Consider the following 107,910-nt stretch of genomic DNA (forward strand, 5'->3'; position numbering starts at 1 on the left):
CTCATCGGTTGCCCAACAGAAATCAAACCACAGGAATTCCGCATCGGAATGATGCCCGCCGCGGCCCAAGAGGCCGTTGCCAATGGCCACCAAGTCATCATCCAGAAGGATGCGGGCATAGGCGCAGGCTTCAGCAACGCGGACTATGTCGCAGCCGGTGCCGAGATCGTGGACACTGCCGAGGAAATTTTTGCCCGTGCCGATATGGTCGTAAAGGTCAAAGAGCCCCAAGCCCCCGAGCGCGCCATGCTGCGCGAGGGGCAACTGCTGTTCACCTATCTGCATCTGGCCCCCGATCCCACTCAGACCAAGGACCTTTTGGCGTCAGGCTGCACCGCGATTGCGTATGAGACTGTTACCGACGACCGGGGCGGCCTGCCCCTTCTGGCCCCCATGTCCGAAGTCGCCGGACGCTTGGCTCCGCAAGTCGGCGCCTACACCCTGCAAAAGGCCAACGGCGGCAGCGGTGTGCTGCTGGGTGGTGTACCTGGCGTGCGTCCCGCCAACGTAGCGATCATCGGCGGCGGCGTGTCTGGCACAGCGGCTGCCCGCGTGGCCGTTGGCATGGGCGCGAATGTGACTGTGTTGGACCGATCCATCGCGCGCTTGTCCTATCTGGATGATGTCTTCATGGGCCGCCTGACCACTCAGTATTCAAACGCCGCCGCCGTCGCCGAACTGCTGCCACAGATGGACATGGTCATCGGTGCCGTTCTGATCCCCGGGGCCGCCGCACCCAAACTGGTCAGCCGCGCACAGCTTGCCACGATGAAGCCCGGCTCTGCTCTGGTAGATATCGCCATCGACCAAGGCGGGTGCTTCGAAACCAGCCGTGCAACAACCCACGCGGATCCGATCTACGACGTGGACGGGATCATGCACTACTGCGTGGCCAACATGCCCGGAGCCGTCGCACGCACGTCCACCATGGCCCTTGGCAATGCGACGATGCCCTACATGATCGCTCTGGCGAACAAAGGTTGGCGCGCCGCCTGTCTGGCCGATCCGAACCTGCGCAACGGTCTGAACGTCCATGCAGGCAAGCTGACTTATGCGGCCGTGGGCGAGGCCCTTCAAATGGACAGCATTGACCCCGCCACCATCCTTGCCGCCTAAACAAAAAAAGGCCCGCTGTTGAAGCGGGCCTTTTGCATGTCAAAACGCCAAAATCACCGCTTCAGCCCGTCACGGATTTCCATCAAGATATCCAGCTCGGTTGGACCAGCAGGCGCGGCCTCTGCGGTTTCTTCTTCTTTCTTGGCCGTCGCCTCTTTGATCTTGTTCACGTTCTTGACCAGCATGAACACCACGAACGCGATGATCAGGAAGTTCAGTACCGCCATCAAGAACGACCCGTAGGCAAATACAGCCGCGCCAGCTTCGCGCGCATCGGCCAGAGATGTGCCACCAGCAACCTCACCGGCCAAGACGATATACTGGTTCGTAAAATCGACGCCACCGGTGAACAGCCCAACGAAGGGGTTGATCAGGTCGTCGACCATGGATTTGACAATCGCCGTAAAGGCCGCGCCGATGATGATCCCGACGGCCATGTCCATGACATTGCCCTTGGCAATGAAGGCTTTGAATTCTTGTAGCATAGGTTACCCCTTTGGTCCCTTTTTCGTTGGCGCCCGTGTGATCCGGACGTCCGCGCGCAGTGTAGTCTCTCTATTCGCACCATCGCCACTCTTTTGTGCGGGGAGAAAAGGACTACCATTCCCATAACGTTAAACAGGAGACACCTATGTCCGCACTCGACGCCTTTCCCATCGCCCGCCGTTGGCCCGCCGCTAACCCAGATGTGATCCAGCTCTATTCCTTTCCGACACCCAATGGTGTGAAGGTCTCCATCGCGCTGGAGGAGATGGGCCTGCCCTACGAGGCCCACACCGTGACCCTGTCCGACAGCGACGTCAAAAGCCCCGCGTTCCTGTCCCTGAACCCAAACAATAAAATCCCTGCCATCATTGATCCGACTGCCCAAGGTGGCCCCTTGGGTCTGTTCGAGTCCGGCGCGATCCTGATCTATCTGGCCGAAAAGACCGGGCAGTTCATCGGCACCACCCCCGCAGACAAAGCGCGCGTGATCCAGTGGGTCATGTTCCAGATGGGCGGCTTGGGTCCGATGTTTGGACAGATGGGCTTCTTTGTGAAATTCGCCGGCTCCGAAATCGAGGACAAGCGACCCCGCGACCGCTATGTCGCCGAAGCCAAGCGCCTGCTGGCCGTATTGGAAAAGGAACTGGCGGATCGCGACTGGATCGCCGGTGACTATTCCATCGCTGACATGGCGATTGCCCCATGGCTGCGCGCGTTGGATTTCTATGGCGCGAAAGAGCTTGTAGGCTGGGACGATTTTCCGAACGTGGGTGCGTACCTTGACCGCTTCGTCGCGCGCCCTGCCGTACAAAAGGGACTGGTCACGCCCCCGCGCGCCTGACGCACATCGACGTCATCGAATACGGTGCCAAGGCGCAAGCCTTGGTGCCGCATCTTGTGGACCGAGGATCTGACGTGACAAGGCCCGGATCATGATCTAGCCCGGCAACTTGCCAGTCAGCACATAGTTCAGGATGTCCACAACTTGGCGTGGCTCTTCGCAGACAGCCAATGCAGCGGCATCTACCTCTTTCAGCGCGTGCTGGTGATCGGCACCATGCAGGATGATCAGGCTTTTGCCCAAGGCAGCCGCATAGCCCGCATCAAAGGCTGCGTTCCACTGTTTGTATTTCTCACCAAACCGGACGACGACCACATCCGCATCCGCAATCCCCTTGCGGGTGCGGATCGCGTTCACCATGGCACCCTTGTGGTCATGCCAATACTTGGTCGGCTCCGCGCCCATGATCGCAACACCACAATCGTCGCTGGCGGCGTGGTCCGTGACGGGGCTGTCGAAAGTTACGTCCAGGCCCTGCGCGCCCTCGGTGATCTGCTCGCGCCAGTCCGTATGGATTTCACCGGATAGATAAACCTTTAAAGTCATTAGAAACTCCTATGCTTCATTGGGTGGGAAATACCCCCGCCGGAGGCTCCGACGAGGGCGGCAGGTATAGCCGTTGATCATTACCCCCGCAGGGTGCCACCCGTGGCCTTCTGGACCTTTTCGATCACCTTGGCCGCGACGGCCTCGATGTCTTTTTCGGTCAAGGTCGCGTCTTTGGGTTGCAGGCGTACGGTGACGGCGAGCGACTTTTTGCCCTCTCCCAACGATCCGCCGATGAATTCATCGAACACCCGGACGTCTGCGATCAGGGCCTTGTCTGCCCCGGCAGCGGCATTCACCAAGGTCAGGGCCTCGACCTGCGTATCGACGACAAAGGCGAAATCACGCTCCACAGCCTGCAGGTCGCTGATGGTCAGCGCGGCGCGGGTTGCGGACTTGGCTTTGGGCATCGGCACCTCGGCGGGCCAGATCGTGAAGCCTACGGCGGGGCCTTTTACGTCCATCGCCTTCAGCACCTTGGGGTGCAGCTCGCCGAACACGGCCATGACCTTTTTGGGACCAAGGCACATCTTGCCAGACCGCCCGGGATGCCACCAATCGGCCACGCCGAGCAGGATCTGCATCTTGGCCGGGGCACCGATGGCGGACAGGACCGCCTCTGCGTCGGCTTTGGCATCGTAGACATCCACAGGCCGCCGCGCGCCGTGCACATCCTTGGGGCCAGAGTGGCCGACAAGGATACCGGCGGCCAGCTGGTGCTGCTCCATCGGTTCGCCGCCATGGAAGGCCGTGCCGACCTCAAACAGGGCCATGTCCATGATACCGCGCGCCTGGTTCCGGGCTGCGGCCTGCAACAGACCGGGCAGCAGGTCGGGGCGCATGTGGCTCATCTCGCTGCTGATGGGGTTTTCCAGTTTCGTTGCGTCCGTGCCACCAGCAAACAGCGCAGCAGAGGCTTGGTCGATGAAAGAGTACGTCACACATTCATTGTACCCGAGTGCCGCAATCGTCCGACGCGCGGCGCGTTCGCGCACTTGGCCGGGGGTCAGAACGGGCTTGGGCACACCGGTCGTCAGGCGCGGCAGGGGTTTGCCCTGCAACTTGGTCAGGGAGGCGATGCGGGCGACTTCTTCGACCAGATCCGCCTCGCCCTGCACGTCCGGTCGCCAGCTGGGGACATGGGCCATGTCACCGTCCAGCACAAAGCCAAGCGCCGTGAGCGTTGCGCGTTGCTCCGCCTCGGGGATATCCATACCCACCAGCGACGAACAGCGGGCGGCGTCGATCTTGTAGGCGCGGGCCGTGTCGGGCACGGCACCTGCCATGATCACCTCGGAGGCCTCGCCGCCCGCATGGTCCACGATCATGCGCACCGCATGTTCCAGCCCTTCGGGCGTGAAGGCCGGGTCAACGCCCCGCTCAAACCGGTAGCGCGCATCCGAATTGATCTTTAGCGCGCGGCCCGTGTAGGCGGTCTGCACCGGGTCCCAATAGGCGCTTTCGACGAATACATCCGTGGTGTCTTCGGTGCAGCCGGTTTCCTCGCCGCCCATGATGCCGGCGATGCTTTCGGGGCCATTGGCGTCGGAAATCACCATTTGACCGGGCTGGAACGTGTAGGTTTTTCCATCCAGCGCCAGCAGCTCTTCGCCGCCTGTGGCACGATGCACGCGCAGGTCGCCCTGCACTTTTGCCAGGTCAAAAACGTGCAGGGGACGGTTCAGATCATAGGTGAAGAAATTGGTCACATCGACGAGGAAGTTGATCGGGCGCAGGCCGATGGCGCGCAATAGGTCCTGCAACCACGCGGGGCTGGGGCCGTTCTTCACCCCCGGATCACGCGGCCCACGAACACGGGGCAGCCGTCACGGGTGTCATCGTCGATCGTCACCGCCATGGGTGCCGGGAACGTAGGGGCCACAGCCTCCACATCGCGGGCCTTCAATGTGCCCAGACCGCGCGCCGCCAAATCCCGCGCCACGCCGCGCACGCCGAGCGCGTCGGGGCGGTTCGGGGTAATGGCGATCTCGATCACGGGGTCCACCTTGGCGGGGTCGTTTTCGGCCAACCAATCTACAAAGGACTGACCCACATCGCCCGAGGGCAGTTCGATGATGCCGTCGTGTTCGTCCGACAGCTCCATCTCCCGCTCCGACGCCATCATGCCGAAACTCTCGATACCGCGGATCTTGCCCACGCCGATGGTGGTGTCGATGCCGGGCACGTAGACGCCGGGCTTGGCCACCACGACTGTGATCCCCGCGCGGGCGTTGGGGGCACCGCAGATGATCTGTTTCATCCCTTCGTCGGTATCCACCTGACACACGCGCAACCGATCCGCATCGGGGTGCTTTTCCGCCGACACGACCTTGCCGATGGTAAAGTCGCGCAACTTGGCCCCGCGATCCTCGACGCCCTCAACCTCTAGGCCGAGGTCGGTCAGCGCGTAGAGGATTTCATCAAGGGTGGCGGTGGTTTCAAGGTGGGACTTGAGCCAGGACAGGGTGAATTTCATCGGATACAGCCTTTGGTGCGCGTGTCACGTCGCGGGCTGCATATCCGATTGCGCCATAGGGTGGAAGGCCCCGAGGGTCGCCGCACCTAGGTTTCCAATTTCGGGACAAAGACGTTCATTTGCGTGAATTACCATCGGATTGGTGCAAGTCTTACCCATTTTCGCCGCAATTGACCGATATCAGCGAGGCAGAGCAGATATGAACCCAAAGAGGTCACACAATGAAAAGCGTCTTTCGCGAAACCTTGGGGCAGTTCGGCGTTGCCGGTGCCCTCGCCCTCAGCCTTGCTGGTGCCTATGCCGTGATGGACTTGGGCGGCAGTCAGAAAACAGGATCAACCTTCACCACTGTGGGCAGCAAGATCGAAAGCTGTAACAACCGTGGCGTGGACACCCCTTTCGGCCGCCTCGGCTGCGACAACAGCCAGCGCAACCAAACCGGCGCGGGCCGGATCAAGGTGCAAAAGGTCGAGACGACAGCCTTTCAGCGTCTGACAGGAAACTAGGCCGCCAAAACTGCATGGACGCCGGTCCGAAAAGACTGAGCAAAAAACAGGACAGACGTCAGCACCGTCAACACGATCACCCGGTTGAAATAGTGGACCTGTTTGATCGCCTCGACCTGTAGGGCGTCTGGGGCCGTCGCCCCAGGCAGGTCAAACACTTGGCGCATACGCGGCGATGGTTCGAAAATCAGACAGCGCAACAGGAACAGGATCGAGACAGAGATCGTGGTCACCTGCGCGAACATCAGCACCAGCGTCAGCCACCGTTGATCCAGCGAAAACAGGAAGGCCGACGCTGCCAGGATAATGGCGAGCACCGGCAAAAGAGCGGACGATTTCGCGTCAATCTCTCCCATGATCGACCGGGCCTCATCGGCGTCCATTTGCGCGGCACCCATTTCGCCCTCCACTCCGATGCAGACCGGCCGTAACGACAGCACCGAACGCTGCGGCAACATTCCGAAGTCCATCAAGACGATCATCCTGTGGAGCGACGTGATGGTCCTCATGTGCTGTCCTTCGACGGTTAGCGGCTCAGGCCTGCATGGGTGCTAGGCGCGTCCAATGCCGCAAACCCGTAGTGGCGCAGCCAGCGCAGATCGCTGTCGAAGAAGGCGCGAAGATCGGGAATACCGTATTTCAGCATCGCAATCCGGTCGATCCCCACCCCAAAGGCGAACCCTTGGTATTTTGCGGCATCGATCCCGCCAGCAGCCAGCACCTTGGGGTGCACCATGCCGGACCCTAGGATTTCCAGCCAATCGTCGCCCTCGCCCACTTTCAGCTGACCGCCTTCCCAAGAACAGCGGATGTCCACCTCGGCGCTTGGCTCCGTGAACGGGAAGTGGGACGCGCGGAAGCGTAGCTCCACGTCATCGACCTCGAAGAAGGCTTTGACGAATTCCTCCAGTGTCCACTTCAGGTTCGCCATGGAGATATCGGTGTCGATCGCCAGTCCCTCGACTTGGTGGAACATAGGCGTGTGGGTCTGGTCGTAATCCGCGCGGTACACGCGGCCCGGGCAGATCACGCGGATTGGCGCACCATGCTTTTCCATAGAGCGGATTTGCACGGGGCTGGTGTGGGTGCGCAGGACGTGAGGCGGGCGGTCGTCACCCTCAGCGCGCGCCATATAGAACGTGTCCATTTCCGCACGGGCCGGGTGGTGGCCGGGGATGTTGAGCGCGTCAAAGTTGTAGTGATCCGTCTCGATCTGGGGGCCTTCGGCCACCGAAAACCCCATGTCGGCAAAGATGGCCGTGACCTCTTCGGACACTTGGCTGATCGGGTGGATGGTGCCTTGGCGGCGCGGACGGCTGGGCAAGGTCACGTCGAGCCATTCGCCCCGCAACCGCTCGTCCAACGCGGCATCCTCCAGCGCTATCTTTTTGGCCACCAGTGCAGAGTTGATTTCGTTTTTGAGCGCATTGAGCGCAGGACCCGCAACCTGACGCTCCTCGGGCGACATCTTGCCAAGGGACCGCATCTGAAGGCTGACTTCGCCCTTTTTTCCAACGGCGGCCAGACGAATAGCCTCCAAAGCTGCCTCGTCGGCGGCGGTCGCAATCAGGCCAATGTACTTGTCGCGCAGGTCATCCATGGGGCGGCTCCTTTAACTGTCGCGCAGGTGCTACCGGGCCACGCGCATAGGCGCAAGGGTCAGGGTCAATTAGACCGTGTGAACCACGTACCGCGCAATGCCGTAAATGTAGAGCGCACTAAACAGGATGTTAATGTACTTCAACTGCGGCTCCGTACGCAGCCATCCGCAAAACACCCAAATCAAGCAAAAGGGCAGGCCAAAGAGCATCGCGGCAAGCTGCCAATCCTGTACAATCGAAATGGTGCTGCACACGCCCAGACAAAGGGCGATCCACTTGAGCGGCTGTTCCAGTGCCGTCAGTCGTTCTATCGTCATGTGTGTAACCGTCGTGATCAGCGCCGTTGACCCGGCGATCTGATAAAGTTCGCGTAGCACGGATTTCCAACGATACAAAATAAAAAAGCCCCCGCATCTGCGAGGGCTTTTCCAATTCAACCGATGGTCGCTTGGGCAGCCAGAGCGGCTTTCGCTTGGTCTACGATCGCACCGAAGGCTTCGGGTTCGTGGACGGCCAGGTCGGCGAGAACCTTACGGTCCACTTCGATACCGGATTTCGCAAGGCCGTTGATGAACGTCGAATACGTCAGGCTTTCATCATGGGCGCGGACAGCGGCGTTGATGCGCTGGATCCACAGGGCGCGGAAGTTCCGTTTCCGGTTTTTCCGGTCGCGCGTGGCGTATTGGTTCGCCTTGTCCACGGCCTGTGTGGCGGTGCGGAAGGCGTTCTTGCGACGGCCGTAATAGCCTTTGGCGGCCTTGATGACCTTCTTGTGACGGGCGTGGGTGACTTTCCCGGATGTAACGCGTGCCATTGATCGGTCTCCTTAGCGGTCGTAGGGCATGTAGCTCTTGACGATTTTCGCGTCAGGAGCGGACAGCGTGGTGGTCCCACGGGCTGTGCGGATGAACTTACGGGTACGCTTGATCATACCGTGGCGTTTGCCAGCTTGACCGGCCATCACCTTACCGGTGGCCGACACTTTGAAGCGCTTCTTGGCGCTCGACTTCGTCTTCATCTTGGGCATTTCGATCTCCTATCGTTATCGCGCGCGACTCGGCATGCCTCTGTCGCCGGCCGCGCGGGGTATTCAGAGCGCCCGTTTAGCCAGAGCGCAGGGGTTTGGCAAGGGCGCTATCGCAAGATGCGGGCGGCGATTTCGACGAAGGCCTGCGGAAAGGTCAGCCATTCAATCGGCCCCGCCTGCATCAGCCAGTACAGGCCCAGCCCGGCGATCCCCGTGACCAGTATCCCAACAAAGGGACGCCGCCCCTCTGCCAACGCAGAGAGGAACGCTGTCAGGCCGAGGCCCGCGAGGACTACGACCAGCACCGCCAATAGATCAGGATCACCGGGTACAGGTAGCATGCCCCCAGCCTAGTCTGCTTCGCTGTCCGCCGTATAGATCAGTTTTTCATCGCAGGGGGCCACACGCAGGATGTTCGTTGTGCCCGTGACGTTGAAGGGGATGCCAGCGGTGACCACGATCTGGTCGTCATTTGTCGCAAAGCCCGCGGATTTTGCAGCGCGCACAGCCGAGACCACTGCGAATTTGAAACGCTCCACCTCGTGGGTTTCGACGACATGGGTGCCCCAGTTCAGGACAAGACGGCGGGCAGCAGTGGCGATGGGGGTCAGGGCGATGATCGGCACCCGGGGGCGTTCGCGCGCCACAAGGCGGGCGGTGGTGCCCGAGTGGGTGAAGCAGCAGATCGCCTTGATGTCGGTGGTTTCCGCGATTTCGCGGGCGGCGGCGACGATGCCGTCCGTGGTGGTCTTGCGGTCGGCGTGGCGGCTGGCCTCGATGATCTGGCGGTAGGTGGGGTCACTCTCGACCTCCAACGCGACGGCATTCATGGTGCTGACGGCCTCGACCGGGTAGGCCCCGGCAGCGGATTCGGCGGACAGCATGACCGCATCCGCGCCTTCGTAAATCGCCTGTGCGACGTCCGAGACTTCGGCGCGGGTGGGAACCGGGCTTTCGATCATCGATTCCATCATTTGGGTGGCCACGATCACGGGTTTGGCGGCGGCGCGGCATTTGCGGACCAGACGTTTCTGGATCGGCGGCACGGCAGCCACAGGGCATTCGACGCCAAGATCCCCGCGCGCCACCATGATGCCGTCAGACACGGCCAAGATTTCGTCAAACGCCTCAACAGCAGCGGGCTTTTCGATCTTGGACAGGATTGCGGCGCGGCCCTTGGCCATATCGCGGGCCTCTTGCACGTCCTCGGGGCGCTGCACAAAGGACAGGGCCAGCCAGTCCACACCCAGCTCGCATACGAACTCCAGGTCCTTGCGGTCCTTGGGCGACAGCGCGGCGAGCGGCAGAACCACGTCCGGCACGTTGACGCCCTTGCGGTTAGAGATCGTGCCACCGTTCACCACGGTGCAATTTGCAAAGTCTTCACCGCAGTCGTCCACGGTCAGACGCAGCTTGCCGTCATTGACCAACAGGGTAGAGCCGGGCTTCAGCGCCTCGAAAATCTCGGGGTGGGGCAGGTTCACGCGCGTTGCGTCCCCGGGGGCCTCGTCCAGATCGAAGCGGAACGGCGCGCCCTCGGCAATCTCGGCACTGTCACCGTCAAACACGCCACACCGCAGTTTGGGGCCCTGCAAGTCCGCCAAGATGCAAATGGGTCGACCCGTGTCCCGCTCGATATCACGGATGATGGCGTGACGAGCGCGAATTTCTTCGTGGTCGCCGTGGCTCATATTCAGACGAAAGACATCGGCACCGGCCTCGAACAGGGCTTTGATCATGTCGAAATCATTGGATGCTGGCCCCAGGGTGGCCACGATTTTCACACTGCGGTGCCGTCTCATTGTTCAGTCCTCTTTCGTTCGGTCGGTTCGCACGCGGATGTTAGCGTTAACAATTGTCGTGGGTATGCCTGAAACCCACGCCACTCGCAACTGGCGTCACGCGCAACACATGCATATATCGGGGTGGTAACAGAAAGACGACGCAGAATGACAGAGCAGGCTTTTGAAATCTTGGACGCAGCGCCGGGCGCACAGTGGATCGTCACTTGCGACCACGCGTCCAACGCGGGGGCCGAGGGGTTGGGCCTGCCAGAGGCCGACATCCACCGCCATATCGCCTATGATGTGGGTGCGGCGGGTGTGACCCGGGGGCTGGCCCAGGCCCTTGGTGCGCCTGCCGTTCTGTCCCGGTTCTCGCGGCTGTTGATTGACCCCAACCGGGGCGAGGATGACCTGACCCTGATCATGCGCCTGTACGATGGGTCCATCATTCCGGGCAACCGCAAGGTCGACGCGGCAGAACGGGAACGCCGCCTGCACACCTACCACCGCCCTTACCACGACGCCTTGACGCAGGTCTGCGCGGGTCACCCGGATGCGGCCCTGTGCGCTGTGCACTCCTTTACCCCGCAGCTGAACGGCCACCCCCGCGCCCTTGGGAGGTCGGGGTGCTGTTTGGCGGCCCCAACCCGCTGGCAGATATTGTGATTGCGCTGTTGCAGGCCGAGGGGGATCTGACGGTCGGTATCAACGAACCCTATTCCGGCCACCTGCCCGGGGACGCCATGGACCGCCACGCCTTGCGCACCGGCCGCCCCCATGTGTTGTTGGAGGTCCGCAACGATCTGATTGAAACGGCAGACGGGCAGGCCCATTGGGCCGCGCGCCTTGCCAAAATCCTGACCCAAGCCCAAGCCACTTTGTAAGGAGCGACCATGGACGAACAAACCCAAATCGAGCTGGAGGCCGCCGCCTTTCGCCGCCTGCGCAAGCACCTGATGGAAGACCGCACAGACGCGCAAAACATCGACATGATGAACCTTGCGGGGTTTTGCCGGAACTGCCTGTCGCGATGGTATCAAGAGGCCGCGAACGCACGTGGCATCGAGATGACCAAGGACGAGGCGCGCGAGGCGTTCTACGGCATGACCATGGCCGAGTGGAAAGCCAACTACCAGACCGAGGCCAGTGCCAAGACACAGGCCGATTTTGACGTGGCCTTCAAGGAAAACATCACCGACAAATCCTGAGCCGCGTGCGTCCAAACGAAAAAGGCCGGGGTTCTGCCCCGGCCTTTTGTCATGGGATGGGCCGCGTCAGTAGACGTCGCCACCGTCCACACGCTTGGAAAACTCGGTCTCGGCCCCAGATGCCAGCAACTTGGCCTGAGCGACCCATTCATCCCGACTGACCCGCCCCTTGAACCCTTCAAGGTTGGCATCGACCCACGCGACCTCCTGATCGGTCCAAGAGGCGATCTGATCGAAATGGTAAAAGCCAAGGCTGTTGCATAGCTTTTCCATCTTGGGACCAATGCCCTTGATCCGTTTCAGATCATCGGCCTTGCCGTCGCGGGCGGCCTCCAGCGTTTCGGGCTTCACACCTTCGTCTGCGCCTTCGATCACACCATCGCCGTCAAAGTCCTGATCCGCCTGTGCCGCCGCAACGGGGGCGGCGGTCGGGGCCACGGCCACCGCCGTTTCGGCCCGGGCCTTGGCCACGTCCGCCTCCAACGCCGCGATGCGGGCATCTTTGTCGGCGTGCAGGGCGCGGCACTTGTCGAGGTCCGTGCGCAGGCCCTCCGCCTCGTCGGTGTTCACAACAACATCGCCGGACTTGCCCCAGATCAACCACCCTGCCAGCAGGCCCAGCAGGGCCGCCAAAAGGATCAGGACCCAAATCTCGCCCAGTAGAAATCCCCACTCTTGAAACATAATCACTCTCCCACCCTAAGGGTTACTGTGTTGTCCATCTAAAGGTCGTGCGGCGGTTGGCGGCGCGGCCCTCTTCGGTTTCATTGGTTGCAATCGGCGAACTGGGGCCAAAGCCCACGGTCTGCATCGCCTCGACCGGTAGGCCCCGCGCGACCAGCGCGTCGCGCACAACGTCCGCGCGCGCTTGGCTTAGGCGGGTGTTGCCCTCGACTGATCCGGTGCTGTCGGTGTGTCCACCAATCGTCAGGCGCAAATCACCCGATGCCAAGCACCGCTGCGCAATCGCGGCCAGCGCGTTCACGGACCGGATAGAGCGTACGTCCAGATCGGACCCGCCCGATACGAAGTTCACCTTGTTTGAGGTCTGCACCAAAAACGCCTGTCGCGCGCAGTTTTCGATGCTCGGTTCAAAGTCAAAAGTCGGCAGCCATGCGGCCCCGGCGAATTGCTCTTCGCGGCCCGTCAACAGGTTCACCCGCAAGGTGCCGTCTTCGGGCATGGCCTGCGGTCCCTCAACAGGGATCGGATCCAAGGCCGCGGCAAGCTGGTCTACATCCACGCCCGGTGCGGCATAGGCCACGACTGTCGCACCGTCCGCCGTGCCGGTGATGTCAAAGCCCGAAAGCTCTGTCATCCACGGCGACAGGGTAGACAGGGCGGCCAGCATGGGGGCGGGGTCGCCATCCGCGAAGGCGTTCGTCATGTCGGCGGCCTTCACCTCGTCAAAATCAAGGGCATCGGCCACTTGATCGGCGGACAGGTCGGTCGGGGCTTTGCCAGACAAGCCGACACCCGTGGCGGGATCAAAGGTCACGCGATAGTCCACGGGCTGGCCATCGTCCAACACGTTCAGGTCCACATCGCGGGTAAACCCGGAGGGCAGCGCGTCCAAGGCCGCCTCGGCCTGTGCCACGGCCCCGGGGTTCAGGGCGTCGCCGCGCAGCGTGACGGTGGTTCCGGTGATGTCCAGCGTGCCAGCTTCCAGCGCGCGCAGGGCCATCAGACCTGCATCACTAGCCCCTGTGAACGGATCACCCGCGCCCAAAGCCGAAATCTCGAACTCACCTTCGACTTGGGACAACACGGTGCCTGCGGGCAGTTTCCCGGCCCCGCTGACCGCACCACCGTCCAGCGTGGCGGACAAGCGGAAGGGGGTGCCGTCATCCAGCGTACCGATCTGGGCCGCAATATCCTGCCCCGCCAATGCAGCCTCGGCGGCGGCTTTCTCGGTCGGGGTGCGCGCCATGCCTGTCAGGGTGTTTTCATCCGGCGACAGGGTCAGGGTGCCCGTCTCCAACAACGCCAATGCCCCGGCCCCGGCCCGTGCTTGATCCACGAACGGAGCCCCTGACCCGATCTGCGCGGTCACGACATCGCCCGTCAGGGTGTCGATTTGCAGGACCTCTGCCAGATCAGCGGCGGCCAACCCTTGGGGCAGCTTGCCCGTGGCGGTTCCATCTTGATCCAGCGTCAAAGCAAAGGGACGGCCATCGTCCAGCGTCGTGATGTCGATCGTTTGCGTGATGCTGGCTGGAATGGCCGCCAGCAGGGCCTCCGCCTCGGCCTTGTCCGCAGGGACCAAGGCAACCCCGTCAAAGGTCAGGGTCGCATCTTCCAAGGTAAACGAGCCGCTTTCCAGCGGATCCATCGCGGCTGCAGCGGCCTGCACCGCGGGCAACCAATCGGCCGGGGCACCGCTGGCCAAATCCATCTGATCCACAGCGGCCCCAAAAGGCGCAAGCGTGGCGCGCACAGCCTCGCTGGGGACAGCGCCCGACAGGGACAGCCCCGAAGCGTCCAGCGTGCCCGAGGTGATGAAGGGCGTCATTTGCGGCAAGACCTCGATCTCGTCGCGCACAACCCGCTGACCGCGTAGATCTTCAAGCGCGGCAAGAACCTGCTCTTTCTCCGCTTGGCTGTCGGCCAGACCCCGCGCCGTGATGTCACGACCGGCCACGTCAGTGACGATGCCATGCTGCGTGCCCGCCACGACCGAGGCCGCAGCCGCCGTCAGTTCGGCCTGCATATCCTGCGCATGATCCGCACGCCCCCACAGGCCAAGGGCCCCAACGCCCACCGCAAACACACCCCAACCCAAAGCCTTACGCACTGCACTACCCCCACACAGAAACTATGGGGTCCAGTGTTACGTTTGGTCAGGATTGTGCAATGGGGAAACGGACCAAAAAGACGCCAAAACCGCTAAACAGCGGCGGCTCTGCTTACATCCAGGTAGATTTCGCGCAATCTTTGGGCAATGGGGCCGGGTTTGCCGGTGCCAATGGGGGCACCGTCCATTTCCACCACCGGCATCACAAACGTAGAGGCAGAGGTGATGAACGCTTCGTCCGCCGCCTTGGCCTCGTCGAGGGTAAAGGGACGTTCTTCCACCTTCATCTGCGCCTCCGCCGCGAACCGCAAGACGGCGGCGCGGGTGATCCCGTGCAGGATTTCGTTGCCAAGGTGCCGGGTGATGATGGTGCCGTCCTTGACGATATAGGCGTTGTTCGAGGTGCCTTCGGTCACAAAGCCGTCCTCGGTCATCCACGCATCATCCGCCCCCGCCGCCTTGGCCGCCATCTTGCCCATGGACGGGTACAGCAGCTGAACCGTCTTGATATCGCGCCGCCCCCACCGCTGATCCTCGATCGAGATCACCTTGATCCCGGTCTTGGCGGCGGGGCTGTCGGCGAGGCCCGGCTTGGCCTGGGTGAACAGCACAATTGTGGGTTCCACATCATCGGCAGGATAGGCAAAATCCCGGTCCGCCGCACCGCGCGTGATTTGCAGATAGACCAACCCGTCGTCGATCTCGTTCACGCGCACCAACTCCCGGTGGACGGCCAGCAGGTCGTCCTTGGTGATCGGGTTCTTCATGTCCAACTCGGATAGGGACCGTTCCAGCCGCACGGCGTGGCCATCAAAGTCGAGCAGCTTGCCGCCCAGAACACTGGTCACCTCGTAGACCCCATCGGCGAACAGGAAGCCTCGATCAAAGACAGAGACCTTGGCCTCATGCTCGGGCAGGTATTCTCCGTTGACGTAAACGGTGCGGGTCATGGCGGCTCTCCTATCAGTTGGCCCATATGGGCGCGCGGGCGGCAGGGGGTCAAGTTGGTTGCGCCCCGCCAAGGCCTGCCGCACAAAAGGGGCGATGGTATTGCAGATCACACAAAGCCCCCTTGGTCCCCTGCGGGACACGCCCCTTGGCGCCGCCGTGGCGCGTGCCGAGGCGGTGCGCCCGGGCTACCGTGACCATCCTTTGGATCTTGGCGCGGCCCAGCACGCGGACCCGATGGTCGAGGTGCGCGACTTCGGGATCAGGGGGCGAACCATTACCACATCGCCCACAACCCGCCCTATCACGCCCAAATCGCGGGATCGGTCCCGGACCTGTTGCTGCGCCGCCCTGTGGCAGAGCGTCTGGCACAGGTGAACGCGGTGCTGGACCCCTTCGGGCTAGAGCTTTGGGTGTTCGACGCCTGGCGTCCCATCGCGGTGCAAAACTATTTCCACGACCACTGGATGCCCGCGACCCTGCGCGCCGCCAACCCAGGCCTGGACGGGGACGCCCTGCGGGCAGAGGTTGAAAAGTACTGGGCACGTGGCGCACCGGGCGGTGTCATCGACCCGGCCTCGCCGCCCCCCCACGCCACCGGTGCGGCGGTGGATTTGACCATTCGCCGCAAGGACGGCGAGCTTCTGCATATGGGGTCCATCTTCGACGATGTCACACAGGTGTCCAACACCGCGTATTTCGAGGATGCCTCCCCCTCGCCTTTTCGGCGCGAGAGGCGCGGGACAACCGCCGGATGCTGTACTGGTTGATGGACGAGGCGGGCTTTGTCAACAATCCGACCGAATGGTGGCACTACAGTCTGGGCGATCAGATGTGGGCACGGATCAAGGGGGTGCAGGCCGCTTATTACAGCGTGCCCCCCAAGGGCGCGTAGTGCAGCTCTCCGGCGTGCTCGTCCAGTTCGACCAACAGGGCTTGGGTCAGGCGCGTGCGGCCTGCATAGACGTGCATCACGCCGCGCGCTTTGTCCGCGTGACTGATGCACACCACCAACCTGTCCGACGATGATCTTCGGACGGGCACAGCCTCTGTCCCCATTCGAAGGCTTAACTCTGATCCCGATCGCATGGCGCATCTCCTACATCGCGCCCTCGCCCGTTAAACGTAACGAACCAAAACCCGAATCAGAAAGCGTTAATCCCGGGCCTTGACCTTTGGTCGCAGGACATGGGGCATGGCCGGATCGTACAGGGCACTGTCCTTGAAATCCTGCACCTCTCGCAAGGCCGGGCCCACAAGGATCAGCGCCGTGCGCGTGATCTTGGCGGCGCGCACCTTGGGATGGATGTCGCTGATCGTGCCCTTGATGAACATCTGGTCCGGCCAGCCCACGCGATAGGCGATCACCATCGGGCAATCGGCCCCGTAGTGCGGGGTCAGGACCCGCTCAATCTCGCGCAGATTGCGGATGCCCAGATGGATGGCCAAGGTGGCCCCGGTGCGGGCAAAATTTTCCAAGGTCTCGTTCGGCGGCATGGAGGTGGATTTCATGCTGACCCGGGTCAGAATGATGGACTGGGCGACCTCCGGGATCGTCAGCTCCTGACCAAGAGCGGCGGCAGCGGCGGCATAGGCCGGCACGCCCGGGATCACCTGATAGTCGATGCCATCCGCCTTCAACCGCCTGATCTGCTCGGCGATGGCACCGTAAAGGCTTGGGTCCCCCGAATGGACCCGCGCCACGTCCTGCCCCTTGGCATGGGCGGCTTTGATCTCGGCATGGGTTTCGTCCAGCGTCATGGGCGCCGTGTCCAGCACCCGCGCCCCTGCGGGGGCCTCTGCCACCACCTGTTCCGGCACCAGACTGCCTGCATACAGACACACCGGGCAGGCTTGGATCAGGCGCTGCGCTTTCAGGGTCAACAACTCCGGATCGCCCGGCCCCGCGCCAACGAAGTAAACGGTCATGTGGGCTCTCCTGTGTGGGACGGCGGGCGGGGCGAGGCCGCATCGGCGGCGAGCGTCGGCTGTCCGTCTTCATCATTGGGCGGCAGGTCACCGCCCACCATTTTGCGCGCGTAGCCCCGTGGGGTGTACATGCGCGGCCCTTCGCCCAGTTGGGCCAGACGCGAATGGCTGGACCCCACAAGGACCACCGTCAACATATCCACCTCGTCCACATCCAGATCGGCCAGACGGCGGTAGCGTACGTGTTCCTCGGGTCGGCCAAGGCTGCTGGCCAGCATCACGGGCGTATCGGCGGGGCGGTGCTGCAACAGGATGTCCCGGGCTTCGGCCAACAAGGTGCGGCGGCGTTTCGACACCGGGTTGTAAAAGGCGATCACGAAATCTCCTTCCGCCGCCATGTGCAACCGCTTCACGATATCCTCACGCGGGGTCAGCAGGTCCGACAGGCTGATCGCGCAAAAATCGTGACCCAGTGGCGCGCCCGCCCGCGCCGCCGCCCCCTGCAGGGCCGACACACCCGGAGAGCAGACTACCTCGACCCGGCGCGCCGCGTCCGTGACCGCGTCTGCGCCCGTCCGGTCCATCAATTCAAACACCAACGCCCCCATGGCATAGATGCCCGCATCCCCCGAACACACCAGCGAGACGTTGATCCCCTTGGCCGCCTGTTCCAGCGCGTAGCGGCACCGCGCCTCCTCCCCGCCAAGGGGGAAGTCGCTGCGGGCCTTGCCGTGGGCCAAGGGCCCCAGCAGGTCGATGTACAGGCCATAGCCCACCAACTCCTCTGCCTCCGCCACAAGGCGCGAGACCTCGGGCGTGCGCCAAGACGCCTGACCGGGTCCGATGCCCAGGATCGACAGCCGCCCCCGCGCCCGACCGCGCAGGGTCGTGATCGGTGCTGGTGCCTCGACCAACGCGCAGGTCGTGTTGGCGGTCTTGCGTTTCTCGGCGCGCAGTGTCCCCGTGGGGACAGACGCCAGTGCGGCCCCTTCGGCGACCCCGTGACAGCCCACCTCGGCAAAGACCACCTCGGACGGATTGGCCAGACGGGGGGCCTCGGCCTCCAACTCTGCGGCGGTGAATATCCGCAAAGGCACGCCAAGGCGCGCCGCAAGTTGGTTCATCGCAGGCTCGTCCGCCTTCAGGTCCAGCGTCGCCACACAGGCCACGGCCCCCTCGGCCACACCGGCCGCTGACAACATCTCGGACACGTTTTGAATAAGTTCCGCCGGATCCGCATTGCGCGCGCAGCCCACCCCCAGCACATATTTTTGCGGGTGATAAATCAGTTTGGCCGCGCCTCCGGCGTCGGGCGCGTCATGGCACGCGATGACGACCTCCGACCCCTCGGGCAGGTCAAACAGCGCCTCGCCCTCCACCGTCGCGCCGCCCCCTTGCAGCAGCGCCGCCATGACCGATTTCGCGTGTTCCGGGTTGGCCAAACGGTAGCCCGCGGGCGGCTCGTCCAGCGCCACGCCAAGGGCCACGTCCCCCGCCGTTGTCACCGCCGCCGTTCCCTGCAACGCCTGTGCGATGTCGCGTGCCAGCCGGTTCGCGCCGCGATGCCCGCCCAGCAAGGGCACCACCACGGCCCCGTCATCCGACACGCTCAACACCGGAGGTTCCACAGTTTTATCCGCCAACAGGGGCGCCACGGCCCGGATCAGAATACCGCTGGCGCAGACCCCAACGATGGGTGTCCCGGCGGCGAACAGATCGCGCGCGTGGTCCAGCGCGTTGGCAAAGAGCACATCCGCCCGGTCCACGCGATCCGCCCGGCCATGGACGGGCGCGCCAAGGGCGGCGGCGATGCGGTGGGCCAGCGGCTCACCGGCCCGGTTAAGGCACAGGACAACGGGGGCTAGAGCCATGGGTCGGCTCCTTTCGCGATAAGGATCATGGAGAAGTAAGGTGCCTTTTCAGGGGCTTGGGTCAGGGGCAGGACCACCTCGGCCCCAAGGGTCGCGCGTTCGATATAGGTGGCCTTTTCTGCCAAACCGGCCTCGGCCAATAGGGCACGCAGCTTAGGCAGGTGGCGGCCCACCTTCATGATCACCAGCGTGTCGGCGGCCTGCAGATGGGCGCGCAGGTCCGCCTCGGGCAAGGGGCCGGGCAGGACGGTCATGACCTCGTTTCGGGCCACAAGGGGCATCTGGCTGGCCGCCGCACAGGCCGTCACGGATGTGACACCCGGCACAATTTCCGTTTCATAGCGGGGACTTAGGCGGGCGAAAAGATACATGAAACTGCCATAGAACAGCGGATCCCCTTCGCACAGGCACACCACGTCCCGGCCCGCGTCCATGGCCGCCGCCATGTCGCGCGCGGCGGCATCGTAGGCGGCCTGCGCGGGGGCGCGTTCCACGGTCATGGGCACGTCTATGCGGATTTCCCGCGTCCCCGTGGGGACAAGATCAGCGGCGATGGAGCGTGCGAAACTGTCCCCACCCGCAAGGCTGGGGTAGGCAATAACGTCAGCGTTTTCAATATATTGCGCGGCCTTGCGCGTGATCAGACCCGGATCACCGGGGCCAAGGCCTACCCCAATCAGACGTCCGGTCATCTTTTCACAAGGCTCCACTGGGTGACGGGCATCAAGGGACGCCAGCCGCGATAGGGGCCGACCGGGTCAGCACGCTGAACCTGTAGCTTAACCAATTGACCCCCGTGGGTTTTTTGCAAGGCAATCAGGGTCGCCTCGGATTCCAAAGTCACCGCATTTGCGACCAGTCGTCCCAAGGGGCGCAGGGCATCCCAAGCGGCCTCGAACGTGGCCTCGGACAGGCCGCCACCGATGAAGACCGCGTCTGGTTTTTCCAGCCCGTTCAATGCGTTAGGGACCTCGCCTTCGACCAGCTTCAACTGCGGCGCGCCCAGGGCCAGCGCGTTTTCGGCGGCCATGGCGCGGCGGTCGGCGCGGGGTTCGATCCCGATGGCGCGGGCATAGCGGGCGGCGCGCATCCATTCGATGGCCACAGACCCGCAGCCGGTGCCAATGTCCCACAACAAGGCCCCGCGCATGGGCATCAGCTTGGCCAGCGTGGCCGCCCTAACCTCTTGTTTTGTCATGGTTCCATCGGACTGGAACAGGTCGTCGGGCAGACCAGGGACGCGCGGCAAAAGGGCCGCATCGGGGGCAGCGATACAGTCCACACACAGGGTGTTGAAGGCCGGAACCGCGTGGTCCCACGTCGCGGCGACCCCGTCAAACCGCGCCTCCCGTTCCCCGCCCATGGCGGCCAGAACGGTCATTTTGGACTGGCCAAAGCCCCGATCCGTCAGGAATTGCGCAATCTGGCCCGGCGTTTCAGCGCCAGTGGTGAGGATGATAAGCTTTTGATCTGGCTGGATAAAAGCCACCATCTGCTGCACCGGGCGACCGTGGACCGTCAGGGTTTCGACGTCAGGCAAGCTCCACCCCATGCGGGCCGCTGCCAGCTGGAACGCCGACAGTTGCGGGTGGTAGGTGATCTGGGCTGCAGGGATGGACCGCCCGATCCGCGCGCCCACGGAAAACCACAGGGGATCGCCCGTGGCCAAAACCACAACCCTTTGACCTTTATAGCTTTTCAGAACATCAATCAGCGCGTCGAAGGGCGAGGGCCATGCCACCCGCGTGGCCGAAACCGCCCCTGACAGGTCGTGATGACGGTCCCCGCCGATGATGACTTCGGCCGCTTCGACCACGGCGCGGGTCACGGGGGTCAGCCCGTCCAGGCCGTCCTCACCGATGCCCACGATGTGCAACCAAGGTGCGTTAACCATCAGCCCAACCCTCCGGTTTGGGGCATCTGGGTTTTACCCCCGAAACCACCCCCGAAACCCACCCCGATTTGGATCCCTACGTCCGCATTAACCATTTTGGGCGACCTCGGGCAGTCCGGCCGCCAGGGCGTTCACTGCGGCGCTGGCGATCGCCGATCCGCCGCGCCGTCCGCGCAGGGCGACGAAGTCGCAGCCCCGGGGGTTGGCGGCCAATTCGGCCTTGGACTCCGCCGCCCCCACAAAGCCCACGGGAAAGCCGAGGATCACGGCAGGTTTCGGAGCACCCTGGTCGATCAACTCCAACAGGTGGAACAGGGCCGTCGGCGCATTGCCAATGGCGACCACCGCACCGTCCAGATGGTCGGTCCACAGGTCCACCGCCGCCGCCGACCGAGTGTTGCCGATGTCGCGCGCATGATCTGGGGTACGGGGATCGTTGAGCGTTACGATCACCTCGTTGTCCGAGGGCAGGTAGCGGCGGATGATGCCAGCGGCGACCATTTCGCAGTCGCACAGGATGGGCGCACCGGCGGCAAGTGCGGCGTGCCCCGCCTCGGCCGCCATGGGGGAGTGCGCCAGACGGTCCGCGATTTCGACCATGCCGCAGGCGTGTATGGTGCGGATCGCAAGCGCCCGCATCGCCGGGGTGAAGCGGTCAAGGTTCGCCTCGGTCTGGACGGTGGCGAAGCTGGCCGCGTAGATCGCGGCGGGGTTTTTCTCGTAGGGGCGCATGGGTCAGTTCCAAGGGGGGCGGTGGGACAAGTCCCACCCTACTTTTTGGTGCGAACGGATTCCGGCCCGTGGGGGTGGTCGGCCTGTGGATAGGGCGCGTGATGGTGGTGATCGTGGTCATGGCCGTGGCCATGGTCGTGGCCATGGTGATGATGGTGGTGCCCATGGTCATGGTCCATCGCCACCAGACGGCACATGCCCGTGCAGAAGGTGTCGCAATGGGTGCAATCGGCCACGTTGGACCCCGGCGCATTGGCGCCCTGCCCTTCGACGTGGTGGTGGTGGCTTTCCTGGATCGCGCCCACCTCGCCTTCGAACCCCAGCACGGCCGTGCGATATTTGCACATCACGCAGGTGGGCGGCGGCACCGCGCCGAAGGCGGGATGCTGGCGATCCTCGGGCTTGATGTGGTGGTGTTCGCCGTTTTCCATGGCCAGCACCTGTTCGCGGTAGGCACACAACCCGCAGTTGGGCGGCGGCGTGTCGGAGGCCTGTTCTAGGATACGTTCCGCGAAGGTTTCCAGCACATGGGGGTGGTCGCCCAGATAGCCCGCCTTGAGGAATTCGATGTCCGGGTGTTCGGCGGCGACCTGGTCGGTAAAGCCGTAGATCCGGTCGATCAGGATGCCGGAAAACAGGAAGTAGGGGAACACGACGATGCGTTTGTAGCCCAGCTTGGCCGCGTGTTGCAGGCAGGGTTCCACCAGCGGGAAGGTGACGCCGGAATAGCCCACCTCGAGCCAGCCAAAGCCCATGCCCTCTTGCAACAGGCGGGCGATCTTGGCGACGTTGCCGTTGGCATCCGGGTCAGACGCGCCGCGCCCGATCACCACAAGGCAGGTGTCGTGGTAGGGGCCGTCGCCCGCGACCTCTCGGATGCGGGCGGCGGCGGCGGCGACCATCTTGGGGTCCACGCCCAACTCGCGCCCGTAGCCGATCTGCATGCCGTGTTTGGCGGCGTAGGTGTTCAGCACCGTGGGGATGTCGTTCTTGGCGTGCATGGCGGCAAACAGCATGCCCGGCACGGCGAAGATCCGGTCGCAGCCCTTTTCGCGCAGGGCGTCGAGGCCGTCGCGGATCACGGGGTTGGCGAATTCCAGATAGCCGTAGTCGACCTCCCAATCCCGGGGCAGGTAGGCGGGCAATTTTTCGGCCAGCGTCGCGAATTCATCGACGGCGGATTTGGAGCGGGACCCGTGGCCGCAGATCATGACACCTGTTTTCGTCGCCGTGTTCATGCCGCTTGCTCCTCGGTGTCGGTTTCGGTGTCGTCTTCAGGCTCCGGCTCGTCGTCGGCCCCCTTCAGCCAGCCCCAAAGCGCCGCCGCCACTGCGATGCCAATGGCCGCCCCCGCCACCCAGTGGTCATGGCCCGCAACGTCCGCGATATGACCCGGGTGGGCCATGGCGGGCGAGGACATCAGGAACAGGGCGCATAGGGGTCGCATGGGGCATCTCCGGTCTGGGGCCCCGGTCGCGTGCCGGTCTGACGATGCGCCTGTGCTCCCCTACTTGGGTCGAGCGTGGTGCGCCACCTGTCCGGCCCCGAGCGGGGCGTCGTCTTGACCCCGTGCGTACCGCGCGGACCTAAAAGGCGCAATGGGATTCCCGGCGCGATATGACACAGGTGCGACACCCCTGTGCATCCGCGCGCAGGTCCTGCGCTGGTGCGCGGGTTTATGGGGCGGCGGGGCCCTGTAGGGTGCGCAAAAAGGAGATTTCCCATGGGACAGCTGGTTGACGGCATCTGGCACGATGAATGGTACGACACGAAATCCACGGGCGGCGCGTTCAAGCGTACCACCGCAGGGTTTCGCAACTGGATCACGGCGGATGGGTCTGCCGGGCCCTCTGGCGCGGGCGGGTTCAAGGCCGAGGCCGGGCGCTATCACCTCTATGTCTCGTTGGCGTGTCCCTGGGCGCACCGGACGCTGATCTTTCGCAAGCTCAAGGGGCTGGAAGATCTGATCGACGTCAGCGTGGTGCACCCGGACATGTTGTCCGACGGATGGACCTTCGAGACCGACGCCCACGGGGCCACCGGGGACCGGTTGTTCGGCCTGCCCTTCATGCGCGATATCTACACCCGCGCGGACCCAGGCGTGTCGGGCCGGGTGACGGTGCCTGTGATCTGGGACAAGCAACGCGGCACCATCGTGTCCAACGAATCCTCCGAGATCATTCGGATGTTCAACAGCGCCTTCAATGATCTGACGGGCAACACCGACGATTATTACCCCGAGGCCCTGCGCCCCGAGATCGACCAGATCAACGCCCGGGTCTATCCGGACATCAACAACGGCGTCTACAAATCCGGGTTTGCCACCACGCAATCCGCCTATGACGCCGCCGTGGGGCCCTTGTTCGATGCGCTGGATTGGGCCGAGGACCTGCTGGGCACCCGCCGCTATATCGCGGGGGACCAGATCACCGAAGCCGATTGGCGCCTGTTCACCACGCTGCTGCGGTTCGACCCGGTCTACCACCTGCACTTCAAGTGCAACCGCAAGCGGATCATCGACTACCCCAACCTGTGGGCCTACACGCGCGAGTTGTATCAGGTGCCGGGCGTGTCAGAAACCGTCGGGATGGAGCATATCGTGCGTCACTATCACTATAGCCACGACACAATTAACCCCAACCGGATCATCCCCACGAACCCGTTGATCGACTGGATGGAACCCCACGGGCGCGGTTAGGCGGCGGCGTAGTGTTCCACCATGGCGCGCAGATCCTCGGGGTCAGTGGTCGTAGGGATCAAGGTGCGGGCGTTCCCGATATGGGCAAAGATCGACCCATCGGAAAAGCATCCGTCCGAGCCGACAGCCAGCAGTTGTGCCGCGGGCTGTCGGTAGTTGGCATAATCCGCCACGGCCAAGGCACTGCCCTGTTCGAGGTGGAGGTTCAAAATAATCACGTCGACCCGGTGGTCCGTTAACTGTGCAACGGCATCCCGCTGCCCCTTGGCCACAAAGGTTGTGTAACCTTCGCGGTGCAAGGCATTGGTCCATTGAACAGCGCGGTCTGGGTCGCTGTCTACGAGCATTACGTGCAAGAGGCGGTCTCCTCTTTGGGTTGTTTAAGAATACTAAGCTTGACCGGCCACGGTTAACGAAAGGTTAATTCACGCGGGCCAAGGGGTGTGACAAACCCGCCCGCGCGGGATTGCGCCGACCGACGCGATGGGGTTCAAAGGCGCAAACCACGTAAGGGGCACCCATGACATCCGTGATCACTGTATGCGACACCTGCAAGCGCGACGACTGGGACATCCGTGCCCCCGGCGTGACCGATGGCGCGGCCTTGGCCGATCTGGTCGAGGCCGCCGCCAAGGACACCCCCGGCGTCACCGTGCGCCGCCATTCGTGCCTGATGGGCTGCTCCCACGGCTGTAACGTGGCGCTGCAGGGGGCGGGCAAACTGGCCTATACCCTGGGCCGGTTCGAAGCCACGCCCGAGGCCGCCCGGGGCATCGTGGACTACGCCGCCCTGCACGCAGACAGCGCCAGCGGTCAGGTGCCCTACAAACAATGGCCCGCAGAGGTGAAGGGCCATTTCGTCACCCGTCACCCGCCCCTGCCCGAGGCCTAGGTGACAGGGCTACACCCCAACGGCCGCGACCACGGTGGCGGACTGGACGCGGCCGTTGCCCGCTATGGCGGGGTGCGCGCGGACTGGGTGGACCTGTCCACGGGGATCAACCCCGTGCCCTATCCCCTGCCCGCCTTTGGCCCTGACGACTGGACGGCCCTGCCCGACGCGGGCGCGCTGGACCGGCTGGAACGGGCGGCCCGGCGGTTCTGGGGTGTGCCCGAGGGGGCCATGGTGGTGGCAGCCCCCGGTGCCTCGGCCCTGATTGCGCGGATGCCTGCTCTGTTTGACGGGCAGGCCGTGGACATCCCCACCCCCACCTATAACGAACACGCCGCCGCCTTTCGCGCCTGCGGTTGGACAGTCGACCCCAACGCGCCCGGCCGCGTGCTGGTGCACCCCAACAACCCGGACGGGCGGAAGTGGGGCGAGGGCGATCTGGGCACAGCGTTCACCGTGATCGACGAAAGCTTTTGCGACGTGGTGCCCCGGGCCTCTATGGTCGATCTGGCCACCCGCCCCGGCGTCGTCGTCCTGAAATCCTTTGGCAAGTTCTGGGGGTTGGCCGGGGCGCGACTGGGCTTTGCCATTGGTCTGCCGGGCACCATTGGGGCCATGACGGATATGCTTGGGCCGTGGGCCGTGGCGGGACCGACCCTGACCATCGGGACCGCAGCCCTGTCCGACCCCGAATGGGCCACGGCAACCCGCGCCCGCCTTGTGGCCGACACCACCCGGTTGGACGCCCTGATCGGCGCACCGGTTTGCGGCACGACGCTGTTTCGCACCTATGACGTGGGCGACGCCGCGGCGATGCAGGACCGGCTGGCGCGCGGCCACATCTGGTCCCGCACCTTCCCCTATTCCGACCGCTGGCTGCGCCTTGGCCTGCCCGCGCCCCACCAGTGGGACCAGCTGGAGGCAGCCCTGTGACCGCACTGCTCGCCGCCCTACTGCTGGATGCGGCCTTAGGCGAGCCCCGCTGGCTGTGGGATCGCCTGCCGCACCCGGCGGTGTTGATGGGCCGCTGCGTCGGCTGGCTGGAGGGTCGCCTGAACCACCCCCTGCGCAAAAGGCCGCCGGGATCGTGACCGTCGCCCTGCTGGTCTGCGGTGCCATCGCCCTTGGGCTTGTCCTGTCCGAGGCGGGCTGGCTGGCAGAGGTCATCGCAGCCGCGATCCTGTTGGCGCAAAAGTCGCTGGTGGATCACGTGCGCGCGGTGGCGGACGGGCTGTCCACGTCCCTGGCCGAGGGGCGGCAGGCCGTCGCCATGATCGTGGGCCGGGACACCGCCACCATGGACGCCCCCGCCGTGGCCCGTGCCGCCATCGAAAGTGCCGCCGAGAATTTCAGCGACGGTGTCGTCGCCCCCGCCTTCTGGTTTGCCGTCGCAGGCCTGCCGGGGATCCTTGTCTACAAGATCGTCAACACCGCCGACAGCATGATCGGCTATCGCACGGAACAGCTGGAGCAATTCGGCTGGGCCGCCGCGCGACTGGACGATGTGCTGAACTGGGCACCGGCCCGCCTGACCGCAGCGCTGATCCTGCTGTCCCACGGGCGGTGGGACTGGGGCACCGTCGCCGCCGAGGCGCGCCTGCACCGCAGCCCCAACGCCGGCTGGCCTGAGGCCGCCATGGCCCCGGTCCTGGACGTCGCAGTGTCGGGTCCGCGCAGCTATGACGGCGTGATGCAGGATTTCGCTTGGGTCCATCCGTCAGGCTCCCGCACGCCCGGACCGGGCGAGATCCGCGCCGCCTGCGCCGCCCTGTGGCGGGTCTGGGCTGTGGGCGTCGCCCTGTGCGCGGTCTTTGCAGTGGCATTCTGAGCCGCACAAGGTAAATTCCCCGAAAACCGATACGGAGACCTCGATGCGCGCCCTGATCCTTGCCGCCCTTCTCGCCCTGCCCGGAACCGCTCACGCCACTTGTGGGGGAATTTCAACACCTTCGTCAGTGACCTGAAGGCCGAGGCCGTGTCAAAGGGCCACGCGCGCAGCACCGTCGACAGCTTCTTCCGGTCCGTCCGCCAAGACCCCCGCACCCTGCAAGCCGACCGTAACCAAGGCGTGTTCCGCATGGGTTTCGTGGACTTCTCGCGCCGGGTGATTTCGCAATCGCGCATGTCCCGGGGGGCACAGAACAGCCAGCGCTTTGATGCAATCTTTCGCGCCGCCGAACAGCGCTACGGCGTGCCGCGCGGGGTGCTGCTGGCGTTTTGGGCGCTGGAAACGGACTATGGCGCGGTGCAGGGGGATTTCAATACCCTGAACTCGCTGGTGACCCTGGCCCACGATTGCCGCCGACCAGAGCTGTTTCGCCCCCAGATCTTCTCAGCCCTGACGCTCTATGAAAACGACGACTTCGACCCGGCCCGCACCACGGGCGCTTGGGCAGGCGAAATCGGGATGGTGCAGATGCTGCCCTCGGACATCCTGAACCGGGGCGTGGACGGTGACGGCGACGGCCATGTGCGCCTGAAAACCAGCGCGGCCGATGCGCTTATGTCCGGCGCACGCCTGCTGCAGGATCACGGCTGGACAGCGGGACAACCCTGGCTGGTCGAGGTCTCGGTCCCATCCAACATGGACTGGGCCGAAACGGGCCTGTCCACCACCAAACCCGTGTCCCAATGGCTGGCCGAGGGTGTGACCCTGCGCGGGGGCAGCGCACCGTCAAACCTGCGCGCCTCGCTCCTGCTGCCCCAAGGCCGCAAGGGCCCCGCCTTTCTGGCCTTCGACAACTACCGCGTGTTCTTTGAATGGAACCAAAGCTTTGTCTACGTGACCGCCGCCGCCTATTTCGCCACGCGCCTGTCGGGCGCACCGGTCTTTGACGCAGGCAACCCGGACCCGGACCTGTCCGACGCCCAGATGAAGTCCCTGCAACGCAAGCTGCAAGCACGGGGCCATGACGTGGGTGCGGTAGATGGGATTCTCGGCGCGCGCACCCGCGCCGCCGTGCAAGCCGAACAAAAGCGCCTCGGCCTGCCCGCAGACGCTTGGCCCACCATGCAACTGGTCAACGCCCTTTAGGGGCTGACCGCCCGCTTCATTGGGTCAAAAATACCCCTGGGGGGTGCGGGGGCAAAGCCCCCGTCAAAGAACCGGGGTCTGGGGGCAGCGCCCCCAGCGAGGCGACCGCGCAAGCGGGCGCAATACCTGTCAGGCCACCAACGCCTCTGCCTTTTTCAGATCGACCGACACCAACTGGCTGACGCCCTGTTCGGCCATGGTGACACCGAACAAACGATCCATCCGCCCCATGGTCACCGCATGGTGGGTAATGATCAGGAACCGGGTCTGGGTGCGCCGGGTCATCTCGTCCAGCAGGTCGCAAAACCGCGTCACGTTGGCATCGTCCAGCGGTGCGTCCACCTCGTCCAACACGCAGATCGGCGCGGGGTTGGCAAGGAACACCGCAAAGATCAGGGCCAGTGCGGTCAATGTCTGCTCCCCCTGACAACAAAGACAGGGTGGACAGGTTCTTGCCCGGGGGCTGGCACATGATCTCTAGGCCCGCCTCCAACGGATCGTCAGATTCCACCAGTTCCAAGCTGGCGTCCCCGCCCCCGAACAGGTGTTTGAACAACATGGTGAAGTTCTTGTTGACCGTGTCGAAGGCCGCCAACAGACGCTCGCGCCCCTCTTTGTTCAGACTGGCGATGCCCGTGCGCAACTCGCGGATCGCGCCCTCCAGGTCGGCCTTTTCGGTGGTCAGCGTGTCAAACTCTTCCTGCACCTCCCGGGCATCTTCCTCGGCGCGTAGGTTCACAGCGCCAAGCGCATCGCGCTGGCGTTTCAACCGACCCACGTCAGCCTCCAGCTGGGCGGCACCGGGCATGGCGTCCACCTCCGTGTTCAGCTGGTCCAACAGCGCCTGAGGGGTCGTCTCCAACTCCTCCTCGATGCGGTCGGCAGCGGCTTGCACGGCCTCGCGCGCGCCCTCGACCCGGGCATCTGCGGCGGCGCGCGCCTCCCGGGCGTCGCTGGCTGCACGCTCTGCGTCCCGTTCGGCCTGCATGGCCGCGCGGGCAGCCGCATCGGCAGCGGCCAGCGCATCAGTTGCCGCCGTGCGCCGCGCCTCGGCGGTGGAGATCTTGTCAGCCAAACCTGCGCGCTGTGCGGCCAAGGCGTCCGGTGCAGCCTGCGCCGTTTCCAGCTCCGCCGCCGCTGCGTCCCGCCGGTCCGCAAACTCGCGGATCCGGGCGCTGGCGCTGTCCAGACGCAAGCGCCAGCCCGACAGTTCCTTGATGACTTGCTGGCGGCGGCGGGTGCGGGCCTCGCCCTCGCGCTTCAACTCGTCCGCCGCGGCGCGCCGCTGCATCATGGTCAGGCGCGCGGCCTCGACGGTCAGTTTCGTATCTTCGACCGCGCCGCGCGCATCATCCAACGGTTCCAACCCGTCGGCCTGCGCCTGCGCTTCCGAGAGCGCCCGGCGCGCCTCGGTCAACTCATCGGCAAACCGGTCCACGGCCATGCGCCCCGTTTCCAGCTTGGAGGCCGCGATGGACTGCGCACTTTCAGCGCGACTGACCGCGCGGGACGCATCGGCAACCACCTTGTCGGCGGCGCGCCGCGCCTCCCGGGCGGCCAGATCCGCCGCCGCCAGCTCCTTCAGCCGTGCGGTCAAGGCCTCGTGGGCGGCGCGCGCGCCTTCGGCCAATTGCTCTGCCTCTTCCAACTCTTGGCGCAGGCGTTGCAAGCGGTTCACCTGTTGCAAACGCAGCGCGGCGGTAGAGGGCGTGGATTCCGCCGAGGCCCGCAAGCCGTCCCACCGCCACAGGTCGCCATCGTGGCTGACCAGCCGCTGGCCCGGGCGCAGGTTGGGCTGCATCTGGGCGGCTTCGTCCGGGTCCACAAGGCCGATCTGGGACAACCGCCGCGTCAGGACCGAGGGCGCTGTGACATAGGCCGCCAAGGGCTCCGCCCCTTCGGGCAGGGGTTGCACGGTGCCATAGGGGGGCAGTTGCGCCCAACCGGTGTCGTCGTTGGTTTCCGGCGCGGACAGGTCGTCAGAGAGCGCCGCCCCCAAGGCCGCCTCGTAGCCCGGGGCGACTTGGATCCGGTCCAGCACCGGTTCCGCCTCGCTGCTGTCGCGGGCCATCAGTTTGGCCAGCGCCGTGACCTCGGCGCGCAATGTGTTCGCAGACCCTTCGGCATCGGACCGGGACGCGCGGGCGGTGCTTTCGCGGTCTTGGGTTTCGAACCGGGCGGCCTCTGCGGCTTGCAGCGTCTGTTCTGCGTCAGACGCAACGCGGGCCGCGTTGGCCTGATCTGCATGGGCGGCAGACAGGGCGGCGTTGGCGGTATCCAGAGCGGCCTCTGCCTCGGCCACGGCGGCTTTGGCGCGCGCCTCCTCCGCTTCGATCTTTTGGACGCGCGCGCGGCTGTCCGCGACCAAACGGGACACCGATTGATGACGCGCGGACAGGCGGGCCATGTCTTCGGTCAGGCGGGCCAGGGCCTCCTCCCGCTCGGCCAGAACTTCAGCTGCGGCGTGGGCTTCCTTGGTCGCGGCCTCCAGGGCGGGGCCGTGGCCTTCATCCGCCTTGGCCAATTCCTGCGCTTCCCAGTCTAGCCGGTCGATGGTCTCGCCCGCGTCCTTGTTCAGGGCCTGTTCCCGCTCGGCGTCCTTGTCCAGCTGGTCGATCCGACGCAGCAGGGTCTCGATCCGGTCGGCGGCGCGGGCTTCTTCGGCGGAAAGGGTGTCCCGTTCCACCACCAGCCGTTGCAGGATGGCGGCGGCCACCGCCTCCTCCTCGCGCAGGGGGGCAGGGCCGCATCAGCGTCTTCGCGGCCCTTTGTGGCCTCGCGCGCGGCGGTCTCGGCCCGGGCGGCCTGGGTCGTCTTTTCGGTCAGGGCCTGTTGCGCGGTCAGGCGCGCGGCGTCCGCCTCTTGCCAACGACGGTAGAACAGCATCCCTTCGGCAGACCGCAACTGCGTCCCGATCTCGCGGTAACGGGTGGCTTGGCGCGCCTGCCGGGCCAGCGTCGTCAGCTGCGCCGCCAACTGTTCCAGCACGTCGTCCACGCGGGTCAGATTCGTCTCTGCCGCCTTCAGCTTCAACTCCGCTTCGTGGCGGCGTTGGTACAGGCCGCTGATGCCCGCGGCTTCCTCCAAGACGCGGCGGCGTTTTTGCGGTTTGGCGTTGATCAACTCACTGATCTGCCCCTGCCGGACCAGCGCGGGCGAATGCGCGCCTGTCGAGGCATCGGCAAACAGCATCTGCACATCCCGCGCCCGCACGTCCTTGCCCGACACCTTGTAGGCGGACCCTGCGTCGCGGGTGATCCGGCGGATGATGTCCAGAGTGTCGTCATGGTTAAAGGCCGCCGGGGCCAGCCGGTCCGCATTGTCCAGATGCAGGGACACCTCGGCAAAGTTGCGCGCGGGCCGCGTGCTGGCACCCGCAAAGATCACGTCCTCCATCCCGCCGCCGCGCATGGCCGTGGGGCGGTTTTCGCCCATGACCCACCGCAGCGCTTCCAGCAGGTTGGACTTGCCACACCCGTTCGGCCCCACAACCCCCGTCAGCCCGTCCGCGATCACCAGATCGGTCGGGTCCACAAAGCTTTTGAAGCCATTGAGGCGCAGGCGGGAAAAACGCAAAATTTCGACTCGCTTGTAGTTGCGCCTAAGTTTCGGCTCGGGCTTCGGGGCGAGTCAATCGCGCACCCCCGGATATGGCCGAAATGCGCGGGTTATCCACAATATATGGGCCTTCCTCAGCCGTGATGGCGCAAACACTCCGCCATGCGCGGCTTTGGTACTTGACCTGTCGATCCGCCCGCGCCCAGATGGCGCCTGCAAGGTTCCCGATGCGCAAAGCGCCAACGGATCAAATGGGAATGTGGTGCGAGTGACCCAATCAGGGGCCCAATGCCACAGCCGCCCCCGCGACTGTAAGCGGAGAGCAACGGCCATCATGCCACTGGGGTTCCCCCGGGAAGGCGGCCCGCGCCACGACCCGCAAGCCAGGAGACCAGCCCTGCGATCAACCAACCCTCCTGTCGGGTGTGACGGGATAATGAAGGAAGACACTATGCATATCGAACCCGGCGTCGTGGACGGCGCCAAAATGACACTCGCCGTGGCGACAGCCGCCGGTGTGGGCGCCTACACCGTGAAACTTGCCCTCGACAGCCTGCGCGAGCGGGGGGCCATATCCCTGCTGGTGCGCAGCGTGCTTGCGACACTTGCCGTCTTTGTGTTCTTCGAAGTGCTGCCCCATTTCGCCGTTGGTATCTCGGAGGTGCATTTCATCCTTGGCACCACGTTGCTTTTGCTGCTGGGCACGGCACCTGCGGCCATCGGGCTGGCGGCGGGGCTTGCCCTTCAGGGCGTGCTGTTCGCGCCCAGTGACGTACCGATGTACTTTGTCAACGTCACAACCCTGCTGGTGCCCCTGTTTGCCATCCACGCCTTGGCGCGGCGGGTTGTCCCCACGGGGACGGCCTATGTCGACCTGACCTATGTGCAGGCCCTGAAGCTGTCGACCGCCTATCAGGGCGGTGTCGTGGCTTGGGTGGCCTTCTGGGCATTTTATGGCCAGGGCTTTGGCGCGGAAAACATGGCCGCCGTCGTGTCGTTTGGCGCGGCCTACATGCTGGTGGTGCTGATTGAACCGCTGGCCGATCTGGCGGTTTTGTGGGGCGCGAAACGCTTGCGCGGGCTGGATGGATCGGGCGCGGTCAATCCACGGCTTTACACTGCCGCCTAACCCTTCCAAACAATGACCAACCGGACGGCCCTTGAGGGGGCCGTCCCCTTTCATGTGGAGTTGACAGATGCCCGCCAAGATCCCCGCCACCGTCGTCACAGGTTTTCTGGGCGCCGGCAAAACCACCCTGATCCGCCACCTTTTGCAGAATGCCGAAGGCAAGCGGATCGCGCTGATCATCAATGAATTCGGCGATCTGGGTGTGGATGGTGATATCCTCAAGGGCTGCGGGATCGAGACCTGCACCGAGGAGGATGTAATGGAGCTGTCGAACGGCTGCATCTGCTGCACCGTGGCCGATGACTTCATCCCGACGATGGAAAAGCTGCTGGATCGCGACACGCCCCCCGACCATATCGTGATCGAGACCAGTGGGCTGGCCCTGCCGCAACCGTTGGTGCGCGCCTTTAACTGGCCCGGCATTTCCACCCGTGTGACCGTCGATGGCGTGGTGACGGTGGTGGACGGCAAGGCCGTGACCGAGGGCCGCTTTGCCCACAACGTCGCCGCCGTGGACGCCCAGCGTGCCCAGGATGAAAACCTCGACCACGAGACGCCCCTGTCGGAACTGTTCGAGGATCAGGTGGCCTGCGCCGATATGATCGTCGTCAACAAGGCCGACCTGCTGGGCGCAGAAGAGGCCGAGGCGCTGGTGGGCAAATTGAAGACCGAGGCCCGCGACGGTGTGCAAGTGGTCAAGGCCACCATGGGTGCCCTGCCGGCGGCCGTTCTGCTGGGCCAAGGTGTGGGGGCCGAGGGCGATCTGGATGCCCGCCACGAGGTGCACCATCACCACCATCACGATGACGCGGATGACCATCACAATGACCATGATCACCACCATGAACACGAACACGGCCACGATGAGTTTGAATCGTTCGTTGTCACCCTGCCCGAGGTCAGCGACCCGGCGGCTTTCGCGGGTAAGCTGGCGGACATCATCCGCGCCCACGATATCCTGCGCCTCAAGGGTTTTGCGGCCGTCACCGGCAAACCCATGCGCCTTACGATCCAAGCGGTTGGTCCGCGCGTGGACAGCTACTTTGACCAGCCCCTGACCGGCGCCCGTGAAACCCGCCTTGTGGTGATCGGGCAAGCGGGGCTGGACCGCGCCGCCATCGAGACGGCGCTGGCGGCATGAAGGTCATCCGCACGCCGCCCCTGAACCCCGATGCGCTGGCCATGATCGAAGGGTCGGAGCGCGAGCTTGCGGCCCTCTACCCGCCTGAAGTGCGCTACGCGTTTTCGCCCCAACAGTTGGTGGACGAGGACGTGCGATTCTACGTCGCCTTTGACGAGGACCTGCCCGTGGGCTGTGGCGGCTACGGACTGTATGACGGGTTTGCGGAACTCAAACGCATCTTTGTGCCCAAAGCTTTTCGCGGCGAGGGCATTGCGGACGCCATCGTTGAGCAGCTGGAACAGGACGCCCGGGCCGAGGGCATCACCCTCATGCGCCTGGAAACCGGCGAGGCCTCGCCCGAGGCGATCCGATTCTACACCCGCATGGGATATACCAAACGCGGGCCCTTTGCGGACTACGTGGAAAACGGGTCGTCGGTGTTCATGGAAAAACCGCTCTAGGTGTTGCGGGTCAGGTCCATGGTTGCCTCTTTGACGCGTGCCTCTTTGATCTCGGCCCCGCGCACCTGCTTTTGCGTCGGCTCGTCGATTCCAATACGCTCGGCAGGGTCGGCGGGGCGGTCCAATCGGTTATTCTTTTGATCTGTCATGACACCTCAACGCACGTGAACGGAATTTGATCCATGCACCTTCTTGCCGCCACACCCGGACAGATTGACGACGGGCAGGAACCGGTCGATCTGGGCCAGACGCCCGCCGACATCGTGGTGATCTCCGCCGCTGATACGGAACTGGCGGCCCTGTCGGCAGCCAATGCGGAGGCACCGGGCTCCCTGCGGCTGGCCAACATGATGCACCTGCGCCACCCGATGAGCGTGGACTTGCATCTGGACCAATGCGCGACCAAAGCCCGGCTGGTCATCGCCCGGGTGCTGGGCGGGCGCGGCTACTGGACCTACGGGGTGGAGCAATACGCGGCCCGGCTGGGTGCGGCCAACATACCCGTGGCCTTTCTGCCCGGCGATGACAAACCGGACCCAGAGCTGCGTGATCTGTCCACGATCGAGCCTGAACACTACGACGCCCTTTGGGCCTATCTGGTCGAAGGCGGGCCGCAGAACGCCGCAAACTTCCTCGCCTACGCCCGCAGTTACCTCGACAAAACCGACCCGCCTCCCGCCGCTCAACCCCTGTTGCGCGCGGGTGTCTATTGGCCCGGCGCAGGTGTCGCCGACCTGGAGGCGGCACAGGCCAATTGGACCGAGGGCGCGCCTGTGGTCCCGATCACCTTCTATCGGGCGCTGGTGCAGGGGGCGGGGCTGAACCCGATCAACCGGCTGGTCAAAGCGCTGTTGCGCAAGGGCCTGAACCCCCTGCCGGTCTTCGTCGCATCCCTCAAGGATCCGGTGTCCGTGGCGACCCTGCACGGCCTGTTCGAGGCCGCGCCGCCGGACGTGATCCTCAACGCCACCTCCTTTGCCGTGGGCACGCCCGAGGCGGCAGGCAACAATCCTCTGTCCGCCGCCCCCGCCAACGGGGCGCCCGTGTTCCAAGTTGTGCTGGCAGGTTCCGGCGAACAGGCGTGGGACGAGGGGCTGTCGGGCCTGTCCGCCCGCGACATCGCCATGAACATCGCCCTGCCCGAGGTGGACGGCCGCGTCCTGACCCGCGCCATCAGCTTCAAGGGTGAGGCCTATTTTGACGAAGCGACCGAGTGCCCCATCGCCACCTATAAGGCGCGCGGCGACCGGATCGCATGGGTGGCCGACCTCGCCGCCAATTGGGCGCGTCTGCGCCGCACTCCGCCCGCCGACCGCAAGGTGGCGCTGATCCTCGCCAACTATCCCAACCGGGACGGACGGCTGGCCAATGGCGTGGGCCTCGACACGCCCGCCGCCACCGTGGCCACCCTGCGCAGTCTGGCAGATGCGGGCTATGCCACGCAGCCCCCCACCGACAGCGACGCCTTGATGGCGCAATTGATGGCGGGGCCGACCAACTGGCTGCCGGATCGCTTCGAGAAGGACGGCGGCGAAATCCTGCCCCTCTCGGTCTACCGGGCCCATTACGACCAGCTGCCCTTCAAGATCCGCCAAGCCATGGAGGACCGCTGGGGCCAACCCGAAGACGACCCCTTCTTCATTGGGTCAAAAATACCCCACCCCGACGCCGGCCAGGGGCACAGCGGTTTCAAGCTGGGCATCCACCGGTTCGGCAATGCCATCGTGGGCCTGCAACCCGCGCGGGGCTACAACATCGACCCGACCGAGACCTACCATGCGCCGGATCTGATCCCGCCGCACAACTACCTCGCCTTCTACTACTGGCTGCGGCACCACTGGGGGGCGGATGCGATTGTCCACATGGGCAAGCACGGCAACCTCGAATGGCTGCCCGGCAAGGCCGTCGCCCTGTCCGAGACGTGCTGGCCCGAGATCACTCTGGGGGCGACACCCCACGTCTACCCCTTCATCGTCAACGACCCCGGCGAGGGGACGCAGGCCAAGCGGCGGGCGGCGGCGGTGATCATCGACCACCTTACCCCGCCCCTGACCCGGGCGGAAACCTACGGCCCCCTGCGCGACCTCGAGGCGCTGGTGGACGAATACTACGAAGCCGCAGGCGTGGATCCCCGCCGCATCGACCACCTGCGCCGGGAAATCCTGTCCCTGACATCGGTGACGGGCATCGACAAGGATGTGGGCATGGACGGGGACGAGGACGGCGATCTGGCCAAGCTGGACGCCTATCTTTGCGAGTTGAAAGAGGCACAGATCCGCGACGGCCTGCATGTGTTCGGCCAATCGCCCGAGGGCGTTCAGATGCGCGATTTGACCATCGCCATGGCCCGGATGCCGCGCGGCGAGGGCGCGTCTCTGCTGCGCGCGATGGCGGCGGACCTGGGGCTGGACTTTGACCCGCTTGACACGGATATGGCCGCCCCTTGGACCGGCGCCCGCCCTGAGGCGCTGGCCCTGACCGATGACACATGGCGGACCCATGGGGACACGGTGGAGCGGCTGGAACTGCTGGCCATCACCCTTTTGGAAGGGGCGCAGGCCCCCGGCCCCGCCACAGCCAACGTCATGGCCGAGATCACCGAGCACATCGCACCCACCCTTGCGGCCTGCGGACCGGCCGAAGGGGCGGGCCTCCTCACCGCCCTGTCAGGGCACTTCGTCGCCCCGGGCGCGTCAGGCGCGCCGACCCGGGGGCGGATGGATGTTCTGCCGACCGGGCGAAACTTCTTTTCCGTCGACAGTCGCGCGGTGCCCACCCCCACGGCTTGGGCCCTTGGATGGAAGTCCGCGAACCTGTTGATCGAGACGCATTTGCAGCGCGAGGGGGACTGGCCCCGCACCATATTGCTGACCGCGTGGGGCACGGCGAACATGCGCACGGGCGGCGACGACATCGCCCAGTGCCTTGCCCTGATGGGATGCAAGCCCAAGTGGGACAGCGCAAACCGCCGGGTCACCGGGTTCGAGGTGCTGCCCCTGTCCGTGCTGGGCCGCCCGCGCGTGGATGTGACCCTGCGGGTATCGGGCTTTTTCCGCGATGCGTTTCCACAGCAAATCGCTCTGGTGGATTCAGCGGCGCGCAAGGTGCAAGGCTTGGACGAGCCTGCGGACATGAACCCCGCCGCCGCACGGGCCGCCAAGGGCGAGGGCACGGCCCGGGTCTATGGGTCAAAGCCGGGCGCATACGGTGCCGGCCTGCAAGCGATGATTGACGAACGCCTTTGGGGCGAGCGGGCTGATCTGGGCGCGGCCTATCTGGAATGGGGGGGCTACGCCTATGGCGCCGGTGCCGAGGGCACCCGCGACCGCGAGGGGTTGGAGCAACGCCTGTCCCAGGCCGAGGCCATCGTTCAGAACCAAGACAACCGCGAGCATGATATCCTAGACAGCGATGACTACTACCAGTTCGAGGGCGGGGCCGCGGCGGCCATCGCATCGCTGCAGGGCCGGGACCGTCCGATTTACCACAACGACCATTCCCGCCCCGAACGCCCCCTGATCCGCACCTTGGACGACGAGATCGGCCGGGTCGTTCGGTCACGGGTGGTGAACCCCAAATGGATCGATGGGGTCAAACGTCATGGCTACAAGGGCGCGTTCGAAATTGCGGCCACTGTGGATTACCTGTTCGCCTTCGCGGCCACCACACGGTCGGTCAAAGGACACCATTTCGATCTGGTGGAAGAGGCATTTCTGGCGGACGAAGCCACCCGCGATTTCATCGCCGCGCACAACGCCCCCGCGCTGGCCGATATCGCGGACCGCTTGGCCGAGGCGATTGACCGGGGCCTTTGGACCCCGCGCAGCAACTCTGCCCGGGAACGGATCGCGGCTCTGGCGCGCTAGAGCGTGGCCCCCTTGCGGAAGGCGCGGCCCGTGCCCCGGCGGGTGCATTCGACATCCAGATCAAACAGGCCGTCGCCCGCGTCTTGGGCCACCAGATCGCAGTTCACCGTCGGCCTGGGGCGATTGGCGATACCGCAGTCAATCTCCACGAACATCAGGGCCACGTCGCCTGCGAAGGTGCCGGGAATCGGAGTGCAGCCTGTGACCTGCTGCGCGGCCTGTAGGGCGGCGCGTTGCAGGGCGTCCGGGTTGGGACGCCAGACGGTGTTGGTGCGGATCATCTCTGCCTCAAGGTCGGAGTGGTTCACGACAAAGGTGAATTCACCCACCTTCGCCTCGCCGCGCGCAGGCAGGTCGGATAACGGATGGGGCGCATTACAGGCCGCTAGAACAAGCGGAAGGAGGAACCAGTGTTTCATCCCCTCACCGTGCCCTTTCATCGTTAACAGCCGGTTAATCCGCCCTTTTCTTTCGCACACGCGCGGGGCACAGTTTGGCCAACGCCAGATCAGCCAAGGGGCAGCACCATGACCGACGACATCGAACGCCACAACGCCAAGATGGCCAAGAAAAAGGCCGCGCGGGACAAGATCATGGCAACCAAGACCGACAAGAAGGGTCTGGTGATCGTCCACACCGGCAAGGGCAAAGGCAAATCCAGCGCCGCCTTTGGGATGATTTTCCGCTGCATCGCCCACGACATGAAATGTGCCGTGGTGCAGTTCATCAAAGGGGGCATGTCCACAGGTGAGCGGGACCTGATCCTTGGCAAATTCCAAGAGACCTGTTCGTTCTATACCATGGGCGAGGGATTCACGTGGGAAACCCAAGACAAAGCGCGCGACATCGAAATGGCGCAGGCCGCATGGGCCAAGGCCAAGGAGCTGATCCGCGACCCCGCGCACAAGATGGTTTTGCTGGACGAGATCAACATCGCCATGCGCTATGACTACATCGACGTGAACGAGGTCGTGGCCTTCCTGCGCGATGAGAAACCCGAGATGACCCATGTTGTCCTGACGGGCCGCAACGCCAAGGACGAGTTGATCGAACTGGCCGATCTGGTGACAGAGATGGAGTTGGTCAAGCACCCCTTCCGCGCGGGCATCAAGGCGCAAATCGGGGTGGAATACTAGGTGTTCATCGGCCACCTGCCCGCCGGGTATCTTCTAACGCGCAGCATGTTCCGCGACGCGCCCCGGGCTGTGATGCTGGCCGGGCTTGTGGGCAGTCTGGCACCGGATCTGGATATGCTCTGGTTTTATCTGGTGGACGGGCAAAGCGTGCACCACCACGACTACCTGACACACCGTCCCATGCTGTGGTTGGCGGGGGTGGCCCTTGGCCACCGGTCTGCGGTCGCCCGCCGGGCTGGCCTTTGCGCTGGCGGGGCTGTTGCACATGGCACTGGACAGCATTGTGGGCCGGGTGGATTGGGGCTGGCCGCTGTTGCATATGCCGATCACCTTGATCGACGTGCCTGCCACACGCAGTCATTGGATCTTGTCCTTCCTGACCCACTGGACCTTTGTGATTGAAATTGTCGTGGTCACAATCGCCGCCACGTTGGCGTGGCGCGCCAACCGACGGAGGGTGTGATGCCCAGACTTCTGACCGAATTCGGCATGGGCACCTCCCTGCGCCGCCAAGACTATACCGAAGCCGCTGTCAGGGCCTTGCGGGATGCGCTGTGGCACAACTCGATCAAACTGGCAGAGCTGTTCGATCAGCCGAAAGAGGCGATGCAGATCACCGCCGAGATCGGTGTGCAACAGCCTGACCGTGTGGACACGACCAAGCTGGCAGAGGTGTTTCCTTATGGTCAGGTCGAGGTGCGCGTGGTCCACGGCGGGCTCGACGTGCCGCGCCCGGACGGCAAGCCGACCGTGATCGCAAACGCCGCGATTTCCGTCGCGCTGGAGGTCTGACCATGCAGCGATTTATCATCGAGATGGGCATGGGCAACGACCAATACGGCAAAGACATGACCAAGGCCGCCGCCCGCGCAATCGAGGACGCCATCCGCCACAGCGCAATCCCCATGTTCGACGCCCTTGGCGTGTCCCACGACAAGATGCGCGTGCAGGTGACTGTTGGCGTACCGGACCCTGCGACCTGTGACACGGACGCGCTGGTGGGCAAGCTGCCCCGGGGCCATGCCACGGTTCGGGCCGTGCAAGGTGGGCTGGCTGTGACCAACCCCGACACGGGCACCGTCACCACGATTGCCACGGCGGCCGTGGAGGCGTTTTTGCCAAAGAACCCGCACAAGTCTTAACCGGCGGAACCCTTTGGCGACTGCGGACTTGTCCCAGCAGGGGTGCGCCCCATGTCTTGGACAAACAGAAACAAAGGACACATTATGTCATATCTTTTGGGTATCTGCGGGTCGCTGCGCGCAGGATCGTTTAATCACAAGCTGCTGAATGTGGCGGCGGCGTCCTACGGCAGGACGTTCCACATGGGCGACCTGCGCCTGCCTTTGTACGACGGTGATCTGGAGAAGTCCGAGGGCATCCCCGCACCCGTGCAAACCCTGTCCGACCAGATCAAGGGCGCAGAGGCGGTGATCATCGCAACGCCCGAGTACAATAAGGCCCTATCCGGTGTCCTGAAGAACGCGCTGGACTGGGTCAGCCGGACCGAGGGCAGCCCCTGGCGTGACAAGCCCGTGGCGATCCTGTCCGCCACGGCCGGGCGCGCGGGCGGGGAACGGGCGCAGTATTCCCTGCGCCTGTGCCTGCAAGCCTTCCGCCCCCACCTTTTGCAGGGCCCCGAAGTCCTGCTGGGAGGCGCGCACAATGAGTTCAACGAGGATGGTACGTTGAAAGCGGAGAGTTATCAAAAGGCTTTGGACGAGCTGATGGGCGAATTGCGCAAGGCCGTGGCGATGCGCGCCTAAAGGTTATCCTCGACCCGGAACCCTTGGGGGATCGCATCGCGGCCCTCAAGGATCAGGTCGGCCATGACCTCGCCGACCTTTGGTGCCATGCCAAAGCCAATCTTGAACCCACCGTTGGCGACATAGGCCCCCTTGTGCACGCCCAACATCGGTGCCCGGGATCGCGCCCGGGGCGCACCCCGGCCCAGCGGGCGATCACGGGGGCATCCTTGATGGCCGGTACAGCGGCGCGGGCCCGGGCGATGATATCATCCAAATGCGCATCGGTGGTGTCGGGGGTGTCGAACTCTCGCTCGGACGTGGACCCAATCGCCAGCGTGCCGTCTGCGTGGGGGATGAAATGCAGGGCATCGGCGTAAAGCTGCGGCTGGTCGCGGGCGTCGAAGTCCAGCAGTGCCGCCTGCCCCTTTACCCCGTTGCCCATGGACCGGGTGTGGTTGGCCGTCATCTCTGCCAGGCCTTGCCAACCTGTCGCCCAGACCACAGCACCTTGATCGGGCGCGTCCGCCACCACCTCCAGCGCCGAGGCAAGGGCCGCACAGGCGCGGCGGGGATGGACCCGCGCCGACAGGGTGTCACGGATAACCCAACCGGTGGGGGCGGCTGGCGACCAATCGCCCTGCGCCCGCTCGACCGACCAGGTATATCGCCCGCTCCATAACGCTTGGGCGCTGCGTGCCCGCTGGTGCGCTAAATCCAAGGTGCGCGCATCGGCGATAGGCTGCACCCGGCCCGTGCGGGCATAGCCCGGATTCATCCCCGTGCGTTCGGCCACATCGGCCCAATACCCTTCGGCCATATCCAGGCTTTCAAACTGAAACTGTTTCTTGGCGTTCCAGTTTTCCGGCGTATGGGGGGCCAGCGCGCCTACGATCCCGCCCGAGGATCCGGCCCCGACGCCGTTGGGATCAACCACGCGCACCTTGGCCCCGCGCCGCTGGCACGCCCATGCCACGGCCAATCCGAACACGCCCGCCCCACGCACCGTCACATCCACCATTGCATCGCGTCCCCGTTTCGCCCAATCGTCTGCCAACGGCATAGAGGACACCATGGCCCCAAACCACCCCCTGACATGGAAGCCCAATGGCACCCCGGTATCGGACCTGTTCGACGACCCCTACTTCAGCCTTGAAGGGGGCCTAAGTGAGACGCGTTTCGTTTTTCTGGGCGGCAACGGCTTGCCCGACCGGTTGGCGGACGGGTTTCACGTGGCGGAACTGGGGTTCGGGACGGGGCTGTCGTTCCTGACCCTGTGGCAGGCTTGGGCGGCCACAGGGCGTGCGGGGCGCATCCATTTCACCAGTTTCGAGGCGTTCCCCCTGTCCCAAAAGGACCTTGCCACCGCCCTGACCGCCTTTCCAGACTTGGCGCAATACGCTGAACAGCTGGTGCAGGTCTGGCCTTGCGTGAAGGCGAACTTTGGCCCGATTACTCTCACCGTGATCCCCGGGGACGCGCGGGACACGGTGCCAGACTGGTGGGGCACGGCGGATGCGTGGTTCCTAGACGGATTCTCCCCCGCCAAAAACCCCGAACTGTGGGAGCCTGCCTTGATCCAAGCCGTGGCCGATCACACCGCCCCGGGTGGCACGGCGGCCACCTACACCGCCGCCGGCCACGTCCGCCGCGCCCTAGAGGACGCGGGGTTTGACGTCACCCGCGCCGAAGGGTTCGGGCGCAAACGGCACATGACCCGGGCCGTCAAACCAGCGGCACCCCAGCCATGACCGACACGCAAAAGGGCATCGCCCTGATGGTCCTGACCACCCTGCTGTTCGCCACCCAAGACGGCGTGTCCCGTCACTTGGCATCCGAATACAACGTCCTGATGGTGGTCATGATCCGCTATTGGTTCTTTGCGGCCTTTGTCATCGCCATCGTGGCGCGCAAACCCGGTGGCCTGCGCAAAGCGGTCGCCACCCGCCAGCCATGGTTGCAAGCCACACGCGGGGTCCTGCTGGCCGCTGAGGTCTGTGTAATGGTGCTGGCCTTTACCTTGCTGGGCCTCGTGGCCAGCCACGCGGTGTTTACCAGCTATCCCCTGTTGGTTGCGGCCCTGTCCGGGATCGTGCTGGGCGAAAAGGTGGGGTGGCGGCGATGGTCTGCCATCATGGTGGGCTGCGTCGGTGTGCTGTTGATCTTGAAACCGGGGTTTGCGGTCTTTTCACCCTACGCCCTGATCGCGCTGGCCGCCGCCCTGATGTTCGCCCTGTACAACTTGATGACCCGCTACGCGGCCCGGCAAGACAGCGCCATGACCTCCTTCTTTTGGACCGGGACCGTGGGGGCCGTGTTCATGACCGCCATCGGCCTTTGGTCGTGGGAGCCTATGGTGGCCGCCGATTGGGCTTGGATGGGGGTGCTATGCGTGCTGGCGGTGTCCGGTCACTTCTGCCTGATCAAATGCTACGAGTTTGCAGAGGCCAGCGCCGTGCAGCCCGTTGCCTATCTGCAATTGGTCTTTGTCACGATCCTCGGCGTCACCCTGTTTGGCGAGACACTGGAATGGAACATCGCCCTGGGCGCGCTGATCGTGATCGGCGCGGGCCTGTTCACCCTGTGGCGGGAGCGTGTCACCGCGACTTGAGTTCGCGCAACAGGCGCGGCGGTTCCGTCCGCCCGGACAAACGTGCACGATAGATGGCCAGCGACTCCGATACACGCATGATGTAGTTGCGGGTCTCGGTGAAGGGGACGTGTTCGATCCAGTCTATGACGTCCACACCCGGTGCGCTTGGGTCGCCCAATTGCTCTGACCAGCGACGCGCCCGGGTGGGGCCCGCGTTGTAGGCCGCGGGCACCAGAACTGCGGATTGGCCGAACTCCGCGTGCAATAGGCCCAGGTACCCGGCCCCAAGCCGCGCGTTGTAGGCCGGGTCGGACAGCAGACGATCGGCGGAATAGGGCAACCCTTCGCGCCCTGCCATTTCACGGGCCGTGGCGGGCATGACCTGCATCAGGCCCCGCGCCCCTGCCGCACTGATCACGCCGGGGTCAAACTCGCTTTCGCGCCGGGCGATGGACAGGATCATCTCGGGCGATGCGGGGGCGTCCATGTTGGCCAGGGCCGGGAGCACGGCGAAATAGCCCTTGTGCAATTCGTGCCCGGCTTGGGCCGCGCGCTTGCCGATCATCACAGCAATGTGGTGTTCGCCCAGCGACAGGACCATGTCGATCAACTGGCCAATCTCGGCGCGGGTCAGGCTTTCGGCGAGGTGCGTCAGAAAGCGTTCGGCCAGCCAGTCTTCCCCCGCCTCGCGCAGGACGATGGCCGCTTGGAACACCGATGACCGTGTGAAGGGCGCGCCGCGCCAATCGGCGAAGGTCTCGCCCCCGGTCAGGCGCGGGTCCGCAGGCAGGCCCGCATGTTCCGCCGCCAACTGCCCGTAGAAACTGGTCTGATAACGCGCCCCGAAGGCAAAGGCGTCGCGGGCGGCGGCAGCACTGCCCGCAGCCTCTTGGGCGCGGCCCAGCCAGTAACCCGCACGACCCAGCGAGATCGGGGTCCCCACGGACGCCTTGAACCGTTCGAAATGGCGAACAGCGGTGGGCGCTTCGCCTCGTTTGCGCAGGGCGATGTAGCCTGCCAGCCATTCCAACTGCGCCGCGTCGCTGGCGTCGGACAGGTGATGGTTGGCGGCCACGCGGTAAGCCTCAGCATCCCGGTCCTCGCGCATCAGACGGCGGGCGAGGGTCAGGCGGTGGGTGGCCCAGATCTCTGGACGGCCAAGGGTCGCGGCGGATCGGCTGGCGGGCAAAAGGATCTCTAGGGCGCCGTCGATCCGCCCCTTGGACAGCCGCCACCGAAACCGCTCATAGGCCAGCGCAGGGCCAGAACTGAGGGCGGCTGGCACCGCTTCGATCAGGGCATCCACGCCATCCTCTTCGGCCCGCAGCGCCAGCCGCGCACGCACGTTCGCCGCATGATCCGCAGGCACCAGATCCAGCATCCGCTGCGCCGAGGCGCGCGCGCCTTGCCACGTCATGGCGTGGATGCGGTCGATGTGATGGGGTGCAAGGGGGGCGGCAAAACGTTCCAGAAACTCTGCCTGATCGTCCGCCGACATGGGCATGGACGTCCATGCGTTCACCATCGTCGCCCGCGCGCCGTCCAGATCCCCCAGTTGCGCCTGGCTTTCCGCAAGCCGCAGGGTGCCCTGTGCGGTGCTGGGGGCGCGGTCGCCAAAGAAAGCCACGACCGTGGCCGGGTCGGTGCCCGGAAGGATGTTCCCCTCTTGCCGGGTGCGCAGCAGGGGCAGGCCGGGCCAATCCCCCGCCGGTTCAAAAAGCGCAAGGTGTCCGAAAACGTGCCTTGGCGGGCCCGCAACAAGGCCCATTCCACCACATCACGGGCCGCCGGATCCTCGAGCCGGGCCTGTGCGGCACGGGCGGCGGCGTAGTCTTCGGCGCGCACCGCCTCTAGCGCCGTGCGCAGATCAGGGTCGGCCTGCACCGCCCCCACACAGACCAACCATGCCACCAGAACCAGACGTATCATTGCGCCACCCGTAATTGCTTGCCTCGACCTGCGACTTAGCACGCCATCCCTGCGGTCACACATCAACTTGTGGACAGCGTCAACTGCGGCTAGTTTCCGCGCGACTCTGACCCCCTTTATCAAAGGAAGCGTATCATGCTCAAAGGCTCTCTCGTTGCACTGATCACGCCGTTCAAAGACGGCCAGGTGGACTTTGATACGCTCAAGAAACTGGTGGACTGGCACGTGGCCGAGGGCACCCATGGTCTTGTCCCCGTGGGGACAACGGGCGAAAGCCCGACGCTGTCCCACGAAGAACACGAGGCAGTGGTCGAGGCCGTCGTCACCGCCGCCGCCGGACGCATCCCCGTGGTCGCCGGGGCCGGGTCGAACAACACCGCCGAAAGCCTGCGTCTGGTGCAACACGCCAAGAACGTCGGCGCCGATGCCGCCCTTGTGGTGACGCCCTACTACAACAAGCCCACGCAAGCTGGCCTGATTGCCCACTACACCGCGCTGGCTGAGGTCGGCCTGCCCATCGTGATCTACAACATCCCCGGTCGGTCCGTGGTCGACATGACGCCCGCCACCATGGGCGCGTTAGCCAAGCTGGACGCCATCATCGGCGTCAAGGATGCCACGGGCGATCTGGCCCGGGTGCCCGCGCAGCGCATGACCTGCGGGGCCGATTTCATTCAACTGTCCGGCGAGGATGGCACCGCCCACGGCTTCAACGCCCAAGGCGGGGTCGGCATGATTTCGGTCACGGCCAATGTCGCGCCCAAACTGTGCGCCCAGATGCAAGAGGCGTGCCTGTCCGGCGACTATGCCACGGCACTTGATCTACAAGACCGACTGATGCCCCTGCACCACGCCATCTTTACGGAGCCGGGCCTGTGCGGGGTCAAAACCGCGATGGAGATGTTGGGGCTATGCGACGCCGAGGTCCGCCTGCCGCTGGTGCCCGTATCCGACGACACCCGCGCCAAGCTGGCCCACGGTCTGCGCCACGCCGGATTGATGAACTGAGCCTGCCCCGGCCCCTGCTCTATTCCCTGTCGGCGGCAAACTTCGTCATCGGGATGGGGGCCTTTGCCACCATCGGCCTGCTGGGCCCCATGGCCCGGGACATGGCGATGTCCCCAGCACAGGCCGGTTGGGTCTTTAGCAGCTACGCCATCGCCTATGCCCTGCTGTCGCCCCTGCTGGTGTCGGCCACGGGGCAGATGGGGCGACGCAGTGTTCTGCTGTTGGGACTGGGGGGCTTTGCGGCCGCGAACCTCGCCTCGGCCCTCGCCCCCACGGCAGAGCTGTTGTTTGCCACCCGCGTCGCGGCGGCGGCCACGGCGGGCCTTGTTACCCCCGTGGCCGCAGCAGTGGTCGCAGGCCTTGCCGCGCCGGACGCACGGGCCAAGTCGCTGGCGGCGGTGTTCTTTGGCCTGACATTGGCCCAAGTCCTTGGCGTCCCCCTTGGCGCTTGGCTGGCCTATTCGTTCGGATGGCGCACCACGTTTGTGACGGTCGCCGTCCTCGCCCTGCCATTTTTGTGGGCCATCGCGACCCGGGTGCCCAAGGGCCTGACCTTCCAACCTGTGCGCCTAACCGACCTCGCCCGCGTACTGCGCAACGGCCCGCTGATGCTGGCGATCCTGTTCACGGCCAGCTTTCTGGGTGCGATCTACATCCCCTATGCCTACCTGAACCCACTGCTGGAAACAGGCATGGGCTTTGGCCGGGATGGGGTGACATGGGTGCTGGCGCTTTACGGGTGCGGGGCCGTGGCAGGCAACCTCGTAGGCGGCTGGATGGCCGACAAGTTCGGCCCGTTCCGTACGCTGCTGACCCTGTCGCTGGGCCAATGCGTGCTGATGATCCCGCTGTCGTTCCTGCCCCTGCCCGTCCCCCTGTTTCTCATGGCACTGATCATCTGGTCTATCGGCGGCTGGTCCTTCATCTCGGGCCAACAGGCGCGGCTGGTCACGCTGGCCGGGCCCGACACCCCGGTGGCCTTTGCTCTGAACGCCGCCGCAATCTACGTAGGCGCGGCGGTGGGCACCTCCGTGGGCGGCATCGTGATCGAGGCGACATCCCTGATGTCCCTCGGCCTTGCGGGATCCTTGGCAGCGCTGCTCCCCGTGGCGCATATCCTGCTGTCCAAACGCCTGTCCGGCTAGACACTGCGCCCCAGCACGCCTATCTGCATCCCATGGCCAAGAAACAGACCCCCGCTGACAAGAACTACAAGGTCGTCGCCGAAAACCGGCGCGCGCGCTACGACTATGCCATCGAGGACGACCTCGAATGCGGCATCATGCTGGTCGGGTCCGAGGTCAAATCCCTGCGCGAAGGCCAAGCCAACATCGCCGAAAGCTACGCAAGTGTGGACGACGGAGAGTTGTGGCTGACCAATGGCTGGATCGGCGGCTACGCCCAGGCCAAGACCTGGGGCCATGACGAGCGGCGCAAGCGCAAGCTGCTGGTGAACAAGCGCGAGCTGGCCAAGCTGTGGAACGCCACCAAACGCGAAGGCTACACCATCGTGCCGTTGGTCATGTACTTCAACCACACCGGCAAGGTGAAGCTGAAGATCGGCGTGGCCAAAGGTAAAAAGAACCACGACAAACGCGAAGCCAGCGCCAAGCGCGACTGGAACCGGCAAAAGTCCCGACTGCTGCGCGAACGCGGCTGACCCTCATTGTTCCTACAATACCCTCGGGGGCGGGCGCAGCCGTGCCACAGGACCACCGTCTGCCATGGGGGCTGGCCCCTTTCGCGCACCGCCAGCCACAGGGACCCCCAAGCATCGCGTGCGGCGCAGCCGCGCCTTTTGGCAACGCCCCTTCCCCCTAGACTCCGCCTGATACGGGGCGTAACACATCGCCCAACAGGAGAGAGCCCATGCAAGACGATCCGCGCACCCTTGTGTCCACCGACTGGCTGGCGGGGCACCTGAACGACCCCGACCTGCGGATCATCGACGCCTCTTGGTACATGCCCGACAGTGGCCGCGACCCCTTGGCCGAATACAACGACGCCCACATCCCCGGGGCGCGTTTCGTGCCCCTGGACGAGGTGTCTGACGCCCGATCCGACCTGCCGCATATGGCACCGCCGGTGGAAAAATTCATTTCTCGCATGCGCAAGTGGGGCATCGGGGACGGGCACCAGGTGGTCGTCTACGACGGCGCGGGCCTGTTCTCTGCGGCGCGCATCTGGTTCCTGTTCAAGCTGTTTGGCAAGCAGGACGTGGCCGTTCTGGACGGAGGCCTGCCCAAGTGGCTGGCCGAAGGACGCCCGACCGAAGACCTGCCGCCCATGACCCGCGACCGCCACATGACCACCCAACGCCAAGCGCACCTGATCAAGGACGTGACCCAAGTGGCCCAGGCCGCCAAGCTGGGCAGCCACCAGATCGTGGACGCCCGCGGCGCGGCACGGTTCCGCGGCGACGTAGCAGAACCGCGCGAAGGCTTGCGCGCGGGCCACATCCCGGGATCCATCAACCTGCCCTTCACGGATGTGCTGGCCGACGATGGCACCCTGTTGCCCACCGCCGCCCTGCGCGACGCCTTTACCAGCGCGGGCGTGGACCTTGACCGCCCCATCATCACAACCTGCGGGTCCGGTGTGACCGCTGCGGTCCTAATGCTGGCCCTTGCCCGTCTGGGCCATGACGCCAACGCCCTCTACGATGGATCGTGGTCCGAATGGGGCATGTATCCCGACCTGAAAATCCAGACCGGAGCCTGATCGATGTTCACCAACCTGCACGAACAACCCGCCGACAAGATCCTCGCCCTGATGGCCGCCTACCGCGCGGACCCGCGCGACACCAAGATCGACCTTGGCGTCGGCGTCTACAAGGACGCCACTGGCCTGACGCCCGTGATGCGCGCCATCAAAAAGGCTGAACAGCAGATCGTGGATACCGAAACCACCAAGGCCTATACCGGGTTGGCGGGGGACCCGGCGTTCTCTGCGACCATGGCAGGGCTGATCCTTGGGGACGGCCATGACGCTGACCGCCTCGCCGCCATCGCCACCCCGGGCGGGACGGGCGCAATCCGGCAGGGCCTCGAGCTGATCCAGCTGGCCGCCCCCGATGCCACGGTCTGGCTGTCCGCGCCCACGTGGCCGAACCACCCGTCGATCATCAAGTACCTCGGCATGGAAATGGCGGAATACCGGTACTTCGACAACGAGACCCGGGCCGTGGATTTCGGCGCCATGATGGCCGACCTGCAGGGCGTGAAGGCGGGCGATATCGTCCTGCTGCACGGCTGCTGCCACAATCCCACAGGCGCGAACCTCAACCTGACCCAATGGGGCGAAGTGGCTGATTTCCTTGTGGACCGCGGCGCGGTGCCCTTTATCGACATCGCCTACCAAGGCTTTGGCGACGGGCTGGAGGAGGACGCCGCAGGCGTGCGCCTGATGGCCGACCGCGTGCCCGAGATGATGATCGCCGCCAGTTGTTCCAAGAACTTCGGCATCTACCGCGAACGCACCGGCTGCCTGATGTCCCTATGCGCCAACACGACGACCAAGCCTGTGACCCAAGGCAACATGAACTTTCTGAACCGCCAAAACTTCAGCTTTCCCCCGATCACGGGGCGCGGATGGTGACGATGATCTTGGGCGACGACGCCCTGCGCGCCGACTGGATGGCAGAGCTGGAGGAGGTGCGTCTGGGCATGCTGGAGCTGCGCCGCCAACTGGCGTCCGAACTGCAGGCGCGCACCGGGTCTGACCGCTTTGGCTTCATCGCGGACCACCGGGGCATGTTCTCTCGCCTCGGGGCCACGCCGGACCAGGTCGCCAAAATGCGCGAGGACAACGGGATCTACATGGTCGGCGACAGCCGCCTGAACATCGCGGGGCTGAACGCCCAAACCGTGCCGATCCTCGCCCAAGCGATTGCAGATGCCGGGGTCTAACCCCTTGCCATAGGGCGTCGTCTGGCTTAGACGGCGCCTGTTGTCCCCATGGGGACCATGTCTCCGACCACCATGTAAAAACGGAACTTAAAAATGAAATCAGTAGTTTGGGGCGTCATTGCGATGGCGTCCGTTGTCGTGGCCTCGAACATCGGGGTCCAATATATCATCGCAGACGGATGGCTGACATGGGGGGCGTTCACCTACCCGCTGGCCTTCCTCGTCACAGATGTCATGAACCGGGTCTACGGGTCCGCCACCGCGCGCAAGGTGATCTTTGCGGGCTTTGCCACGGGCGTCGCCTGTTCGTTGATCGGCAGCCAGATCGTGGGCGAGTTCGGCCCGCTGGTCACACTGCGCATTGCCGTCGGTTCGGGCGTCGCGTTCCTGACCGCGCAACTTATTGATCTGGCGATCTTTTCGCGCCTGCGCGATGCGGATTGGTGGAAGGCGCCTCTGGCGTCCACACTGATCGGGTCGACCGTGGATACGGCCATCTTTTTCTCTGTCGCGTTCTCGGCCACCTTTGCGTTTATCGAGCCGGGCAATGACACATCTTGGGCCACGGAACCCCGCGCCCTGCTAGATGTGGGCCCCGTCCTGCCCTATTGGGTCGGTCTGGCCGTGGCGGATTACGGGGTGAAGCTGGCCATCGCCCTGCTGGCCCTGATGCCCTTCCGCGTCCTGACCACGAAACTTTCCGCTAAATCTGCGTAATCGAGGCTTGATTTACACAACATCTGTGGCAAGCTGACCCTATCAGCAACGCAACGAAAGGAGGTGATCCAGTGTCTAAATCGGTATTGGAGAAGTGTGTCGGGACAACTGTGGAGGTGCGTGTCTAGGGCAGCCCTTAGGCGCAAAAATCCGCAGGTGAGCAGGCTCTAACCGCCCACCTCCTGAACCCTAGGGGTCGCCCGCGTTGCGTTGGCGGCCCTTTTTCGTGGGATTTTCACGATCTGGGACTCCCCCCGAAACCCACCCCGAAAACACCCCCGAAAAACCGTGGGCGCCTTTTGCGGGCCGGGCGGGGGTATTTTTGCCCCAATGAAGCGGGCTGTGGTAAGAGGCGGCCATGTTGCGCGTGAATGATCAGATTGGAATCGAGGAGTGGGAGCTGACGGAACAGTTCACCCGCTCCTCCGGCCCCGGCGGGCAGAACGTGAACAAGGTGTCCACGGCCGTTGAGCTGCGGTTCGAGGCGGCGCGGTCGCCCGCCTTGACCGGGGCGGTGAAGGCGCGGCTGAAACGGCTGGCGGGGCGCCGGTGGAACGTGGACGGATCCATCGTGATCCGCGCCGAAGAGACGCGGTCCCAAGCGCGGAATAGGGAGATCGCCCGCGAGCGCTTGGTGGACCTGATCCGCCGCGCGCTGGAGGTGCCGAAACGGAGGGTGAAGACGAAGCCCACCCGGGGCAGCGTGGAGCGGCGGTTGAAGGCGAAGAAGGTACGCGGCGAGGTGAAGAGCTTGCGGGGGCGGGTTGACTAACCGCACGCAATTACCAAATATTGGTACACAGCATCGGAGGGTCTTATGGCACGCAACACGTCGGTTTCACTGGGCGATCATTTTACCGGGTTCATTGAGGAAAAGGTGAACGAGGGGCGCTACGGCTCTGCGTCGGATGTGATCCGCGCGGGGTTGCGGTTGTTGGAGGAAGAAGAGGCGAAGCTGGCGCGGCTGCGGGCGCTGATCGCAGAGGGCGAGGCGAGCGGGCCGGGGCGCGAGATTGATTGGGACGAATGGCGCGCGGAGCGGGTACGAGCGTACTATGAAAAGAATCCGGAGAAGGCCGAGCAAGCGTCTTGAAGGCTGTTATCATCCTGCCGAGTGCAGAAGCAGACATCATGGATATCTGGCAATATGGACTTGCAGAGTGGGGCGTTGATCAGGCGATCAAGTACGACGCTGAGGTTCAGGCGCGGATTGAGGGCTTGGCCAGGTGTTTGACGGCCTCACGGGCTGCTTTTGAGGTCGGAGACGGGATGCGCCGCGCCTTGGCGGGGCAGCATGTGGTGTTTTTTCGGGAGGATGAAGTTGCCGTGACTGTGGTGCGGGTTTTGCATCAGCGGATGGACGTTCTCAAACACACTTCTTGTGAAGAAGGCGATTGAAGCCCCCAAACAGTCATGCGGACCAAAGTGGGTTATCAAGCCAGTCGGGCGGGAAGCCTGCCGATGTTAGCGTAAGTCTTTGCGAAGTTGGGAAAGTAGCAATGTGATTGACGAAACGCTGCTTCCAGGAAGTCCTGGGATTTGCGCTCATCAGCATGAACCTTGCAATACATGCAACTGAGTAGAGACGACTGTTCACTCCATCTACAGCCTGCAAGTGCTTCAAGAGGTCGGGCAAATCGTTACCCGCCAAAGTAGGTTGGTTAATTAGCGGCTTGTTCCACAATCGTGAATGATGCGCGCAGACGTTCCGTGTGAATGAAAGCGAGCGTGACCAAGATCGGAGATAGTTTGGTTTAATTCCACGGTAGCTCCGTCCGATCCCCATAAGGTCAGTGTTTCTCATGCCGTGGATCAAATGAGACAAGGGACCGAAATCCAATAGCTCAACTGCAATCCAAACAGGCATGTCATCGTTCGGATACTTTGTCCGGAAATGCTTTGCGAACTGGTCTTTGGAGACACTCGCCCGCCGGTCTAAGTGTTGCAGCCACTGCCTATGCTTTGTGGCGCCGCCTTGTTTTTGAGGTGTCGAGAACTCGTTGCTAAAATAGCGAAGATCACGATGCGCTTTCGGATTGTGTTTTCCCAAAGCCAAGGCCACCTCTGTGCGCAATGATACTTCGATCCGCTCCAACGCATCTAGCATGATCAGTCGGAGCCTACCATCGAAGGTGTAGAGGTCAGTGGCCTCCTTAAACGTGGTACCATCTCGGAAGTGGTCGAGTACCTCGCCACTAGCGACGTCCCTTTCCCGCATGGGATGCCAATAAGCACTCAAGCGATAGTAACCAATGCGCTGAAGATATTCAGACGCCTTGGCGACGTCTTCGATCTGCATGCCGCGTGATCTTAGTAGATCAATCTGTTGACAGATCGTCAGGTATGGCTTGTCGTACAAAAAAGGCCGCCCCTTGTGCAGAAGCAACAGAGGGGGCGACCATATTACCGCTTATATGCCTGCTGGTTTGCCCGTTTGCAACCTCTGTCACAATTTGTGAGTCTTGCGCGGTTGCCAACATGCACGCAAAAATGAATACAAACAATAGATTAAATGGCGCAAGCTAGACCACAACCTCCACCCGGTCCTGATCCCCGACCCCGAACACCCTTTTGTACCGTTCGACCTCCGCCTCCGGGCCCATGGCTTTGTTGGGGTTGTCGGAGAGTTTGACGGTGGGGCGGCCGTTGGCTTCGACCGCTTTGCACACCAGAGAGAACGGGGCGAGGGTGTCGTCGGGGACCAAACCCCTGAAATCGTTGGTCAGGAGCGTGCCCCAGCCAAAGCTGACCCGCACGCGGCCTGCGAATTGGCGTTGCAGGGTTTCGATCTTGTCCACGTCCAGACCGTCGCTGAAGATCACCAGTTTCTCGCGGGGGTTCTCGCCGCGCTCTTTCCACCAGTTGATCGCCGTTTCCGCCCCCGTGGCCGGGTCGCCGCTGTCGATGCGGATGCCCGTCCAGCCCGCCAGCCAGTCCGGCGCGCGGTCGAGGAACCCCTTGGTGCCGTAGGTGTCGGGCAGGATGATGCGCAGGTTGCCGTCGTGTTCCTCGTGCCAATCGGCCAGCACGTCGTAGGGGGCGGCGGCCAGGGCCTCGTCCCCCTTGGCCAGGGCGGCATAGACCATGGGCAATTCGTGGGCGTTGGTGCCGATCGCCTCCAGATCACGGTTCATGGCGATTTTACAGTTGGAGGTGCCGGCGAAGCTGCGGCCGAGGCCTTCGTTCATGGCCTGCACGCACCAGTCCTGCCACAGGAAGGAGTGCCGCCGCCGGGTGCCAAAGTCCGCGATGCGCAGGTCCGGCAGGTCGCGCAGGCGTTCGATCTTTTCCCACACGCGGGTCATGGCGCGGGCATAGAGGACCTGCAGCTCGAACTTGCCCATGTCGCCCAGCACCGCGCGGGACCGCAGTTCCATCAGGACCGACAGCGCGGGGATTTCCCACAGCATGACCTCGGGCCAGGACCCTTCGAACGTCAGCTCATACTGGTCGCCCTTCCGTTCCAAGTGGTAGGGGGGCAGGCGCAGGCCCTCGAACCAGTCCATGAATTCGGGGCGGAACATCTGGCGTTTGCCGTAGAAGGTGTTGCCGCGCATCCATGTGCTTTCGCCGCGCGACAGGGACAGGGTGCGGATGTGGTCCAGTTGTTCGCGCAGCTCGCCCTCGTCGATCAGGTCGGCCAGCGGGATATGGGTGGACCGGTTGATCAGGGAAAACCGGACATGGGTGTCGGGTTTGTTGCGGTGCACGGATTGGCACATCAGCAGTTTGTAGAAATCGGTGTCGATCAGGGACCGCACGATGGGGTCGATTTTCCACTTATGATTGTGGACGCGGGTGGCGATATCTACCATGGGGCGGCTCCGGTCGGTTGGTGCGCCTTTGTGCCAAGCGGGGGGCGCGGGGCAAGGGTGTCGCTCGCGCCTTTGTGACCGGGCCGGGACTTGGAGGGGCTCGGCCGCGGGGGCATATGTATCCGAACAGATCGGAGAGCCCCCATGGACCGTCGCACCTTTGCCCTTGGCGTCACCGCCGCCCTTGCCACCCCCGCCGTCGTGTCTGCGCAGGACCAACCCGATGTACGCGTGTCGCGGCGCAATATGTCGTCCTTCCGCAAGGTCCGCTGGCAAGAGCATTTTGACCGCAACGACCGGGTCACGATCATCGCGGACACCCAAAGCCGGGCGCTGCATTACTGGGCGGTGGATGGGGCGGATTACCGGGTGTATCCCACCAGCGTGCCCCTGACCGAGGAGCTGACCCGGCGCGGCTATACCGAGGTGGTGCGCAAGAAGGAGGGGCCCAGCTGGACCCCCACCGCAAACATGCGCGAACGGGACCCGACCCTGCCCGCCTTCATGCCCCCCGGCCCGGACAACCCCCTTGGCACCCACGCCCTTTATCTGGACTGGCCCGCCTATCTGATCCACGGCACCCACGACACGCGCAAGATCGGGCGGCGGTCGTCGTCAGGCTGCATCGGGTTGTACAACCACAAGATCGAAGAACTTTACGCCCTTGTCCCCGTGGGGACACAAGTGCGTTTGATCTAGGGGCGGCGGGACAAGTCCCGCCCTACGGTGCAGTTGGCCCCCGGCGGTGATCAGGTCGCCCGGTCTGGGACGCAGGCGGCGGTTAGAGAAGGTTGCGATCTTTCGCGACGCAGATGGCGGCGGACAGGTCCAGCACCTCGTCGTAGGACATGCTTTCGATCGTCCGGTCGGACCAGTCGTCCATGGTGGAGATCAACCCGGAATTGGTTGGGGGCGTATCTTTGTAGAACGCGAGGGTACCCGCCAAGTCTGCTTCCACCTCGTCCGCAGCGCCCTCAATTTCATTGGAGTCCAACTCGATCATTGCGGCGGCCAGGGCGGACACCTCTTCCATCCCGCCAGAACAGTTGCGTTCTGCGATCGAGGCCATGACCTCGTCGGCTGTCGGGTCAAAGGAGGTGCGGATCGTCGTGGAGGTCAGGCTGGTGTCGATATCGTTCGACAAATCCTGCACACCACCGGACACGACGGACATCGTGGCCAAGCCCAGCCCAACCAACCCAGCGGTCAGAACCACCCAGTCTACGGTCACGGCGCCTTGTTCGTTGGTCACAAAATCCATCATTTCGCTCTCCGTTGTGCGATGTGTGGCCTCTCAATCACGGACAATGATGACCGTTTTAAGGCGACAGGCTGGTTAAACGGAGCCGCCACGCCCGTGCCCCTTTGCCATGCAAGTGCGCTTGATCTGACAGCGCAGCGCGTGCAGGGTCGCACCCATGACCCTGCCCGGCTTTGACCCCCGCTACACCGACCTGCCCGATTACATCCTGAAATGCACCGCCCAGATCTGGGAAGGGCGCGGCATAGCCGAGCTTGACTGGCACTACGGCGACGACCTTCTGGTGCGCACCCCCGGCGGGATCAACCGGGGCAACGGGGCAGGCAAGGCCAACACCATGGCCACCCTGACCGAGTTTCCTGACCGGGAGTTGCTGGGCGAGGATGTGATCTGGTCCGGCGATGCCGAAGCGGGGTTTCTGTCGTCCCACCGGATCGTGTCGACCGCCACCCACGCGGGCGGGGCCTTTGGGCCGGCCACCGGGCGGCGCGTGAAGTTTCGCACCATCGCGGACACGTTTTGCAAGGCGAACCGGGTCTGGGACGAATGGCTGATCCGGGACAATGCCGCGATTGTGGTGCAGATGGGCGGCACCGCGCGGGACCATGCCCGCAGCACCATGGCCCATGGGCCCACACCGCTGACCCCCGAGACGGACGAAGCGGGCCCCTACACCGGGCGCGGCAATGCGTCCCCATGGGGACAGCGGCACGCCGATATCCTGCACCGGATCATGGGTGCGGATTTCAGCGTGATCGAAGGGGCGTATGACCGGGCCTGTACCCTTGCCCTGCCCGGCGGGGTCGAGGATCACGGTTGGGCCGCCGCCACCCGGTTCTGGCTGGGCCTGCGGTCGGCCTTTCCGTCCGCGTCCTTCACCATAGACCACCAGATCGGGCGCGAAGATGCGCTGATGTCCCCGCGCAGCGCGATCCGCTGGTCCCTGACCGGCACCCACGACGGCTGGGGGGCCTTTGGGCCGCCCACGGGTGCCCGGGTCCATGTAATGGGTGTCAGCCATGTGGAATTCGGCCCTTGGGGCCTGCGTCGGGAAACGACCCTGTTGGACGAGATTGCCATTTGGCAACAGATCATGGCCCACACGGGCGAGGGGGTGGACTAGTACAGCAGCGCGGCAAACCCCGCCTCGCCCTGTTGTGTGAATGTCAGGATGCGGGTGCCGGGGTCGCGGTGCACCCAGCCCTGCCCCTCTATGTGGGTCAGGAAGGCGCGCCCAAGGCTGCCCGCAAGGTGCGCGCGGCGTTCAGACCAATCGAGGCACGACCGGCACAGGGGCGTGCGTTTGGCCAACAGCGGGGCGAGGTCGAGGCCAAGTTCGGTGAAATACGCATGGCCCGGGGGCGTCAGGGTCACGGTGTCGTCCCCCACCGCGATCAGCCCCCGCGCCATCAGGTGGTCGTAGAAGCGCGTGCCCATGTCGCCTGCCAAGTGGTTGTAGCAGACCCGCGCCCGGCGCAAGCGCGCGTCCTTGGGTCCGGTGCGGGTGCGCAAGGCGGGGGTGGCGGCCAGGCCCATCAACCCCTCTAGCACCTGGGCGACTTGGGGACCGGCGAGGGCGAAGTACTTGTGCCGCCCCTGCTTCTGCGCGGCCAGCAAGCCGCCCGCGTCCAGTTTTGACAGGTGCCCGCTGGCGGTTTGCACGGTCACGCCCGCCTCGGACGCAAGTTCGGTCACAGTCAGCGCCTTGCCCGACAAAAGGGCCGTGAGCATGTTGGCGCGGGCGGGATCACCGATAAGGGCAGCGCCGCCCTGTCCCCCGGACCCAACATGGTCGCCGTCGCGTCCCGCGCCCTTGGGTCCGGGCGGCGGTCTGCCTTGGCCGTGGCGTGCGGGTTGGGGGTCGGCGCGTTCCTGTGGTCGGGCCTGACCGCCCTTGGGCTGGGGCGCCTGTTCGAGGCCTACCCCATGGCCTTGCGCATCCTTGGCCTGTGCGGCGGGGCCTACCTGCTGTGGCTGGGGATCAAGGGCTGGCGCGCGGCCCTGACCGGGGCGGCGGGGCAGATCACCCCGCGTGCAGGGTCGGGCCTGTGGCGGGACGCGCTGCACGGGCTGACTGTGACGGCCACGAACCCGAAGGTGGCCCTGTTGTGGGCGTCGCTGGCAACCTTTGTGGCCCCGGCGGTCCAGGCCCCCGGGGCGCTGTTGCTGTTCACAAGCGGGTCGGCGGTGATCATCTTTGGCATCTATGCAGGCTGGGGGCTGGTGTTTTCCAAGGGCCGGGTGCGCGGCGTCTACGCCCGGTTCGCCCGCACGACCGAGGCGGTGTTCGGCACGCTGTTCGGCGGGCTGGGCATCACGATGATGGGGCGGTCGCTGTAGGGGCGGTGGGACAAGTCCCACCCTACCGGGCGCGGGTCAGTCGATCGTCACATCCGCGATCATTGTGGCAATACCTGCGGTGGGTGTGCCGATCTCGATGATCTCAAGCGCGTTGGTGCCATCACCACTGCCGCCGGTGATCTCGAAGCTGAAATCCGAGACGACCGCGCGATTGGCATCAATGGTGCCGATCACCTCGCCGCCCCAACGCACCTCGGCCAACCCTTGGGTGCCATAGTCCGCCGCAGAGATGGTCAAGGTCTGTGTCCGTCCCAGACCGATGTCATCCACCGTGCGTTTCATGCCGTGGTAACTGCCAGAAACGAGGTCAATGGCGTAATCTGCGTCGCCTAAGTCAACCCCCGCAAAGCCGTTCTTGATCATGGACGCACCTTGGATTGTCCAGCCGCCCAAGGTTCCAACGCCCGTGTCATACCCCCAGGGGCGCGCCGTCCCGCTGGGGGCCAGGGTGAACAGTTCATTGACCGGCGCGGGATCAAACGACGTCAGGATCATGCCCTTTGAGGACAAGGTACGGTCCACGTCTTCGGACAGGTCCTCGACCCCGCCACTGACCAAACCCATGGTAGCCAGTCCCAGACCCACAAGCCCGGCGGTCAGAACGACCCAATCTACTGTGACGGCCCCAACCTCGGAGCGGGTGAATGAAAGATTCTGTTTCATTCACCGCACGTGCCAGAGAAGTGTGGCAAGATTTGGGAAGGATCAAAGTGCTGTGCGGGCGCGTTCGTCCTCCAGCTCTCTGGGTTTGTGTCTGGCACGGGTCAGGGCGGTGTCGATGTCCACCCCTTCGACCGCTGCCACCGCCACGGTGCGCAGGGCGTAGGTGGGGGCGCGACCGGGGCCGAGTGTCGCCCGGGACAGGGCCTGGGCGGTCAGGTAGGTCGGATAGGCCGACAGGACACCGGCCCCCTGCGCGGGCGTGTCGTTGGCGATCTGTTCGCAGGCCTGGGCATCTTGGCTGACGTAGGTGCGGCAGATCATCGGGCGCGCGGCATAGGCCCGGCACATGCGCGTGGCGGGGTCCAGACTGGGGCAGGCCTTGGGGTGCCATGCCCGCCCGTCCGGCGCACCGGCCAACGGCGACAGGGCGGCGTGCAGGGCGCGGGCCTCGGCCTCGGTGGTCATGCCGCCGTCATCGCCCGTCAGGATGCAGCAAAACGCGCAGCCCGCCTTGCAGGCCAGCCCCTCGGGCGGGGCGGTCTGTTGCAGATCCACCTGCCCCAGACCCACGGCAGCCGTTCCATCGTTCAGCATCCGGGCGTGTTTGGCGGGGGGCGTGTTTTGGAGCACGGCCACCAGCATCTTGCGCGCACGGTCGATCCCGGCCTTGGGGCCTTTGACCTTGGCGCGGGTCAGCTTTTTCAGCAGGTCCGTCATGCCAGCGTCACACCGGCGTCCCGCATCCCCGCCTGTGCCGCGTCCAGCGATCCGTCGAAGTCAATCGCCCGGCACAGGTCCATCTGCACGGTGACCTTGAACCCCAACCGCGCCGCGTCCACCGCCGAGTAGTTGACGCAAAAATCCGTGGCCAGGCCCACCAGGGTCAAGTCCGTGATCCCCCGGGTCCGCAGGTACCCCTCCAGGCCCGTGGGGGTGGTCTTGTCGTTCTCAAAAAACGCGGAATAGCTGTCGATAGTGGGGGTGTAGCCCTTGCGGATCACCATATCGGCCCGGTCGGTGGCAAGGTCGGGGTGGAAGGCCGCACCGGGGGTGCCTTGGACGCAGTGATCGGGCCACAGGACCTGGGGGCCATAGGGCATCTGGGTCATGGACATGGGCGCCGCCCCGTGGGTCGAGGCGAAAGAGGAATGCCCCGCCGGGTGCCAATCCTGGGTCAGGATCACCGCTGCAGCCCCCGCCATTGCGGCGTTGATGCCGGGCACGATATCCGCGCCGCCCGCCACGGCAAGTGCGCCGCCGGGGCAAAAGTCATTCTGGACGTCGATTACAAGTAGGGCGTGCATGGGGGCCTCCGGTCGCTGCTGCGACCAGAGTACGCCTTGAGGCGCGCAGGGCAAGGCGGTAACCGGGGGGCATGTGGATTGTAGCTGCCCTGTATCATTTTGCGCCCCTCGTGCCCGCCGACCGTCAAGCCCCCTGCGCGACTTGGCGCAGGGACATGGCGTTGTGGGCACCCTGCTGCTGGCCCCCGAAGGCGTGAACGGCACCATTGCAGGCCCCCGCGCCGGCATCGACGCAGTGCTGGCCCATATCCGCGCCTGGCCGGGTTTTGACGCGCTGGAGTGGAAGGAAAGCACCGCCGAGGCGCAACCGTTCCGCAAGCTGAAGGTGCGCCTGAAGCGTGAGATCGTGACCCTGGGTGTGGAGGGCGTGGACCCCCGCGCCGCCGTGGGCAACTATGTCGCCCCGGCCGATTGGAACGCCCTGATCAGCGATCCGGATGTGGCGGTGATTGATACGCGCAACGACTATGAGGTCGAGATTGGCACCTTCCAAGGATCCATCGACCCGGGCACGCGGGCCTTTGGCGAGTTTCCCGCCTGGTGGGAGGCGAACAAGCACAGGTTCCACAACAAGCGCATCGCCATGTTCTGCACCGGCGGTATCCGCTGTGAAAAGTCGACGAACTACCTGATGAGCCAAGGGGTGGAGGACGTGTTCCACCTGAAGGGCGGCATCCTGAAGTACCTCGAAGAGGTGCCCGAGGAAGACAGCCTTTGGGACGGGGCCTGTTTCGTGTTCGACCGGCGGGTCAGCGTGGAACATGGCCTGCGCGAGGGGCCGCACGACCTGTGCTGGGCCTGCCGCCGCCCCGTCGCCCCCGAGGACAAGGCGCGCCCCGAGTATGAAGCAGGCGTGCAATGCCACCGCTGTGTGGACGAGTATACGGACGCAGACCGCGACCGCTTTCGCGACCGTCAGCGCCAAGTGGGCCAGGCCGAGGAAAGGACGCACAGATGACAGATGCACGGGGCGAATTGCTGTTGCGGACGATGGCCATGCCAGCGGACACGAATGCGTCGGGGGACATCTTTGGCGGCTGGTTGCTAAGCCAGATGGACATCGCGGCCGGTATCTTGGCGGGACAACGGGCCCAGGGGCGCGTGGCGACGATTGCGATAGAGGCCATGAAGTTCATCCGGCCCGTCCATGTGGGCGATGTGCTGTGCGTCTACGGCCGCGTCGTGCGAGAGGGCCGCAGTTCCATGGGCATTGAGCTGGAGGCCTGGGCCCTGCGTGGGCGGATCGGGGATCGGGACAAAGTGACCGAGGGTATGTTCACATTTGTAGCGATTGACGAGGCCGGAAAATCACGGGCTTTGCCGTAGGAACTGACACGCGTTTTGTGAGGTCGCGGGACTAGTCGTTGGCTTGGCCCAATTTTTGCCGGGCCCATAACGGCGCGTTAACCTTAATGGTGCACCAAGGCGGCATGTCACATTATCGCCGCCCTCGCCCCGCCACCTGCCCTGTGTTTTTCACCGTGTGCCTCGCTGATCGTACATCAACCACGCTGCTGGATCATCTTGACGTGTTGCGCGGTGCCGTAGCTCACGTAAAATCCCAGCGCCCCTTTGACATCCTTGCTTGGGTCGTGCTGCCCAACCACATACATGCTGTGTGGCAACTGCCCGAGGACGACCCCAACTATTCCCAAAGGTGGGGCAGTATCAAAGCGCGGTTTTCCCGAGATGCCTGTAGGGCGGGACTTGTCCCGCCATCCGCGCGACAGGGCGGTGGGACAAGTCCCACCCTACGAAAAGGGGAAACCGGGATTTGGCAACGCCGTTTCTGGGAACATCACTGTCGCGACGAAGCGGATCTGAACAACCATCTGCGCTACTGCTGGTTCAATCCGGTCAAACACGGCCTGTGCCGGGATCCCTTTGAATGGAGCCCGTCGTCCATTCACCGCGACCGAAATCTCGCGCTGCGCCTCGATGTCATGGCCCCTGATCTGGCTGATCACGCATATGGCGAGGCGGCGTAGGGCGGGACTTGTCCCGCCCCCGCGGGGGCAGATGGGATAAATCCCATCCTACCGGGTGAACTTCTTGTACTTCACGCGGGTGGGCTCCAACGCATCAGCGCCCAAGCGGCGGACCTTGTCTTCCTCGTAGGCTTCGAAGTTGCCCTCGAACCATTCCACGTGGGCCTCGCCCTCGAACGCCAGAATGTGCGTGCACAGGCGGTCGAGGAAGAAGCGGTCGTGCGAAATGATCACGGCGCAGCCTGCGAAATCCTCCAGCGCGTCTTCGAGCGCGCGGAGCGTTTCCACGTCCAGATCGTTGGTCGGCTCGTCGAGCAACAGAACGTTGCCGCCCGATTTCAGCAGCTTGGCCATGTGGACCCGGTTGCGTTCCCCGCCCGACAAAAGGCCCACGGGTTTCTGCTGATCGCCGCCTTTGAAGTTGAACGACCCGCAATAGGCGCGGGAGTTCACTTGCGCATCCCCTAGGTCGATGATCTCCGCCCCGCCGGAAATCTCTTCCCACACGGTCGCCTTGTCATCGAGGCTGTCGCGGGATTGGTCCACGAACGCCAGTTTGACCGTATCCCCGAATTCCACTGTGCCCTCGTCCGGTTTCTCGACGCCGGTCAACATGTTGAACAGGGTCGATTTACCTGCGCCGTTCGGGCCGATCACGCCGACGATGCCGCCGGGGGGCAGGGCGAAGGACAGGTCTTCGATCAACAGGCGGTCGCCAAAGCCTTTCTTCAGGCCCTCGACCTCGATCACCTTGTTGCCCAGACGGGGGCCGTTGGGGATCACGATCTGCGCCTTGCCAACCTTCTCGCGCTCGGACTTGCTGGCCATTTCCTCGTAGGCGTTGATGCGGGCCTTGGACTTGGCCTGGCGGGCCTTGGCGCCTGCGCGGATCCATTGCAGTTCGCGGTCCAACGCCTTTTGCTTGGACTTGTCCTCTTTCGCCTCGCGCTCCAGCCGGGCGGCCTTTTGCTCCAACCACGCGGAGTAGTTCCCCTCGTAGGGGATGCCGCGGCCCCGGTCCAATTCGAGGATCCAGCCGGTGATGTCATCGAGGAAGTAGCGGTCGTGGGTGACGATCAGGATCGTGCCCTTGTAGTCGATCAGGTGGCGTTGCAGCCAGGCGATGGTCTCGGCGTCCAGGTGGTTGGTCGGCTCGTCCAAGAGCAGCATGTCGGGCGCTTCAAGCAGCAGTTTGCACAGCGCCACGCGGCGGCGTTCCCCGCCGGAGAGGTTCGCGGGCATGGCGTCATCGGGGGGGCAGCGCAGGGCCTCCATGGACACATCCACCTGACTGTCCAGATCCCACAGGTTCTGGCTGTCGATCTCGTCCTGCAATTGCGCCATCTCTTCGGCGGTTTCGTCGGAGTAGTTCATGGCCAGCTCGTTATACCGGTCCAGAATGTCCTTCTTTTCCTTCACGCCCAGCATGACGTTTTCGCGGACGGTCTTGTCCTCGTCCAGGTGCGGCTCTTGCGGCAGGTAGCCGACGCGCGCGCCTTCGGCGGCCCAGGCTTCTCCGGTGAAATCCTTGTCCATCCCGGCCATGATTTTCATCAGGGTGGATTTACCCGCGCCGTTGACACCAACCACGCCGATCTTCACCCCCGGCAGGAAGGACAGACGGATGTTCTCAAAGCACTTCTTGCCACCGGGATAGGTCTTGGACACGCCGTCCATGTGATACACGTATTGATAAGCAGCCATTGCGCCCTCCTGCGGGATGTTTGCGGTTGGATATAGGGCGCCGGGGTGCGGTGCAAGGCACCCCGCGACCCAGTCGCTGTTTACGGATGGGGGTCAATGTCGCCACAATCCTGCCCAAGACGTGCGAGATACGTTAACCGAAACGTAGGAAAGGCAGAGCATGCAGTTTTTAACAAATGAGCAAGGCGCGGTGACAGTGGATTGGGTCGTGTTGACGGCTGCATTGGTCGGACTTGGATTGGCCGCAATGGGTGTTGTGTCTTCGGGTGTGGAAACACAGTCCAAAGCCATTGAAAGCCACTTGAAGACCGACATGATCAGAACGAGCTTCTTCACGGGCGGGCCGTCGAGCTTTCCCAACCTGAAGGGCTGCGCGGACGGGCTGGAAGCGATTACCACCTTTGCAACTGCGCAGGCTCAAGAAGGAAATTGGGACGTTGCGGGCGAAGGGCCGAACTACGGAGATCTTGATCCCGGCGACATCCCCGCAGAGATCAACAGCGTTTACGCAAACACTACGGTCGAACAAGCCAACGCACAGATTGCGATCTGGGAAGCAGACTACGAAAACCCGGAAAAGACCCTGCACCCGTCCGACTTTGCCGAATGGGCCATCGTGGAGTGTTTGGCCGCGGGCGTCCCTAACGGCTAAGCGCTAAAGATCTTTGGCAAAGAACAGGTCCGGGTTCGGGTCGTCGTTGAACCGCTCCACCGCGCGCCAGCCTGTCGCGCGATACATGGCCGTCGCCTCGTGCAGGACCGAGTTGGTGTCGAGCAGCAGGCGCGTCATGGATTGGTCCCGGGCGATCTGTTCGCAGGCGTCCATCAGGCGGCGGCCAAGGCCAAGGCCGCGTGTGCAAGGATCAACCCACAGACGTTTGATTTCGCCCGTTGTCGCGTCCCGGCGTTTCAGGCCCACCCCACCGAGAATTGCGCCATCTAGTGTCGCGATCAGCAGTGCGCCATTAGGCGGGGCAAGCCCCGTCAGGGTCGGCGCAGAGGCGTTTTCGATATCGTACCCCGTGGGGTGGCGCGCCTGTATCTCGGCGATGAAAGCGTCTTGGTAGGACAGCGCGCGAGGGTCTTGGTCGTCCACCTGTTCGATCTCGATCCGGTCTGCGCCGAGGGCCGCGGTGATCAGCGCCATCGCCTGTAGCAGAGCCTTTGGGCGGCGCACGCGGGTCAGGATGTCATTGGCCCGGGCGTCGGACAGGGCTTCGTAGGCCGCGAATTCTGCCTGCCCGGCCTCGGTCAGGGCGGCGATGCGTTGGCGTTTGTCGTCCGGGGCGGGCGTTAAGGTGATGAGGCCCTCGTCTTCAAGCCGTCGCAGCAGGCGGCTCATCAACCCGCTGTCGAGATCGAGAAAGGCGCGGACCTGCGCCACATCGCCCATGCCATGGCCAATCGCATTGAGAACGCGGGCCACCCCAAGGGGGCGCCCGCGTCCAAGGAAATCTTCGTCCAGCGCGCCCACGTTACGGGTGACGGCGCGGGCAAAACGGCGGACGGTTTGGATATCACTGCTCATATATCTGACATAAGTCAGATATATGATCCGCGCAAGCTACTTCGTCTCGTCGCTGACGTAGGCCCCAAGGATCCGTTCGTTCTTGGCGTCTTCCAGTTTGGCCAGACGATCCGCCGACAGTTTCGCGTCAAAGCGATATTTGACGAAGTTCACCAAGGCGAGGGTCAGCAGCAGCACAGAGATCCCCCAGAACCCCTTGGTGGACAGGGGCACATCCGTCGACAGCCACAGGGAAATACCCAGCATGGCATAGGCGACTGCCACGCCCACGCCGTTGAACATCATGATCAGGCCGTTGTCTTCGTTGCGTTCCATAGTCTCTCTCCGGTTCTTTGATTAGGCGTTGTTGGTGTTCAGGCGGGCCAGCACGTCGCTGGCCGTGGTGCGGGTGGCGGTGCCAAAGCCCGCCTCTGCCATGCGAGACGGCAGGGTGTCGTGGTTCAGGTCCGCGTTGATTTCGGCAAGGATATCGGCCTGTTCCAGCGGGTCATCCCGGCCCAAAACGCGGGCGATCAACTCTTCGGCCTCGTGGGCGGCGCTGCTGGCAACCGCAGTGCCGCGCAGGCGGACCTGCATGTCCTGTTCCCGGCGCAGGGCCCGGGCGGTTGCAGCACCCAGTTTCAAATCAATGATGCGGCGATGCCCCGCCTCGACCGATCCGCGCAGGCGCAAGACCTGCCCTTCCAGCCGGGCAACGGTGTCGGACCGGGCCTGCATCTCGTTTTCCATGTGGGCGATGGCCTCGGCGGCTTGGGCTGCGAGGTCTTGGCGATCACCGTCAAGGGCTTGGCGCGCCCGGTCCATCAGGTCGGCGTGGCGTGCGGTGAGTTGGTCCAAATGGCTACGCTCCGCCCGCTCTCGCTGGATCATCAAGGCCAGCTGCGATTTGGCTGCTTTCAACTGGGCCTCCGCCTCGCGGATTTTCTGGTCAATCAGATCAATGGCAAAGTGATCGCGCAGTTGTTCTTCGCCCCGCGCACTGGCCCCGCGCATCAAGGTGTTGAGTGTTCGAAACATAGGTTCCTCCGTTCCATCTCGCGTCATGAACGCTGTTCATAAAACGGACATAGTGCGAGAATGACCGTCGTTCAAGGCGCAATTTGAACAGCGTTCAGTTTTTTTCGTTTCACCGCTCAGGACGTATCGGATCATCTCTGGCAATTGATCTTCGGCGACGCCGGTGATCCAGCGCTCGGTCCCCAACAGGACAATCCCGTGGATGGCCGAGAACAGCGCACGGGTGCGCATGCGGATGTCGTGTTGGGACAATTCGGGATGTAGCTGGATCAGGGGTGCGTCGATCATGGCAAACAGCTGGTCCAACGCCTGCAAATACCACTCCGGCGCTTGGTGATCCGACCGGATACCCGCATCAAATAGCGTGCGCCACAGACGCGGATGCAGCTGGGCAAAGTCCAGATAGGCGAGCGACATCGCAACCAGCTGATCCTGCGGCGGCGCATCCGTGTCCAATTGTGCCGCCACATGCGCCCCAAGGGCCTCGAAGGTTTCGCCGTTCACAGCGAGGGTCAACTCGTCCATATCCCCAAACACATTGTAGATCGCCCCGACAGAACACCCGGCCCGCGTGGCCAGATCCCGCGCCCGCAACGCCCCGACCCCATCAGTCCGGATCGTGTGTTGCGCCAAATCGATCAGCTTATCGCGCAAAGCGGCGCGGCGTTCGGTGACTGACATGGCTTCCTCCGACATGAACTGTGTTCAGGCCTAATCAGGTCACACCCCCATTGCAAGCCGCCCCCTGTTTGCGGCAAAAGGCACCCAGCGGTCCCTTAGCTCAACTGGATAGAGCAGCTGACTTCTAATCAGCAGGTTGAGGGTTCGAGTCCTTCAGGGATCGCCATTTTGCCTAAAAATATAGCGCGCTTTGTTGATCGGAGTGTGCGCCCTTGGTTTGCGCCGGGCAAAACCAGCGTCAAGGACATCCCGCTTGCAGTTGAGGCGTGATCTTGCCAGTGTCATGGTATGACGCGCCATTGTGAACTGCTTGTTTTTACTGATCTCGATGGAACGCTGATCGATCACCACACCTACGATTTCACCCCTGCGCAACCGGCCCTTGCGATGCTGGGCCGCATGTCCGCCGGACTGGTTTTGGCAAGCAGTAAAACCGCGTCGGAAATCTGCGCGCTGCGTGCCGAGATCGGTTGCGCGGCTTGGCCCGCGATTGTGGAAAACGGGGCGGGTGTCTTGCCTGCCATGGCCAGCGAAACGCCGCAGAACGGTCCTTACCGTGCCATCCGGGCGGCGCTCGCGGAGATCCCCGCACCACTGCGCGCTCTGTTTCGCGGCTTTGGGGATATGTCCACGGCCGAGATCGTGCAACGCACGGGGCTGACGGCGCAGGGGGCGGCCCTAGCCCAAGACCGTAGCTTTTCGGAGCCCGGCCTTTGGTCCGGGACCGACGCACAGCGGGATCTGTTCTTTGCAGCTTTGGCAGACCACGGCATTTCGGCGCAACAGGGGGGCCGGTTTCTGACATTGTGCTTTGGGGCCAACAAGGTGGATCAGATGCGCAAGATCATTGCCCACTACAAACCACGCCGCACCATCGCACTTGGCGATGCGCCCAATGACATCGAGATGTTGGAACATGCCGATATCGGTGTGATCGTTGCCAACCCCACCCGCCCACCGCTGCGACCGCTGAAGACCGAAGGCACCGGGCGCGTCATCCGAACCCAAGACCCCGGCCCTGTCGGTTGGAACGCAACCCTTTGCGACATTCTCAAGCGCCTCGAACAAGAACAGGATCCACTTCATGGCTGATTTCCATCAAAACGGAAACATCACGACACTGCACAACCTGCGCATGCGCGACGTGTCCGAAATGGAAGCAGAGCTGCGCGCGTTTGCGACCACACGCAAAATCACGCTGATCCTGCCGTGTCTGTATTCAGAGCTGGGCCGAGAGGCGATGCCTCACATCCTCAAAGAGCTTGCGAACGTCAGCTATCTGCACCGCATCATCATCGGCCTCGATGCGGCGAACGAGGAAGAATACCGCCATGCCAAGCAGTTTTTCAAAGGGCTGAACCAAAACCACATCGTCATCTGGAACGACAGCCCCCGCATGTTGGCCCTTGGGGCGCGGCTGGAGGCCTTGGGCCTTGCGCCCAGCGAACAGGGCAAGGGCAAGAACGTCTGGTCCGCATTGGGATATCTGATGAGCTGTTCGGACTCGGCGGTCATGGCCATCCACGACTGCGATATTCTGACCTATGACAAGGAAATGCTGGCGCGGCTGGTCTATCCTGTTGTGAACCCAACCTTTCCCTATCAAGTCGCCAAGGGATACTATGCCCGGATCGGGAACGGCAAACTCAACGGGCGCGTCACGCGGCTGTTGGTCAGCCCGCTTTTGATCGCCTTGAACCGGGTGATAGGGTCCCGTGACTACATCGATTACCTGCGCAGCTTTCGGTATCCCTTGTCTGGTGAATTCGCCATGCGCACGACGATTTTGCCCGACCTGCGCATCCCATCCGATTGGGGGCTTGAGATCGGGGTCCTGTCCGAGGCGTGGCGCAATCTAGCCCCCAAGGCGGTGTGTCAGGTAGAGATTTCGGACGCCTATGATCACAAACATCAGGACCTCAGCCCCGACAAGGCCGAGGCGGGGTTGAACCGGATGTCTGCAGACATCTGCAAAGCGATCTTCCGAAAACTGGCCGCCGATGGCACGGTCTTTACGCCCAATGTCTTTCGCACCCTCAAGGCCACCTACTATCGGTCGGCCCTGGATCTGCTGGACAGTTATTGCAGCGAGGCCAAGATGAACGGGCTGGAATTGGACCGCCATTCCGAGGAACAGTCGATCGAGCTGTTTGCCGAAAACATCATGCGCGCGGGTCAGGTGTTCTTGGACAACCCCCACGAGACCCCGTTTATTCCCACGTGGAACCGGGTCCACGCCGCCGATCCAAGCTTTCTGGCCGATATGAACGCCGCCGCCCAAGCCGACGAGGCGGAGTATTAGGGCCGCCCACCGTTGGTGATCCAGCGGCACTGATAGGGTGCTAGGGTCAACGCCTCTTGGTCCATGTCGATGGGCGCGCCATCCAACAGGTCAAACCACGTCTCGTCCTGGATCAGGTTCATGGACAGCTGGGACAGCACCACCTCTTGGTCGCTGACATTGTGCAGGGCAAAGATGGACTGCCGCCGATCCAGGCTTTGCCGCCACACCCCAAACACCTGATCGCCCAAGGGCATAGTGAACTGGGTTGCGTTGGGGTGGAACGCAGGTTGCTGCGCCCGAATGCGCAACCGTCTGGACAAGGCCGCGAGGACACGGGATTGCGGGGACGAAGGGTCGTCCAGCAGGCCGTTCAACGCCTGATAGTCCCATTTATGGCGGTTGATCGCGCGGTTCATGCCGCGATGGGCGACTTGGTCATGGTCATTCGGCGTGGCCAACATGGAATGGATGTAGAACGCCGGGATCCCCTCCAACGACATAGGGATCGTCTGGGTGCATATGAACCGTTCAAAATGATAATCGTCTTCGCCCCAAAAGGTCTGCGACGTGGCCTCGTAAAATGTAGTGTTGATTTCATAGGGCGCCTCGCCCCCACCGGGCAGGGATCGCATGGAAACAAGCCCACCGATGTTCCGGATCGTGTCGATCATACGACTTTGCTCTGCCTCGGGCAAAATACCCTCGGCCGGGCGCATCCCGATCCCATCATGGCTGGCGGTGAAGTTCAGGTACGCGCAGCCCATGGGCGCGGGGGCATGCCACTTTGCCAGTACCGCAGGTATTGGGCAGAACCGGACATGACCGCATGCAAGATCAGCGGCGGCAGGGGAAAGTTGTAAATGGCGTGCGCTTCATCGTGCTTGCCAAAGTAGCTCAGGTTTTCGGCCTTGGGCACGTTGGTTTCCGTCAGCAGGATGATGTTTTCATCGGCATAGTCGCACAGAACCCGCATCAGCTTCACGATGGCATGGGTCTGGGGCAGATGGATGGAGGGGGTCCCCGCTTGCTTCCAAAGGAACGCCACAGCATCCAAACGAATGATCCGAACGCCGTTGTCGACGTGCAACCGGATGATCCGTATGAACTCCAACAACACCTCTGGGTTGCGGAAATCCAGATCAATCTGATCGTGACTAAAGGTGCACCAGACATGGCGCGGGCCATGGATCGTCTCCACCTCGCGCAGCAGCGGGGTGGTGCGGGGGCGCACAACGTCCGACAGGTCTTCGTCCGGGCTGGCCTCGAAAAAATAGCGATCATAGGGCGCTTGGCCCTGTCGATACCCGTTGAACCACGGACCCTGACTGGACACATGGTTCAGAACCAAATCCGACATCAGCACAAAGTCTTCGCTGATCCGATTGATATCGGGCCAATCCCCCAACTGCGGGTTTACAGCCCGAAAGTCCGACACCGCAAAGCCGTCGTCGGAGGTGTAAGGAAAGAACGGCAAGATGTGCACGCCGTTCACAACACCCTTCATTCGGCGCAACAGAAAGTCATGCAGCAGATCAAGGGGCTTATGGCTGCCGTCTATGATCGAGTTCCCATAGGTGATGAGAAGGGCGTCTTTTTCGGTCCACAGATCGTTGCTGGGCGTGCGGCCGGCGTGGCGGTTGGTCGGCGTGTCGGGCCAGAAGGCTGCTGTAATGTCCCGGGCCATGGCGCCGCAATCAGCGTCGGGATATATCTGACCAAGCAAATGGGACAGTTTGCCAAAAAGCGGGTTTGTATCGGTCATGGGCAGATATCTCGATCAGGGGCGCACAGACATAGGGCCTGTTCTGCCCGCAGCATACCGAAAGCATACCCCTTTTCCAGTGGCTGCTTGCTGCCAGAAATGCCTGAATTTTCATCACATTAGGGACGTGAACCACATGGCGTAGACCAAGCATTTTCGAAATGGGTTTCTGGCGCGGGCCATTGCGGGTACAACACCGTCAGCCCTGCAAAGCCTGCTCTATCACGTCCAAGGCCTGTAGGATCGGCGCGCGAAACTGGACACTGACGCCGAATGGGTTCGCCTCCAACTTGCGGATTACCGGGTCTTTCAGCACCTGCGCGCGCACCGCTTTGACGTGCGTTTGGGTCCGGGCGATCTGTGCGGGACGGGCGGCATCGTCGGCGGCGGCAAGGGCCGCAAGGACGGCAGACAGGTCGCCATCATCACACAAGCTGCGCGGATCAGTCCGGGCGATGCGCGCCAGATCAGGATGGCCCGTCGCCTGCAGGTGCTGCATCAAACCCTGCGCGGACGCGGCGGCCCGGTCCAAGGCACCGCCCCAAAGGCCGGTCAAATCCGGCACAGCCATGGGACGCACTTGCACACCCAAGTGGTTTGCCAAAAATGCCCGCTGCGTCGGTGTCAGGGTCATTCTTGCAGACCGTCTGGCGTGCGCGCCTGCACATAGGCAACCGCAGCATCCGCAACGCTGGGCGCGACGGGGACAGAGCCGTGGGACAAGCGTTGGGCCGTCAGCCCGTAGTCATCGCGGACACTTTGTTCGGACAGTTCATCGCCAGCAATCGTCCAATGCTCCTCAAAGTTGGTCCAAGTGTCTGCGAGGCCCGCGTCGCGCATCGCATCCGCCAGATCATCCCCCTCAGACGGGCGGGACGTACCGGTCAAACTGTGCAACGCGTGCAACATCTCATGGGCCATGACGACAGAGGTGGGGGCCATGATCAGGTTGCCATTCTCCGTTTGGACCAGACTGTCGCCATCCTGCGCCCCGCAAGGCATGGAGACGACGCAACCAGAGGCTTTGCCATCAAACTCAAGATTGAAGGCTTTGGATTTCGGGATCGGCGCAGGCAGCACATCCAACACCGCACCTTCCGTCTGGGACAAGGCCGCATCCAATTGTTCCATGATCCGCCGGCCGCTTTCGTTTGCCATCAAACGGGCGATGTCTGCCATGATCTGCATGCGAAACGCCACGAACGCCTCAAGGTCGGGCAGGATATCGTCATCACCAGCGAAGTTTTCCCTCAATCGGACGGCGGTCTGGGCGCGGTCCTGCTCTGCCAATCGGGCGGCGACCTCGGCCGGGGTCTGAGGGTCCGCCGGCGACGGAGTGACCATGACGGCCGCGCTCGGGTCTACTTCATCGTAGCCACTGGCCGATCCGGCGTCGGGCGCGGCAGCCGCAGGTGGAGCGCTGTCATCACTGACGTCATCACCATCTTGGGCGCGGTCAAGGATGTTGGCCGCGTCCAGCCCCCCGGGCAGGCGCATCGTCCCCGCCTTGTCGCGCTTGTCGCCCAAAAGGCTGTCCCAAACCCGCTGCAAGGTCTGCTGACGGTCTTGCGGCAAGTCAGCGAAGCCCGGCACAGGCGGGGGCGGCGTCATGCCCCGGTCAATCATGGCCGTGATCAGCTTGCGATGCTCGGCCTGCACAACCTCGGCCAGATGCAGCCCATCGCGCGGCGGGGGCAGATGGTCGCGTGCGCGTCGGTCCATCCAAGCATAGATGTCGCGGCTGATCCGATTCAGATCTTCCAGCTGTCCCCGGGCCTGATCCGCAGTCACGTTGTAGGCGTCCGCCTTGGCACTGAACACCGACAGTTGATCGAGGATCTTGTCCCGCTCCGGGTTGTTGGCGGGCGCGTCAATCACGGGCAAACAGGCGGCCACGACCGCGCGCATGGCCGCGTTGTTTTCCGCCTTGCGGGCCTTGGCCTCTGCCGCTTGCGCCTCTAGTGCGGCTCTGCTGGCGGAAAGCTGATCCTGCGCTGCACCCAAGGCCTGTTGCGTGGCCTCGGCGGCTTGGGCGATGTCCATGACCCGTTTTGGCAAACGATCCGCGCCAAAATTCAGGGCCTTTTGGGCAGTTTCTAAGGTGAACTGGCTGCCTTCGGTCTGGTTGTGCATGGCCAATTCAGCACTGTACTTGGCCAGCGCCTGTTCAGAGGCGCGGATGATCTGACGCGCGCGATCAAGTTGGGCGATGGCCTGCATCCGCTGCGCCTCTGCCTGCTGAAAGGCGAGGTTGTCTGTATCGGCCTTGGCTTTGGCCTGCTGGATCTGCTCTTGGGCCGCCTTCCAATTTTCGACAAAGCCCTGCTCTGCCTCGGCCAGTTCTGCTGCGTAAGTCTTGAACAAATCCATATCCAACGACAGATCGCTGTTTTGCTGACCCAATACATCCGGGCCAATCGTCTTGACGGCCTTGTCCGAGAACGCATTTGACGGGCTGGCCCTGCCCAGACCCAGCATCCGCGCCACTTGGCTGGCCCAGTCTTGCTGCTGAGGGGTGATGTCCTTTTTATCCGCCATGGGTGCCGCTCCGTGCTTGGGACATGGCGATCAGGCTGTCGGTCATGTCGAACCAATGGGTGTGACCTTCGGTATCGGTGATGAAATCAAAGAATTGTCCGTCCGCCTGATCGGACCCTTGAGTGCCCGGCGTCCGGTCCAGATAGGTCAGGATATCTTCTTGATCCGTGATCTGAATGGGCCGGTAGGGTGCGGCCGGGCTGCCGTCCCCTGTGGCCACGACACTGGCAAGGCAGGCTTGGGCAAAGGAGGTCTCGCGCTTGGCCCGATGCACATCCCCCGCCGCAAAGGCAGCGCGGCTGATCTGGAAATGTGCCCGTGGGCTCAGCAGCCAGTTGGGCATCATTCCCGGGACAAGGCGCAACGCACCGTGAGGATCGTCTTCGGCCAAGAATTGATCCATGCGCAGCACGGCGTCCGAAAACAGATCAAACGTCTGTGCCCCATGAACGGCACGGCGCAACGCCAGATAGGTCTGCGCATTGGGCGATTGCAGGAAATCTCCTAGCAGATCAGGCATCAATGATTTCCCCGAAATGGGTCAAAGCTTAAAATATACCCCAGTGATGCACGCCGCCCCGCCGTCTGTCTAGGGCGCATGACTGCGGCGGATCACGCAGATGTGACCGGACAAGCGTGGCGCGGGGGCAACGGCGGAGCGTGTTATGGAACTCCTTACCTTTATTTGGCGTAGTCTTGGGTACACAGTACAGCAACACGCTGCCACGTGAGGAAACACTATGCACAGACGATCCTTTCTTGCCGGATCAAGTGCGGCGCTTGCCGCCCTTGGCACCCCTGCCCTCGCCTACACCCCCCACCCACCTTTTGCCAACCATGGTCAAGGTGAAGGACACCTTTGCCCCGGGATCCATCATCGTGGTGCCCGCCAGCCACTATCTGTACTGGATCATGCCCGGCGGCGAGGCCATGCGCTACGGCGTTGGGGTGGGCCGAGCGGGGCTGGAGTTCACCGGCGTGGCCACCATCAAGCGCAAGGCCAAATGGCCCAACTGGCGCCCCACGGACGAGATGATCGCGCGCGAGCCGCACAAGTATGAAAAGTACGCAGACGGCGTCCCCGGCGGGCCAGACAACCCCTTGGGCAGCCGCGCGCTGTACCTGTATCAGGGGAACGTGGACACCTATTTCCGCATCCACGGCACAACCGCGCCCCGGTCCATCGGCACATCCTCGTCCAACGGATGCATCCGGATGATCAACGCCCATGTCGAGGATCTGTACGAACGGGTGCCTTTGGGCACGACGGTTACGGTTCTGTAAGGGAGCGGCGGGACAAGTCCCGCCCTACTTTTTGCCCTTGAACGGGGCCATCCCGGCGCGGGCCAACTCGTCTGCCCGTTCGTTCTCGGGGTGGCCTGCGTGGCCCTTCACCCATTCCCAAGTGACCGAGTGACGGGCCTGCGCCGCGTCCAGCCTGCGCCACAAATCCTCGTTCTTCACTGGCTTTTTGGTCGAGGTCTTCCAGCCGTTCTTTTTCCACCCAAACAGCCACGCGGTGATGCCACCTTTGACGTAGGCGCTGTCGGTGACGACGGTGATGGTGCTGGGCCGTTCCAACGCCTCCAGAGCATGAATGGCTGCCAACAGTTCCATCCGGTTGTTTGTGGTGTCGGCCTCGCCGCCCTGCAAGGACCGCTCTTTCACCACCGCATCCCCGTCACGCGCCTGTAACAGCGCGCCCCATCCCCCCGGCCCGGGGTTCCCGCTGCACGCACCATCTGTGTAGGCATATAAATCAGGCATGTTCCGCCACCATTACTGCAAAGGGCGCGGGGCTGCCATCCAGCCCGACCCCTTCGCCTTGTTCCATCCATGTCGCCTTCAGGCCGTTGTCACCCAAGGCATCCGTCAATTCCGCAACAGAATAATAGCTGTAAAAGCGCCCGATCCTGTCGCGATGCTCCCCCTGCCCCAGCTTCATGCCAAGGTAGAACACACCGCCCGGGGCCAAGGCGCGCACCGCCGCCGCCAAGAAAACCGGGAAGTCCGCGCGCGGCGCGTGGAGCAATGAGAAAGAGGCCCAGACCCCGTCATAGGCCCCCACCTCGGTCATATCCGCAAAGGTGCCCAACCGCGCATCAACCCCGCGCGCCTGTGCGGCGGCCACGAACGCGGGCGTGGCATCCAGCGCAGACACCCTGAACCCTTGGTCCGCGAAGGCCCGCGCCTGAACGCCCGGACCGCAGCCCAGATCAAATATATGCGCCCCTGGGGCCAGCCGCGCGACAAAGGCCGCTTGGCCCGCGTCCTGCACAGGATCCGTCGCAAGGGCGGCGTATTCGTCCACACGCGGGGCGTAGGCCGCTAAGGTCTGCGGGTCGGTCATAGAAACGCCGTCACGCTAAGGCAGGCCACGACAATCGCCGTCAGCAACAGGCGCAGCTTCATCCACCACGGCGGGGCCAGCCCTTGGTTCCAGAATAACCAATCCAGCCCCAACAGCCCCACAAACCCCGTGATCAGCGCGATCGAGGCAGACACAGGCCCGCCCCCCGTCATAAAGAACGCCCAAAGGGCGGGCAGCACCGACAGGGCATAGCCCGTGGTCGCCACCGTCCCGGTCGCCTTGGTCGCAAAGCCCCATAGGACCCCGGACATGAACGACAGAATCACAGCGCCGTAGAACAATTGCACGTAAGGCCCGACAAAACGCGGACCGATGGTCTGCGCCGCGCGCAGGCCGAACTCGGGCATCAAAGCAGTGCCAGCCCCCCACACGAAGGGGATCAGCCCCGCAACACCCAACAGAAGGGCAGACCGGGGGATCATGCCCGCTCCATGGCCAAGCGGCCCGCCAGCAGGGCAAAGACGCCCGCAAAGGATCGGTTCAGCCACGCCATGGCCCGTGCGGAGCCCAGCACCCAGTCCCGCGCAAGCGCCGCGAACACGCCGTAGGCTACGAAAACGGCGAAGGTCATTGCCATGAACACCAGCCCCATGGTGACCATTTCAAACGTCACCGTGGCAGGATTGCCGGACAGGAAAGGGGGCAAAAGGGCGAGGAAGAAGATCGACAGCTTCGGGTTCAGGATATTGATCAACGCGCCTCTGCGCGCAATGCGCCAGCCGGGCTCTGCGCCCTTGTCCGCGCGGACTTGCAAGGCCCCGCCCTCGCGCAGCGCGCCCCACGCAAGGTACAAAAGGTACGCCACGCCCGCGAATTTCACCACGTTGAACAGAAGGGCCGAGGTGTGCAGCACCGCCGCCAGCCCAAGGGTGGCCGCCAAAAGGTGCGGCACAATCCCAAAGGTGCAGCCAAGGGCCGCCCATAACGCCGCCCCCCGCCCCCGTCCAAGGCCAAGGGCCAGCGTGTAGACCACTCCTGTACCGGGGGCGATGACGACGACAAAAGCCGTCAGCAGGAAGGATAGGTTGATCATTGAAAACTCCTTTGCGTCAACTTTGCCACGCGACCACAGCGATGGCGAGGGCAAGCGGCACGCAAATCATCAATCGCACTGTCAGCCACCACACAGGGGCCACCCGATAACGCACCCAGACCCCGTCTATCCCCAAGGCAAGGCCTAAGGACACGACGGCCCAAACCGGCTCTCGGATCGGGTCGCCACCGACCTCGAACACGACCAACGCAAAAAGGGCCACGGGGAACCATCCCGACCGTTGCGCCGTGGCAGCAAAGGCAAACAGCCCACCCATCTGGAACCAGAACACCACCTGCACGGACCAACGTAGACCCTCCGCTCCGTCCTGCGGGTAGAACAGGGCGTAGCTGCCGTCAGGCACATCCGGGGCGGGACTGATCGCAATCACGGCTTGCACGGCGCAGACGATGGCAAACAGGGCTACCAGCGCAATGGCGCTGCGTGGCGGTTGGATCACGCAGGCTCCCGCAAGACCCGGGGCACCTTGAATTCAACGTTCTCCACGGCCGTCTCGACCTGTTCCACGGTCACGTCATAGCGATCCTTGAAGGCGTCGATCACCTCGTTGATCAACACCTCCGGCGCGCTGGCCCCGGCGGTGATCCCCATGGATGTGATCCCCTGCAACGCGCGCCAGTCGATGTCGGCGGCCCGCTGCACCAGCTGCGAGTATTTGCAACCCGCGCGGCTGCCCACCTCGACCAACCGTTTGGAGTTACTGGAATTCGGCGCACCCACCACCAGCATGGCATCGGCCAGCGGGGCCATGGCCTTCACCGCCTCTTGCCGGTTGGTAGTGGCATAGCAGATATCTTCCTTGTGGGGCCCGACGATAGCCGGGAACCGCGCGTTCAACGCCGCGACGATATCAATCGTGTCGTCCACCGACAGGGTGGTCTGCGTGACGAAGGCCAGGCGGTCGGGATCGCGGACCTGCACGTGGGCGACGTCCTCGACGGTCTCGACCAGCAGGACCTCACCCTCGGGCAGCTGGCCCATGGTGCCCACGGTCTCGGGGTGGCCCTCATGGCCGATCATGATCATCTGTAGGCCCGCCTCATGGTGGCGCGCGGCCTCTATGTGCACCTTGCTGACCAAGGGACAGGTGGCATCCACATAGACCATCTGCCGCGCCGCCGCCGCTGCGGGAACCGATTTGGGCACACCATGAGCGCTAAAGATCACGGGGCGGTCGTCGGGACATTCGTCCAGCTCTTCAACAAAGACCGCGCCCTTGGCCTTCAGGTCATCCACCACGTATTTGTTGTGCACAATCTCGTGGCGGACGAACACCGGCGCGCCCCATTTGTCCAAGGCCATTTCCACGATCTTGATCGCACGGTCCACACCGGCGCAAAACCCGCGTGGCGCGGCAAGGTACAGGGTCAGAGGGGGCTTGGTCATGGGCGGACTCCTTCGCCTGTCAAACTATGCGCCGCCCCGCCCCGGGTAAACCCGCCCCTGCTTCATTGGGTCAAAAATACCCCAGTCCGCCGGGGGTCACTTGCGCCAATGGGTTGGCACGATGACCAGCGCCCCGATGGAGGAGATGATCGCATCCACCCCCGGCGCCCCGAACGACAACCCGAACATGATCCGCACAAAGTAGAACACCAAGGCCCCACCCACGCAGATGATGATCGAGGGCAGGATCCCGTTGTGGGTGAAATCCCACTTTTCCGACAAATAGCCGACGATGCCCGCCAGCACGACGGTGCCCATCATGGTTGGAAACATCAGCCGTCCTCCAATCGTGTGCCCGGAGTGATCTGCGCACCGTTCAGCCAGACATCCGCGTCCATCGCACCCTTGCCCGAGGGCTGGACACGCAGGACCTGCACCGCGCCCGCACCGCAGGCCACAGTCAGCCCGTCCAGTACCGTGCCCGGTGCGCCCTGCCCGTCCGCCACAGCGGCCTGCAACAGCTTTAGCCGCCCGCCGCGAAACGGAACCCAAGCGCCCGGAAACGGCGACAACCCGTTGATCTGGCGCGCGACCTCGGTAGCGGGGCGGGTCCAGTCCACTGCTGCTTCGGCCTTGTCGATCTTAGCGGCGTAGGTCACGCCCTCCTCCGGCTGTCCCCGTGGGGACAGATCGGGCAGGCGCGCCAAGGCGTCTATGATCAACCGCGCGCCCATGGCGGACAGACGGTCATGCAAAGCGCCCGTTGTCTCGGTCGCGCCAATGTCCAACGCCTCGCGCAGCAAGACGGGGCCGGTGTCCAGCCCTGCCTCCATCTGCATGATGCACACGCCCGTCTGCGCATCCCCCGCCATGATCGCCCGGTGGATCGGGGCGGCCCCGCGCCAGCGCGGCAAGAGGGACGCATGGATGTTCAGGCAGCCCCGCGCGGGCGCGTCCAGGATCGCTTGCGGCAGGATCAAGCCGTAGGCCACCACCACCGCGACATCCGCGCCCAGATCGGCAAAGGCCGCGCGATCCTCGGGCGCTTTGAAATTCAGCGGATGGCGCACGGTCAGGCCCAACGCCTCGGCCCGGGTTTGCACGGGGCTGGGGCGGTCCTTTTGCCACGGCCCGCGGGGCGGGGCGGCTGGCAATAAACGGCGCACACCTCGTGGCCCGCATCCACCAGCGCGTCCAGAACCGGGACCGAAAAGTCCGGCGTACCCATGAAGACTACGCGCATTTTTTCTGCCTTTTCAGCAGCATATCCCGCTTTAGCTTGGACAGGCGGTCAAAGTACATCTTACCGTCCAGATGGTCGATCTGATGCTGCACGCTGGTCGCCCAAAGGTGGACAAAATCGCGCCGATCCAGATGGCCCTGCGCGTTCAGGTAGGTCACGGTGACGGCGCGGGGGCGTTTGATCCTGGCAGAAACCCCCGGCAAGTTCGGAGAGGCTTCGTCGTGTTCGCGCAGCTCGACGCTGGCGTGCAGAACCTTGGGGTTTGCCATGCGAACGGGCTGTTTCTTGTCGCCCGCATCCACCACGGCCAGACGCAGGGGGATGCCCAGCTGTGGCGCGGCAAGGCCCACGCCGGGCATGGCGTACATCGCCTCCAACATCTCGTCCCAGATGGCAAGGATTTCGTCCGTGATTTCAGGCACCTCCACCGCAGGGGTGCGCAGACGTCTGTCGGGCCACATGATGAACGGGCGGGGCATCACGACCCCTCCCGCGCGCGTTCTTTCTTGAATTTCACCATCTTGCGGGTGATCATCTGCCGCTTGAGTGGCTTTAGGTGATCAATAAACAGCTTGCCGTCCAAGTGGTCGATCTCGTGCTGCACACAGGTGGCCCAAAGCCCGGCGAACCCCTCGCGCACCTCGTTGCCATCGCGGTCGATCCACGCGACCTCTACCTCGGCGGGTCGGGTGACTTCGGCATATTGCTCGGGGATGGACAGGCAGCCTTCCTCATAGACGCTGGTCTCATCACTGGCGCTTAGGATCTGGGGGTTATACATGATCAGGGGGCGCGGGGCCTCGCCCTCTTCCTTGACGCAATCCATCACAATGACCCGCTGACCCACACCAATCTGCGGACCCGCAAGGCCAATGCCCGGCGCATCATACATGGTTTCCAGCATGTCATCGCCCAAGCGCCGCAGGTCGTCAGACAGGTCGGCCACGGGCTTGGCCACGGCTTTCAGGCGGGGATCGGGGTGGATCAGGATGTTACGTTTTGCCATGGCGGGTATGTAGCGGCCCCGCCCGCCCAAGACCAGAGGCAGGGGGTAACAGACCGCGAAAACGCGCAAAAAGAGGGTGTCAGCCCCGTCCACCCCCTGTACACCCCCGTGCAGACGCGCATCCTGCGCCAAACACTAACCTATGCCGCCTAACCCACGTACAGGAGCAGAACATGTCCGACCCGAAATTCGACACCCCCATCGACCGCCGTGGCACCGACTGCATGAAGTGGGACAAGATGCAGGACATCTATGGCGTGCCCGCTGACGACGGCTTGTCCATGTGGGTGGCGGATATGGATTTCCGCCCGCCCGCCTGTGTCCAGAATGCCTTGGGCGGGATGATGGATCATGGGGTCTTTGGCTACTACGGGGACGACAGCCGCTATCGCGCCGCCATCCAGTGGTGGATGTCCGAACGCCACGGCTGGCGGATCGACCCCTCGTGGATCTTCACGACCCACGGGTTGGTCAACGGCACGGGCATGTGCGTGGACGCCTTTACCAACCCCGGCGATGGAGTGGTCCTGTTCACGCCGGTCTATCACGCCTTTGCCCGGGTGATCGAGGCGGCGGACCGCAAGGTCGTGGAATGTCAGCTGGCCGAAACAGACGGGGACTACCGGTTCGACTGGGCCGCCTATGACGCCCAGATGGACGGCAGCGAAAAGCTGTTGATCCTGTGTTCGCCCCACAACCCCAATGGCCGCGTCTGGACCCGCGCGGAACTGACCGCCGTGGCCCATTTCGCCAAGCGCCACGACCTGATTCTGGTCAGCGATGAAATCCACCATGACCTGATCTATCCCGGTCACACGCACATCCCCATGGCCAACATCCCCGGCATCACCGACCGGCTGGTGATGATGACCGCCACCACCAAGACCTTCAACATCGCAGGGTCCCATTCTGGCAATGTGATCATCGAGGACCCGGACCTGCGCGCCCGCTTTGCCACGCGTATGGGCGCCCTTGGCCTGTCGCCCAACTCCTTCGGCATTGTCATGGCCGAGGCCGCCTATTCCCCCGAAGGCGCGGCATGGGTCGATGACCTGATGGTCTATCTGGACGGCAACCGACAAGTGTTCGACGACGGGATCAACGGCATCCCAGGTCTAAAATCCTCGCGGTTGCAGGCGACCTATCTGTCGTGGGTCAACTTTGACGGCACCGGCATGGACCGGGAGGAGTTCACCCGCCGCGTCCAGCAGGACGCGCGCATCGCCGCCAACCACGGGCCGACCTTTGGCAAGGGCGGCGAGACGTTTCTGCGGTTCAACATCGCCACCCCCCGCGCCCGCGTGGTCGAGGCAGTGGAGCGGATGCAAAAGGCCTTTGGCGATCTACAGTAGCTAGCCCGCCAGCGCGCGGATCTGTTCGATGGCGCGGCCCACGGCCGCGTTCAGCGACAGGCGCAGCCCATCGACCCATTCCGCATAGGCAGTGACGAAAGGCGCTGCCTCTGGCGACTGGGCGGCTATATTGGGGGCGCTGATATAGATCAGCAGGGCGAAGACCGCGATCAGCACCACCAGCGAGAACCCAAGGCGCGATCCGGCCCGGCGCCGTTGCAGTTTGGCCTGCAACATTTCTTCGGCCAAGGCGTCGCGATCCTCGGCCTCGGTCATGTCGCGGTCATCGGGGCGCAGGGTCGAGTTGATCTCTTCGATATCGGGCAACAGGTCCCGGCGGGACCGGCCCGGCCGACCCTCGGGCGGGGGGGCAGCGGGGGGAATGTCGACCTCTGGCGCGGGATCCGGTTCAGGGTCCGGCGCAGGGGGCGGCGGCGGCGCAACCTCCGGCGCGGCAAAGTCTTCGCGGGTCTGCTCGGGCTCTTCCAGCCCAAGATCGGTCTGGGTTTCCATGGACGCGGCGGCGCGCATGCGGGCCTCATGCTCGGCCTCTTGGCGCAGAACGTCCAGGGCCGCTTCCTCGGTCGCGCGGGGCTTGCGGATCACGCGTGCCGGGGCATCGGGTTCAGGGACGGGGGCCGCACGGCGCACGCCCGCCTGAAACCACGTGGTGGCACAGTTTGAACACTGCACGTCCCGGCCATCGGCGGGAACCATGCTGTCGTCCACTTCGTATTGCGCCCCACAATTCGGGCAGATCAAGCGCATGGCGCCACGCACCCCAATAAGGACCCCAAGGGCCTATTGTTTCCAAGTCTATCAACGACATTGGGGATTTCCAAGACGTTAACCGCCGCCAGCGCCGGGCCGCCGCATTGCAAGCCGCGCGGGACTGGGGCACAAGCGGGGCAGGTTAAAGGGGACAGACGCGTGATCGAGCTACGGGAGGCAGGCTATTCCTACAGTGGGGCCGGATTGTTGCAGGACGTGTCGCTGAAGCTGACGCCGGGGTCATTCCACTTTCTGACCGGGCCAAGCGGGGCTGGTAAGACCACCTTGATCAAGCTGTGCTACGCCGAATTGTTCGCCACCGCCGGGGCCGTGGCCATGTTTGGGGCCGATGCCCGCGCACTGGACCGGGACGGAATTGCCGATGTGCGCCGCCGGATCGGTGTGGTGCATCAGGACTGTCAGTTTCTGGACCACCTGTCGATTGCCGAAAACATCGCCCTGCCCATGACCGTGGCGGGCCGCCCCCCGCCGCCTATGCCGAGAACCTGATCCAGCTGATCGATTGGGTGGGCCTGTCCCACCGGCAAGAGGCTTTGCCGCCAGAACTCTCCGGCGGAGAGCGTCAGAGGGCGGCGCTGGCCCGCGCCGTAATCATGGACCCAGAGGTGATATTGGCCGATGAACCCACGGGCAACATCGACTGGGAGATGTCGGAACGTCTGCTGACCCTGCTGGTGGAATTGAACCGCATGGGCAAAACCGTGCTGATCGCCACCCATGACATGGCCCTGATCCGCGCCGCCAAACGGCAGGTGGCGGCACGGGTCCTGCGCATCCAAGGCGGGCGGCTGACACTGGCGGGGGCGGACCTATGAGCTGGATCGCGCAGATCCGCGCCCTGCTGGCGGGGGATGCCGGGGCGGACCGGGTCGTGCCGCCCTCGGGCTTTACGGTGTGGCTGACGGTGTTCAGCGCCGGGGCCATGGCCTTTCTGGCGGTCTTTGCCATGGCGTTATCCTTGGCCACTGGGCGCATCGCGGACCGCTGGTCGGACGAGTTGGCGCGCACCTCTACAGTGCGCATCTCTGCCCCCGAGGCACAGGCGGAGGCGCAGGTCCGCGCCGCCCTTGGCATCCTTGCCATCACCCCCGGCGTGGCCGAGGCCCGCGCCCTGAGCGACGCCGAACAGCGCGCCCTGTTGGAACCCTGGTTCGGCCCCAGCCTGCCCGTGGACAGCCTGCCCATCCCGCGCATGATCGAGGTCATCGAAGAGGGGGCGGGCTACGACGCCGAAGGGTTGCGGCAACGGCTGGCGGCGGGCGTGCCCGGGGCCGTGCTGGACGATCATACGCGTTGGCGGCAACCGCTGGTGCGCGCGGCCACCCGCCTGCGCACACTGGGCGGGCTGGCCATGGCCCTGATTGCAGGCGCCACGGCGGCCTTTGTCACGCTGGCCGCGCAATCGGCCCTGTCGGCCAATGCCGAAGTCATCCGAACCTTGCGTCTTGTGGGCGCGCGCGATGTCTACATCGCCCGTGCCTTCGTGCGCCGCTTCACTGCACGGGCGGGACTGGGGGCGCTGGCAGGCACGGCGCTGGCACTGGTGGCGATTGCGCTGCTGCCCGATGCCGCGACGACCACGGACTTTCTGACCGGGTTGGGGTTCACGGGCGCAGGCTGGCTGCTGCCGCTCACGATCCCGCCGCTTGTGGCCGCAACGGCCTTTCTTGCCACACGCAGCGCGGCCTGCGCGCCCTGCGATCCAAGTCCTGAGGGCCCCCATGCAACTGATCCGATCCCTGCTGTTCAACCTGCAAATGTACATCGCAATGCCCATTTTCGGCCTCGCCTTTCTGCCGTTTGCGATCTTTTCCAGCCGCGCGGCCCATGCCGCCTGCCACAGCTATTCGTGGTGGGTGCGCTGGACCGCGTCGTGGATGGTCGGGCTGCGGGTCGAATACCGGGGCACGCCGCCCACGGAACAGGCCCTCGTGGCCGCAAAACACCAAAGCTTTCTGGACGTCATGATGATCTACCACGGCATCCCCCGTGGGTTCTTTATCATGAAGGACATCCTGAAATTCGCCCCCGTGATCGGGCAATACGGGTTGCGCATCGGCTGCGTGCCCGTGCAGCGCGGCAAGCGGGGCGCGGCGATCAAAAAGATGCTGGCGGCGGTGGCCGATGGCCGGGCCGAAGGGGGACAGCTGATCATCTATCCCCAAGGCACCCGCGTGGCCCCCGGCGACTACTTGCCCTACAAGGCGGGCACGGCGGCGCTGTATGAACAGATGGGGCAGCCGTGCTATCCGGTGGCGATCAACATCGGGGTGTTCTGGCCCAAACGCGGGGTTCTGCGCAAACCCGGCACGGCGGTGGTGGAATACCTGCCGCCCATTCCGCCGGGCCTGCCCAAGGACCAGTTTCTGGCGCGGCTAGAGGCGGACATCGAGGGCGCAAGCAACCGCCTGATGCGGGAGGCTGGCTTTGACCCGGATCACTGATCTCGCCGCCCTAGAGGCGCTGTACGACACGCCACCTGCACCCGCGTCCTTACAAAAGGTGGCGCGCCGCCTGACCCCCACCTACCGCAAATGGATCATGGCCAGCCGGTTCTGCGTGCTGACCACCGTGGGGGCCGAAGGCACAGACGGCAGTCCCCGTGGGGACAACGGCCCGGTGGTGGCGGAACTGGACGAGGGCACCCTGCTGATGACCGACTGGCGCGGCAACAACCGGCTGGATTCCTTGCGCAATATCGTGACGGATGGGCGGGTATCGTGCATGTTCATGGTGCCCGGATCCACAAATGTGGTGCGGGTGAACGGCACCGCTTGGCTGTCCGTGGACCCCGATCACGTGGCGCGGTTCACCGACAAGGGCCGCCGCCCTCGCAGTGTGATCGTGATCGAGATTGCGGAAATCTATTCCCAATGCGCCCGGGCCATCCTGCGCGCCGACATCTGGAACCGGGACGACGCGGACGGCCTGCCCACGGTGGGCGACATGCTGGCCGAGATGACAGACGGCACCGTGGACGGGGCCGCCTATGACACCGAATGGCCCAAGCGTGCGGCGAAAACCATGTGGTAACAGGGCGGCGGGACAAGTCCCGCCCTACGGTTTAGGCCGCCAACCCCTTGGACCCCATATCGAGGAACTTGGACCGCCGTGCCTTGATCAGGTCCGCCCGATCGCGCCCGGACAGGTCCGCCAGCATCGTCTCGATGGCTTGCCCGACCGAGGCCATCGCCGCGTCCCGGTCGCGCTGCGCGCCGCCCACAGGCTCCGAGATCACGCGGTCCACCACGCCCAGCTTGAACAGATCCTGAGCGGTCAGGCGCAAAGCCTCGGCTGCCTCGCGCATCTTTTCAGCGTCCTTCCACAGGATGGATGCGCAGCCCTCAGGGGAAATAACCGAATAAACAGAATGCTCTAGCATGGCGACACGGTTGGCGGTGGCAAAGGCCACGGCCCCGCCGGACCCGCCCTCGCCGATGATTACACTGACTACGGGCACACCCACTTGCAGGCACTTTTCGGTGGATCGGGCAATCGCCTCGGACTGGCCCCGCTCCTCCGCGCCCTTGCCGGGATAGGCGCCCGGGGTGTCGATCAGGGTGACGACAGGCAGGCCAAACCGATCCGCCATATCCATCAGACGGATCGCCTTACGGTATCCTTCGGGCCGGGCCATCCCGAAATTGTGGTGCAGGCGCGAGGTCGTGTCGCGCCCCTTTTCGTGCCCAATCACCACTACGGGCCGGTCATTCAGCCGCGCCAGACCGCCCATGACTGCCTGATCGTCTCCAAAGGCACGATCCCCGGCGAGGGGCGTGTATTCGGTAAACAGAGTTTCGATATAGTCGCGGCAATGGGGCCGGTTCGGGTGCCGGGCGACCTGACATTTGCGCCACGGCGTCAGCGACTTGTACAGATCCCGCAACAACGCCTCGGCCTTGGCGTCCAGCGCCGCGGCTTCCTTTTCAACGTCCACCGCGTCGTCCTCGGACTTGCGCGCAATCGCCCGCAACTCTTCGGCCTTGCCCTCGATCTCGGCCAGTGGTTTTTCGAATTCCAGATAATGGGTCATGGTCACCGCCCCTTTGGTTTTCCAACATATGGCCAAAGGGGCGGCGGGATGCAACTCAGGCTCCTTGCATCAAGACTAGGTTGCGGCCACAGTGAATGCATTTGCCGGAGAGTTTCATGCCAAAAACCATCGTCCACACTGTCAAAAAAGGCGAAAGCCTCTCAAAGATCGCAAAACACTATGGGCTTTCATCATTCGACAAGATTTACAAGGACCCGGTGAATGCAAAGTTTCGCAAAACTCGAAAGAACGCGGATTTGATCCAACCCGGGGACAAGATAATAATACCCAATTTCGCTCTGACCCCTGACAAGCGCAAGGATCTCGCCACTCTGATCAAAACAATTGAGGCGCGCATAGCGCGGCTTGAGAAAGCGCGCACAGCGCAAATTGACTCTGCGACCGCCGCAGCCAATGAAATCAAGACACACAAGGCCAGTTTCAAGAAGGCAAGCAACACAATGGATGGAGCGGCGTTGGTTATCAACCTGCTGGCATCGCTGGGTAAAATTGTTGCCAAAGGCGCGACGATGGCTGGAAAGTCAGCCAAAGAAGTTACGAAAGCCAATAAGGGCATCCTTAAAGAAGTCGGTGACATGCACCTCACAGCCGTAGAGCCAGGGTTACAAGCTGGCGCGCAGAAAGCCTCCAGCGCGACCAACAAGGCCGTTTCCGTCGTCGGGGTTGTGGCAGATTCGTTCTTCAAAATGACAAGCCCGTCCTTTTGGGGCAAAACCTATATCAAGGCGCAGCAGGACGGGCTGCTCAAGAAGCTTGCCAAGGGAGAGTTCGGAGAGGGTTGGGACGCTTGGTCCAAAGCTGTTACCTGGGACCCGCTCAACGAATTTGACACTATGATCGGTGATATGCAGGCCCAGTCCAACAAGCTTGTGAAGGCCTTGGACCTGCAATTGGCCGAAAACAAATCCCTGTTAAAGCAGCTGAAATCCGTGGCGAAGCGCTAGCTCGCGATCATCTCGGCCTGTTTTACAATGACTTCGGCCTGTTTGATCGAGGCGATGTCGACCAAGCGGCCCTTGTAAACCGTTGCCCCTTCGCCATTTTTCTTGGCTTCTTCCATCGCTGCGAGGATCTCGCGCGCCTCTGTGACGGCGGCGTCGGACGGGGTGAACACCTCGTTGGCCAGCGCGATCTGCTTGGGGTGAATGGCCCATTTGCCCACCATGCCCAAAGTGGCCGAGCGGCGCGCTTGGGCGCGGTAGCCCTCGTCGTCCGAGAAATCCCCGAACGGCCCATCCACGGGCAGCACTCCGTGGGTCCGACAGGCGGCCACAATGGCCGTCTGCGCCCAGTGCCAAGGGTCCGAGAAATGCCGCGTATCCCCTTGCAACATATAATAATTCTCTTGGGTGCCACCTATCCCCGTGGTCTGCATCCCCATGGAGGCGGCGAAATCCGCAGCGCCGAGGGACATAGCCACAAGCCGGGGGCTGGCGGCGGCAATCGCCTCGACATGGGCAATGCCAGCAGCGGATTCGATGATCACTTCGAAATTGATGGGCTGGGTGCGCCCCTTGGCCCGCTCCACGGCGGTGACCAAGGCGTCCACGGCGTAGATATCCTCGGCGCAGCCGACCTTGGGGATCATGATCTGGTCCAGCCGGTCGCCCGCCTGTTCCAACAGGTCCACCACATCGCGATACCAATAGGGGGTGTCCAGCGAGTTGATCCGCACGCTTAACGTCTTGGTATTCCAATCAATTTCGTTGATCGCCTGGATCGCGTTGGCCCGGGCACTGTCCTTGTCCGAGGGGGCGACCGAGTCCTCCAGGTCGATGTTGATCACATCCGCATCCGAGGCGGCCATCTTGGCAAACAGCTTGGTGTTGGAGGCCGGGCCGAACAGCTGACAGCGGTTCGGGCGGTCGGGGGCAGCGGGTTGCAGGCGGAAGCTCATGGGCGTTATCCTTGGGTTCGTTTATTTCAAGACGATTGCGTGTAGAGTTATGATATTGCGCGGGCAGGCGCAAGTGCTGCGCTGCGGCATAGGCCTGATTGCCCGAAGTCCGGCGTGCGCCCGAATACTTTCGAAGCAACAGGGTGCCGGCATGGCGCAGTTTGAACCGCCAGAGGGTCAGCTGCAGCAAAAGCGGACCCTGGTCGCAGCGCGCTGTGCCTTACAGATGTTTCCGGCGATATACCGAAAATGAAACCCTGCGACAGGGGACCATGAAGCGTTCGCTACACTGGGAGCCATGCTGATCGCGGCGGCGGTGGCGGGACCGAACATGCGACGGCGCTGGCCAGCAGAGACCAGCCAAGCCACTGGGCCCACTTTGGGGATGTCTATGCGCGACAAGCGTGTGAAGGGGATCACGTCCAAGATGGGTTGGGGAAGGCTCGCCGCGACAGGCCTGACAATCCTAGGCGCAGAGGCCGACGGGCTGACCGATACGCGCGCAACCTGCTTTCAAGATGTGATCGCGCCCGGGCATTACAGCGGACCAATGCCACCGCCAACGGATAGCCCCCGCCCGACACTGCGCCCCCTGAGGCCGGGCGGCGGGACAAGTCCCGCCCTACCGCGCCAAATCATCCCGATCCTAGACGATCGCGCAAACACGCGCTTCATTGGGTCAAAAATACCCCAACACTCCGCCACCACCCCGCACCGCCCCCGCCCACAGGCTGCCGTAGGGTGGGACTTGTCCCACCGCCCCTAGAAGCGGTCCAGAAGCCGGTCGAGGTACTCGCGTTCCACTTGCGGGCGGTCCTGTTCGGCGCTGCGACGGCGGATTTCGTCCAGCAGTTCGCGGGACCGGGCGCGCGGGTCTTCGCCGTTCAGCAGGCTTTCATCCGTGCCCAACTGGCCGGTCTGACCGGGGGCGCGGCCCAAGGGGTCTTGCTGTTGCGGGTCACCCGCCTGGCCAAATTCGCTGCCTTCTTGGCCTTGGCCGTCTTGTTGCAGCTGTGCCATGGCCTCGCCCAGATTTTCCATACCTTCGCGCAGGGCGTCCATGGCGCGGGCCTGGTCGTCGATGGCCTCTGCCAGATCGCCGTTGCCAAGGGCCTCGGCGGCTTCGTTCATGGCGCGGCCAGCCTCGCCCAGACTTTCGCGGGCGGCGTCACCTTCGGGTGTGCCTTGGCCGGGCAGGCTGCGGCGCAGGTTTTCCAGCTGGTCGCGCAGGGCCTCTTGCCGACCGGCGAGATCACCGGGTTCGCCATTTTGACCCTGTCCTTGGCCTTCGCCTTGGCCCTGCTGGCCCTGTTGTTGTCCGGGCTGCTGGCCCTGTTCTTGACCCGGTTGACCCGGCTGGCCGAATTGTTCCTGAAGCTCTTGGAACGCCTCGTCGGACAGGCCCTGTTGTTCGCGCAGCGTATCGCGCAGGCCTTCCATGGCTTGTTCGCCCGCGCCTTGTTGGCCCTCGCCCTCGCCGCCCTGTTGCTGTTGGACCTGCATGTTTTCCAGCATCTGCTGCATTTCTTCCAACAGTTGCTGGGCCTCGGCGGTGCGGCCTTGCTCCATCAACTCCTGGATGCGGTCGAACATCTGTTGCAGCTGGTCGTTGGTGATCTCCTGGCCCTCTCCCTGGGGCTGCTGTTGAGGCTGTTCGCCATCCTGGGCCTGTTGCTGGGCGCGTTGGCGCAGGTAGTTGTCCATGGCCTCGCGCATTTCCTGCATCAGGCGCTCAATCTCTTCGGGGCTGGCGCCTTGGCGGATTGCCTCGGCCAGCCGTTCCTGCGCCTCGCGCAGACGGGCCAGCGCGTTGTCGAGGTTGCCCTCCTCCAACTCGACCGCCGCACGCCACAGCAGTTCGGCCACCGCGTCGCGGGTGTCGCTGTCCAGATCGGGGTTGGCCTCCAACCGCGCGATGGAGTTGCGGGCCAGCACGTAGGCGTTGGGACTGGTAAAGCCCAAGCCCCCCGGTGGGTCAGGGTGCGCAGGATCTGTGCCGTGCGCGCGCCGTTGTCGCGCGACCACAGCAGGTCGCGGCGCATCTCGATCAGGGCGCCTGCCAAGGGATCAAAGAACCCGCGGCCGGGCAGGGTCGTTTCCAAGGGAGTGGACCGGCCCACCTGTTCGGCGGCATCGACAGCCGTCAGGGTGATGGTCACGGGCAGATTGGCGAAGGGGTGTTTCGAGACGTCCTCGACCAGCACCTCGCTGAACGCGCCCCGGTCGCCGCTGATGGGCAGGGGCAGTTGCAGGATCAGGTCGTCGCGAGGTTCGGGCGGGGTTGCCAGCCCGTGGCGGCGGTCGGTGTTGGGCAGGTCCAGGCGCACGGTGGCATAGGCCTCGATCACGCCATAGTCGTCGGCCACCTCGAACGGCAGGCGCATCTGGCTGGGCGGCTCGCGCGTCGGGTCCTCGGACGGTGTGATGGTGGGCGGTGTGTCATCCTGCACGATGAAGGTCCAGGCCGCCTCCTGCGTGCCCAGAATGGTCAGGGTCGCGTCTTGTGTCAGGGTGGCGTCTTGCACGGGCGCGGTGGGATCCTCGACCGCCAGAGCAGTGCCCGATGTGGTCAGCGCACCGGCTTGGCCATACAGACGCAGGGTCAGCTGGGTGCCCGCAGGTACGGTGATTTCGCTGTCGTCGATGTCGCCTAGATACAGCGTCGGCTTGCCGGTGTAGCGGGGCGGGATCAACCAAGCCTCCCACGCGGGGCCGCTTTGCAAGGCAGCGGCAGGACCGGCGAGGCCACCGGCCACGTCCGTGCCACGCCACGCGCCCCCGAACAGCACCGCCAACGCAAGCAGAAATACCGCCAGATAGCGCAAGGCATAGGGGTCCGCGCGGGACACCCGCAGGTCGCCGGGCACGGCGCGGGCGTCGGCCAGGCGCGCCTCCATCCGCCGCAGGTGCGCGGCCCAAAGGGCGCTGTCCCCGGTGGCGGGCGTGTCGGACAAGGTGGCAAGGGGACGGCCCGGCAAAGTGGCGTCCAGCCGCGCCAACGCCTCGGTCCGCGTGGGGAATTTGTAATGGCGCGACCGCCACAGGGTCGCAGCCACGGCCACTGCGAACACCGCAATCGCCGCCTGCAACCACCCCGGCGGCAGGGCTTGCACCACACCGAACCCCCAGGCCGCCGCCCCAACAAACAGCACCGTCCACAGGGGCCAGAACCCCTTTGTGACGCGCTCGGCGGTCAGGCCCACCCATGTCAGGGCAAGAGGCAGTCGGATGGATCGTGGGGTCATTGTCGCTCCCAATTGGCTACAGCCATTCGGGAATGGTATCTCGATTGATCATTTCGTCAAAGGTTGGCCGCGCCCGGATCACTGCGAATTGATCGCCGTGGACCAGAACCTCTGGGATCAGGGGGCGGGAGTTGTACTCGCTGGACATGACCGCGCCATAGGCCCCGGCGGACCGAAAGGCGATCAGATCGCCCTCGGCCTGGGTCACCAGATTGCGCTGCTTGGCAAAGGTGTCGCCGGATTCGCAGACGGGGCCGACGATGTCGTAGGGCCGCTGCTCGGTGCCTGGGGCGGGTTCCAGAACGGGCACGATGTCGTGGTGCGCACCGTACATCGCAGGGCGGATCAGGTCGTTCATCGCCGCATCCACGATCAGAAAATCCCGGGTTTCGCCGTTTTTGACGTAGATCACCTCGGTCACCAGCACGCCGGCGTTGCCGGAAATCAGGCGACCCGGTTCAATCTCAATTTCAACATCGAGATCTTGAAAAACGTCCTTGATCAACGCGCCGTAGTCCGTGGGCAGGGGCGGCGCTTCGTTGGACCGGGCGTAGGGAATGCCCAAGCCGCCGCCCAGATCGAGGCGGCTGATCTCGTGGCCCGCATCGCGCAGGTCCCGCGTCAAGTCCGCGACCTTTTCATAGGCCAGCCGGAACGGCTCCAGATCGGTCAGCTGGCTGCCGATGTGCACGTCGATGCCAATGACCTTGAGGCCAGGCAATGTGGCGGCATGGGCATAGACGTCACGCGCGCGACTGATCGGGATGCCGAACTTGTCGTCGTACTTGCCGGTGCTGATCTTTTCGTGGGTCTTGGCGTCCACGTCCGGGTTCACGCGCACGGTGATCGGGGCGACCTTGCCCATCTCCAGCGCTACGGCGTTCAGGCGGTCCATCTCGGGCTCGGATTCGACGTTGAACTGGCGGATACCGCCCTCAAGGGCCATGCGCATCTCGGCCCGCGTCTTGCCGACACCGGAGAACACGATCCGGTCCCCCGGACAGCCCGCCGCCCGCGCCCGCGCATATTCGCCGCCCGAGACCACATCCATGCCTGCGCCAAGGTCCACAAGGGTTTTCAGCACCGCGATATTGGAATTGGATTTCATGGCAAAGCACACAAGGTGATCCAGCCCGGCCAGCGCGTCATTGAACAGCTGAAAATGCCGCGTCAGGGTCGCGGTGGAATAGACATAGAACGGCGTGCCCACGGCGCGCGCAATCTCGGTCAGGGGGACGTCTTCGGCATGCAGCGTGCCGTCGCGGTATAGAAAATGGTCCATGTCAGCGGGTTTGGCGCGCGCGCAACAAAAGGTAAAGGGGCAAGCCCGCCGAGATGCCGATGCCATAGGTCACAGGGATCGCCAACAGGCCCTTCCAGTTGCGGCGGCTGATGGATTCCGTGATGACCCAGATCGTCAGGGTGATGGCTGCAATGGTCAGATCCCACGTAAGACCTGTGGTGGATTCGTTCACGTACCACGCGTCGATCAGGGGGCCCAGCTCCCACCCGTTCTCCTCGAACCACGCATAGAAATGACGCCAAGGCAGGTAGGTGCCCGCGATGACGAGGGTCACGTAGATGGCAGGTAGGATCAGGTGCATGGGTCTCTCCTTTCCTCGCGACATAGCCGATGCCGCGCCCTTGGCCAGCGCAGCGTTTGGGTATTTTTGACCCAATGAAGCGGGGATTCACGATGTATTAAGGTTAATCGCCCCATGGTGGCGGTGCGGTACAGGCTGGGGAGCCGATGACCGCACCCGATGAAGCCCCCGCTGCGCCTTGGTCAAACCACGTGCAGCGGGGGTGGATTGCGCGACCCCCTGCTTCATTGGGTTAGAAATACCCCAACACGGTGTCTGCCAAGCGCGCCATGGCCAACGTCGTTGCGCCGCCCCACGCACCCGCGCGACACAATCTTGCGCAAATGCGGCGTTGCAGCGAAATGATGTGACGTCGCAATTGACGCACTGCAGAAACGCCCCCATAACCAACCCCGATATCCAAAGATGCAGGAGCGGCCACATGTCCGAAATTGAACGCGAAGCCATGGAATACGACGTCGTCATCGTGGGCGCCGGTCCTGCGGGCCTGTCGGCTGCGATCCGTCTGAAACAATTGGACGCGGACATGAATGTGGTCGTGTTGGAAAAAGGCTCCGAGGTGGGGGCGCACATTCTGTCCGGCGCGGTTCTGGACCCCGTTGGCCTTGATGCGCTGATGCCCGACTGGAAGGACAAGGGCGCGCCCCTGCACACCCCCGTGACGTCGGACGCGTTCTACATGCTGGGCGAGGGCGGGGGCATCCGCCTGCCCAACGCCATGATGCCGCCCCTGATGAACAACCACGGCAACTACATCGTCTCCATGGCCAATGTCTGTCGCTGGATGGCCGAACAGGCCGAAGAACTTGGCGTGGAAATCTTTCCGGGTATGGCCTGCTCCGACATCGTCTACGGCGACAACGGCGAGGTCAAAGGCGTGGTCGCGGGCGAATTCGGGTTGAACCCCGATGGCACCCCCTCCGACGGCTATGAGCCGGGGATGGAGCTGCATGGGCGATACGTGTTCCTGTCCGAGGGCGTGCGCGGGTCCCTGTCGAAAATGGTGATCGAAAAGTACGATTTGGCCAAAGACGCAGAGCCGCAGAAATACGGCCTCGGCATGAAGGAAATCTGGGAAATCGACCCGGACAAACACCGCGAGGGCGCGGTGATGCACACCATGGGCTGGCCACTCAACGCCAACGCGGGCGGCGGGTCGTTTATCTATCACCTTGAAAACAATCAGGTCTATGTGGGCTTTGTGGTGCACCTGAACTACGAAAACCCCCATGTGTTCCCCTACATGGAATTCCAACGGTTCAAGCATCACCCCATGGTGGCAGACCTGTTGAAGGGCGGCAAACGGGTGGCTTACGGGGCCCGCGCCATCTCTGAAGGGGGATGGCAGTCCATGCCAAAACTGGTGGCCCCGGGGGTCGCCCTACTGGGCTGTTCGGCGGGCATGGTCAACGTGCCGCGCATCAAGGGCAACCACAACGCCATGCTGTCGGGCAAGGCCGCCGCCGAGGCCGCCTTTGAGGCGATTCAGGCGGACCGAGGCGGGGATGAGCTGACCGCCTATGCCGAGGCTGTGCAGACCGGCCCCATCGCCAAGGACCTCAAACCCGTGCGCAACGTCAAACCCCTGTGGTCCAAGCGCGGGCTGATGGCGTCGTTGCTGGGGGGCGGGGCCGATATGTGGGTGGCCAACCTCACCGGCTGGAACCCCCTTGGCACGATGAAGCATGGCAAATCCGACGCCGAGGCGACGGGCGAGGCGAAACGCTACAACCCCATCGACTATCCCAAACCCGACGGCGTGCTGTCCTTTGACCGGCTGACCAACGTGGCCTTCAGCTTTACCAACCACGAAGAGGCGCAGCCCGCCCACCTGAAACTGCGTGACCCGTCGGTGCCCATCGCCGTCAACCTGCCCAAATACGACGAACCGGCGCAACGCTACTGCCCCGCGGGCGTCTACGAGGTGGTGCACGAGGCCGACCAAGACCCCCGGTTCGTGATCAACTTTCAGAACTGCGTCCACTGCAAGACCTGCGATATCAAGGACCCCAGCCAGAACATCAACTGGTGTACGCCCCAGGGGGGCGACGGGCCGAACTACCCGAACATGTGATCTGACCGGGCGTGTCCACCACGCGCCCCGCAGAATTGTGAACCGCCAATGGGGCGTCCGAACCGGGCGCCCCATTGCGTATGGGGGGTGCGATGCCTAGGGTCAGTGGACAGACCAAGGAGTCCTCCATGCCCCATGCCGCCCCGCGCCGTTTACTGTTGTCCGCCCTGCTGGCCACTGCCCTTGCCGCCCCCTTGGCCCTGCCCACGCCCGGGCTGGCCCAAGACGGCACCGCAGGGGCCTATCTGGCGGCGCGGTCCGCAGGCGGGGCCAGCGACTATGCGGCCGCCAGCACCTACTACGACCGGCTGATCGCCCTGGGCGGGGCCACGACACGGGTACTGGATTCCGCGACGATTACCTACGGCGTGCTGGGCGATTTCGACAAGGCGGCCCGCGCGGCGGCCCTGTCGGCGGATCAGGGGGGCGGCGGGCAGCTGACCACCCTTGTGACCGGCGTGGACCTGATGATGCGCGAAGACTACGCGGCCGTGCTGGCCATGCTGGACGACGGCGGTGTGGGCGGGCCACTGCTGGACGGCCTGTTGCGCGGCTGGACCCAACTGGCCCTTGGCAACATGTCAGAGGCCCTGCGCGCCTTTGAAGAGGCGGGCGAGACGCAGGCCTTTGCGGGCTTTTCCGCGGTTCATGCGGCCCTGGCACGGGCCCTTGTGGGCGATCTGGAGGGGGCCGACGAAATCCTGTCCGGCCGATCCGAAGGCGCCCTGCAACTGTCGGGCATGGGGGTCACGGCCCACGCACAGATCCTTGCGCAGCTGGACCGGCGCGCGGATGCCATTGACCTGCTGACCCAAGCGTTGGACCGGGGCCGCAGCGCGGAAATGTCCGACCTTCTGACCCGGCTTGAGGCGGGCGCGCCGGTGGAATTCGACATCGTGACCAGCGCCAAGGACGGCATGGCCGAAACCTTTCTTGCCATCGCCGCGATTGTGAACGGCGAGGCGTCACCGACTTACACCCTGCTGCACAGCCGCGCGGCCATGTCCCTGCAGCCGGACCACACGGATGCGATCCTTCTGACCGCCGACATCCTTGAGGCGCAGGGCAACTATGCGCTGGCGGAACAGGCACTGGCCACGGTGCAAACAGACGATCCGTCCTTCTTTGCCGCCGAGATTGCCCGCGCCGATGTCCTGATGGCCGATGACAGGGCCGACGCGGCGGTCGAAGTGTTGCAGGCCCTAACCCGCAGCCACCCCGACCGCCTGGAGGTGCACGCGGGCCTTGGCGATATCCTGCGCCGCCTGCAACGCTTTGACGAGGCGCACGTGGCCTACACCAATGCCATTGCCATCGCCGGGGAACCGGACCCTCGCCACTGGTTCCTGTACTACGCGCGCGGCATAACCGCCGAACGCACGGACCGCTGGGACGAGGCGGAGGCCGACTTTCGCTTGTCGCTGGAGTTGAACCCGGGCCAGCCCAACGTCCTGAACTACCTTGGCTATTCCTTGGTGGAACAGAAACGCAACCTGGGCGAAGCGCTGGCGATGATCGAACAAGCGGTCGAGGCGCGGCCCGACAGCGGCTTTATCACCGACAGCCTGGGCTGGGTCTTCTTCCGCCTTGGCCGCTTTGACGACGCGGTCGAACCCATGGAACGCGCCGTTGAGCTGGAACCGCTGGACCCCGTGATCAACGACCACTTGGGCGATGTCTACTGGGCCGTGGGCCGCAAGCTGGAGGCAGAGTTCCAGTGGAAGCGCGCCCTGTCCTTCCTTGGCCCTGACGATGCGGACCACGAGGCCAAGCCCGACCGTATCCGCCGCAAGCTGGAGGTCGGTCTGGACGTGGTGCTGGCCGAAGAGGGAGCGGAATCCCTGGCCGACAAAGCCGCCCGCGCATCCGAAACAGACACCGAAACAGCAAACGCCGAGTGATCACCGAACACGCCCCCGCCAAGGTGAACCTGACCCTGCACGTGACGGGGCAGCGGGCCGATGGCTATCACCTGCTGGACAGTCTGGTCGTCTTTGCAGATGTGGGCGACCGCGTGACCGCCGCCCCCGGTGCCCTGTCCCTGACGGTCACTGGCCCCTTTGCGGACGGGGTGCCCACGGATGGGCGCAACCTGATGTGGCGCGCGGCGGATCATCTGGGGCTGGCCGGGGCCCTGGGCCTTGAGAAACACCTGCCCCACCCGGCGGGCATCGGCGGTGGCTCGGCGGATGCGGCGGCGACGGTGCGCGCCCTGTGCGCCCTGCACGACCGCCCCCTGCCCCGGGCCGCCGACCTTGTGGCTTTGGGCGCGGACGTCCCCGTCTGCCTGTCCAGCACGCCGCAACGGATGCAGGGGATCGGCGGCGACGTGACGCCCGTGGCAGGACTGCCCCCCATGTGGATCGTGCTGGTCAACCCCGGCGTGCCCAGCCCCACGGGCCCGATCTTTCAGGGCCTCGCCCGCAAGGACAACGCCCCCATGGATGCCGTGCCCGGGGGCCTGGATTTCGCGGAGTTCACCGCATGGCTGGCGGATCAGCGCAACGATCTGGAACCGCCCGCGCGGGCGCAAACACCAGTCATCACCGATGTGCTGTCCGCCCTGCGCCTAGACGCGCGGCTTGCCCGGATGAGCGGGTCCGGGGCCACCTGCTTTGGCCTTTACGGATCCGAGGCAGAGGCACAAGCCGCCGCAGACCGCCTCGCCCCCACAGGCTGGTGGGTCCGCGCCGCGCGGGTCTTGGACGAGCGATAGCCCCCGGGGGCGGTGCGCTGTCGCCGCACCCTACAGGACCCGCGCCACCACGTAGTCGGCCAGATCAATCATCATGTCCCGCAGCGGATGGGCGGGCATCTGGGCCATGGCGGACTTGGCCACCTCGCCGTAGCGCAGCGCCTCGGCCCGAGTTTCGGCCAAAGTGTCATGCTTGGCCAACAGGGTCAGGGCATGCTCCAGATCGCCGTCCTGCTGATCGCCCTTTTCAATCACCCGCGTCCAGAACGCGCGCTCCGTGTCGTCGCCGCGCGCCACGGCCCGGATCACCGGCAGGGTCAGCTTGCGTTCCCGGAAATCGTCCCCGATGTTCTTGTCCAGCTTTTGACCCGCGCCACCATAATCCAGATAATCATCTACCATCTGGAAACTGACACCAAGGGCGTCGCCATAGGTGCGCAGGGCGGCGACCTCGTCCTCGGACCGATCCGCGATCACGCCACCCACTTCGCAGGCCGCCTGGAACAGGGCCGCCGTCTTGCCCCGGATCACTTGCAGGTAAATCTCTTCGGTGGTGTCCAGGTTCTCGGCGGCGGTCAGTTGCAGCACCTCGCCCTCGGCAATCGTGGCCGCCGCGTTGGCCAGAATATCCAGCACCCGCAACGACCCGGTTTCGACCATCAACTGGAACGCACGCGCAAACAGGTAATCCCCCGTCAGGATCGAAGATTTGTTGTCGAACAACAGGTTGGCGGTCTTGCGGCCTCGGCGCTGCGTGCTCTCGTCCACCACATCGTCGTGCAGCAGGGTCGCGGTGTGGATGAATTCCACCGTCGCGGCCAGTTTCTGATGGGCGTCGCCGTCGTATCCGCACATGCGCGCACAGGCCAGCGTCAGCATGGGGCGCACCCGCTTGCCCCCCGCCTCGACCAGATGGGCCGTGACCTGTGGAATGCGCGGGGCGTGTTCGGACGCCATGCGCGCGGCAATCAGGTCATTCACCGACGCCATGTCATCGGCCAAAGCCTCGGCCAGGCGATCATGGGGTTTGCGGCTGGCGGTATCCAGGCTCATGGGGGCGACCTTTGTCTCGACAGCACCCCGGGGGATGCCTACCTATTGGCTATGAAAGAACTTTTGCGCACCAACGACCCAACGGTCATCGCCTTTGCCAAAGCCCTGTTGCAGGGTGAGGATATAGAGGTGTTCGAGTTGGACGTCCATATGAGCGTGCTGGAAGGATCGGTCGGCGTTTTGCCGCGCCGCCTGCTGGTCGCGGACCGGGACCTGTTCATGGCGCGGGCGGCCATGCGCGACAACGGCATCGCGGTGGTCGAGTGACCGAGACCCGCGACGCGTTTCTGGGCGGGCGGGTGCAGGTCTGGCAACCGGCGCGCGGCTATCGCGCGGGCACGGACCCGGTCCTGTTGGCCGCCGCCTGCCCCGCGAACGCCGGGGACCACGTGCTGGACCTGGGCTGCGGGGTGGGCACGGCGGGTCTGTGCCTGACCGCCCGGGTGCCCGGTGTGGCCGTCACGGGCCTAGAGGTGCAGGCGGATTACGCCGCCCTGGCCGCGCGCAACGGGATCAAGGTTGTGCCCGGCAGTGTGGCCCAGATGCCAGCCCCCTTGCGCGGCGCGATGTTCGACCACGTGATCTGCAACCCGCCCTATTTCCCGGCCTCGGGCGGATCGGCGGCTGCGGATGCGGGCCGCGAGACCGCCCTGCGCGAAGACCTGCCCCTGTCCGTCTGGATCGACGCCGCCACCCGGCGCACACGCCCCAAGGGCACCCTCACCATGATCTTTCGCACCGACCGTCTGGTGGACGCGGTGCAGGCCTGCGACTCGCGCCTTGGGTCGATCCGCATCCTGCCCTTGACCTCCCGTGGGCAGAAACCCGCCGGACGCGTTATATTTCAAGCGGTTAAGGGCGGGCGCGCCGCAGCGCAGCTATTGCCGCCCTTCGTCTTGCACAAGGGTGCGCAACATATTGAAGACGGGGATGATTTTTCCGATGCAGCTGCAGCGGTCCTGCGCGGCGGTGCGGCACTGCCCCTGGAATAGATAAAAGTGTTCCGAATTGACGCAGCCGGGCGCGCCGAAAAGTCGTGACAGGTTTGGAATTCCGTGGTGCACTGATCCTGCAACCAACAATGAGGAGATCCCTATGTCGTTAACTTCGCACCTTCAAGAACTGCGAAAGAAACACGAAAACCTCTCTCAGGCGGTGGAAGACGCACAGCGCGCCCCGGGTGTAGACGGCCTGGAGATCGCGCGCCTTAAAAAGGAAAAGCTGGCGATCAAGCAAAAGATTGAAAGCCTGGGCGACATCTAACAAGACCGGACCATCAACCCGCCAGATCGGCCGCTGGAACCATCCGGCGGCCTTTTTCGTGGTCGGGCCGCTTGGACATTTCCGACCGCAGCCAATCCAGAAACGCCCGGGTCGCGGGTTTGTCCACGCCCGCCTTGGGGCACAGGATCGAAAAATGCGCCTCGGTGCTGATGGCCAGATCGTAGGGTGCGACCAGCTGGCCCGTGGTCAGGGCCTTGTCCGACAGGGTGCTGCGGCCCAGAACGACCCCGGCCCCCGCTTGCGCCGCGTCCAGCGCGTGGTCCGCTTGGCTGAACCGTACGCCGTGAAACTCCGGCAATTCCAACCCGGCGGCGCGGAACCAGACCTCCCAGTTGATGGGCGGATCCAGAAAGACCGTGTCGTCGGTGGCAATCAGGGGGGCCTGCAACAGCGCCTCGGGGGTGGGGTATTGTTCGGCCAGACGCGGGTGCATCATCGGCGTCATCCATTCGGGCAACAAGGGTTCGGCGTGCAGGGCCGGGTCATCATCGTGGCGCAGGCCAAAGCGGATCGCCACGTCGATGTCATCTCGGTCAAAATCCATGATCCGCAGGGTGGCAGACAGGCGCAGTTCGATATCCGGGTGCAGTTGCGCAAACTGGAACAGGCGCGGGGCCAGCCATTTGGCGGTGAAGGCAGGACCCGCCGTCACGGTCAGCACACCGGTGTCCTGCGTCCGCCCCGCCGCCCGCCACGCGCTGCGCAACAGGGCAAAGGCATCCGATGTGCCGGGGGCAAGGGCGCGGCCCGCCTCGGTCAGCTCGACCGCGCGGTTCAGGCGTTTGAACAGGGCGGCACCGAAGTGATCCTCCAGGGATTTGATCTGGAACGACAGGGCCGCCGGGGTCACGTTCAACTCTGCCGCCGCGCGGGCAAAGGACAAGTGGCGGGCGGCGGCCTCGAAGGCGCGCAGGGCGGTCAGGGGGGTAAACGGTCAGGCATAATCACATAAGTATATCTTAATTGAACCTATGGAAAGTCTCGTTTGTCGCAGGCCCCGGTTTTCCCCATATTCAACTCAAGGAAACACGCACACGCCCAAAGGAACACACCATGACCGAAGCACACACCACCATCATTCTGGACGAAGCCCTTAAAACAGCCCACCGCGAGCGCGCAGCAGCTTTCCGCGCCCTGATCACCGGCCGCTTTGGCCTGCGGGATCTGTTTGCTGCCGCACCCTCGGGCCGCACTGCCTGAACCGCTTCACATCTCTCCCGGATGTAAAAAGGCCGCGCTCCCGGGCGCGGCCTTTTAGTTTTTGTTAACCGACCTTCTTACACGAAGAATTGTGCCCCGTTGGCCGAGATGGTGGAGCCGTTGATGAACCCGCTGTCGTCCGCCGCAAGGAAGGACACGCAGCGCGCGATTTCCTCGGGCGTGCCCAGACGGCCCGCAGGGATACCGGCGATGATCGAATCGCGCACCTTTTCGGGGATCGCCATGACCATTTCCGTGCCGATGTAGCCCGGGCACACCGCATTGGCGGTGATGCCGGCGCGCGCGCCTTCCTGAGCCAAGGACTTGATGATGCCCAGATCGCCCGCTTTGGTCGCGGCATAGTTCACTTGGGCGAACTGCCCCTTCTGACCGTTGATCGAGCTGATGACGACCACGCGGCCAAACTTACGCTCGCGCATGCCGGGCCAGATGGGGTGGACGGTGTTGAACACGCCGGTCAGGTTGGTGTCGATCACCTCTTTCCACTGGTCGGGGGTCATTTTGTGGAACGGCGCGTCGCGGGTGATCCCGGCGTTGGCCACGACGATGTCGATGGGGCCAAGGTCGGCCTCGACTTGCGCGATCCCGGCGGCGGAGCTGTCGTAGTCGGCCACGTTCCACTTGTAGGTCTTGATGCCCGTCTCGGCGGTGAAGGCGGCGGCCGCCTCGTCGTTGCCCGCATAGGTCGCGGCCACGGTGCATCCGTCGGCTTGCAATTGTTTGGAAATGGCCGCGCCGATACCGCGCGAACCACCAGTTACGAGAGCTACTCGTGCCATATTAAATCTCCTCCAGAAGAATGTCAGGGGGTGGGCGGGACAAGTCCCGCCCTACGTTTTTCAGTCGCGCGCAACGCACAGGGCCACGCCCATGCCGCCGCCGATGCACAAGGTCGCCAGACCTTTTTTCGCATCCCGACGCTGCATTTCGAACAGCAGCGTGTTCAGCACCCGGCAGCCCGAAGCGCCGATCGGGTGGCCAATCGCAATCGCGCCGCCGTTGACGTTCACGATCGACGGGTCCCAGCCCATGTCTTTGTTCACGGCGCAGGCTTGGGCGGCGAAGGCCTCATTGGCCTCGACCAGATCCAGATCGTCCACGGTCCAGCCCGCTTTCTCCAGGGCTTTGCGGGAAGCATAGATCGGCCCCACACCCATGACCGACGGGTCCAGACCGGCGGTGGCGTAGGACACGATGCGCGCCAGCGGCTGGATGCCGCGCTTCTCGGCGTCGTCGGCGGACATCAGCAGGGTCGCTGCGGCACCGTCGTTCAGGCCAGAGGCGTTGGCCGCCGTAACCGTGCCATCCTTGGTGAAGGCCGGGCGCATTTTGGCCATGGCCTCGATGGTGGCGCCGTGGCGGATGTATTCATCCTTATCGACCACGATGTCGCCCTTGCGGGTCTTGATCGTGAAGGCGGCGATTTCGTCGTCGAACTTGCCCGCCTTTTGCGCGGCCTCGGCCTTGTGTTGCGAACCAAGCGCGAATTCGTCCTGCATGTCGCGGGAAATCTGCCACTGCTCTGCCACGTTTTCCGCCGTCTGACCCATGTGATAGCCGTTGAAGGCATCCCACAGACCGTCGCGGATCATGGTGTCGACATATTTCATGTCGCCCATCTTCTGGCCCGGGCGCATCAGGGCGGCGTGGGTGGACATGGACATGTTTTCCTGACCACCGGCCACAACCACAGAAGCGTCGCCCAGCATGATGTGCTGCGCGCCCAGCGCAACCGCGCGCAGGCCCGAGCCGCACACTTGGTTGATGCCCCAAGCGGAACCTTCCTTGGGCAGGCCCGCATTGATATGCGCCTGACGCGCAGGGTTCTGGCCCTGTGCTGCGGTCAGCACCTGGCCCAAAATGGTTTCGGAGACCTCGGCCTTGTCGACGCCTGCACGCTCCACCACTGCCTCGATGACAGCGGCGCCCAAATCATGGGCGGGGGTGTTGGCAAAAGAACCGAGGAAGCTGCCTACTGCTGTCCGTGCAGCGGATGCGATCACAACATTGGTCATGTCTTACTTTCCCTCTGACGCCCGGGCGCTGGAGCGTTGGCTCCGATTGATCTGCGCGTCGAACATCTGCCTTGTCGCTAGCGCGCCGGGGCCCGCAAAACAAACGGACACGGTGTCTCAGTCCGTGCATAGCTGCGGGAAACCGTTATGCGCCTGACGCATGGCTACAGGGCGGAGGGGACCGCCGCGCGGGGCACAGGGGTCGGCAACCAATCGTCGTTCAGGGCCGGTGCGCCGTAATAATAGCCCTGCATGCAATCGATGCCGCAGGTCACCAAAAACTCCGCCTCGGGCCGCGTTTCGACAGATTCGGCCACGGTGAACATATCGAACTGCCGGGCGATGGTGATCAGCGCCTGCAGCAGGACCTGATTGTCGGGGGATTTGTGCACGTCGCGGATAAAGCTGCCGTCGATTTTGACGATGTCGAAAAAGAAGTCCCGCAGGTAGCGGAACGCGGTGTACCCGGCCCCGAAATCATCCAGTGCAAAAGTGATGCCGCGCCCTTGCAAATCACGCATGAAGGTCACGACCAGTTCGGGCATCAACATCGCCGAAGTCTCTGTAATCTCTAGGATAAGGCGTTCTGCGATGGTGGGGTCGCGCTGCAGCCCCTGTTTCAATATCTGCATCCACTTGGGATAGCCGATGGACCGGGCGGACATGTTGACTGACAAGCGCACGGCGGGTTGCCGGGCCAGCACCTCCAGCCCCATGGACAGGGCGGCGCAGTCAATCTCGCGCCCCAGTTCCCGCGTCTCGGCCAGTTGCATGAAATCGCGGGCGGGAATCACGCGCCCGGTGTCATCCATGACCCGCATCAACCCCTCGTAAAACGCGATCTGCCCGCCGTTCTGGGCCTGTACAATCGGTTGGAACGCCAGCATGCAGTCCCCCCGCGCCAAGGCGGTCTGGACCATTTGCAGCGTCCCCCTGTCCCGCTGGGTCAGGGCAACGTCCAAAGGGCTGGCGTGGGTCGGATCGAGGATGGGTCGATGGATGCTCATGTCGGTCTCGCTCGGTTCAGGCCCCTTTGTGTCGCACCGAATCTCTTGCCAAGATGTTAAAGGTTCGATTTTTGTTCCATTTAACTCAAGGTCGACCCAATCCGGAGGCGTCGACCCAATCCGGAGGGGCAGAACCATGGACAGATGCGGCTGGTGCGGCGACGATCCGATTTATACGGCGTACCACGATACCGAATGGGGCGTGCCCGAGTGGGACAGCCGCGCCCTATGGGAAAAGCTGGTGCTGGACGGGTTTCAAGCGGGCCTGTCGTGGATCACGATCCTTAAAAAGCGCGAGAACTTTCGCGCAGCCTTCGAAGGGTTCCAGCCCGAGGTGATCGCTACATGGGGCGCGGAAGAGGTCGCGCGTCTGGTCCAGGACGCGGGCATCATCCGCCACCGGGGCAAGATCGAAGCCACCATCACCAACGCCCGCGCCTATCTGGCCATCGAGGCCGCCCAGGGGTTTGATCGGTTCTGCTGGGACTATGTGGGCGGCGCGCCCCTTGTGAACAGCCCCCGCACCCTGGCCGATGTGCCTGCCCAGACCGACCTGTCCCGGCGCGTCAGCCGCGACCTGAAAAAGGCGGGGTTCAAGTTCTGCGGGCCGACCATCGTCTACGCCTGGATGCAGGCCAGTGGGATAGTCAACGACCACGTTGTGACCTGCCACCGCCATGGCCATAGCCACACCAGCTAGGCGCGTTCATCCTTGGGGCTGTCGATGACCACATGGGTGGTGATGGAATTTACGTGCGGGGCCATGCCCAGCACCTCGGTGTGGAACGCCTTGTAGCTGGCCAGATCGGCGCACTCCACACGCAGCATGTATTCCACGTTGCCGGTGATGTTGTGACACTCGCGCACCTCGGGGCTGCGGGCGATGGCGCGCTCGAACCCCTCTTGGGCGGCCTTGGTGTGGTTGGACAGACCCACGGTCAGATAGGCGCAGAACCCCTGCCCCAGCTTGGTGCGATCCAGCACCGCGCGGTAGCCTGCGATGATGCCTGCGCGTTCCAGCTCTTGCACCCGGCGCAAGGTGGCCGAGGGGGACAGGCCCACGCGATCCGCAAGTGCGAGGTTCGAAATGCGGCCCTCGCGCGTCAAGGTGCGCAATATCTTTTCGTCGATGTCATCCAGTACCGTCATAAGTTGTGATATTTCGTCACCTTCGCCGCAAAACGCAAGCACTCACCGCCCAGTTTGACGCTTTATTGCGCCCATGACCTATGACCTGTTCCTCGCCTTTGCGGCCTTCGCCTTTGTCAGCTCCATCACTCCGGGGCCCAACAACCTGATGCTGATGGCATCCGGGGCCAATTACGGGTTCCGCCGGTCCGTGCCCCATATGCTGGGCATCGGGATCGGGTTCACGGTCATGGTTGTACTGGTGGGTCTGGGGCTGGCGCAGATGTTCGACCGGGTGCCAGTGCTGCACGACGTGCTGACCGTGGCCAGCGTGATCTACATGCTGTGGCTGGCGTGGAAAATCGCACGGGCCGCGGCACCCGAGGGCGGCGTGACAGGCACCCCCATGACATTCCTGCAGGCGGCTGCGTTCCAATGGGTCAATCCCAAGGCCTGGGCCATGGCCCTGACTGCCGTGACGATCTACCTGCCGGACCGGTCCTTGCCGGGTGTCCTGCTGATCGCGGTGATCTTTGGCGCAATCAACCTGCCGACGGTGTCGTGCTGGACGCTGCTGGGCCAACAGATGGCCCGCATCCTGACCAACCCAGCGCGCCTGCGCGCGTTCAACTGGACCATGGCCGCCCTGCTGGTGGCCAGTCTTTGGCCCGTTATTGCAGGCTAGGCCCGGTCAGCGCCGCAAGCAGCGCCAACGCCTCGGGCGCGGCCCAATCCGCGTCCCCGGACAGGGTGGCGATCATCTGGCCCTCTGGGTTCAGGATCACCGTATAGGGCAGGCCGGTGCCACCCATGGCGCGCATCATTTGCATCTTGGGATCGCGGTGCAGGGGCAGGTTGTCCACGCCGATCTTGGCCATGAACCCCTTCATCTTCATCACCTTGTCGCGGCCCGCCTGTATCGTCAGCACCTCGAACTGCGCGCCCCCCATCTGGGTCTGCAAATCAC

Annotated in this window: 114 protein-coding genes, 1 tRNA gene, 11 pseudogenes and 1 riboswitch (2 of these 127 running past the window's edge); of the genes and pseudogenes, 59 read left to right on the forward strand and 67 right to left on the reverse strand. The window is 64.0% G+C overall.

The features are described from left to right. Positions 1-1,116 carry the 3' portion of an alanine dehydrogenase gene (gene ald, locus ACZ1G0_RS13600; RefSeq protein WP_472737431.1) on the forward strand. Its footprint begins 3 nt before the window's first position, so 1,116 of the gene's 1,119 nt are visible here — the last part of the coding sequence; the start codon falls outside the window, past its left edge; the stop codon is at positions 1,114-1,116. A 53-nt stretch (positions 1,117-1,169) separates the two neighbouring features. On the opposite strand, the gene mscL is transcribed toward ald, so the two are convergent. Further along, positions 1,170-1,601 carry a large conductance mechanosensitive channel protein MscL gene (gene mscL / locus ACZ1G0_RS13605; RefSeq protein ID WP_472737432.1) on the reverse strand — a complete coding sequence of 144 codons (432 nt, stop codon included), beginning with the start codon at positions 1,599-1,601 and terminating at the stop codon, positions 1,170-1,172. Positions 1,602-1,747: 146 nt separating this feature from the next. On the opposite strand from mscL, the gene ACZ1G0_RS13610 reads away from it, so the two are divergent. Beyond that, a complete protein-coding gene (locus ACZ1G0_RS13610; protein WP_472737433.1) occupies positions 1,748-2,443 on the forward strand; it encodes a glutathione S-transferase family protein in 696 nt (231 codons plus the stop codon). 96 nt (positions 2,444-2,539) lie between these two features. On the opposite strand, the gene ACZ1G0_RS13615 is transcribed toward ACZ1G0_RS13610, so the two are convergent. Together ACZ1G0_RS13615 and pheT are read right to left on the reverse strand one after the other, a co-directional pair. Beyond that, a complete protein-coding gene (locus tag ACZ1G0_RS13615; protein ID WP_472737434.1) occupies positions 2,540-2,989 on the reverse strand; it encodes a YtoQ family protein in 450 nt (149 codons plus the stop codon). Between the two features lie 80 nt (positions 2,990-3,069). Further along, positions 3,070-5,465 (reverse strand): annotated as a pseudogene (gene pheT, locus ACZ1G0_RS13620) (phenylalanine--tRNA ligase subunit beta). A 221-nt stretch (positions 5,466-5,686) separates the two neighbouring features. On the opposite strand from pheT, the gene ACZ1G0_RS13625 reads away from it, so the two are divergent. Next, positions 5,687-5,971: a hypothetical protein gene (locus ACZ1G0_RS13625; RefSeq protein WP_472737435.1), complete on the forward strand. Its 285-nt coding sequence runs from the start codon at positions 5,687-5,689 to the stop codon at positions 5,969-5,971. Here ACZ1G0_RS13625 and ACZ1G0_RS13630 read toward each other — a convergent pair. The 7 genes from ACZ1G0_RS13630 to pyk all read right to left on the reverse strand — a co-directional run bounded on the left by ACZ1G0_RS13630 (position 5,968) and on the right by pyk (position 10,401). Further along, positions 5,968-6,480 carry a hypothetical protein gene (locus ACZ1G0_RS13630; RefSeq protein ID WP_472737436.1) on the reverse strand — a complete coding sequence of 171 codons (513 nt, stop codon included), beginning with the start codon at positions 6,478-6,480 and terminating at the stop codon, positions 5,968-5,970. The two genes, ACZ1G0_RS13625 and ACZ1G0_RS13630, sit on opposite strands and share 4 nt — an antisense overlap. Before the next feature lie 17 nt (positions 6,481-6,497). Then, entirely contained in the window at positions 6,498-7,571 is a 1,074-nt protein-coding gene (gene pheS / locus ACZ1G0_RS13635) for a phenylalanine--tRNA ligase subunit alpha (protein WP_472737437.1), read from the reverse strand. 69 nt (positions 7,572-7,640) lie between these two features. Further along, positions 7,641-7,949: a peptidase gene (locus ACZ1G0_RS13640; protein ID WP_472737438.1), complete on the reverse strand. Its 309-nt coding sequence runs from the start codon at positions 7,947-7,949 to the stop codon at positions 7,641-7,643. Positions 7,950-8,005: 56 nt separating this feature from the next. Continuing rightward, on the reverse strand, positions 8,006-8,386 hold the full coding sequence (rplT, locus tag ACZ1G0_RS13645) for a 50S ribosomal protein L20 (RefSeq protein WP_472737439.1): 381 nt from the start codon (positions 8,384-8,386) through the stop codon (positions 8,006-8,008). A 12-nt stretch (positions 8,387-8,398) separates the two neighbouring features. Then, positions 8,399-8,599: a 50S ribosomal protein L35 gene (gene rpmI, locus ACZ1G0_RS13650; RefSeq protein ID WP_472737440.1), complete on the reverse strand. Its 201-nt coding sequence runs from the start codon at positions 8,597-8,599 to the stop codon at positions 8,399-8,401. 107 nt (positions 8,600-8,706) lie between these two features. Further along, on the reverse strand, positions 8,707-8,940 hold the full coding sequence (locus ACZ1G0_RS13655; protein ID WP_472737441.1) for a hypothetical protein: 234 nt from the start codon (positions 8,938-8,940) through the stop codon (positions 8,707-8,709). 9 nt (positions 8,941-8,949) lie between these two features. Further along, positions 8,950-10,401, reverse strand: a complete 1,452-nt coding sequence (gene pyk, locus ACZ1G0_RS13660) for a pyruvate kinase (RefSeq protein ID WP_472737442.1) — start codon at positions 10,399-10,401, stop codon at positions 8,950-8,952. A 147-nt stretch (positions 10,402-10,548) separates the two neighbouring features. Between pyk and ACZ1G0_RS13665 the strand changes: the two are divergent. After that, a pseudogene (locus ACZ1G0_RS13665) lies at positions 10,549-11,267 on the forward strand (N-formylglutamate amidohydrolase). A gap of 9 nt (positions 11,268-11,276) precedes the next feature. Then, positions 11,277-11,591 (forward strand): DUF1244 domain-containing protein, encoded by a 315-nt coding sequence (locus ACZ1G0_RS13670; protein WP_472737443.1) that lies wholly within the window; start codon positions 11,277-11,279, stop codon positions 11,589-11,591. 66 nt (positions 11,592-11,657) lie between these two features. On the opposite strand, the gene ACZ1G0_RS13675 is transcribed toward ACZ1G0_RS13670, so the two are convergent. The 3 genes from ACZ1G0_RS13675 to ACZ1G0_RS13685 all read right to left on the reverse strand — a co-directional run bounded on the left by ACZ1G0_RS13675 (position 11,658) and on the right by ACZ1G0_RS13685 (position 15,335). Beyond that, a complete protein-coding gene (locus ACZ1G0_RS13675) occupies positions 11,658-12,275 on the reverse strand; it encodes a hypothetical protein (RefSeq protein ID WP_472737444.1) in 618 nt (205 codons plus the stop codon). 22 nt (positions 12,276-12,297) lie between these two features. After that, positions 12,298-14,385, reverse strand: a complete 2,088-nt coding sequence (locus tag ACZ1G0_RS13680; protein ID WP_472737445.1) for an OmpA family protein — start codon at positions 14,383-14,385, stop codon at positions 12,298-12,300. A gap of 92 nt (positions 14,386-14,477) precedes the next feature. Beyond that, a complete protein-coding gene (locus ACZ1G0_RS13685; protein WP_472737446.1) occupies positions 14,478-15,335 on the reverse strand; it encodes a D-amino-acid transaminase in 858 nt (285 codons plus the stop codon). 100 nt (positions 15,336-15,435) lie between these two features. On the opposite strand from ACZ1G0_RS13685, the gene ACZ1G0_RS13690 reads away from it, so the two are divergent. From ACZ1G0_RS13690 to ACZ1G0_RS13700, 3 genes are read left to right on the forward strand one after another with little or no spacing between them, the layout of a single operon-like run. Then, entirely contained in the window at positions 15,436-15,711 is a 276-nt protein-coding gene (locus tag ACZ1G0_RS13690) for a hypothetical protein (RefSeq protein WP_472737447.1), read from the forward strand. Further along, positions 15,687-16,103, forward strand: coding sequence for a M15 family metallopeptidase (locus ACZ1G0_RS13695; RefSeq protein ID WP_472737448.1), 417 nt, complete (start codon positions 15,687-15,689; stop codon positions 16,101-16,103). Before ACZ1G0_RS13690 ends, ACZ1G0_RS13695 begins: the two co-directional genes overlap by 25 nt. Continuing rightward, positions 16,088-16,228 (forward strand): M15 family metallopeptidase, encoded by a 141-nt coding sequence (locus ACZ1G0_RS13700; protein ID WP_472737449.1) that lies wholly within the window; start codon positions 16,088-16,090, stop codon positions 16,226-16,228. The genes ACZ1G0_RS13695 and ACZ1G0_RS13700 overlap by 16 nt, the downstream gene beginning before the upstream one ends. Here the strand turns inward: ACZ1G0_RS13700 and ACZ1G0_RS13705 are convergent. The 8 genes from ACZ1G0_RS13705 to ACZ1G0_RS13740 form a co-directional block, all read right to left on the reverse strand. After that, entirely contained in the window at positions 16,201-16,422 is a 222-nt protein-coding gene (locus tag ACZ1G0_RS13705; RefSeq protein WP_472737450.1) for a hypothetical protein, read from the reverse strand. The two genes, ACZ1G0_RS13700 and ACZ1G0_RS13705, sit on opposite strands and share 28 nt — an antisense overlap. Before the next feature lie 66 nt (positions 16,423-16,488). Further along, on the reverse strand, positions 16,489-17,262 hold the full coding sequence (gene cobM / locus ACZ1G0_RS13710; protein ID WP_472737451.1) for a precorrin-4 C(11)-methyltransferase: 774 nt from the start codon (positions 17,260-17,262) through the stop codon (positions 16,489-16,491). Then, a complete protein-coding gene (cobJ, locus tag ACZ1G0_RS13715; protein ID WP_472737452.1) occupies positions 17,259-19,133 on the reverse strand; it encodes a precorrin-3B C(17)-methyltransferase in 1,875 nt (624 codons plus the stop codon). Before cobJ ends, cobM begins: the two co-directional genes overlap by 4 nt. Further along, positions 19,124-19,825, reverse strand: a complete 702-nt coding sequence (gene cobI, locus ACZ1G0_RS13720; RefSeq protein ID WP_472737453.1) for a precorrin-2 C(20)-methyltransferase — start codon at positions 19,823-19,825, stop codon at positions 19,124-19,126. Before cobI ends, cobJ begins: the two co-directional genes overlap by 10 nt. After that, positions 19,822-21,027, reverse strand: a complete 1,206-nt coding sequence (gene cbiE / locus ACZ1G0_RS13725; protein ID WP_472737454.1) for a precorrin-6y C5,15-methyltransferase (decarboxylating) subunit CbiE — start codon at positions 21,025-21,027, stop codon at positions 19,822-19,824. Before cbiE ends, cobI begins: the two co-directional genes overlap by 4 nt. Before the next feature lie 87 nt (positions 21,028-21,114). Further along, the gene (locus tag ACZ1G0_RS13730) at positions 21,115-21,759 is read right to left on the reverse strand and encodes a precorrin-8X methylmutase (protein ID WP_472737455.1); all 645 of its coding nucleotides are present in this window, start codon (positions 21,757-21,759) and stop codon (positions 21,115-21,117) included. A gap of 38 nt (positions 21,760-21,797) precedes the next feature. Continuing rightward, positions 21,798-22,997 carry a sirohydrochlorin chelatase gene (locus tag ACZ1G0_RS13735; RefSeq protein WP_472737456.1) on the reverse strand — a complete coding sequence of 400 codons (1,200 nt, stop codon included), beginning with the start codon at positions 22,995-22,997 and terminating at the stop codon, positions 21,798-21,800. After that, the gene (locus ACZ1G0_RS13740) at positions 22,994-23,206 is read right to left on the reverse strand and encodes a DUF6732 family protein (RefSeq protein WP_472737457.1); all 213 of its coding nucleotides are present in this window, start codon (positions 23,204-23,206) and stop codon (positions 22,994-22,996) included. The genes ACZ1G0_RS13735 and ACZ1G0_RS13740 overlap by 4 nt, the downstream gene beginning before the upstream one ends. A gap of 276 nt (positions 23,207-23,482) precedes the next feature. On the opposite strand from ACZ1G0_RS13740, the gene ACZ1G0_RS13745 reads away from it, so the two are divergent. Next, positions 23,483-24,457, forward strand: coding sequence for a glutathione S-transferase family protein (locus tag ACZ1G0_RS13745; protein WP_472737458.1), 975 nt, complete (start codon positions 23,483-23,485; stop codon positions 24,455-24,457). Here the strand turns inward: ACZ1G0_RS13745 and ACZ1G0_RS13750 are convergent. After that, positions 24,454-24,813 carry a hypothetical protein gene (locus ACZ1G0_RS13750; protein ID WP_472737459.1) on the reverse strand — a complete coding sequence of 120 codons (360 nt, stop codon included), beginning with the start codon at positions 24,811-24,813 and terminating at the stop codon, positions 24,454-24,456. The genes ACZ1G0_RS13745 and ACZ1G0_RS13750 overlap by 4 nt on opposite strands. A gap of 164 nt (positions 24,814-24,977) precedes the next feature. Here ACZ1G0_RS13750 and ACZ1G0_RS13755 point away from each other — a divergent pair, with 164 nt between their 5' ends. The 4 genes and pseudogenes from ACZ1G0_RS13755 (at position 24,978) to ACZ1G0_RS13770 (ending at position 28,383) form a co-directional block, all read left to right on the forward strand. Next, complete coding sequence (locus tag ACZ1G0_RS13755) at positions 24,978-25,349, forward strand: DUF1636 family protein (protein ID WP_472737460.1); 372 nt, start codon at positions 24,978-24,980, stop codon at positions 25,347-25,349. Next, positions 25,350-26,282 carry a threonine-phosphate decarboxylase gene (locus ACZ1G0_RS13760; protein WP_472737461.1) on the forward strand — a complete coding sequence of 311 codons (933 nt, stop codon included), beginning with the start codon at positions 25,350-25,352 and terminating at the stop codon, positions 26,280-26,282. Further along, a pseudogene (cbiB, locus tag ACZ1G0_RS13765) lies at positions 26,255-27,177 on the forward strand (adenosylcobinamide-phosphate synthase CbiB). Before ACZ1G0_RS13760 ends, cbiB begins: the two are co-directional and overlap by 28 nt. 99 nt (positions 27,178-27,276) lie before the next feature. Continuing rightward, positions 27,277-28,383, forward strand: a complete 1,107-nt coding sequence (locus tag ACZ1G0_RS13770) for a lytic murein transglycosylase (protein WP_472737462.1) — start codon at positions 27,277-27,279, stop codon at positions 28,381-28,383. A 129-nt stretch (positions 28,384-28,512) separates the two neighbouring features. Here the strand turns inward: ACZ1G0_RS13770 and smc are convergent. Continuing rightward, positions 28,513-31,959: pseudogene (smc, locus tag ACZ1G0_RS13775) on the reverse strand (chromosome segregation protein SMC). 183 nt (positions 31,960-32,142) lie between these two features. Next, positions 32,143-32,355, forward strand: a riboswitch (cobalamin riboswitch). Positions 32,356-32,392: 37 nt separating this feature from the next. Here smc and ACZ1G0_RS13780 point away from each other — a divergent pair. From ACZ1G0_RS13780 to ACZ1G0_RS13790, 3 genes are all read left to right on the forward strand, one after another. After that, on the forward strand, positions 32,393-33,070 hold the full coding sequence (locus ACZ1G0_RS13780; protein WP_472737463.1) for an energy-coupling factor ABC transporter permease: 678 nt from the start codon (positions 32,393-32,395) through the stop codon (positions 33,068-33,070). Between the two features lie 67 nt (positions 33,071-33,137). Further along, positions 33,138-34,211 (forward strand): cobalamin biosynthesis protein CobW, encoded by a 1,074-nt coding sequence (cobW, locus tag ACZ1G0_RS13785; protein WP_472737464.1) that lies wholly within the window; start codon positions 33,138-33,140, stop codon positions 34,209-34,211. Next, positions 34,208-34,654 (forward strand): GNAT family N-acetyltransferase, encoded by a 447-nt coding sequence (locus tag ACZ1G0_RS13790; protein ID WP_472737465.1) that lies wholly within the window; start codon positions 34,208-34,210, stop codon positions 34,652-34,654. The genes cobW and ACZ1G0_RS13790 overlap by 4 nt, the downstream gene beginning before the upstream one ends. Here the strand turns inward: ACZ1G0_RS13790 and ACZ1G0_RS13795 are convergent. Continuing rightward, on the reverse strand, positions 34,651-34,803 hold the full coding sequence (locus tag ACZ1G0_RS13795) for a hypothetical protein (RefSeq protein ID WP_472737466.1): 153 nt from the start codon (positions 34,801-34,803) through the stop codon (positions 34,651-34,653). The genes ACZ1G0_RS13790 and ACZ1G0_RS13795 overlap by 4 nt on opposite strands. 33 nt (positions 34,804-34,836) lie before the next feature. Between ACZ1G0_RS13795 and cobN the strand changes: the two genes are divergently transcribed. Then, positions 34,837-38,520, forward strand: a complete 3,684-nt coding sequence (cobN, locus tag ACZ1G0_RS13800) for a cobaltochelatase subunit CobN (protein ID WP_472737467.1) — start codon at positions 34,837-34,839, stop codon at positions 38,518-38,520. Here cobN and ACZ1G0_RS13805 read toward each other — a convergent pair. Next, positions 38,517-38,939: a hypothetical protein gene (locus tag ACZ1G0_RS13805; RefSeq protein ID WP_472737468.1), complete on the reverse strand. Its 423-nt coding sequence runs from the start codon at positions 38,937-38,939 to the stop codon at positions 38,517-38,519. The two genes, cobN and ACZ1G0_RS13805, sit on opposite strands and share 4 nt — an antisense overlap. A gap of 108 nt (positions 38,940-39,047) precedes the next feature. On the opposite strand from ACZ1G0_RS13805, the gene cobO reads away from it, so the two are divergent. The 5 genes from cobO to ACZ1G0_RS13830 all read left to right on the forward strand — a co-directional run bounded on the left by cobO (position 39,048) and on the right by ACZ1G0_RS13830 (position 41,422). Further along, the gene (cobO, locus tag ACZ1G0_RS13810; RefSeq protein ID WP_472737469.1) at positions 39,048-39,656 is read left to right on the forward strand and encodes a cob(I)yrinic acid a,c-diamide adenosyltransferase; all 609 of its coding nucleotides are present in this window, start codon (positions 39,048-39,050) and stop codon (positions 39,654-39,656) included. Positions 39,657-39,861: 205 nt separating this feature from the next. Continuing rightward, entirely contained in the window at positions 39,862-40,119 is a 258-nt protein-coding gene (locus ACZ1G0_RS13815) for a hypothetical protein (protein WP_472737470.1), read from the forward strand. Continuing rightward, positions 40,119-40,448 carry a Lin0512 family protein gene (locus ACZ1G0_RS13820; protein ID WP_472737471.1) on the forward strand — a complete coding sequence of 110 codons (330 nt, stop codon included), beginning with the start codon at positions 40,119-40,121 and terminating at the stop codon, positions 40,446-40,448. The genes ACZ1G0_RS13815 and ACZ1G0_RS13820 overlap by 1 nt, the downstream gene beginning before the upstream one ends. Then, positions 40,445-40,798, forward strand: coding sequence for a Lin0512 family protein (locus ACZ1G0_RS13825; RefSeq protein WP_472737821.1), 354 nt, complete (start codon positions 40,445-40,447; stop codon positions 40,796-40,798). Before ACZ1G0_RS13820 ends, ACZ1G0_RS13825 begins: the two co-directional genes overlap by 4 nt. An 84-nt stretch (positions 40,799-40,882) precedes the next feature. Then, the gene (locus ACZ1G0_RS13830) at positions 40,883-41,422 is read left to right on the forward strand and encodes an NADPH-dependent FMN reductase (RefSeq protein WP_472737472.1); all 540 of its coding nucleotides are present in this window, start codon (positions 40,883-40,885) and stop codon (positions 41,420-41,422) included. On the opposite strand, the pseudogene ACZ1G0_RS13835 reads toward ACZ1G0_RS13830, so the two are convergent. Continuing rightward, positions 41,419-42,422: pseudogene (locus tag ACZ1G0_RS13835) on the reverse strand (NAD(P)/FAD-dependent oxidoreductase). The gene ACZ1G0_RS13830 and the pseudogene ACZ1G0_RS13835 sit on opposite strands and share 4 nt — an antisense overlap. A 52-nt stretch (positions 42,423-42,474) precedes the next feature. On the opposite strand from ACZ1G0_RS13835, the gene mnmC2 reads away from it, so the two are divergent. Together mnmC2 and ACZ1G0_RS13845 are read left to right on the forward strand one after the other, a co-directional pair. Beyond that, positions 42,475-43,152: a tRNA (5-methylaminomethyl-2-thiouridine)(34)-methyltransferase MnmC2 gene (gene mnmC2 / locus ACZ1G0_RS13840; protein ID WP_472737473.1), complete on the forward strand. Its 678-nt coding sequence runs from the start codon at positions 42,475-42,477 to the stop codon at positions 43,150-43,152. Further along, on the forward strand, positions 43,149-44,012 hold the full coding sequence (locus ACZ1G0_RS13845) for a DMT family transporter (RefSeq protein ID WP_472737474.1): 864 nt from the start codon (positions 43,149-43,151) through the stop codon (positions 44,010-44,012). Before mnmC2 ends, ACZ1G0_RS13845 begins: the two co-directional genes overlap by 4 nt. On the opposite strand, the gene ACZ1G0_RS13850 is transcribed toward ACZ1G0_RS13845, so the two are convergent. After that, positions 43,999-45,762 (reverse strand): lytic transglycosylase domain-containing protein, encoded by a 1,764-nt coding sequence (locus tag ACZ1G0_RS13850; protein ID WP_472737475.1) that lies wholly within the window; start codon positions 45,760-45,762, stop codon positions 43,999-44,001. The two genes, ACZ1G0_RS13845 and ACZ1G0_RS13850, sit on opposite strands and share 14 nt — an antisense overlap. A gap of 296 nt (positions 45,763-46,058) precedes the next feature. Here ACZ1G0_RS13850 and dapA point away from each other — a divergent pair, with 296 nt between their 5' ends. The 9 genes and pseudogenes from dapA (at position 46,059) to ACZ1G0_RS13895 (ending at position 52,954) form a co-directional block, all read left to right on the forward strand. Next, a complete protein-coding gene (dapA, locus tag ACZ1G0_RS13855) occupies positions 46,059-46,931 on the forward strand; it encodes a 4-hydroxy-tetrahydrodipicolinate synthase (protein ID WP_472737476.1) in 873 nt (290 codons plus the stop codon). After that, the gene (locus ACZ1G0_RS13860) at positions 46,835-48,076 is read left to right on the forward strand and encodes an MFS transporter (protein WP_472737477.1); all 1,242 of its coding nucleotides are present in this window, start codon (positions 46,835-46,837) and stop codon (positions 48,074-48,076) included. Before dapA ends, ACZ1G0_RS13860 begins: the two co-directional genes overlap by 97 nt. Before the next feature lie 32 nt (positions 48,077-48,108). After that, positions 48,109-48,591: an SsrA-binding protein SmpB gene (smpB, locus tag ACZ1G0_RS13865; RefSeq protein ID WP_472737478.1), complete on the forward strand. Its 483-nt coding sequence runs from the start codon at positions 48,109-48,111 to the stop codon at positions 48,589-48,591. 209 nt (positions 48,592-48,800) lie between these two features. Beyond that, positions 48,801-49,652 carry a 3-mercaptopyruvate sulfurtransferase gene (gene sseA / locus ACZ1G0_RS13870; protein WP_472737479.1) on the forward strand — a complete coding sequence of 284 codons (852 nt, stop codon included), beginning with the start codon at positions 48,801-48,803 and terminating at the stop codon, positions 49,650-49,652. Positions 49,653-49,655: 3 nt separating this feature from the next. Then, positions 49,656-50,839, forward strand: a pseudogene (locus ACZ1G0_RS13875) (amino acid aminotransferase). Positions 50,840-50,932: 93 nt separating this feature from the next. Next, positions 50,933-51,556, forward strand: coding sequence for a queuosine precursor transporter (locus ACZ1G0_RS13880; protein ID WP_472737480.1), 624 nt, complete (start codon positions 50,933-50,935; stop codon positions 51,554-51,556). A gap of 358 nt (positions 51,557-51,914) precedes the next feature. Then, positions 51,915-52,328: an alternative ribosome rescue aminoacyl-tRNA hydrolase ArfB gene (gene arfB, locus ACZ1G0_RS13885; protein ID WP_472737481.1), complete on the forward strand. Its 414-nt coding sequence runs from the start codon at positions 51,915-51,917 to the stop codon at positions 52,326-52,328. Positions 52,329-52,373: 45 nt separating this feature from the next. After that, positions 52,374-52,649: a type II toxin-antitoxin system ParD family antitoxin gene (locus tag ACZ1G0_RS13890; protein ID WP_472737482.1), complete on the forward strand. Its 276-nt coding sequence runs from the start codon at positions 52,374-52,376 to the stop codon at positions 52,647-52,649. Next, the gene (locus ACZ1G0_RS13895; protein ID WP_472737483.1) at positions 52,646-52,954 is read left to right on the forward strand and encodes a type II toxin-antitoxin system RelE/ParE family toxin; all 309 of its coding nucleotides are present in this window, start codon (positions 52,646-52,648) and stop codon (positions 52,952-52,954) included. The genes ACZ1G0_RS13890 and ACZ1G0_RS13895 overlap by 4 nt, the downstream gene beginning before the upstream one ends. 13 nt (positions 52,955-52,967) lie before the next feature. Here the strand turns inward: ACZ1G0_RS13895 and ACZ1G0_RS13900 are convergent, their stop codons facing one another. Continuing rightward, positions 52,968-53,855: an Abi family protein gene (locus ACZ1G0_RS13900; protein ID WP_472737484.1), complete on the reverse strand. Its 888-nt coding sequence runs from the start codon at positions 53,853-53,855 to the stop codon at positions 52,968-52,970. A gap of 223 nt (positions 53,856-54,078) precedes the next feature. Beyond that, positions 54,079-55,371 carry a nicotinate phosphoribosyltransferase gene (gene pncB, locus ACZ1G0_RS13905; protein ID WP_472737485.1) on the reverse strand — a complete coding sequence of 431 codons (1,293 nt, stop codon included), beginning with the start codon at positions 55,369-55,371 and terminating at the stop codon, positions 54,079-54,081. A 144-nt stretch (positions 55,372-55,515) separates the two neighbouring features. Here pncB and ACZ1G0_RS13910 point away from each other — a divergent pair, with 144 nt between their 5' ends. Beyond that, complete coding sequence (locus ACZ1G0_RS13910) at positions 55,516-56,070, forward strand: L,D-transpeptidase (RefSeq protein ID WP_472737486.1); 555 nt, start codon at positions 55,516-55,518, stop codon at positions 56,068-56,070. Positions 56,071-56,152: 82 nt separating this feature from the next. On the opposite strand, the gene ACZ1G0_RS13915 is transcribed toward ACZ1G0_RS13910, so the two are convergent. Continuing rightward, entirely contained in the window at positions 56,153-56,635 is a 483-nt protein-coding gene (locus ACZ1G0_RS13915; RefSeq protein WP_472737487.1) for a hypothetical protein, read from the reverse strand. A gap of 160 nt (positions 56,636-56,795) precedes the next feature. Here ACZ1G0_RS13915 and ACZ1G0_RS13920 point away from each other — a divergent pair, with 160 nt between their 5' ends. Then, positions 56,796-57,755: a nuclear transport factor 2 family protein gene (locus tag ACZ1G0_RS13920; RefSeq protein WP_472737822.1), complete on the forward strand. Its 960-nt coding sequence runs from the start codon at positions 56,796-56,798 to the stop codon at positions 57,753-57,755. On the opposite strand, the gene ACZ1G0_RS13925 is transcribed toward ACZ1G0_RS13920, so the two are convergent. Continuing rightward, positions 57,752-58,387: an ArsR/SmtB family transcription factor gene (locus ACZ1G0_RS13925; protein WP_472737823.1), complete on the reverse strand. Its 636-nt coding sequence runs from the start codon at positions 58,385-58,387 to the stop codon at positions 57,752-57,754. The two genes, ACZ1G0_RS13920 and ACZ1G0_RS13925, sit on opposite strands and share 4 nt — an antisense overlap. Between ACZ1G0_RS13925 and ACZ1G0_RS13930 the strand changes: the two genes are divergently transcribed. Further along, positions 58,274-58,972: a LysE family translocator gene (locus ACZ1G0_RS13930; RefSeq protein WP_472737488.1), complete on the forward strand. Its 699-nt coding sequence runs from the start codon at positions 58,274-58,276 to the stop codon at positions 58,970-58,972. The two genes, ACZ1G0_RS13925 and ACZ1G0_RS13930, sit on opposite strands and share 114 nt — an antisense overlap. Positions 58,973-59,008: 36 nt before the next feature. On the opposite strand, the gene ACZ1G0_RS13935 is transcribed toward ACZ1G0_RS13930, so the two are convergent. Genes ACZ1G0_RS13935 through pncA form a run of 3 tightly spaced genes read right to left on the reverse strand, consistent with a single transcriptional unit; the run spans position 59,009 to position 60,960 of the window. Next, complete coding sequence (locus ACZ1G0_RS13935) at positions 59,009-59,656, reverse strand: hypothetical protein (RefSeq protein WP_472737489.1); 648 nt, start codon at positions 59,654-59,656, stop codon at positions 59,009-59,011. 42 nt (positions 59,657-59,698) lie between these two features. Next, entirely contained in the window at positions 59,699-60,373 is a 675-nt protein-coding gene (locus ACZ1G0_RS13940; protein WP_472737490.1) for a YkgJ family cysteine cluster protein, read from the reverse strand. Beyond that, positions 60,370-60,960 (reverse strand): bifunctional nicotinamidase/pyrazinamidase, encoded by a 591-nt coding sequence (gene pncA, locus ACZ1G0_RS13945; RefSeq protein ID WP_472737491.1) that lies wholly within the window; start codon positions 60,958-60,960, stop codon positions 60,370-60,372. The genes ACZ1G0_RS13940 and pncA overlap by 4 nt, the downstream gene beginning before the upstream one ends. Before the next feature lie 163 nt (positions 60,961-61,123). On the opposite strand from pncA, the gene trhO reads away from it, so the two are divergent. The 3 genes from trhO (at position 61,124) to ACZ1G0_RS13960 (ending at position 62,948) form a co-directional block, all read left to right on the forward strand. Then, positions 61,124-61,918, forward strand: a complete 795-nt coding sequence (trhO, locus tag ACZ1G0_RS13950) for an oxygen-dependent tRNA uridine(34) hydroxylase TrhO (protein WP_472737492.1) — start codon at positions 61,124-61,126, stop codon at positions 61,916-61,918. After that, positions 61,915-62,286, forward strand: coding sequence for an acyl-CoA thioesterase (locus ACZ1G0_RS13955; RefSeq protein WP_472737493.1), 372 nt, complete (start codon positions 61,915-61,917; stop codon positions 62,284-62,286). Before trhO ends, ACZ1G0_RS13955 begins: the two co-directional genes overlap by 4 nt. A gap of 104 nt (positions 62,287-62,390) precedes the next feature. Continuing rightward, positions 62,391-62,948 (forward strand): REP-associated tyrosine transposase, encoded by a 558-nt coding sequence (locus ACZ1G0_RS13960; RefSeq protein ID WP_472737824.1) that lies wholly within the window; start codon positions 62,391-62,393, stop codon positions 62,946-62,948. Positions 62,949-62,996: 48 nt separating this feature from the next. Here the strand turns inward: ACZ1G0_RS13960 and ettA are convergent, their stop codons facing one another. Further along, complete coding sequence (ettA, locus tag ACZ1G0_RS13965) at positions 62,997-64,652, reverse strand: energy-dependent translational throttle protein EttA (RefSeq protein ID WP_472737494.1); 1,656 nt, start codon at positions 64,650-64,652, stop codon at positions 62,997-62,999. 160 nt (positions 64,653-64,812) lie between these two features. On the opposite strand from ettA, the gene ACZ1G0_RS13970 reads away from it, so the two are divergent. After that, positions 64,813-65,304, forward strand: coding sequence for a hypothetical protein (locus tag ACZ1G0_RS13970; protein WP_472737495.1), 492 nt, complete (start codon positions 64,813-64,815; stop codon positions 65,302-65,304). 3 nt (positions 65,305-65,307) lie between these two features. Here ACZ1G0_RS13970 and ACZ1G0_RS13975 read toward each other — a convergent pair whose 3' ends face one another. From ACZ1G0_RS13975 to ACZ1G0_RS13990, 4 genes are read right to left on the reverse strand one after another with little or no spacing between them, the layout of a single operon-like run. Beyond that, on the reverse strand, positions 65,308-66,180 hold the full coding sequence (locus ACZ1G0_RS13975; RefSeq protein WP_472737496.1) for a bifunctional helix-turn-helix transcriptional regulator/GNAT family N-acetyltransferase: 873 nt from the start codon (positions 66,178-66,180) through the stop codon (positions 65,308-65,310). Between the two features lie 36 nt (positions 66,181-66,216). Next, the gene (locus ACZ1G0_RS13980; protein ID WP_472737497.1) at positions 66,217-66,495 is read right to left on the reverse strand and encodes a hypothetical protein; all 279 of its coding nucleotides are present in this window, start codon (positions 66,493-66,495) and stop codon (positions 66,217-66,219) included. A 21-nt stretch (positions 66,496-66,516) separates the two neighbouring features. Continuing rightward, positions 66,517-67,197 carry a PspA/IM30 family protein gene (locus tag ACZ1G0_RS13985; protein WP_472737498.1) on the reverse strand — a complete coding sequence of 227 codons (681 nt, stop codon included), beginning with the start codon at positions 67,195-67,197 and terminating at the stop codon, positions 66,517-66,519. 36 nt (positions 67,198-67,233) lie between these two features. Continuing rightward, complete coding sequence (locus tag ACZ1G0_RS13990) at positions 67,234-67,878, reverse strand: TetR/AcrR family transcriptional regulator (protein WP_472737499.1); 645 nt, start codon at positions 67,876-67,878, stop codon at positions 67,234-67,236. Between the two features lie 89 nt (positions 67,879-67,967). Here ACZ1G0_RS13990 and ACZ1G0_RS13995 point away from each other — a divergent pair. The 3 genes from ACZ1G0_RS13995 (at position 67,968) to ACZ1G0_RS14005 (ending at position 70,180) form a co-directional block, all read left to right on the forward strand. Further along, positions 67,968-68,044 (forward strand) — tRNA-Arg (locus tag ACZ1G0_RS13995). 122 nt (positions 68,045-68,166) lie between these two features. Next, complete coding sequence (locus ACZ1G0_RS14000) at positions 68,167-68,970, forward strand: HAD-IIB family hydrolase (RefSeq protein ID WP_472737500.1); 804 nt, start codon at positions 68,167-68,169, stop codon at positions 68,968-68,970. Next, positions 68,963-70,180: a glycosyltransferase family protein gene (locus ACZ1G0_RS14005; protein WP_472737501.1), complete on the forward strand. Its 1,218-nt coding sequence runs from the start codon at positions 68,963-68,965 to the stop codon at positions 70,178-70,180. The genes ACZ1G0_RS14000 and ACZ1G0_RS14005 overlap by 8 nt, the downstream gene beginning before the upstream one ends. Here ACZ1G0_RS14005 and ACZ1G0_RS14010 read toward each other — a convergent pair. From ACZ1G0_RS14010 to ACZ1G0_RS14025, 4 genes and pseudogenes are all read right to left on the reverse strand, one after another. After that, positions 70,177-71,924, reverse strand: a pseudogene (locus ACZ1G0_RS14010) (sugar phosphorylase). The gene ACZ1G0_RS14005 and the pseudogene ACZ1G0_RS14010 overlap by 4 nt on opposite strands. Positions 71,925-72,123: 199 nt before the next feature. Continuing rightward, positions 72,124-72,558 (reverse strand): hypothetical protein, encoded by a 435-nt coding sequence (locus ACZ1G0_RS14015; RefSeq protein ID WP_472737502.1) that lies wholly within the window; start codon positions 72,556-72,558, stop codon positions 72,124-72,126. Further along, positions 72,555-74,462 carry a M91 family zinc metallopeptidase gene (locus tag ACZ1G0_RS14020; protein WP_472737503.1) on the reverse strand — a complete coding sequence of 636 codons (1,908 nt, stop codon included), beginning with the start codon at positions 74,460-74,462 and terminating at the stop codon, positions 72,555-72,557. Before ACZ1G0_RS14020 ends, ACZ1G0_RS14015 begins: the two co-directional genes overlap by 4 nt. Beyond that, complete coding sequence (locus ACZ1G0_RS14025) at positions 74,452-74,982, reverse strand: hypothetical protein (RefSeq protein ID WP_472737504.1); 531 nt, start codon at positions 74,980-74,982, stop codon at positions 74,452-74,454. Before ACZ1G0_RS14025 ends, ACZ1G0_RS14020 begins: the two co-directional genes overlap by 11 nt. A 317-nt stretch (positions 74,983-75,299) precedes the next feature. On the opposite strand from ACZ1G0_RS14025, the gene ACZ1G0_RS14030 reads away from it, so the two are divergent. Then, on the forward strand, positions 75,300-75,746 hold the full coding sequence (locus ACZ1G0_RS14030; RefSeq protein ID WP_472737505.1) for a L,D-transpeptidase: 447 nt from the start codon (positions 75,300-75,302) through the stop codon (positions 75,744-75,746). 24 nt (positions 75,747-75,770) lie between these two features. Here the strand turns inward: ACZ1G0_RS14030 and rnhA are convergent, their stop codons facing one another. From rnhA to def (ACZ1G0_RS14080), 10 genes and pseudogenes are all read right to left on the reverse strand, one after another. Further along, complete coding sequence (gene rnhA / locus ACZ1G0_RS14035) at positions 75,771-76,229, reverse strand: ribonuclease HI (protein ID WP_472737506.1); 459 nt, start codon at positions 76,227-76,229, stop codon at positions 75,771-75,773. After that, positions 76,222-76,812: a class I SAM-dependent methyltransferase gene (locus ACZ1G0_RS14040; protein ID WP_472737507.1), complete on the reverse strand. Its 591-nt coding sequence runs from the start codon at positions 76,810-76,812 to the stop codon at positions 76,222-76,224. Before ACZ1G0_RS14040 ends, rnhA begins: the two co-directional genes overlap by 8 nt. Then, positions 76,809-77,255: a DUF3429 domain-containing protein gene (locus ACZ1G0_RS14045; RefSeq protein WP_472737508.1), complete on the reverse strand. Its 447-nt coding sequence runs from the start codon at positions 77,253-77,255 to the stop codon at positions 76,809-76,811. Before ACZ1G0_RS14045 ends, ACZ1G0_RS14040 begins: the two co-directional genes overlap by 4 nt. Further along, complete coding sequence (locus ACZ1G0_RS14050; protein ID WP_472737509.1) at positions 77,252-77,866, reverse strand: LysE family translocator; 615 nt, start codon at positions 77,864-77,866, stop codon at positions 77,252-77,254. The genes ACZ1G0_RS14045 and ACZ1G0_RS14050 overlap by 4 nt, the downstream gene beginning before the upstream one ends. A gap of 16 nt (positions 77,867-77,882) precedes the next feature. Next, positions 77,883-78,326, reverse strand: coding sequence for a hypothetical protein (locus ACZ1G0_RS14055; RefSeq protein WP_472737510.1), 444 nt, complete (start codon positions 78,324-78,326; stop codon positions 77,883-77,885). Continuing rightward, positions 78,323-79,273: a 4-hydroxy-3-methylbut-2-enyl diphosphate reductase gene (ispH, locus tag ACZ1G0_RS14060; protein ID WP_472737511.1), complete on the reverse strand. Its 951-nt coding sequence runs from the start codon at positions 79,271-79,273 to the stop codon at positions 78,323-78,325. The genes ACZ1G0_RS14055 and ispH overlap by 4 nt, the downstream gene beginning before the upstream one ends. Before the next feature lie 96 nt (positions 79,274-79,369). After that, entirely contained in the window at positions 79,370-79,606 is a 237-nt protein-coding gene (locus tag ACZ1G0_RS14065) for a hypothetical protein (protein ID WP_472737512.1), read from the reverse strand. Further along, positions 79,606-80,516 (reverse strand): annotated as a pseudogene (gene fmt, locus ACZ1G0_RS14070) (methionyl-tRNA formyltransferase). The gene ACZ1G0_RS14065 and the pseudogene fmt overlap by 1 nt, the downstream one beginning before the upstream one ends. Then, complete coding sequence (gene def / locus ACZ1G0_RS14075) at positions 80,507-80,995, reverse strand: peptide deformylase (protein ID WP_472737513.1); 489 nt, start codon at positions 80,993-80,995, stop codon at positions 80,507-80,509. Before def (ACZ1G0_RS14075) ends, fmt begins: the two are co-directional and overlap by 10 nt. Continuing rightward, positions 80,995-81,522 (reverse strand): peptide deformylase, encoded by a 528-nt coding sequence (gene def, locus ACZ1G0_RS14080; RefSeq protein ID WP_472737514.1) that lies wholly within the window; start codon positions 81,520-81,522, stop codon positions 80,995-80,997. The genes def (ACZ1G0_RS14075) and def (ACZ1G0_RS14080) overlap by 1 nt, the downstream gene beginning before the upstream one ends. Positions 81,523-81,695: 173 nt before the next feature. On the opposite strand from def (ACZ1G0_RS14080), the gene ACZ1G0_RS14085 reads away from it, so the two are divergent. Next, the gene (locus ACZ1G0_RS14085; protein WP_472737515.1) at positions 81,696-82,874 is read left to right on the forward strand and encodes a MalY/PatB family protein; all 1,179 of its coding nucleotides are present in this window, start codon (positions 81,696-81,698) and stop codon (positions 82,872-82,874) included. Here ACZ1G0_RS14085 and ACZ1G0_RS14090 read toward each other — a convergent pair whose 3' ends face one another. Further along, on the reverse strand, positions 82,875-83,642 hold the full coding sequence (locus ACZ1G0_RS14090) for a zinc-ribbon domain-containing protein (protein WP_472737516.1): 768 nt from the start codon (positions 83,640-83,642) through the stop codon (positions 82,875-82,877). It lies immediately after the preceding gene. Positions 83,643-83,804: 162 nt separating this feature from the next. On the opposite strand from ACZ1G0_RS14090, the pseudogene ACZ1G0_RS14095 reads away from it, so the two are divergent. From ACZ1G0_RS14095 to ACZ1G0_RS14110, 4 genes and pseudogenes are all read left to right on the forward strand, one after another. After that, positions 83,805-84,481 (forward strand): annotated as a pseudogene (locus tag ACZ1G0_RS14095) (cell division ATP-binding protein FtsE). Continuing rightward, positions 84,478-85,353: pseudogene (locus ACZ1G0_RS14100) on the forward strand (cell division protein FtsX); the annotation flags it as partial. The pseudogenes ACZ1G0_RS14095 and ACZ1G0_RS14100, both read left to right, overlap by 4 nt. 280 nt (positions 85,354-85,633) lie before the next feature. Then, positions 85,634-86,110, forward strand: a complete 477-nt coding sequence (locus ACZ1G0_RS14105; RefSeq protein WP_472737517.1) for a lysophospholipid acyltransferase family protein — start codon at positions 85,634-85,636, stop codon at positions 86,108-86,110. Beyond that, positions 86,094-86,699: a pyridoxamine 5'-phosphate oxidase family protein gene (locus tag ACZ1G0_RS14110; protein ID WP_472737518.1), complete on the forward strand. Its 606-nt coding sequence runs from the start codon at positions 86,094-86,096 to the stop codon at positions 86,697-86,699. The genes ACZ1G0_RS14105 and ACZ1G0_RS14110 overlap by 17 nt, the downstream gene beginning before the upstream one ends. Positions 86,700-86,730: 31 nt before the next feature. On the opposite strand, the gene ACZ1G0_RS14115 is transcribed toward ACZ1G0_RS14110, so the two are convergent. Then, complete coding sequence (locus ACZ1G0_RS14115) at positions 86,731-87,699, reverse strand: acetyl-CoA carboxylase carboxyltransferase subunit alpha (protein ID WP_472737519.1); 969 nt, start codon at positions 87,697-87,699, stop codon at positions 86,731-86,733. Positions 87,700-87,815: 116 nt separating this feature from the next. On the opposite strand from ACZ1G0_RS14115, the gene ACZ1G0_RS14120 reads away from it, so the two are divergent. Further along, the gene (locus ACZ1G0_RS14120; RefSeq protein ID WP_472737520.1) at positions 87,816-88,664 is read left to right on the forward strand and encodes a LysM peptidoglycan-binding domain-containing protein; all 849 of its coding nucleotides are present in this window, start codon (positions 87,816-87,818) and stop codon (positions 88,662-88,664) included. Here ACZ1G0_RS14120 and ACZ1G0_RS14125 read toward each other — a convergent pair. From ACZ1G0_RS14125 to ACZ1G0_RS14145, 5 genes and pseudogenes are all read right to left on the reverse strand, one after another. Beyond that, a complete protein-coding gene (locus ACZ1G0_RS14125) occupies positions 88,661-89,617 on the reverse strand; it encodes an L-malyl-CoA/beta-methylmalyl-CoA lyase (RefSeq protein ID WP_472737521.1) in 957 nt (318 codons plus the stop codon). The genes ACZ1G0_RS14120 and ACZ1G0_RS14125 overlap by 4 nt on opposite strands. A 762-nt stretch (positions 89,618-90,379) precedes the next feature. Further along, on the reverse strand, positions 90,380-91,642 hold the full coding sequence (locus ACZ1G0_RS14130) for a DUF4175 family protein (protein WP_472737522.1): 1,263 nt from the start codon (positions 91,640-91,642) through the stop codon (positions 90,380-90,382). A 2-nt stretch (positions 91,643-91,644) separates the two neighbouring features. After that, positions 91,645-92,862, reverse strand: a pseudogene (locus tag ACZ1G0_RS14135) (DUF4175 family protein); the annotation flags it as partial. Positions 92,863-92,878: 16 nt separating this feature from the next. After that, the gene (gene lysA, locus ACZ1G0_RS14140) at positions 92,879-94,144 is read right to left on the reverse strand and encodes a diaminopimelate decarboxylase (RefSeq protein WP_472737523.1); all 1,266 of its coding nucleotides are present in this window, start codon (positions 94,142-94,144) and stop codon (positions 92,879-92,881) included. A gap of 1 nt (position 94,145) precedes the next feature. Beyond that, complete coding sequence (locus ACZ1G0_RS14145) at positions 94,146-94,466, reverse strand: DUF2834 domain-containing protein (protein WP_472737524.1); 321 nt, start codon at positions 94,464-94,466, stop codon at positions 94,146-94,148. A 421-nt stretch (positions 94,467-94,887) separates the two neighbouring features. Between ACZ1G0_RS14145 and ACZ1G0_RS14150 the strand changes: the two genes are divergently transcribed. The 3 genes from ACZ1G0_RS14150 to ACZ1G0_RS14160 all read left to right on the forward strand — a co-directional run bounded on the left by ACZ1G0_RS14150 (position 94,888) and on the right by ACZ1G0_RS14160 (position 99,256). Further along, a complete protein-coding gene (locus ACZ1G0_RS14150) occupies positions 94,888-96,540 on the forward strand; it encodes an electron transfer flavoprotein-ubiquinone oxidoreductase (protein ID WP_472737525.1) in 1,653 nt (550 codons plus the stop codon). A 128-nt stretch (positions 96,541-96,668) separates the two neighbouring features. Next, positions 96,669-98,441 (forward strand): tetratricopeptide repeat protein, encoded by a 1,773-nt coding sequence (locus ACZ1G0_RS14155; protein WP_472737526.1) that lies wholly within the window; start codon positions 96,669-96,671, stop codon positions 98,439-98,441. Then, entirely contained in the window at positions 98,441-99,256 is an 816-nt protein-coding gene (locus tag ACZ1G0_RS14160) for a 4-(cytidine 5'-diphospho)-2-C-methyl-D-erythritol kinase (protein ID WP_472737825.1), read from the forward strand. Before ACZ1G0_RS14155 ends, ACZ1G0_RS14160 begins: the two co-directional genes overlap by 1 nt. A gap of 30 nt (positions 99,257-99,286) precedes the next feature. Here the strand turns inward: ACZ1G0_RS14160 and ACZ1G0_RS14165 are convergent, their stop codons facing one another. Next, the gene (locus ACZ1G0_RS14165; RefSeq protein ID WP_472737527.1) at positions 99,287-100,288 is read right to left on the reverse strand and encodes a polyprenyl synthetase family protein; all 1,002 of its coding nucleotides are present in this window, start codon (positions 100,286-100,288) and stop codon (positions 99,287-99,289) included. A 51-nt stretch (positions 100,289-100,339) separates the two neighbouring features. On the opposite strand from ACZ1G0_RS14165, the gene ACZ1G0_RS14170 reads away from it, so the two are divergent. The 3 genes from ACZ1G0_RS14170 to ACZ1G0_RS14180 all read left to right on the forward strand — a co-directional run bounded on the left by ACZ1G0_RS14170 (position 100,340) and on the right by ACZ1G0_RS14180 (position 101,551). Further along, positions 100,340-100,555 carry a putative signal transducing protein gene (locus ACZ1G0_RS14170; protein ID WP_472737528.1) on the forward strand — a complete coding sequence of 72 codons (216 nt, stop codon included), beginning with the start codon at positions 100,340-100,342 and terminating at the stop codon, positions 100,553-100,555. Further along, positions 100,552-101,280, forward strand: a complete 729-nt coding sequence (locus tag ACZ1G0_RS14175; protein ID WP_472737529.1) for a tRNA1(Val) (adenine(37)-N6)-methyltransferase — start codon at positions 100,552-100,554, stop codon at positions 101,278-101,280. The genes ACZ1G0_RS14170 and ACZ1G0_RS14175 overlap by 4 nt, the downstream gene beginning before the upstream one ends. 103 nt (positions 101,281-101,383) lie before the next feature. After that, positions 101,384-101,551, forward strand: a complete 168-nt coding sequence (locus ACZ1G0_RS14180) for a YdcH family protein (RefSeq protein WP_472737826.1) — start codon at positions 101,384-101,386, stop codon at positions 101,549-101,551. Positions 101,552-101,564: 13 nt separating this feature from the next. Here ACZ1G0_RS14180 and ACZ1G0_RS14185 read toward each other — a convergent pair whose 3' ends face one another. After that, positions 101,565-102,455, reverse strand: coding sequence for a LysR substrate-binding domain-containing protein (locus tag ACZ1G0_RS14185; RefSeq protein ID WP_472737530.1), 891 nt, complete (start codon positions 102,453-102,455; stop codon positions 101,565-101,567). 170 nt (positions 102,456-102,625) lie between these two features. Between ACZ1G0_RS14185 and ACZ1G0_RS14190 the strand changes: the two genes are divergently transcribed. Then, the gene (locus ACZ1G0_RS14190) at positions 102,626-102,772 is read left to right on the forward strand and encodes a hypothetical protein (RefSeq protein WP_472737531.1); all 147 of its coding nucleotides are present in this window, start codon (positions 102,626-102,628) and stop codon (positions 102,770-102,772) included. A 77-nt stretch (positions 102,773-102,849) separates the two neighbouring features. On the opposite strand, the gene phbB is transcribed toward ACZ1G0_RS14190, so the two are convergent. From phbB to ACZ1G0_RS14205, 3 genes are all read right to left on the reverse strand, one after another. Further along, positions 102,850-103,572 (reverse strand): acetoacetyl-CoA reductase, encoded by a 723-nt coding sequence (gene phbB / locus ACZ1G0_RS14195; protein WP_472737532.1) that lies wholly within the window; start codon positions 103,570-103,572, stop codon positions 102,850-102,852. 60 nt (positions 103,573-103,632) lie between these two features. Then, positions 103,633-104,808, reverse strand: coding sequence for an acetyl-CoA C-acetyltransferase (locus ACZ1G0_RS14200; protein WP_472737533.1), 1,176 nt, complete (start codon positions 104,806-104,808; stop codon positions 103,633-103,635). 164 nt (positions 104,809-104,972) lie between these two features. Then, positions 104,973-105,815 (reverse strand): EAL domain-containing protein, encoded by an 843-nt coding sequence (locus ACZ1G0_RS14205; protein WP_472737534.1) that lies wholly within the window; start codon positions 105,813-105,815, stop codon positions 104,973-104,975. 136 nt (positions 105,816-105,951) lie between these two features. Between ACZ1G0_RS14205 and ACZ1G0_RS14210 the strand changes: the two genes are divergently transcribed. Then, positions 105,952-106,515 carry a DNA-3-methyladenine glycosylase I gene (locus ACZ1G0_RS14210; RefSeq protein ID WP_472737535.1) on the forward strand — a complete coding sequence of 188 codons (564 nt, stop codon included), beginning with the start codon at positions 105,952-105,954 and terminating at the stop codon, positions 106,513-106,515. Here ACZ1G0_RS14210 and ACZ1G0_RS14215 read toward each other — a convergent pair. Continuing rightward, a complete protein-coding gene (locus ACZ1G0_RS14215) occupies positions 106,512-106,964 on the reverse strand; it encodes an Lrp/AsnC family transcriptional regulator (RefSeq protein ID WP_472737536.1) in 453 nt (150 codons plus the stop codon). The two genes, ACZ1G0_RS14210 and ACZ1G0_RS14215, sit on opposite strands and share 4 nt — an antisense overlap. 73 nt (positions 106,965-107,037) lie before the next feature. Between ACZ1G0_RS14215 and ACZ1G0_RS14220 the strand changes: the two genes are divergently transcribed. Then, entirely contained in the window at positions 107,038-107,628 is a 591-nt protein-coding gene (locus tag ACZ1G0_RS14220; RefSeq protein ID WP_472737537.1) for a LysE family translocator, read from the forward strand. On the opposite strand, the gene ACZ1G0_RS14225 is transcribed toward ACZ1G0_RS14220, so the two are convergent. Further along, on the reverse strand, positions 107,615-107,910 hold the 3' portion of the coding sequence (locus ACZ1G0_RS14225; protein WP_472737538.1) for a TlpA disulfide reductase family protein. Its footprint extends 265 nt past the window's final position; the window shows 296 of its 561 coding nt (coding positions 266-561); its start codon lies off the right edge, out of view — the gene reads right to left on this strand; its stop codon occupies positions 107,615-107,617. The genes ACZ1G0_RS14220 and ACZ1G0_RS14225 overlap by 14 nt on opposite strands.

It is taken from the genome of Thalassobacter sp. HA4-2, from assembly GCF_055693705.1.

Excerpts from the sequence above, each read along its gene's own strand:
- ACZ1G0_RS13900 (WP_472737484.1), bottom strand. The coding sequence starts at position 53,855 with ATGCAGATCGAAGACGTCGCCAAGGCGTCTGAATATCTTCAGCGCATT.
- ACZ1G0_RS14155 (WP_472737526.1), top strand. The coding sequence starts at position 96,669 with ATGCCCCATGCCGCCCCGCGCCGTTTACTGTTGTCCGCCCTGCTGGCC.
- ACZ1G0_RS13850 (WP_472737475.1), bottom strand. The coding sequence starts at position 45,762 with ATGGGCCTTGTTGCGGGCCCGCCAAGGCACGTTTTCGGACACCTTGCG.
- sseA (WP_472737479.1), top strand. The coding sequence starts at position 48,801 with ATGCAAGACGATCCGCGCACCCTTGTGTCCACCGACTGGCTGGCGGGG.
- ACZ1G0_RS13670 (WP_472737443.1), top strand. The coding sequence starts at position 11,277 with ATGGACGAACAAACCCAAATCGAGCTGGAGGCCGCCGCCTTTCGCCGC.
- pheS (WP_472737437.1), bottom strand. The coding sequence starts at position 7,571 with ATGGATGACCTGCGCGACAAGTACATTGGCCTGATTGCGACCGCCGCC.
- ACZ1G0_RS13955 (WP_472737493.1), top strand. The coding sequence starts at position 61,915 with ATGACAGATGCACGGGGCGAATTGCTGTTGCGGACGATGGCCATGCCA.
- ACZ1G0_RS13915 (WP_472737487.1), bottom strand. The coding sequence starts at position 56,635 with ATGATGGATTTTGTGACCAACGAACAAGGCGCCGTGACCGTAGACTGG.
- ACZ1G0_RS13980 (WP_472737497.1), bottom strand. The coding sequence starts at position 66,495 with ATGGAACGCAACGAAGACAACGGCCTGATCATGATGTTCAACGGCGTG.
- ACZ1G0_RS14090 (WP_472737516.1), bottom strand. The coding sequence starts at position 83,642 with ATGCGCTTGATCTGCCCGAATTGTGGGGCGCAATACGAAGTGGACGAC.
- ACZ1G0_RS14205 (WP_472737534.1), bottom strand. The coding sequence starts at position 105,815 with ATGAGCATCCATCGACCCATCCTCGATCCGACCCACGCCAGCCCTTTG.
- ACZ1G0_RS13735 (WP_472737456.1), bottom strand. The coding sequence starts at position 22,997 with ATGAACACGGCGACGAAAACAGGTGTCATGATCTGCGGCCACGGGTCC.
- ACZ1G0_RS13990 (WP_472737499.1), bottom strand. The coding sequence starts at position 67,878 with ATGTCAGTCACCGAACGCCGCGCCGCTTTGCGCGATAAGCTGATCGAT.
- ACZ1G0_RS14170 (WP_472737528.1), top strand. The coding sequence starts at position 100,340 with ATGAAAGAACTTTTGCGCACCAACGACCCAACGGTCATCGCCTTTGCC.
- ACZ1G0_RS13975 (WP_472737496.1), bottom strand. The coding sequence starts at position 66,180 with ATGAGCAGTGATATCCAAACCGTCCGCCGTTTTGCCCGCGCCGTCACC.
- rpmI (WP_472737440.1), bottom strand. The coding sequence starts at position 8,599 with ATGCCCAAGATGAAGACGAAGTCGAGCGCCAAGAAGCGCTTCAAAGTG.
- def (WP_472737513.1), bottom strand. The coding sequence starts at position 80,995 with ATGCCCCGCCCGTTCATCATGTGGCCCGACAGACGTCTGCGCACCCCT.
- ACZ1G0_RS13860 (WP_472737477.1), top strand. The coding sequence starts at position 46,835 with ATGCGACGCCGAGGTCCGCCTGCCGCTGGTGCCCGTATCCGACGACAC.
- ACZ1G0_RS13795 (WP_472737466.1), bottom strand. The coding sequence starts at position 34,803 with ATGACAGATCAAAAGAATAACCGATTGGACCGCCCCGCCGACCCTGCC.
- ACZ1G0_RS13910 (WP_472737486.1), top strand. The coding sequence starts at position 55,516 with ATGGACCGTCGCACCTTTGCCCTTGGCGTCACCGCCGCCCTTGCCACC.
- ACZ1G0_RS13630 (WP_472737436.1), bottom strand. The coding sequence starts at position 6,480 with ATGAGGACCATCACGTCGCTCCACAGGATGATCGTCTTGATGGACTTC.
- ACZ1G0_RS13615 (WP_472737434.1), bottom strand. The coding sequence starts at position 2,989 with ATGACTTTAAAGGTTTATCTATCCGGTGAAATCCATACGGACTGGCGC.
- ACZ1G0_RS13805 (WP_472737468.1), bottom strand. The coding sequence starts at position 38,939 with ATGAAACACTGGTTCCTCCTTCCGCTTGTTCTAGCGGCCTGTAATGCG.
- ACZ1G0_RS14150 (WP_472737525.1), top strand. The coding sequence starts at position 94,888 with ATGTCCGAAATTGAACGCGAAGCCATGGAATACGACGTCGTCATCGTG.
- ACZ1G0_RS14030 (WP_472737505.1), top strand. The coding sequence starts at position 75,300 with ATGGTCAAGGTGAAGGACACCTTTGCCCCGGGATCCATCATCGTGGTG.
- ACZ1G0_RS14190 (WP_472737531.1), top strand. The coding sequence starts at position 102,626 with ATGACCGAAGCACACACCACCATCATTCTGGACGAAGCCCTTAAAACA.
- ACZ1G0_RS13610 (WP_472737433.1), top strand. The coding sequence starts at position 1,748 with ATGTCCGCACTCGACGCCTTTCCCATCGCCCGCCGTTGGCCCGCCGCT.
- ACZ1G0_RS13790 (WP_472737465.1), top strand. The coding sequence starts at position 34,208 with ATGAAGGTCATCCGCACGCCGCCCCTGAACCCCGATGCGCTGGCCATG.
- ACZ1G0_RS13685 (WP_472737446.1), bottom strand. The coding sequence starts at position 15,335 with ATGACCCGCACCGTTTACGTCAACGGAGAATACCTGCCCGAGCATGAG.
- ACZ1G0_RS14220 (WP_472737537.1), top strand. The coding sequence starts at position 107,038 with ATGACCTATGACCTGTTCCTCGCCTTTGCGGCCTTCGCCTTTGTCAGC.
- ACZ1G0_RS14105 (WP_472737517.1), top strand. The coding sequence starts at position 85,634 with ATGATCTACCACGGCATCCCCCGTGGGTTCTTTATCATGAAGGACATC.
- mnmC2 (WP_472737473.1), top strand. The coding sequence starts at position 42,475 with ATGGCCCCAAACCACCCCCTGACATGGAAGCCCAATGGCACCCCGGTA.
- cobO (WP_472737469.1), top strand. The coding sequence starts at position 39,048 with ATGACCGACGACATCGAACGCCACAACGCCAAGATGGCCAAGAAAAAG.
- cobI (WP_472737453.1), bottom strand. The coding sequence starts at position 19,825 with ATGACCGGACGTCTGATTGGGGTAGGCCTTGGCCCCGGTGATCCGGGT.
- smpB (WP_472737478.1), top strand. The coding sequence starts at position 48,109 with ATGGCCAAGAAACAGACCCCCGCTGACAAGAACTACAAGGTCGTCGCC.
- ACZ1G0_RS14050 (WP_472737509.1), bottom strand. The coding sequence starts at position 77,866 with ATGATCAACCTATCCTTCCTGCTGACGGCTTTTGTCGTCGTCATCGCC.
- cobJ (WP_472737452.1), bottom strand. The coding sequence starts at position 19,133 with ATGGCTCTAGCCCCCGTTGTCCTGTGCCTTAACCGGGCCGGTGAGCCG.
- ACZ1G0_RS14180 (WP_472737826.1), top strand. The coding sequence starts at position 101,384 with ATGTCGTTAACTTCGCACCTTCAAGAACTGCGAAAGAAACACGAAAAC.
- ACZ1G0_RS13845 (WP_472737474.1), top strand. The coding sequence starts at position 43,149 with ATGACCGACACGCAAAAGGGCATCGCCCTGATGGTCCTGACCACCCTG.
- ACZ1G0_RS13970 (WP_472737495.1), top strand. The coding sequence starts at position 64,813 with ATGCAGTTTTTAACAAATGAGCAAGGCGCGGTGACAGTGGATTGGGTC.
- ACZ1G0_RS14210 (WP_472737535.1), top strand. The coding sequence starts at position 105,952 with ATGGACAGATGCGGCTGGTGCGGCGACGATCCGATTTATACGGCGTAC.
- ACZ1G0_RS14025 (WP_472737504.1), bottom strand. The coding sequence starts at position 74,982 with ATGCCTGATCTGCTAGGAGATTTCCTGCAATCGCCCAATGCGCAGACC.
- ACZ1G0_RS14015 (WP_472737502.1), bottom strand. The coding sequence starts at position 72,558 with ATGACCCTGACACCGACGCAGCGGGCATTTTTGGCAAACCACTTGGGT.
- ispH (WP_472737511.1), bottom strand. The coding sequence starts at position 79,273 with ATGACCAAGCCCCCTCTGACCCTGTACCTTGCCGCGCCACGCGGGTTT.
- ACZ1G0_RS13985 (WP_472737498.1), bottom strand. The coding sequence starts at position 67,197 with ATGTTTCGAACACTCAACACCTTGATGCGCGGGGCCAGTGCGCGGGGC.
- ACZ1G0_RS13730 (WP_472737455.1), bottom strand. The coding sequence starts at position 21,759 with ATGCGCCCCTACGAGAAAAACCCCGCCGCGATCTACGCGGCCAGCTTC.
- ACZ1G0_RS13740 (WP_472737457.1), bottom strand. The coding sequence starts at position 23,206 with ATGCGACCCCTATGCGCCCTGTTCCTGATGTCCTCGCCCGCCATGGCC.
- ACZ1G0_RS14115 (WP_472737519.1), bottom strand. The coding sequence starts at position 87,699 with ATGACCCATTATCTGGAATTCGAAAAACCACTGGCCGAGATCGAGGGC.
- pyk (WP_472737442.1), bottom strand. The coding sequence starts at position 10,401 with ATGAGACGGCACCGCAGTGTGAAAATCGTGGCCACCCTGGGGCCAGCA.
- ACZ1G0_RS13940 (WP_472737490.1), bottom strand. The coding sequence starts at position 60,373 with ATGACGGACCTGCTGAAAAAGCTGACCCGCGCCAAGGTCAAAGGCCCC.
- rnhA (WP_472737506.1), bottom strand. The coding sequence starts at position 76,229 with ATGCCTGATTTATATGCCTACACAGATGGTGCGTGCAGCGGGAACCCC.
- arfB (WP_472737481.1), top strand. The coding sequence starts at position 51,915 with ATGTTGCGCGTGAATGATCAGATTGGAATCGAGGAGTGGGAGCTGACG.
- pncA (WP_472737491.1), bottom strand. The coding sequence starts at position 60,960 with ATGCACGCCCTACTTGTAATCGACGTCCAGAATGACTTTTGCCCCGGC.
- ACZ1G0_RS14085 (WP_472737515.1), top strand. The coding sequence starts at position 81,696 with ATGTCCGACCCGAAATTCGACACCCCCATCGACCGCCGTGGCACCGAC.
- phbB (WP_472737532.1), bottom strand. The coding sequence starts at position 103,572 with ATGGCACGAGTAGCTCTCGTAACTGGTGGTTCGCGCGGTATCGGCGCG.
- ACZ1G0_RS14145 (WP_472737524.1), bottom strand. The coding sequence starts at position 94,466 with ATGCACCTGATCCTACCTGCCATCTACGTGACCCTCGTCATCGCGGGC.
- ACZ1G0_RS13675 (WP_472737444.1), bottom strand. The coding sequence starts at position 12,275 with ATGTTTCAAGAGTGGGGATTTCTACTGGGCGAGATTTGGGTCCTGATC.
- ACZ1G0_RS14125 (WP_472737521.1), bottom strand. The coding sequence starts at position 89,617 with ATGAGCTTCCGCCTGCAACCCGCTGCCCCCGACCGCCCGAACCGCTGT.
- ACZ1G0_RS13935 (WP_472737489.1), bottom strand. The coding sequence starts at position 59,656 with ATGAAACAGAATCTTTCATTCACCCGCTCCGAGGTTGGGGCCGTCACA.
- ACZ1G0_RS13820 (WP_472737471.1), top strand. The coding sequence starts at position 40,119 with ATGCCCAGACTTCTGACCGAATTCGGCATGGGCACCTCCCTGCGCCGC.
- rplT (WP_472737439.1), bottom strand. The coding sequence starts at position 8,386 with ATGGCACGCGTTACATCCGGGAAAGTCACCCACGCCCGTCACAAGAAG.
- ACZ1G0_RS14200 (WP_472737533.1), bottom strand. The coding sequence starts at position 104,808 with ATGACCAATGTTGTGATCGCATCCGCTGCACGGACAGCAGTAGGCAGC.
- ACZ1G0_RS14000 (WP_472737500.1), top strand. The coding sequence starts at position 68,167 with ATGACGCGCCATTGTGAACTGCTTGTTTTTACTGATCTCGATGGAACG.
- ACZ1G0_RS14005 (WP_472737501.1), top strand. The coding sequence starts at position 68,963 with ATGGCTGATTTCCATCAAAACGGAAACATCACGACACTGCACAACCTG.
- ACZ1G0_RS14040 (WP_472737507.1), bottom strand. The coding sequence starts at position 76,812 with ATGACCGACCCGCAGACCTTAGCGGCCTACGCCCCGCGTGTGGACGAA.
- ACZ1G0_RS13780 (WP_472737463.1), top strand. The coding sequence starts at position 32,393 with ATGCATATCGAACCCGGCGTCGTGGACGGCGCCAAAATGACACTCGCC.
- ACZ1G0_RS13625 (WP_472737435.1), top strand. The coding sequence starts at position 5,687 with ATGAAAAGCGTCTTTCGCGAAACCTTGGGGCAGTTCGGCGTTGCCGGT.
- ACZ1G0_RS14165 (WP_472737527.1), bottom strand. The coding sequence starts at position 100,288 with ATGAGCCTGGATACCGCCAGCCGCAAACCCCATGATCGCCTGGCCGAG.
- ACZ1G0_RS14120 (WP_472737520.1), top strand. The coding sequence starts at position 87,816 with ATGCCAAAAACCATCGTCCACACTGTCAAAAAAGGCGAAAGCCTCTCA.
- lysA (WP_472737523.1), bottom strand. The coding sequence starts at position 94,144 with ATGGACCATTTTCTATACCGCGACGGCACGCTGCATGCCGAAGACGTC.
- ACZ1G0_RS13890 (WP_472737482.1), top strand. The coding sequence starts at position 52,374 with ATGGCACGCAACACGTCGGTTTCACTGGGCGATCATTTTACCGGGTTC.
- ACZ1G0_RS13830 (WP_472737472.1), top strand. The coding sequence starts at position 40,883 with ATGTCATATCTTTTGGGTATCTGCGGGTCGCTGCGCGCAGGATCGTTT.
- cobW (WP_472737464.1), top strand. The coding sequence starts at position 33,138 with ATGCCCGCCAAGATCCCCGCCACCGTCGTCACAGGTTTTCTGGGCGCC.
- ACZ1G0_RS13655 (WP_472737441.1), bottom strand. The coding sequence starts at position 8,940 with ATGCTACCTGTACCCGGTGATCCTGATCTATTGGCGGTGCTGGTCGTA.
- ACZ1G0_RS13745 (WP_472737458.1), top strand. The coding sequence starts at position 23,483 with ATGGGACAGCTGGTTGACGGCATCTGGCACGATGAATGGTACGACACG.
- ACZ1G0_RS13705 (WP_472737450.1), bottom strand. The coding sequence starts at position 16,422 with ATGCGATCGGGATCAGAGTTAAGCCTTCGAATGGGGACAGAGGCTGTG.
- dapA (WP_472737476.1), top strand. The coding sequence starts at position 46,059 with ATGCTCAAAGGCTCTCTCGTTGCACTGATCACGCCGTTCAAAGACGGC.
- ettA (WP_472737494.1), bottom strand. The coding sequence starts at position 64,652 with ATGGCTGCTTATCAATACGTGTATCACATGGACGGCGTGTCCAAGACC.
- ACZ1G0_RS13700 (WP_472737449.1), top strand. The coding sequence starts at position 16,088 with ATGCTGTACTGGTTGATGGACGAGGCGGGCTTTGTCAACAATCCGACC.
- cobM (WP_472737451.1), bottom strand. The coding sequence starts at position 17,262 with ATGACCGTTTACTTCGTTGGCGCGGGGCCGGGCGATCCGGAGTTGTTG.
- cobN (WP_472737467.1), top strand. The coding sequence starts at position 34,837 with ATGCACCTTCTTGCCGCCACACCCGGACAGATTGACGACGGGCAGGAA.
- def (WP_472737514.1), bottom strand. The coding sequence starts at position 81,522 with ATGGCAAAACGTAACATCCTGATCCACCCCGATCCCCGCCTGAAAGCC.
- ACZ1G0_RS13755 (WP_472737460.1), top strand. The coding sequence starts at position 24,978 with ATGACATCCGTGATCACTGTATGCGACACCTGCAAGCGCGACGACTGG.
- ACZ1G0_RS14215 (WP_472737536.1), bottom strand. The coding sequence starts at position 106,964 with ATGACGGTACTGGATGACATCGACGAAAAGATATTGCGCACCTTGACG.
- ACZ1G0_RS14045 (WP_472737508.1), bottom strand. The coding sequence starts at position 77,255 with ATGATCCCCCGGTCTGCCCTTCTGTTGGGTGTTGCGGGGCTGATCCCC.
- ACZ1G0_RS13880 (WP_472737480.1), top strand. The coding sequence starts at position 50,933 with ATGAAATCAGTAGTTTGGGGCGTCATTGCGATGGCGTCCGTTGTCGTG.
- mscL (WP_472737432.1), bottom strand. The coding sequence starts at position 1,601 with ATGCTACAAGAATTCAAAGCCTTCATTGCCAAGGGCAATGTCATGGAC.
- ACZ1G0_RS14020 (WP_472737503.1), bottom strand. The coding sequence starts at position 74,462 with ATGGCGGATAAAAAGGACATCACCCCTCAGCAGCAAGACTGGGCCAGC.
- ACZ1G0_RS14065 (WP_472737512.1), bottom strand. The coding sequence starts at position 79,606 with ATGTTTCCAACCATGATGGGCACCGTCGTGCTGGCGGGCATCGTCGGC.
- ACZ1G0_RS13960 (WP_472737824.1), top strand. The coding sequence starts at position 62,391 with ATGTCACATTATCGCCGCCCTCGCCCCGCCACCTGCCCTGTGTTTTTC.
- pncB (WP_472737485.1), bottom strand. The coding sequence starts at position 55,371 with ATGGTAGATATCGCCACCCGCGTCCACAATCATAAGTGGAAAATCGAC.
- cbiE (WP_472737454.1), bottom strand. The coding sequence starts at position 21,027 with ATGGTTAACGCACCTTGGTTGCACATCGTGGGCATCGGTGAGGACGGC.